General features: G+C 51.5%; 91 protein-coding genes and 1 tRNA gene (2 of these 92 running past the window's edge). 54 read left to right on the top strand and 38 right to left on the bottom strand.

Annotated features, from left to right (window positions below):
• The 5 genes from FH603_RS07060 to FH603_RS07040 all read left to right on the top strand — a co-directional run.
• A protein-coding gene (locus tag FH603_RS07060) for an N-acyl-D-amino-acid deacylase family protein (RefSeq protein ID WP_186736755.1) crosses the window boundary here: on the top strand, positions 1-1,479 show its 3' portion. The gene continues 111 nt to the left of window position 1, outside the view; 1,479 of the gene's 1,590 nt are visible here — the last part of the coding sequence; its start codon lies beyond the left edge, outside the window; the stop codon is at positions 1,477-1,479.
• A 143-nt stretch (positions 1,480-1,622) separates the two neighbouring features.
• Positions 1,623-3,185: an alpha,alpha-trehalase TreF gene (treF, locus tag FH603_RS07055; RefSeq protein WP_186736754.1), complete on the top strand. Its 1,563-nt coding sequence runs from the start codon at positions 1,623-1,625 to the stop codon at positions 3,183-3,185.
• Positions 3,186-3,279: 94 nt separating this feature from the next.
• Positions 3,280-4,032 (top strand): hypothetical protein, encoded by a 753-nt coding sequence (locus tag FH603_RS07050; RefSeq protein WP_186736753.1) that lies wholly within the window; start codon positions 3,280-3,282, stop codon positions 4,030-4,032.
• A 97-nt stretch (positions 4,033-4,129) separates the two neighbouring features.
• Positions 4,130-4,747, top strand: a complete 618-nt coding sequence (locus FH603_RS07045; RefSeq protein ID WP_186736752.1) for a Cj0371 family chemotaxis-regulating polar lipoprotein — start codon at positions 4,130-4,132, stop codon at positions 4,745-4,747.
• A 96-nt stretch (positions 4,748-4,843) separates the two neighbouring features.
• Positions 4,844-6,499, top strand: a complete 1,656-nt coding sequence (locus tag FH603_RS07040) for a glycerol-3-phosphate dehydrogenase/oxidase (protein WP_186736751.1) — start codon at positions 4,844-4,846, stop codon at positions 6,497-6,499.
• Positions 6,500-6,538: 39 nt separating this feature from the next.
• Here the strand turns inward: FH603_RS07040 and FH603_RS07035 are convergent, their stop codons facing one another.
• On the bottom strand, positions 6,539-7,543 hold the full coding sequence (locus FH603_RS07035) for a nucleoside hydrolase (RefSeq protein WP_186736750.1): 1,005 nt from the start codon (positions 7,541-7,543) through the stop codon (positions 6,539-6,541).
• A 92-nt stretch (positions 7,544-7,635) separates the two neighbouring features.
• On the opposite strand from FH603_RS07035, the gene FH603_RS07030 reads away from it, so the two are divergent.
• Positions 7,636-8,805 carry a glutathionylspermidine synthase family protein gene (locus FH603_RS07030; RefSeq protein WP_186736749.1) on the top strand — a complete coding sequence of 390 codons (1,170 nt, stop codon included), beginning with the start codon at positions 7,636-7,638 and terminating at the stop codon, positions 8,803-8,805.
• Positions 8,806-8,883: 78 nt separating this feature from the next.
• On the opposite strand, the gene FH603_RS07025 is transcribed toward FH603_RS07030, so the two are convergent.
• Entirely contained in the window at positions 8,884-9,171 is a 288-nt protein-coding gene (locus FH603_RS07025) for a hypothetical protein (protein ID WP_186736748.1), read from the bottom strand.
• A 136-nt stretch (positions 9,172-9,307) separates the two neighbouring features.
• Here FH603_RS07025 and FH603_RS07020 point away from each other — a divergent pair, with 136 nt between their 5' ends.
• The 4 genes from FH603_RS07020 (at position 9,308) to nth (ending at position 11,595) form a co-directional block, all read left to right on the top strand.
• A complete protein-coding gene (locus FH603_RS07020) occupies positions 9,308-9,655 on the top strand; it encodes a DoxX family protein (RefSeq protein WP_186736747.1) in 348 nt (115 codons plus the stop codon).
• 382 nt (positions 9,656-10,037) lie between these two features.
• Positions 10,038-10,637 (top strand): RNA polymerase sigma factor, encoded by a 600-nt coding sequence (locus FH603_RS07015; protein WP_080237158.1) that lies wholly within the window; start codon positions 10,038-10,040, stop codon positions 10,635-10,637.
• Positions 10,612-10,863, top strand: a complete 252-nt coding sequence (locus FH603_RS07010) for a hypothetical protein (RefSeq protein ID WP_186736746.1) — start codon at positions 10,612-10,614, stop codon at positions 10,861-10,863. The genes FH603_RS07015 and FH603_RS07010 overlap by 26 nt, the downstream gene beginning before the upstream one ends.
• A gap of 84 nt (positions 10,864-10,947) precedes the next feature.
• Positions 10,948-11,595, top strand: coding sequence for an endonuclease III (gene nth / locus FH603_RS07005; protein ID WP_186736745.1), 648 nt, complete (start codon positions 10,948-10,950; stop codon positions 11,593-11,595).
• A gap of 89 nt (positions 11,596-11,684) precedes the next feature.
• On the opposite strand, the gene FH603_RS07000 is transcribed toward nth, so the two are convergent.
• Positions 11,685-12,104, bottom strand: a complete 420-nt coding sequence (locus FH603_RS07000) for a nucleoside-diphosphate kinase (protein ID WP_186736744.1) — start codon at positions 12,102-12,104, stop codon at positions 11,685-11,687.
• 150 nt (positions 12,105-12,254) lie between these two features.
• Between FH603_RS07000 and FH603_RS06995 the strand changes: the two genes are divergently transcribed.
• The 4 genes from FH603_RS06995 (at position 12,255) to rdgB (ending at position 16,047) form a co-directional block, all read left to right on the top strand.
• Positions 12,255-13,271, top strand: coding sequence for a DHH family phosphoesterase (locus FH603_RS06995; protein ID WP_186736743.1), 1,017 nt, complete (start codon positions 12,255-12,257; stop codon positions 13,269-13,271).
• A 108-nt stretch (positions 13,272-13,379) separates the two neighbouring features.
• Positions 13,380-14,297, top strand: coding sequence for a BamJ family beta-barrel-assembly machinery protein (gene bamJ, locus FH603_RS06990; RefSeq protein WP_186736742.1), 918 nt, complete (start codon positions 13,380-13,382; stop codon positions 14,295-14,297).
• Between the two features lie 210 nt (positions 14,298-14,507).
• Positions 14,508-15,401, top strand: coding sequence for an FKBP-type peptidyl-prolyl cis-trans isomerase (locus tag FH603_RS06985; protein WP_186736741.1), 894 nt, complete (start codon positions 14,508-14,510; stop codon positions 15,399-15,401).
• Positions 15,402-15,465: 64 nt separating this feature from the next.
• The gene (gene rdgB, locus FH603_RS06980) at positions 15,466-16,047 is read left to right on the top strand and encodes an RdgB/HAM1 family non-canonical purine NTP pyrophosphatase (protein WP_186736740.1); all 582 of its coding nucleotides are present in this window, start codon (positions 15,466-15,468) and stop codon (positions 16,045-16,047) included.
• A gap of 138 nt (positions 16,048-16,185) precedes the next feature.
• On the opposite strand, the gene FH603_RS06975 is transcribed toward rdgB, so the two are convergent.
• The 4 genes from FH603_RS06975 to FH603_RS06960 form a co-directional block, all read right to left on the bottom strand.
• The gene (locus FH603_RS06975; RefSeq protein WP_186736739.1) at positions 16,186-18,300 is read right to left on the bottom strand and encodes a peptidylprolyl isomerase; all 2,115 of its coding nucleotides are present in this window, start codon (positions 18,298-18,300) and stop codon (positions 16,186-16,188) included.
• A gap of 70 nt (positions 18,301-18,370) precedes the next feature.
• Positions 18,371-19,090 carry a DUF3291 domain-containing protein gene (locus tag FH603_RS06970; RefSeq protein ID WP_186736738.1) on the bottom strand — a complete coding sequence of 240 codons (720 nt, stop codon included), beginning with the start codon at positions 19,088-19,090 and terminating at the stop codon, positions 18,371-18,373.
• Between the two features lie 223 nt (positions 19,091-19,313).
• Entirely contained in the window at positions 19,314-19,838 is a 525-nt protein-coding gene (locus FH603_RS06965) for a sll1863 family stress response protein (RefSeq protein ID WP_186736737.1), read from the bottom strand.
• Between the two features lie 283 nt (positions 19,839-20,121).
• Positions 20,122-20,733, bottom strand: a complete 612-nt coding sequence (locus tag FH603_RS06960; RefSeq protein WP_186736736.1) for a thioredoxin family protein — start codon at positions 20,731-20,733, stop codon at positions 20,122-20,124.
• Positions 20,734-20,982: 249 nt separating this feature from the next.
• On the opposite strand from FH603_RS06960, the gene FH603_RS06955 reads away from it, so the two are divergent.
• The 4 genes from FH603_RS06955 to FH603_RS06940 are packed head-to-tail and all read left to right on the top strand — an operon-like array spanning position 20,983 to position 27,272.
• Complete coding sequence (locus FH603_RS06955; protein ID WP_186736735.1) at positions 20,983-21,594, top strand: TetR/AcrR family transcriptional regulator; 612 nt, start codon at positions 20,983-20,985, stop codon at positions 21,592-21,594.
• Positions 21,595-21,643: 49 nt separating this feature from the next.
• The gene (locus FH603_RS06950) at positions 21,644-23,044 is read left to right on the top strand and encodes a TolC family protein (protein WP_186736734.1); all 1,401 of its coding nucleotides are present in this window, start codon (positions 21,644-21,646) and stop codon (positions 23,042-23,044) included.
• Between the two features lie 38 nt (positions 23,045-23,082).
• Positions 23,083-24,147, top strand: coding sequence for an efflux RND transporter periplasmic adaptor subunit (locus tag FH603_RS06945; protein ID WP_186736733.1), 1,065 nt, complete (start codon positions 23,083-23,085; stop codon positions 24,145-24,147).
• A 5-nt stretch (positions 24,148-24,152) separates the two neighbouring features.
• Positions 24,153-27,272 carry an efflux RND transporter permease subunit gene (locus tag FH603_RS06940; RefSeq protein WP_186736732.1) on the top strand — a complete coding sequence of 1,040 codons (3,120 nt, stop codon included), beginning with the start codon at positions 24,153-24,155 and terminating at the stop codon, positions 27,270-27,272.
• A 69-nt stretch (positions 27,273-27,341) separates the two neighbouring features.
• Here FH603_RS06940 and FH603_RS06935 read toward each other — a convergent pair whose 3' ends face one another.
• The 5 genes from FH603_RS06935 to FH603_RS06915 form a co-directional block, all read right to left on the bottom strand.
• Complete coding sequence (locus tag FH603_RS06935) at positions 27,342-28,448, bottom strand: T9SS type A sorting domain-containing protein (protein ID WP_235985276.1); 1,107 nt, start codon at positions 28,446-28,448, stop codon at positions 27,342-27,344.
• Between the two features lie 69 nt (positions 28,449-28,517).
• Complete coding sequence (locus FH603_RS06930; protein ID WP_186736731.1) at positions 28,518-29,681, bottom strand: AIR synthase related protein; 1,164 nt, start codon at positions 29,679-29,681, stop codon at positions 28,518-28,520.
• Between the two features lie 63 nt (positions 29,682-29,744).
• The gene (locus FH603_RS06925; RefSeq protein ID WP_186736730.1) at positions 29,745-30,947 is read right to left on the bottom strand and encodes a hypothetical protein; all 1,203 of its coding nucleotides are present in this window, start codon (positions 30,945-30,947) and stop codon (positions 29,745-29,747) included.
• 10 nt (positions 30,948-30,957) lie between these two features.
• A complete protein-coding gene (locus tag FH603_RS06920) occupies positions 30,958-31,926 on the bottom strand; it encodes a Gfo/Idh/MocA family protein (RefSeq protein ID WP_186736729.1) in 969 nt (322 codons plus the stop codon).
• A gap of 142 nt (positions 31,927-32,068) precedes the next feature.
• The gene (locus tag FH603_RS06915) at positions 32,069-32,248 is read right to left on the bottom strand and encodes a DUF1059 domain-containing protein (RefSeq protein ID WP_186736728.1); all 180 of its coding nucleotides are present in this window, start codon (positions 32,246-32,248) and stop codon (positions 32,069-32,071) included.
• 266 nt (positions 32,249-32,514) lie between these two features.
• Here FH603_RS06915 and FH603_RS06910 point away from each other — a divergent pair, with 266 nt between their 5' ends.
• Positions 32,515-33,357, top strand: a complete 843-nt coding sequence (locus FH603_RS06910; RefSeq protein ID WP_317171194.1) for a DUF481 domain-containing protein — start codon at positions 32,515-32,517, stop codon at positions 33,355-33,357.
• Positions 33,358-33,506: 149 nt separating this feature from the next.
• Here FH603_RS06910 and FH603_RS06905 read toward each other — a convergent pair whose 3' ends face one another.
• Both FH603_RS06905 and purE read right to left on the bottom strand, forming a co-directional pair.
• Positions 33,507-34,328: a LysM peptidoglycan-binding domain-containing protein gene (locus tag FH603_RS06905; protein ID WP_186736727.1), complete on the bottom strand. Its 822-nt coding sequence runs from the start codon at positions 34,326-34,328 to the stop codon at positions 33,507-33,509.
• Positions 34,329-34,365: 37 nt separating this feature from the next.
• On the bottom strand, positions 34,366-34,845 hold the full coding sequence (purE, locus tag FH603_RS06900; RefSeq protein WP_186736726.1) for a 5-(carboxyamino)imidazole ribonucleotide mutase: 480 nt from the start codon (positions 34,843-34,845) through the stop codon (positions 34,366-34,368).
• A 465-nt stretch (positions 34,846-35,310) separates the two neighbouring features.
• Between purE and FH603_RS06895 the strand changes: the two genes are divergently transcribed.
• Together FH603_RS06895 and FH603_RS06890 are read left to right on the top strand one after the other, a co-directional pair.
• On the top strand, positions 35,311-39,273 hold the full coding sequence (locus tag FH603_RS06895) for a S8 family serine peptidase (RefSeq protein ID WP_244967991.1): 3,963 nt from the start codon (positions 35,311-35,313) through the stop codon (positions 39,271-39,273).
• Between the two features lie 88 nt (positions 39,274-39,361).
• Positions 39,362-41,899 (top strand): S8 family serine peptidase, encoded by a 2,538-nt coding sequence (locus FH603_RS06890; protein ID WP_235985278.1) that lies wholly within the window; start codon positions 39,362-39,364, stop codon positions 41,897-41,899.
• 75 nt (positions 41,900-41,974) lie between these two features.
• On the opposite strand, the gene FH603_RS06885 is transcribed toward FH603_RS06890, so the two are convergent.
• Together FH603_RS06885 and FH603_RS06880 are read right to left on the bottom strand one after the other, a co-directional pair.
• Entirely contained in the window at positions 41,975-43,582 is a 1,608-nt protein-coding gene (locus FH603_RS06885; protein WP_186736724.1) for a S8 family peptidase, read from the bottom strand.
• An 88-nt stretch (positions 43,583-43,670) separates the two neighbouring features.
• Entirely contained in the window at positions 43,671-44,828 is a 1,158-nt protein-coding gene (locus tag FH603_RS06880; RefSeq protein WP_186736723.1) for a DUF3500 domain-containing protein, read from the bottom strand.
• Between the two features lie 210 nt (positions 44,829-45,038).
• On the opposite strand from FH603_RS06880, the gene FH603_RS06875 reads away from it, so the two are divergent.
• Positions 45,039-46,148: an LBF_2804 family protein gene (locus FH603_RS06875; protein ID WP_186736722.1), complete on the top strand. Its 1,110-nt coding sequence runs from the start codon at positions 45,039-45,041 to the stop codon at positions 46,146-46,148.
• Positions 46,149-46,214: 66 nt separating this feature from the next.
• Here the strand turns inward: FH603_RS06875 and FH603_RS06870 are convergent, their stop codons facing one another.
• The 4 genes from FH603_RS06870 to mutY all read right to left on the bottom strand — a co-directional run bounded on the left by FH603_RS06870 (position 46,215) and on the right by mutY (position 50,409).
• Positions 46,215-47,249, bottom strand: a complete 1,035-nt coding sequence (locus FH603_RS06870) for a phytanoyl-CoA dioxygenase family protein (protein WP_186736721.1) — start codon at positions 47,247-47,249, stop codon at positions 46,215-46,217.
• A gap of 72 nt (positions 47,250-47,321) precedes the next feature.
• On the bottom strand, positions 47,322-48,674 hold the full coding sequence (gldE, locus tag FH603_RS06865; RefSeq protein ID WP_186736779.1) for a gliding motility-associated protein GldE: 1,353 nt from the start codon (positions 48,672-48,674) through the stop codon (positions 47,322-47,324).
• Between the two features lie 39 nt (positions 48,675-48,713).
• Positions 48,714-49,247 carry a single-stranded DNA-binding protein gene (locus tag FH603_RS06860; protein ID WP_186736720.1) on the bottom strand — a complete coding sequence of 178 codons (534 nt, stop codon included), beginning with the start codon at positions 49,245-49,247 and terminating at the stop codon, positions 48,714-48,716.
• Between the two features lie 73 nt (positions 49,248-49,320).
• Positions 49,321-50,409: an A/G-specific adenine glycosylase gene (mutY, locus tag FH603_RS06855; protein ID WP_186736719.1), complete on the bottom strand. Its 1,089-nt coding sequence runs from the start codon at positions 50,407-50,409 to the stop codon at positions 49,321-49,323.
• Positions 50,410-50,550: 141 nt separating this feature from the next.
• Here mutY and FH603_RS06850 point away from each other — a divergent pair, with 141 nt between their 5' ends.
• The 3 genes from FH603_RS06850 (at position 50,551) to FH603_RS06840 (ending at position 53,766) form a co-directional block, all read left to right on the top strand.
• Entirely contained in the window at positions 50,551-50,853 is a 303-nt protein-coding gene (locus FH603_RS06850) for an HU family DNA-binding protein (RefSeq protein WP_080237187.1), read from the top strand.
• A gap of 61 nt (positions 50,854-50,914) precedes the next feature.
• Positions 50,915-51,811, top strand: coding sequence for a tetratricopeptide repeat protein (locus tag FH603_RS06845; protein WP_186736718.1), 897 nt, complete (start codon positions 50,915-50,917; stop codon positions 51,809-51,811).
• Between the two features lie 392 nt (positions 51,812-52,203).
• The gene (locus FH603_RS06840) at positions 52,204-53,766 is read left to right on the top strand and encodes an Rne/Rng family ribonuclease (protein ID WP_186736717.1); all 1,563 of its coding nucleotides are present in this window, start codon (positions 52,204-52,206) and stop codon (positions 53,764-53,766) included.
• Between the two features lie 96 nt (positions 53,767-53,862).
• Here FH603_RS06840 and FH603_RS06835 read toward each other — a convergent pair whose 3' ends face one another.
• Together FH603_RS06835 and FH603_RS06830 are read right to left on the bottom strand one after the other, a co-directional pair.
• Positions 53,863-54,978 carry a lysophospholipid acyltransferase family protein gene (locus tag FH603_RS06835; protein ID WP_186736716.1) on the bottom strand — a complete coding sequence of 372 codons (1,116 nt, stop codon included), beginning with the start codon at positions 54,976-54,978 and terminating at the stop codon, positions 53,863-53,865.
• A gap of 12 nt (positions 54,979-54,990) precedes the next feature.
• Complete coding sequence (locus FH603_RS06830) at positions 54,991-55,155, bottom strand: hypothetical protein (protein ID WP_186736715.1); 165 nt, start codon at positions 55,153-55,155, stop codon at positions 54,991-54,993.
• A 191-nt stretch (positions 55,156-55,346) separates the two neighbouring features.
• On the opposite strand from FH603_RS06830, the gene FH603_RS06825 reads away from it, so the two are divergent.
• On the top strand, positions 55,347-56,372 hold the full coding sequence (locus FH603_RS06825) for a LytTR family DNA-binding domain-containing protein (RefSeq protein WP_186736714.1): 1,026 nt from the start codon (positions 55,347-55,349) through the stop codon (positions 56,370-56,372).
• Positions 56,373-56,388: 16 nt separating this feature from the next.
• Here the strand turns inward: FH603_RS06825 and FH603_RS06820 are convergent, their stop codons facing one another.
• Positions 56,389-57,087, bottom strand: a complete 699-nt coding sequence (locus FH603_RS06820; protein ID WP_235985279.1) for a response regulator transcription factor — start codon at positions 57,085-57,087, stop codon at positions 56,389-56,391.
• Between the two features lie 226 nt (positions 57,088-57,313).
• Here FH603_RS06820 and FH603_RS06815 point away from each other — a divergent pair, with 226 nt between their 5' ends.
• The gene (locus FH603_RS06815) at positions 57,314-57,697 is read left to right on the top strand and encodes a hypothetical protein (RefSeq protein ID WP_186736713.1); all 384 of its coding nucleotides are present in this window, start codon (positions 57,314-57,316) and stop codon (positions 57,695-57,697) included.
• Positions 57,698-57,910: 213 nt separating this feature from the next.
• On the opposite strand, the gene dnaG is transcribed toward FH603_RS06815, so the two are convergent.
• Complete coding sequence (dnaG, locus tag FH603_RS06810; protein ID WP_186736712.1) at positions 57,911-60,001, bottom strand: DNA primase; 2,091 nt, start codon at positions 59,999-60,001, stop codon at positions 57,911-57,913.
• A gap of 172 nt (positions 60,002-60,173) precedes the next feature.
• Here dnaG and FH603_RS06805 point away from each other — a divergent pair, with 172 nt between their 5' ends.
• Positions 60,174-61,586, top strand: coding sequence for a vanadium-dependent haloperoxidase (locus FH603_RS06805; RefSeq protein WP_186736711.1), 1,413 nt, complete (start codon positions 60,174-60,176; stop codon positions 61,584-61,586).
• 56 nt (positions 61,587-61,642) lie between these two features.
• On the opposite strand, the gene FH603_RS06800 is transcribed toward FH603_RS06805, so the two are convergent.
• Positions 61,643-63,535 carry an amidophosphoribosyltransferase gene (locus FH603_RS06800; protein ID WP_186736777.1) on the bottom strand — a complete coding sequence of 631 codons (1,893 nt, stop codon included), beginning with the start codon at positions 63,533-63,535 and terminating at the stop codon, positions 61,643-61,645.
• Between the two features lie 643 nt (positions 63,536-64,178).
• On the opposite strand from FH603_RS06800, the gene FH603_RS06795 reads away from it, so the two are divergent.
• From FH603_RS06795 to FH603_RS06785, 3 genes are all read left to right on the top strand, one after another.
• The gene (locus tag FH603_RS06795) at positions 64,179-64,520 is read left to right on the top strand and encodes a hypothetical protein (protein ID WP_186736710.1); all 342 of its coding nucleotides are present in this window, start codon (positions 64,179-64,181) and stop codon (positions 64,518-64,520) included.
• Positions 64,521-64,599: 79 nt separating this feature from the next.
• Positions 64,600-66,036: a Gfo/Idh/MocA family protein gene (locus FH603_RS06790; protein WP_186736709.1), complete on the top strand. Its 1,437-nt coding sequence runs from the start codon at positions 64,600-64,602 to the stop codon at positions 66,034-66,036.
• A gap of 22 nt (positions 66,037-66,058) precedes the next feature.
• Positions 66,059-66,760, top strand: a complete 702-nt coding sequence (locus tag FH603_RS06785; RefSeq protein ID WP_186736708.1) for a hypothetical protein — start codon at positions 66,059-66,061, stop codon at positions 66,758-66,760.
• Positions 66,761-66,762: 2 nt separating this feature from the next.
• On the opposite strand, the gene FH603_RS06780 is transcribed toward FH603_RS06785, so the two are convergent.
• Entirely contained in the window at positions 66,763-67,296 is a 534-nt protein-coding gene (locus FH603_RS06780) for a sigma-70 family RNA polymerase sigma factor (RefSeq protein WP_186736707.1), read from the bottom strand.
• Between the two features lie 205 nt (positions 67,297-67,501).
• On the opposite strand from FH603_RS06780, the gene FH603_RS06775 reads away from it, so the two are divergent.
• The 5 genes from FH603_RS06775 (at position 67,502) to FH603_RS06755 (ending at position 72,648) form a co-directional block, all read left to right on the top strand.
• Entirely contained in the window at positions 67,502-68,545 is a 1,044-nt protein-coding gene (locus tag FH603_RS06775; protein ID WP_186736706.1) for a class I SAM-dependent methyltransferase, read from the top strand.
• An 88-nt stretch (positions 68,546-68,633) separates the two neighbouring features.
• Positions 68,634-68,939, top strand: coding sequence for a (2Fe-2S) ferredoxin domain-containing protein (locus tag FH603_RS06770; protein ID WP_186736705.1), 306 nt, complete (start codon positions 68,634-68,636; stop codon positions 68,937-68,939).
• Positions 68,940-69,019: 80 nt separating this feature from the next.
• Positions 69,020-69,712, top strand: a complete 693-nt coding sequence (locus FH603_RS06765) for a YjjG family noncanonical pyrimidine nucleotidase (RefSeq protein WP_186736704.1) — start codon at positions 69,020-69,022, stop codon at positions 69,710-69,712.
• Positions 69,713-69,781: 69 nt separating this feature from the next.
• Positions 69,782-71,842: an FAD-dependent oxidoreductase gene (locus FH603_RS06760; protein ID WP_186736703.1), complete on the top strand. Its 2,061-nt coding sequence runs from the start codon at positions 69,782-69,784 to the stop codon at positions 71,840-71,842.
• A gap of 17 nt (positions 71,843-71,859) precedes the next feature.
• Positions 71,860-72,648, top strand: a complete 789-nt coding sequence (locus tag FH603_RS06755; RefSeq protein WP_186736702.1) for a 3-hydroxyacyl-CoA dehydrogenase — start codon at positions 71,860-71,862, stop codon at positions 72,646-72,648.
• A 92-nt stretch (positions 72,649-72,740) separates the two neighbouring features.
• Here FH603_RS06755 and FH603_RS06750 read toward each other — a convergent pair whose 3' ends face one another.
• The 5 genes from FH603_RS06750 to FH603_RS06730 all read right to left on the bottom strand — a co-directional run bounded on the left by FH603_RS06750 (position 72,741) and on the right by FH603_RS06730 (position 79,670).
• Entirely contained in the window at positions 72,741-75,554 is a 2,814-nt protein-coding gene (locus FH603_RS06750; protein WP_186736701.1) for a TonB-dependent receptor, read from the bottom strand.
• A gap of 116 nt (positions 75,555-75,670) precedes the next feature.
• Entirely contained in the window at positions 75,671-76,495 is an 825-nt protein-coding gene (locus FH603_RS06745) for an MBL fold metallo-hydrolase (RefSeq protein ID WP_186736700.1), read from the bottom strand.
• A 96-nt stretch (positions 76,496-76,591) separates the two neighbouring features.
• Positions 76,592-77,476, bottom strand: coding sequence for an FKBP-type peptidyl-prolyl cis-trans isomerase (locus FH603_RS06740; RefSeq protein WP_186736699.1), 885 nt, complete (start codon positions 77,474-77,476; stop codon positions 76,592-76,594).
• Positions 77,477-77,550: 74 nt separating this feature from the next.
• The gene (locus tag FH603_RS06735) at positions 77,551-78,618 is read right to left on the bottom strand and encodes an MBL fold metallo-hydrolase (RefSeq protein ID WP_186736698.1); all 1,068 of its coding nucleotides are present in this window, start codon (positions 78,616-78,618) and stop codon (positions 77,551-77,553) included.
• A 92-nt stretch (positions 78,619-78,710) separates the two neighbouring features.
• Positions 78,711-79,670, bottom strand: coding sequence for a fasciclin domain-containing protein (locus FH603_RS06730; protein ID WP_186736697.1), 960 nt, complete (start codon positions 79,668-79,670; stop codon positions 78,711-78,713).
• A gap of 295 nt (positions 79,671-79,965) precedes the next feature.
• On the opposite strand from FH603_RS06730, the gene FH603_RS06725 reads away from it, so the two are divergent.
• The 5 genes from FH603_RS06725 to FH603_RS06705 all read left to right on the top strand — a co-directional run bounded on the left by FH603_RS06725 (position 79,966) and on the right by FH603_RS06705 (position 86,654).
• Positions 79,966-80,703 (top strand): undecaprenyl pyrophosphate synthase, encoded by a 738-nt coding sequence (locus FH603_RS06725; RefSeq protein ID WP_186736696.1) that lies wholly within the window; start codon positions 79,966-79,968, stop codon positions 80,701-80,703.
• A 102-nt stretch (positions 80,704-80,805) separates the two neighbouring features.
• Positions 80,806-83,400: an outer membrane protein assembly factor BamA gene (gene bamA, locus FH603_RS06720; protein ID WP_186736695.1), complete on the top strand. Its 2,595-nt coding sequence runs from the start codon at positions 80,806-80,808 to the stop codon at positions 83,398-83,400.
• A gap of 161 nt (positions 83,401-83,561) precedes the next feature.
• The gene (locus tag FH603_RS06715) at positions 83,562-84,170 is read left to right on the top strand and encodes an OmpH/Skp family outer membrane protein (protein ID WP_186736694.1); all 609 of its coding nucleotides are present in this window, start codon (positions 83,562-83,564) and stop codon (positions 84,168-84,170) included.
• Positions 84,171-84,188: 18 nt separating this feature from the next.
• On the top strand, positions 84,189-84,884 hold the full coding sequence (locus FH603_RS06710; protein WP_186736693.1) for an OmpH/Skp family outer membrane protein: 696 nt from the start codon (positions 84,189-84,191) through the stop codon (positions 84,882-84,884).
• Positions 84,885-85,070: 186 nt separating this feature from the next.
• The gene (locus FH603_RS06705) at positions 85,071-86,654 is read left to right on the top strand and encodes a hypothetical protein (RefSeq protein WP_186736692.1); all 1,584 of its coding nucleotides are present in this window, start codon (positions 85,071-85,073) and stop codon (positions 86,652-86,654) included.
• Between the two features lie 97 nt (positions 86,655-86,751).
• Here FH603_RS06705 and FH603_RS06700 read toward each other — a convergent pair whose 3' ends face one another.
• A complete protein-coding gene (locus FH603_RS06700) occupies positions 86,752-87,534 on the bottom strand; it encodes a lipoprotein signal peptidase (protein WP_186736691.1) in 783 nt (260 codons plus the stop codon).
• 86 nt (positions 87,535-87,620) lie between these two features.
• Positions 87,621-88,853 (bottom strand): proline dehydrogenase family protein, encoded by a 1,233-nt coding sequence (locus tag FH603_RS06695; protein ID WP_186736776.1) that lies wholly within the window; start codon positions 88,851-88,853, stop codon positions 87,621-87,623.
• Positions 88,854-89,130: 277 nt separating this feature from the next.
• Between FH603_RS06695 and FH603_RS06690 the strand changes: the two genes are divergently transcribed.
• Complete coding sequence (locus FH603_RS06690) at positions 89,131-90,228, top strand: chorismate mutase (RefSeq protein WP_186736690.1); 1,098 nt, start codon at positions 89,131-89,133, stop codon at positions 90,226-90,228.
• A 75-nt stretch (positions 90,229-90,303) separates the two neighbouring features.
• On the opposite strand, the gene FH603_RS06685 is transcribed toward FH603_RS06690, so the two are convergent.
• On the bottom strand, positions 90,304-91,254 hold the full coding sequence (locus FH603_RS06685) for a DUF4249 domain-containing protein (RefSeq protein ID WP_186736689.1): 951 nt from the start codon (positions 91,252-91,254) through the stop codon (positions 90,304-90,306).
• 14 nt (positions 91,255-91,268) lie between these two features.
• Positions 91,269-93,689 (bottom strand): TonB-dependent receptor, encoded by a 2,421-nt coding sequence (locus FH603_RS06680; protein WP_186736688.1) that lies wholly within the window; start codon positions 93,687-93,689, stop codon positions 91,269-91,271.
• A 221-nt stretch (positions 93,690-93,910) separates the two neighbouring features.
• Between FH603_RS06680 and FH603_RS06675 the strand changes: the two genes are divergently transcribed.
• The 7 genes from FH603_RS06675 to FH603_RS06645 all read left to right on the top strand — a co-directional run bounded on the left by FH603_RS06675 (position 93,911) and on the right by FH603_RS06645 (position 102,528).
• Positions 93,911-95,251 carry an NAD(P)/FAD-dependent oxidoreductase gene (locus FH603_RS06675; protein WP_186736687.1) on the top strand — a complete coding sequence of 447 codons (1,341 nt, stop codon included), beginning with the start codon at positions 93,911-93,913 and terminating at the stop codon, positions 95,249-95,251.
• The gene (locus FH603_RS06670) at positions 95,251-97,392 is read left to right on the top strand and encodes a S46 family peptidase (protein ID WP_186736686.1); all 2,142 of its coding nucleotides are present in this window, start codon (positions 95,251-95,253) and stop codon (positions 97,390-97,392) included. The genes FH603_RS06675 and FH603_RS06670 overlap by 1 nt, the downstream gene beginning before the upstream one ends.
• Positions 97,393-97,487: 95 nt before the next feature.
• A complete protein-coding gene (locus FH603_RS06665; protein ID WP_186736685.1) occupies positions 97,488-98,012 on the top strand; it encodes a DinB family protein in 525 nt (174 codons plus the stop codon).
• 44 nt (positions 98,013-98,056) lie between these two features.
• Entirely contained in the window at positions 98,057-100,264 is a 2,208-nt protein-coding gene (locus FH603_RS06660) for a S9 family peptidase (RefSeq protein ID WP_186736684.1), read from the top strand.
• Between the two features lie 250 nt (positions 100,265-100,514).
• On the top strand, positions 100,515-101,453 hold the full coding sequence (locus tag FH603_RS06655) for a DUF6089 family protein (RefSeq protein WP_186736683.1): 939 nt from the start codon (positions 100,515-100,517) through the stop codon (positions 101,451-101,453).
• 205 nt (positions 101,454-101,658) lie between these two features.
• A complete protein-coding gene (locus FH603_RS06650) occupies positions 101,659-102,345 on the top strand; it encodes an NUDIX hydrolase (RefSeq protein WP_186736682.1) in 687 nt (228 codons plus the stop codon).
• Positions 102,346-102,456: 111 nt separating this feature from the next.
• A tRNA-Arg gene (locus FH603_RS06645) sits at positions 102,457-102,528 on the top strand.
• 121 nt (positions 102,529-102,649) lie between these two features.
• Here the strand turns inward: FH603_RS06645 and FH603_RS06640 are convergent.
• Positions 102,650-103,075 carry a response regulator gene (locus tag FH603_RS06640; RefSeq protein ID WP_186736681.1) on the bottom strand — a complete coding sequence of 142 codons (426 nt, stop codon included), beginning with the start codon at positions 103,073-103,075 and terminating at the stop codon, positions 102,650-102,652.
• Between the two features lie 308 nt (positions 103,076-103,383).
• Between FH603_RS06640 and FH603_RS06635 the strand changes: the two genes are divergently transcribed.
• Positions 103,384-105,093, top strand: a complete 1,710-nt coding sequence (locus FH603_RS06635) for an AMP-binding protein (protein ID WP_186736680.1) — start codon at positions 103,384-103,386, stop codon at positions 105,091-105,093.
• A 72-nt stretch (positions 105,094-105,165) separates the two neighbouring features.
• Here FH603_RS06635 and FH603_RS06630 read toward each other — a convergent pair whose 3' ends face one another.
• Complete coding sequence (locus FH603_RS06630) at positions 105,166-105,621, bottom strand: LytR/AlgR family response regulator transcription factor (protein ID WP_186736679.1); 456 nt, start codon at positions 105,619-105,621, stop codon at positions 105,166-105,168.
• 283 nt (positions 105,622-105,904) lie between these two features.
• On the opposite strand from FH603_RS06630, the gene cysM reads away from it, so the two are divergent.
• From cysM to lolA1, 4 genes are all read left to right on the top strand, one after another.
• Positions 105,905-106,777, top strand: a complete 873-nt coding sequence (gene cysM / locus FH603_RS06625) for a cysteine synthase CysM (RefSeq protein WP_186736678.1) — start codon at positions 105,905-105,907, stop codon at positions 106,775-106,777.
• 69 nt (positions 106,778-106,846) lie between these two features.
• Positions 106,847-107,923, top strand: coding sequence for a quinone-dependent dihydroorotate dehydrogenase (locus FH603_RS06620; protein WP_186736677.1), 1,077 nt, complete (start codon positions 106,847-106,849; stop codon positions 107,921-107,923).
• A gap of 119 nt (positions 107,924-108,042) precedes the next feature.
• Positions 108,043-110,643 carry an FtsK/SpoIIIE family DNA translocase gene (locus FH603_RS06615; RefSeq protein ID WP_186736676.1) on the top strand — a complete coding sequence of 867 codons (2,601 nt, stop codon included), beginning with the start codon at positions 108,043-108,045 and terminating at the stop codon, positions 110,641-110,643.
• A 135-nt stretch (positions 110,644-110,778) separates the two neighbouring features.
• Entirely contained in the window at positions 110,779-111,420 is a 642-nt protein-coding gene (gene lolA1, locus FH603_RS06610; RefSeq protein ID WP_186736675.1) for an outer membrane lipoprotein periplasmic chaperone LolA1, read from the top strand.
• A gap of 121 nt (positions 111,421-111,541) precedes the next feature.
• Here the strand turns inward: lolA1 and FH603_RS28530 are convergent, their stop codons facing one another.
• Positions 111,542-115,343, bottom strand: partial view of a putative Ig domain-containing protein gene (locus tag FH603_RS28530; RefSeq protein ID WP_186736674.1) — the 3' portion only. Its footprint extends 26 nt past the window's final position; 3,802 of the gene's 3,828 nt are visible here — the last part of the coding sequence; the start codon falls outside the window, past its right edge; its stop codon occupies positions 111,542-111,544.

Here is a 115,343-nt window from a genome sequence, read left to right as displayed (position 1 = left end):
AACCCCTGGGTGTACGCCGATGTAGCCGTGCAGAATGGGCGTGTTGTCAGCGTGGGAGTGGTGGATGCTACGAATGCCAAACGCACCATCGATGCGACCGGCCTTATAGTTGCCCCCGGTTTTATCGACGTTCATACACATGTAGAAGGTAGTCTGGAAGCGCAGCCCGGAGCACCTAACTTTATCCACGACGGTGTTACAACCATGATTACGGGTAATTGTGGCGGATCGAGCGCCAACCTTCGTTCCTATTTCGATTCCCTTCGGTTACAGGGCATTTCGGTAAACGTGGGTTCGTTGATCGGCCATAACACGGTGCGGATGAAGGTCATGAAACTGGTTTTTCGGGAGCCGACCGCCACCGAACAGGAAGCCATGGAAGCGCTTGTGGAGCAGGCCATGAAAGATGGGGCCGTGGGACTGTCTACCGGCTTGATTTACACCCCCGGCACCTACGCCCGGACACCCGAGGTCGTGAACCTGGCAAAGATGGCTTCGCGGTATGGTGGGGTTTACGCGTCGCACATCCGCAACGAGGGCCAAAACGTTAAGCAGGCCATTGAAGAAGCTATTCTGATTAGCCGTGAGGCTAAAATACCCGTCGAGATATCTCACTTTAAAATAGCCAGCAAACCCCTTTGGGGGAAAAGCACCGAGACCATCGAGCTGGTCGAAGCGGCCCGTCGGGAAGGGCTCGACGTAACCATAGACCAGTATCCCTACACGGCTTCCAGCACGTCGCTGGCCAGTATCGTTCCCTCCTGGGCATTGGCCGATGGCGACTCGGCCGTACGGGCCCGTTTTCGTGACCCGGCGACTCACGCCAAAATCAGAAGCGAGATGCTGGACGGATTGAAGAAGAACCAGCGCAAAAATTATGAGTACGCCGTTGTTGCCAACTACAAACCCGATTCCACCTTCAATGGTATGAGCATCAGCGCCATCAATCATAAACTGGGGCGAAAGAACTCGGCGGCTACCGAAGCGGACCTGGTGATGGAACTCATGGAGCGGGCCACTATGGGTCGGGTTCAGATGGTTTACCACACCATGTCAGAAACAGACGTTGAAACCATTCTGCGGTACCCAAACACCATGATCGCTTCGGATGCGGGTGTGGCCACGCCAGGGTCAGGCATGCCGCATCCGCGCGCCTATGGCACCAACGCGCGCGTGCTGGGCCGGTATGTACGCGAACGACATATCATTTCTCTGGAAGAAGCGGTCCGGCGGATGACGTCCTTGCCAGCCCAGCGATTCCGGCTAACCGATCGCGGTCTGCTGCGACCTGGCTACGCAGCCGACATTGTTCTGTTCGACGAGAAACCCGTTGCCGACCGTGCCACCTATGACCAGCCCCATGCTTACACGACGGGTATCTCATGGGTACTCGTAAACGGGACTCCCGTTATTGAGAACAACAAACACACAGGTCAGCGCCCCGGCCAGTTATTGATGGGGCCGGGACATAGTAACTGAGACAGGATGCGGGTTAAGGCAGGCTTACTGGCGGGCGCTGTCTGGCAGCTTCATTCCCACATCGATGCCACGTGGTTATTGCCGTTCGTGGGCATTTGTCGTCCTTTGTAGTACGAATGGCTGCGAATCTGTTTAATTAAACTATGCTTAGTACACCACCTTCTCCTGACGAGCTTCTGGGGGATTTGTTTGACGACGTACAACTGAGCGGCATTTTTGCCGATTCCAAAACTTTTGTAGACTGCGTACCGAAACAGGAGCCGGCGGCTTTGCTAGCTTTGTACGAAGCGAAAAATGCCAGCCCCGACTTCGATCTGATGGCGTTCGTACGGGAGCATTTCACCTTTCCTACGGCGGCCGGTTCAGACTATGTCAGTGATACATCCGTCAGCACCTCTGAACACATCGACCGGCTCTGGGACTGGCTCACGCGAGCTGCCGACAGCAAGCCGGACGACTATGATTCACGGGTGCCGCTACCCCATCGATACGTCGTGCCGGGCGGGCGGTTCAGAGAGATCTTTTACTGGGACACTTATTTCACCATGCTGGGCCTGGCCGAGTCCGGCAAGACAGACCCAAGCCACATTGACCTGATCCGGGGCATGGTCGAAAACTTTGCCCACCTGATCGACAAGTTCGGGTTTATCCCCAACGGTAACCGAACGTATTTCCTGAGCCGGTCGCAGCCACCCTTCTTCGGGTTGATGGTGAACTTGCTGGCAGATAGCAACGGAACCTCACAGGAAAAATCCAGTGTGTTGGTCGATTATCTACCTCAATTACAGCGGGAGTTTAAATTCTGGCACAAAGGAGCCAATGAGCTGACCAGCGAAAAGCGATTTGTTCAGCGCATGGTACAATTACCGGCAGGCGGGCAACTCAACCGGTACTGGGACGACACGCCTACACCCCGGCCCGAAGCCTACCGCCAGGAAATTGAGCTGACCGAAAAGACCGATCCCCTGGGTATCACGCCCGAGACGCTCTATACCAATATCCGGGCAGCCTGCGAATCGGGCTGGGACTTTAGCAGCCGCTGGTTTAGCGACCAGCAGACGATGGCCACCATCCACACGATCGACATTGTACCTGTCGATCTGAACTGCCTGCTCTATCACCTGGAAACCACCCTCCGCGATGCCTGCGCGCAGGCCGGCATGACCAGAGAAGCAAACTGGTACAGTACCCTGGCTACCGTGCGCGCCCAGCAGATCCAGACAACGTTCTGGAATGACGAGACCGGTTTCTTCCACGACTTCGATGCGGTGGCCAATCAGCAAACGCCCATGCTGACTTTAGCGGGCGTGTTTCCGCTGTTCGTCAACCTCGCTACGCCCCGGCAGGCCGCTCGCATTCACGAGCGGCTCAAAGCCGACTTTTTGCAGCCGGGTGGTTGGGTAACAACCCTTCAGCAAAGCAGCGAACAGTGGGACTGGCCCAACGGATGGGCTCCTTTGCAGTGGATCGTTTACCAGGGTTTGACCAACTATGGCTTCACCGAAACGGCCTGTCTGGGTCGTGATCGCTGGCTGGTACTCAACGACAACGTGTTCAAAGCGACGGGAAAAATGATGGAGAAGTATAATGTCGTCGATGCGTCCCTAACGACCGGCGGGGGCGAATACGCCAATCAGGACGGCTTCGGCTGGACAAACGGGGTTTACGTGCGGCTAATGGCCGACAAAGTAAAAGAGATAACATAGCAGCGTACTATCTGGCAAGAAAAGTGATTTTGGCATCGATTTTGAGAGAGCCCTTCAAATACCGCTCCATTCGGCCATTACACCGTAACTTGCTATGAAACAAGCGATCATAACCTTACTCATGAGCGGGATAATGACTCTCGCTTATGGCCAGAAATCATTTATCCTGTCGCACCAGGATAAAAAAGGTTTTTTAATGATATCGGCGGGCAGCAGCATACCTATGGGTCGGTTTGCCAGCTGCTTACCCACCGATACGCAGGCTGGTATGGCCAGCAAGGGCAGCACCCTGAACCTTTCGGCAGGGTACCGGCTACTGGGGCCTATAGGGCTCATGGTGCGGCTGGACCAACAGCACAATGCCATTCAAACGCCTGCGCTCCTTACTAATCTGTATCAGAACGGAACCGACCGCTGGATCGCAACGGCCGAAGACTGGCTGATAACAACGGTAATGGCTGGCCCCTACCTGAGTATACCAATGAGCCGGTTTACACTCGATATGCGGCTGATGGCCGGGCAAGCCAGTACGGTTCTACCCAGCACCACTATGAGCGGAAATTATGGGGCGGTGAGTGTACTCATGCAAACAAAAGGGACACACGATAAAACACTGGCCCTGGGAGGTGGCTTGTCGTTGCGCTACCGGATTAGTCCGGGCCTGTCGCTACACCTCAACGGCGATTATAACCACGCCCAGTTCACCTTCAACAATTTATCATCCAGCGCCGAGAGCATTAACGGCCGCTCGGAGAGTTCACGCTACAGCAGCGCCCGTACCATCTACACCATCAACGTATCTGCGGGTGTAGCCCTGCTATTCGGCAGCAGTACTCGTCCGTTCTAGCGACCGCTTGCTTCGCCTGGGAGCAACTTATCCGAATCGGGTTGCAACCCTGTGCACGTTCTGGTAGTTTAGCAGGTGAACATCACGTTGTTTGATCATGACACCGACCCGCAAACACGCCGTTCTCCGGCGCGTAAAAGACATTACCTTCAGCACTACCCTCAGTCTGGCCCTGCTTACTGGTACGGCCATGCTCCAAAGCTGCGGCTCTAACGGGTCGGATGAGGCCGAACGGACCGAAACCAGTTTCGGCAAAGGCGTTCGAACATACATTACGGAAACGGCGCCCGGCAATTTCAAAATTACTGATGAAGTGCCAGCCCAGGCAGGACAGGCCGGCGCCATTGTCAGTTATGCCGATGGGCACCGCGACACACTGAGCGTCGAAGCCGCTAAAAAACTCGTCGACACCGACGAGTCGACGCGCACTTACAGAGACAACCCATCAGCCTATGGCTCGATGCATCATAATGGCCTGGCCAACGTGTTGCTTTGGGGCAGCCTGGGCTATATGCTTGGCCGAAGTAATTCGGGCCAGTACATGAACGACCGCCAACGCTATGGGTCGGGAGTTTATGCCAATCAGGGCCTCTACCAGCGCTCGTCACGGTTAGGCGAAACCGTACGATCCTCACGCGTTACCCGCACGGTTCGCCCGTCGGGCGGGCGGAGCGGCTTTTTTGGCGGGGGACGCAGCCGTGGTTTCTCGTCGTAACCACCATCAGACCGCTGGCTTGTTATCTAATTGTTACCGACCGAATTAGCTTGATCGACTGTAGAACCCGTCGATCAATTTCCGTACATTTGGTTTATGAATCGGGAACAAAATCTGAAGCGGCTACGGGAAGAGACAGTTGATATTTGCATCATTGGAGCCGGGGCCAGCGGAGCCGGAGCCGCCCTGGATGCGGCTTTACGCGGCTACCGGGTTGCGCTCATCGACCGGGGCGACATTTCGGGGGAAACCTCCTCCCGCTCAACAAAACTCATTCATGGTGGGGTGCGCTACCTGGAGCAGGCCATCAAAAAACTCGACCTGGCTCAACTCCGGCAGGTTCGCCATGGCCTGGCCGAACGCCGGACCGTATTGCGAAATGCACCTCATCTTGCCCACCCGCTGGCACTGCTCACCCCCGTGTTCAGTGCGTTCGAAGGGTTATATATTACCATTGGCCTGACCCTTTATGACCTTATTGCCGGGCAGGACTCATTCCCAAAAGGCCGTTGGTTAAGTCGGGCACAGGCGTTGGCTAAAATGCCTACCCTAACAACCCGGATGCATAGCGCGGTGCTCTACTACGACGGTCAGCTGAACGACGCCCGCTATGCGCTGGCACTGGCCCACTCTGCCGATGAAGCAGGAGCCACCGTTGTTAACTACGTTTCTGTAACAGGATTTGACCGGCATGATGGTCGACTGGAGACAGCGCTGGTACGCGATGAGCTAACCGGCGACACATTTCCAGTTCGGGCCCGGCTTTTTTTAAACTGTACAGGCCCTTACTCCGACTCCATCCGGCTGCTGGCTAATCCATCGCTCGAACAGCGCATCCGGCCCAGCAAGGGTGTCCATATTGTTTTACCCCGCGAAACGCTGCAAAGTGATTGCGCCATGCTGATTCCCAGCACCGTCGACGGGCGCGTTGTATTTGCCATTCCATTCGGTGATAACGTGTTCGTGGGCACCACTGACGATGATTATACAGATCTGGCAAAGGAGTCGGTGCTGGAGCCTCAGGAAATCGATTATCTACTGGAGACACTGCGCCCCTACCTGGCGAAAACTCCCGACAGAGCCGCTGTTCAGGCGGGTTTTGGCGGTATCCGTCCGCTGATCGTAAGCAGCCGTGCCGATACAAAAACCCTCCTCCGCGACCACGAAGTTGAGCACGATCCTGAATCGAACTTGTTGAGCTTGCTCGGCGGCAAGTGGACAACCTATCGGCTTATGGCGCAGGACGCCATCGACCGGGCGGGCGAACTACTGGGCAAATCGGTGGCCAGCGCTACCGAAACCCATTTCCTGGTTGGTGGGGAGAATTATCGATTCGAGGAATGGCAAACGTTACAAAACCAGTACGGCTTGCCTACCGATGTGTGTCATCATCTCCTGCAGCATTATGGTACACGCGCCAGCCAGGTGGCCCAGTTGATCGATGAGCAACCGCACCTGGCCCGGCGGGTGTCAGATACCCTGCCTTTTCTGAACGCCGAAGTCGTGTATCAGGTCCGGCATGAAATGGCCGTTACTCCCCGCGATGTTCTCGCCCGACGCTGGCGTCTTGAACTCTCCAACTGGCAACTCACCGCCAGCCTGACACCAACAGTTGCCGATCTGATGGCCCAGGAACTGGGCTGGAGCGAAACGCAGCGTGCTGCCTACGTAAGTTCATATCAGGCATTGCTGGGGTCGTTTGCCAAACAGGCGGGTCTTCCAGCCCACCAGCAGGCGCTGTTACGCGTCTGACCCAAAACAGCGTGTTAATAACACGCTACAGGTTATCACTCATCGCCGTTTGACCGGTTGATGCTGCATTAACTCGTTGATGATTTTTTCGACTTGTCCTACGGGCCTGTTTGCTACCAGGTATTGATGCCCCTTAGCGGCCGGGTTCCAGCCGTTAGACCCGTTTGGATTCATGGTTAGCCGGCCGGATTTCACAGTATAGTAAGGGGCGTATCCCCTGATGGCAACCAGCACTGCCGTCTGGTCCCAGCTCATGCGCCCCCCCGCATCTTCTTTAGCCAGAGGAATGCTGATGGCAAACGCATCTTTAACCGGACTGTTTCTGATCCGACCATTCTGTATCAGTGGCAGGCCACTGTGAATTTGTTCGCCAATTTCGAAACCGCTTAGCAAAACGGGAGTAGGCCAGTTGGCAAAGACAGCAGTCGATGCCGGGATGTCCATGTAGACATTGTACTCTTTTCCCGCTGGAAACTTACCTGCCATACTAACCAGTTGCTTCACCTTTCTGGCAACCAGTTCCCTGCCCGACAAGGGTGAATATTGATCGGGTTTAGAACCGATCAGGTTAGCCAGATTGGTCATGAAACCCACCGAAATAATCGTTACGCTCTGATCGGGCTGTTTGGCCAGCAGTTGCCGATACAGCACGACCGCGTCGGGAACAGTGGCATTGCTTCGCACGGCATGAGGGTAACGAGCGGTTAAACTATCGGACCAGTGCTGCGTATCTTTATCGGTAACAGCCTTACCGGTTGGCACACCGATTGGCACATTAGGACGGCCAAAATACGTATTCAGGACACTTATCACGGCAGTCACCTTCGGGTATTTGGTGCTGGCAATGGTCGCTAAAATCCGGGCCTGACCACTATCGGCCAGCGCGTGGAGTATCGCAATGGCTCCCACGTCGTCATAGTCAGGTCCCATATCCGTATCGAAGATAACGGGAACGGGACCTGTTTTCCGGGTCGATTGGCCCCAGGTCTGACCGATTGTCAGCGTCAGCAGCAGTCCAAACAAAACAAGGAGGAAGCGGGCCATAGAAACAGTTGTTTTGCGTAAAGAAAGCAGCTTTATCACGTGCCTTACCCAGCGGATCTGTACATTCCTCATAATTAACTATTCTTTCCCGTATGCACCTCAAATCATTACCCATTGCGCCCGATGCCCAACTCCGCAACCTTGGCTGGGATTGGATGCTTGGTCAGGACACACTACCCTACCTTACCAATGAGGTCGTGACCATCACCGCTGCCGAAGCCGAACACTATTATGAAGCCGCGAACGAACTCTTCGACATGTTCGTTGCCGCCGGCCAGCTCGTTATTGACCAGAACCGCTTCACCGAACTGGGTATCCCACCTAATCTCATTGACCTTATCAAACTTTCCTGGGACGATGACCGAAACATCCACTTGTATGGCCGCTTTGATCTGGCCGGTGGTATCGACGGTCAGCCTATAAAACTCATCGAGTTCAACGCCGATACCGCTACCTGCCTGCCCGAGACAACTGTCGTTCAATACGCTCACCTACGGGCTAACGGTCTCAACGAGAGCCAGCAGTTCAACACCATTTTTGAAACGTTGATCGGTCAGTTCGAGGAATTGCTGGCGCAACACCCCGACATGCAGCCTACCCTGCTCTTGTCGGCCATGCGGGGCTTTCCCGAAGACGATGCCAACGTAGCACTCATCGGAGAAGCAGCCCGTGAAGCTGGTTTCGAAATTGAGTTCGACTTCATCGATGGAGTAGAATTTTCTGACGAAGAAGGCATCTTCTGGCAAAATCCTAAAAATGGCCAGTTTGAGAAACTGGATTTCTGGTTTAAACTGATCCCGTGGGAGTCCATTGCCGAAGACGAACCAGAGTTGACGCGCATATTGACCGAAATCGTAAAAAAGCGATTAGCCGTTGTAATCAACCCAGCCTATACACTTCTCTTCCAGTCAAAATACATCCTGAAAATTCTGTGGGAGCTTTACCCTGATCATCCGCTGCTGCTGGAAACAGACATAAAACCACTGGCTGGTAAGGCCTGCGTCGAAAAAGTCCTGTTCGGGCGTGAAGGAGCCAACGTCCGGATTCTCAATGCCGATGGCAGCGAGCGTCAGGCAGTAGAAGGCGAGTATGGCGACTACCCAAAAATCTACCAAGAGTATGTCGCTTTTCCCCAGGATGCTGCTGGTTATACCTATCAGGCGGGGGTTTTTTATGCCGGCGAGGCCTGCGGACTGGGTTTCCGGCGCGGAGGCCTTATTTTGGACAATGGTGCCGGGTTTGTAGGACACGTTGTTGACTAAATAACCGTATCGGGTATGGGTTATGAATCAGAAAACGGTTTCCTGTTTCACAACCCATACCCGATACGGTTACTTTGTTTACTTACTTTCTTTACGAAGTCTACGACGTTCTTCGGCTTTTGCCCGTTGTTCAGGGGTCATAGCATTCAACCGGGCCTGACGCTTTTCGTGATGGGCCTGTTTAAAAGCCTTGCGTTCGGCAGGCGTCATAGTAGCTAACTTCGCCTTGTGCTCCATTTTATGAGCGGTACGTTCTTCAGTCGTTCGTAGCTCTTTCTTTTTATGAACCTCAGGCTGGCTCTGAGCAAAGGCCCCCATCGATAAGAATAAGGCCATGACGGCTAACACACTGCGTTTCGTTTTCATGTACGTGTTGTTTTTGAGGTTGGATAGGTCCAATGCCGGAAGGTTTAGTTAAGAGGAGACATCGTTTATGATGTTCAGTGCGTAGGTTTACCTGACCTGACGTTCACACCCGCACGCCCTGGACAATTTACTTTCCATGAACACCTTAAGTCTCTACCTTCAGGCTATTCTATATATCGCTGCCGGGGTCAATCACTTTATCAATCCAAAACCCTACCTGGCCCTTATGCCCCCCTACCTGCCTGCTCATGCACAACTGGTAGTAGTGAGCGGTATAGCAGAGATTGTGCTTGGTATCGGGTTACTGTTTCCGGCAACACGTTCGGTTTCAGCCTGGGGACTTATGCTACTGCTGATTGCTGTTTTTCCTGCTAATGTATTTATGGCGATGTCGAGCCGTTTCAAAAAGATACCAGCCTGGTTGCGATGGGCGCGACTTCCCCTGCAGGGCTTGCTGATCTGGTGGGCTTATAAGTATACGTGATTATTAAATTAAATTTTTAGCCCGACTAAAATGCCTTTTCCAGCTACCTGGAGGCCTTTGTAAAATAAAATAGCCAAAAACTTAAAATAAAATTAAACGTTTTGGGGTTTAAAGGAATCTATGGAGCAGAAGCACACGTAAATGCAATACTTTCCTTAAATGAGTCAAAAAGTACCTTATTTCTATTTTGTTAAGTTTTTTGGTATTATTGACTAATATATCCTTGCCGAAACTTTTATTTGGCAGATTTATTGCATGTTTACTTGGAAATGATAGCATAAAATACTTATTTTTATACCCGCATTACCCGGGCATACAAAAATCTTAAATCCCCACACACTATCGGAACACTGCTCTACGTTACCTAATTGTCTTACTGAAAATGGAAAAAGCCCAGGTAAACGACAGTGAGCTGATTTCCCTGTACATCCGTGGTAATGAGAAGGCCTTTGCAAAATTAGTGCAGCGGCACAAATCGAAGCTTTACACCACCATTTACCTGATCGTTAAAGATCAGTATGTGGCGGAAGACTTAATGCAGGACACGTTTATCAAAGCCGTGGACACCATTAAGTCGGGTAAATACAACGAGGAAGGCAAGTTTCTCCCCTGGATTATTCGGATCGCCCACAACTTGGCAATTGACTATTTCCGAAAAGATAAACGCTACCCCAGTGTGGTGTTTGAAGACGGAAGCAGTGTGTTTAATACGCTTGAGTTCGCGGAGGATTCAGTGGAGTCACTCCAGATTCGGCAGGAAACACACGAGCATTTGCGCGAGTTGATCCAGCGTCTGCCGGAGCAGCAGCGGCAAGTGCTCATCATGCGGCACTACGAGGAAATGAGTTTCCAAGAGATTGCCGATGCGACCGGCGTCAGCATCAACACGGCTTTGGGACGTATGCGTTACGCTTTAATTAATTTGCGTAAACAACTGAGCAAACGTGCGCCGAGTTATGACAAAAACATTTACCCAAGATGATGTAGTCCGGTATGTCTATGAGGAGACCTCGCCAGAGGAAAATCTGCTCATTGAAGACGCTATGATGTCCGAGCCGGAACTGATGACGTTCTTCCTCGAAGCCCTCGAATTGCGGGCTTTGATGAACAAAATAGAGCGTCAGCCCCGAATTAGTACGGTGCAGACCATCCTGAATTACTCCAAACACCATCCCGCAAACCCACCTGCGCGGTTACGACAGTCGTAGCTAACGGGCGGGTATTGCTATGTACCACTGTATCCGGTCATCCGATGAGTAAACTCATCGGATGATTTGTCATGTCATATACCCATGCTTAAGAAAGAACGCTTTCAGCGATTCATCGATTACTTCACCCAGCACTACCCCGAGCCAAAAACCGAATTGAACTTCGGGAATCCTTACGAACTGCTTGTAGCCGTAATTCTGTCAGCCCAATGCACAGACAAACGGATCAACCAGATAACGCCCGCCCTGTTTGCCCGCTTTCCGGAAGCAGAATCGCTGGCAGCGGCATCGGCCGATGAGGTGTTTACTTATATCCGCAGTGTATCCTATCCCAACAACAAGGCAAAACACCTGGTAGGCATGGCGAAGGCATTGATGGAACGATTTGAGGGGGAAATTCCGGCTACCGTCGAAGCCCTTCAGACGTTACCGGGGGTTGGCCGTAAAACGGCGCATGTTATTCTATCGGTCGTCTATAACGAACCGACAATGGCCGTCGACACGCACGTTTTCCGCGTATCGCACCGGTTGGGGCTGGCCCCCCTGACGGCCACAACTCCGCTAGCGGTGGAGAAAGCACTCATGGCACACATCCCGAAACACCACGTCCCCAAAGCACATCACTGGCTCATTCTGCACGGTCGCTACGTATGCGTCGCCCGTACGCCCAAATGCAACGTGTGTGACCTGCGGGAGTTTTGTAAATACTATGAAAAAGTCGTAAGTCAGTAAGTCGTATTAGTCGTAAGTGGCTGACGCACGAGCAATACATGCGTCAGCCACTTACGACCAATACGACCTACTGACTTACGACTCCTTTTCTAATACTGTTCCGTACCGGCGAAGAAGAAGTTGCCTTCGATCTGCGCATTCTCGTCGGAGTCAGAGCCATGAATAGCGTTGGCTTCGATCGACTTGGCATACAGTTTACGGATTGTACCTTCCTCGGCCTGAGCAGGATTGGTAGCACCGATCAGCTTGCGAAAATCCGCAACGGCGTTTTCTTTCTCCAGGATCATCGGCACGATCGTACCCGACGACATGTACGTCCGCAGATCGTTGTAGAAAGGCCGCTCCCGGTGAACGGCATAAAACTGACCGGCCCGCTCGGGGGTAAGTTGCGTCTTTTTGATCGCTACGATGCGGAATCCCGCTTCTTCGATCATTTTGATAATTGCTCCGGTATGCCCGGCCTCAACGGCGTCGGGCTTAATCATGGTGAACGTTTGGTTCGTAGCCATTCTAAGTAATTGTATCCAAATTTTATTTGCCCTATCCAGAGCGGGCGCAAAGGTAAGCACTTTCAATCAATGTCGCACTCGCTCCGGCCGTCAGTCTTATCCGAATTATTCGTACTTTTGAGTTTCGATTGAGGCTGCGGCCGCTTGAGTATGCAAGACATTGAAGCAATTAGCGCGGTTATCGGACACCCGCAAACTGTGCTGATTACCACCCACCAAAACCCCGATGCCGACGCTATGGGCTCGTCACTGGGGCTGGCGGGATATCTCCGGAAGAAAGGCCATCATGTAACCGTGGTCACGCCCACAGACTATTCGCAAAACCTGCACTGGATGGCGGGTAATGAGGATGTGATCGCCTTCGATGAGAAGGTACGGGTAACCGTCAGCCAGCTAATGGAAGAAGCGGACCTGATCTTCTGCCTCGATTTTTCGGCGCTGGACCGGATTAAGGAACTGGCCCCTATGGTGCGGCAGTCGCGTGCCCGCAAGATCATGATCGATCATCACCTGGAACCCGAATCGTTCGCCGATATGGTTCTCTGGGACCCCAAAGCGGCCGCTACGGCTGAGCTGGTTTATCGATTGATCGGGCTACTGGGCGATAAAGATCTGGTCGACATACCCATTGCCGAATGTTTGTATTCGGGATTAATGACCGACACCGGTTCGTTCCGGCACTCAAATACCACGGGTGATGTGCATCGGATGGCGGCCGAGTTGCTGGACCTCCACATAGATGTCAGCCGTATTCACCGGCGTATTTTCGACAACGTATCGCTCGACAAATTTCGCTTGCTGGGCTACGTACTCAACGAAAAACTCAAGGTATTACCCGAATATCGATTCGCCTATATTACGCTTACGGAGGCCGAACTGAAGCGTTATCGTTCCAAAACCGGCGACACCGAAGGAATGGTCAATTATGCGCTGGCTATCGAAGGCGTTGTTGCTGCGGCTATTCTGATCGACCGGGGTGAAGAGATCCGGTTGTCGTTCCGGTCGGTAAGCGACTTTTCGGTACGTGAACTGACCAATGCCCACTTCAACGGTGGTGGTCACCGGAATGCAGCCGGTGGCCGGTCCAAGTTGTCATTAGCCGATACGGAGCGCAAACTCTTATCTGTCTTACCTCAGTACCAACAGCAACTTCTGGAAACCGTGTAAGCAACGGTTTCCGGCTCAACTGGAACAGACAGATCGGTTGAGCAGGCGACGGGTTTAGATTGCCCCATTAGTACAAACTTAATTTTTAGTATAAACCAGTAATTTCTCATGTCTTTTAAAAATTTCGGGAAGGCCGCCCTGATCGTCGCTGTTGCAGCGGCTTGCGGTAAAAACCGCGTGCAGGTAACGGATAGTGGCCTGAAGTACCAAATCCACGAGCAGGCGGAAGGAACCCGGAAGGGTAAAGTTGGCGACATTATGACGCTGCATCTGACGCTGATGAACAACAAGGATTCGGTCCTGCGTGATACGCACAAAGAAGGAGCGCCATTTCAGATGCTGTTACAGGTACCTCCCTTCAAAGGTTCGTATGAAGAAGGTCTGACCCTGTTGGGTAAAGGAGATAGCGCTACGTTCTACGTCAGTGCCGATTCGCTGTTCACCCGGGCTATGCAACCGCTGCCTCCGGGCGTTGTGAAGGGTACCGACATTGGTATCGCCGTGAAAGTAGTCAACGTGCAAACCGAAGACGAATACAAGAAAACCCAGGCGGCTGAGTTTGAAAAACAGAAAGGCATCGACTCGAAAATCATCGAGAACTACGTAGCTAAAAACGGGCTGACGGGTAAAGTACAGAAAACCGAATCCGGCGTTTACTACGTCGTAACGCAGCCCGGCGCAGGGCCAACCCCAAACCGGGGCGATGCGGTGCAGGTACATTATACCGGTAAACTGCTCGACGGTAAAGTATTCGACAGCTCCCGCACTAACCCGCAATCGGGTGGCAAACCTGCCCAGTTCCAGGTAGGTGTCGGCATGGTCATTCCAGGTTGGGAAGAAGGGGTGATGAAAATGCACAAAGGTGAAAAAGCCACGCTTATTATCCCTTCGACGCTGGCCTACGGTCCACGCGGCAATCAGGGTATCGCGCCGAACTCGGTATTACTGTTCGATATCGAACTGCTCGACATCCAGAAAGGTCAGCCTAACATGGGCCAGCCAGGAATGCCGCAGCCAGGCCGGTAATTCTGACTCTACGACGGGTTCTGCGCATGCGTTACCCCTGGTAAACCATTTGTAGAACTTATTCAAATCCCGGAGCGGCCTATTCACAGGAACCGTTCCGGGATTTTGATTCGTTAACCGGTTAAACAATTCCAGTAGCCTGCAAACGTAGACCCTGTTGTTGTTCGTTCTTAGTACATACTGGTCCCGATGGGCCACGCAACCGAAATTATGAATCGTAAACTGACCTGCTCGTTTGGGGCATCCCTCGTAGTGGCCACGTCTTTATTCCTGGGATCATGTACCCAGCCCGGCGAAGCACTGACCGACCGGAAAAGACGCGAGAATGAAGCTGAAATCGAACAGTATATCACGCAGAATAACCTGAACGCGACAAAAACGGAAGAGGGTATCTATTTCATACAAACCAAAGCGGTGCCCGGTGCTCAGGTGGCGGCCGTACGTGATGAAGTGCGTTACCATTACACGGCCCGTCGTCTGGACGGTGTTATCGTCGATAGCACCGACATAGCGGGCAACGTTCCCTCCACCGTCATCCTGAATGGGCTTAACACGCGCGGAATCACGTTGGGGCGTTATGCCGGTATACTTAAACTGAAGCAGGGTGAAGAAGGATTCGTTCTTGTGCCCGCTTACCTCGACGGTGGCCGCGTTGGCTCCCTGTTGCTGCCCCAGTACTCCCCCGTACGCTACGATCTACGCGTGGTGAGTGTACGAACCGAAGACCAACAGATCGAGAGTTATATCAGCACGAACAAAATCAATGTCACTACGAAGACCGCCGAGGGGCTGCGCGTAGCCGTAACGCAGGCACGGCCTGACTCGGTAGCGATAACAACCGGAAAAACAGTGACGCTAAAATATGTTGGCAAACTCCTGAGCGGTACTCAGTTCGATGCCAATACCGCTGGAACCTTTCAGGTACGTATTGGGGAGAAACAAGTAGTAGGTGGATTGGAGAGTGGGCTGTCTACCCTGAGAGCAGGCGAAAAAGCAACGATCATTTTCCCATCGGCTCTGGGTTATGATGCTACCGGTTCTGGGGCAACGATTTTGCCATACAGTCCCCTGTTGTTTGAAATCGAAATTGTGAAAGTCCAGTAATATTTCTCTGGCTTTTTGAAGCTGTTTCGGCGTTATAACTCTGAAACAGCTTTTTTTTGTGCCTATGGAACTCTGCTTTGCCACCAACAATACCCACAAGTTAGAGGAGGTATCAGCCATACTTGGCGATGCGTTCACACTCAAAACTCTACGTGATATCGGCTGCACGGATGAGTTGCCCGAAACCTCGGGCACGATACCGGGTAACTCACGACAGAAAGCGGAATATGTGTGGACACACTTCGGCGTCTCCTGCTTCGCCGATGATTCAGGCCTGGAAGTAGAGACCCTCAACGGCGAGCCCGGCGTCGACTCAGCCCATTACTCCGGTAGCCGCGATCATGGGAAAAATATCCAGACTTTATTGACCAACATGACCGGGCAAACCAATCGACGCGCCCGGTTCGTGACTGTCTTTACGCTTCTATTGCATGGCGTTGAGCATCAGTTCGAGGGCGTCGTTGAGGGGCAGATCCTTACCGAGCCGCGTGGCGCGGGGGGTTTCGGGTACGACCCCGTTTTTGTACCCGATGGCCATGACCGGTCGTTTGCCGAGATGAGCTCAGCGGAGAAAAACGGTATCAGTCACCGTTCCCGTGCGTTAACAAAAATGGTCGCTTACCTCGATGAGCAGGTAATCATGTAGCCTGTACGGGTTAGCGTACCACGGGCTTCAGCCCGTCTGGGTAACTGAAAGAAAAACGGACTGAAGCCCGTGGTACGCAAAACGCCCGCTTCCAGATGTTGAAAGCGGGCGTTTTTTATGTTCTGGACTTTTGATCTACTAATAGAACTTGGCCCGGCGGTCTTCTACTTTAGCGGCCTCTTTGATGGCTTCGTTGATGTAGAAACCTGTCCGGGATGCATTGTTCTGTTGAAGCTGCGTTTTGTATATCGCGTAGTCAGCAACGGCCGGGGCTGGTGTGATCCGGGTCGTTTCCAGAACCAGCACACCACTTTCACCCACTACGGGTTTAGAGCGTTTGCCGGGCTTCAGACCGAAGGCGGTACCGAGGGCTGTTGGATCGACACCTGCGCTGCGCAGGAATCCTGTTGCCATGTTTACATCAGGGACGGTTTCGACCAGGGCACCCGCGCCATATTTCTGCGCCAATGCTTCGAGCGATCCGCTGGCATTACCCAGCTTCGCAACAATCTGCTCTCCTTTCAGCTGGTTACGTACTTTAGCCGTTAATTCATTCCGATAGTCGGCTACTGTAACTTCGTCTTTGTCGGTCTTACCCGTCAACACCGCAATTACGTATTGGTCACCAATTTCGAAAGGATCAGATACCGTATTCATGTCCGTTTTATCATCGAACGCCCACCGGACGACTGCCCGTGCATCGGTCAGGGCATTGATCTGATTAGCACTTTCGGGAATACGATCGGCAGTAGCCATAACCAGTGATTTGTCTTCTTTCACCTTGGCGTCGAATGCTTCTTTCGTACGCACGTCCGACGCAAACTGGTCGGCCTTCCGAAGTGCTTCGTCGCGGGTTATCTGACTTGGCGTAATCGTTTTAGCGATAGCAGCTACCCGGTAGAGTATATTCGTCTTAGGCTGGGTCACTTTAATGATGTGGAAACCGAAGTCGGTTTCTACCAGGCGAGGAATCAGACCCGCCGACGTTGCAGCAAAAACAGCCGACTCAAAGGGCTTCACCATCTGGCCGTTGTTTTTGAAGTAGCCAAGATCACCGCCATTCTGGGCCGACCCATCGGCACTGTTCGTTTGAGCCAGCGCTTCAAAGCTGGCACCCCCCTGAATCTGGGTCAGGATCGCTTCAGCCCGGCGACGCGCATCGGCTTTTGCCGAATCGGTCTTGGCTGTTGGCTGAATCAGAATGTGACTGGCACGGGCCGTAAAGCTGGTGTCCTTCTTTGTGCCACCGTATTTATAGATGAAATAGGTGTTGCCTTCCCGGAAAGGCCCATAAATACCACCCGGCGAGAAGGTAGGAATAGACGCGCGGAGTTGTTCAGGCATTTCACCAGCGGTCAGGTAGAGCGGTACCCGAACGTCGCTGTTCTGCTGGGCAAACGTAGAATCGTTTTGAGCAGCACCCAGGCCCCGGGCCAGTGTTTTGATCTCGTTGTAAAGCGTAGCACTGTCCTCTTTCGACGGCGCTACCGAGAACGTTACGTACTGGATGGAACGACTATCTGTACCCGGATAAGCATCTTTGTGCTTACCGAGGTAGTCCTGCAATTGGGAGTCCGTTACTTTTATTGTCGTATCATTGATCGCGTAGTAGGGGACGAACAGGAATTTGACATCGGCTTTTGTATTCTGCGCCTGGTACTCCTTTTGCGCTTCAGCCGTTGTTGCAAACACCGAAAGGCGCATCAGGCCTTCGTATTTCTCCCGCAACCGGTCAGAAGCCAGGTTCTTCTCGAAGCTGGCCCAGGCTTGTTGTTGCTGTGGGGGCAGGTTCTTCAACCCTTTAAGGTAGCTGATGATCCCGCTTTTGTCGAACACACCCGTTTGAGGGTTCGTGAATGCCTGCCGAACAGCGGGGCTGATGTTATTGCCCTGCACCATATCGACGAGTTCTTCGGGCGATACTTTCAGACCCAGCTTATCAAATTGCTCCTGATAGGCAATTTCGAACAACATCTGGTTCCAGGCCTGTTCCCGTATTTGAGTGAGGTCCTGCTCAGCCGGTGCGCGACCACTTTGCTGTTCAAACTGCGCCCGGAGTTCATCCACTTTGGCGTTGAAATCCGGATAAGCAATGGATTTGCCGGCGATTTCGCCGATCTTCTGTTGATCTCCGCCAAACAGCAGACTACGTCCGCCGAGCAGATCTCCACCCACTATGAACAGAATCAAACTGACGGCAATAACGCCTACGGCCAGTCCTGAACGTTCTCTGATCTTATTAATGACAGACATTTCGCTTTATTCGTACATTTTAGCCCGCAAAATAACAATTTTCCCCATTGGAATACAAGCGAAAACGAGGTTAGATTGACGAGATAAGCGCTTGAACAGGGGCAAATAGCAATCCCTCGGCTCGTAGCACACTAAAGCGGGCAAACAATTCTTCAGAATACCACTTGCGTTCACGAGTAAGCCGCACAACTTCTTTGTGTCCACTCTGCCGGTACGCGTATCGGTCAACAGCCGCCGGACTGCGCCAAACGCTGATCGTACACTGTTGCACGACCGGTACTTCTCCTACCCCGATACCAAACAAAAGGTCATCGGCATGATCGGTCAGTCGTTGGCGGGCCTGGGGCACGTGCCGCCAGAAATCGGGTAGCGCCTGCGTGCGGATAGTAGCTCGGGTAAGGACAGCAACCGGGCTATTTTCCGACATTTTCGGTGCCGGGCGGTCAACCCGGTCCCAGCTATCATCAAACGGATTCCGGCCATCCCAAAGACCATGAGCCCGTTGAGGTTCCAGGTGCAGCGTGCCGGTTTGGTAAGTACCCTGACTCAGTTGTTGGTAAGTACTGGTATGGATAAAGGCGTTTGCAGCCGCATCTGTTTCCCACACGCCCAGAAATACATAGGTCGAGAGGTCTGGAACCAGACCGAAATTAATACCGCTGCCCATTAGTTTGCTGAACCGCAACCCCTCCTCCCTGATAGGTTGCATAAGCACACGACCCATGTTGGCAAAGGCCCGAAAGCGGGCTAATGGCTTGTAACGAAAAGCGGTGACAGTAACGATAGACATGGAAGATAAAGCGTATGTTCAGGAGGCTTGTTCAAAGGTAGTCCAGTCGATTCTGACCCGTCGATTAAATTTTTACCTACCACCAGGCCAGGAATAACGTATATAGACCCATAGTCTCAAAATCAACAGAATTGGGGAAATAATACCCCACCTGACAGCTACAAAAAAAAGCCGGGCCATACGTATGGCCCGGCGTTCTCAGTCATGCTGGTACTGTCAGTGACTAGTCGTCTTTTCCATCCGGATCGACTTTGTCTTCTGCTTTGTCAAATGCATTGCCAATATTTTTACCTGCCTTTTTGAAACCTGCTTTAACATCTTTCCAGGCGGCCGCCGTAGCGTTTTGCGCCTTATCAATATCATTGCCCAGGTCTTTCCGGTCAGCTTCGAGTTCAGCCAGTTCATCTTTCGAATCAGCCTTTGCCTCACGACCTTTGCTTTTGATATCGGCTTTTAATTTATCGATTTTAGCGTCCAGCTTGTCTTTTTGAACGTTCATGTCGGCTACTGCTTCTTTACGCTCACGTTCAAAATCGTCGCCAGCTTCATTTGCATCAGCACGCACATCGGCTGTAGCATCTTTGGTGTCAGCTTCAATAGCATCGCCGGTGCGCTCCATGGCATCTTCGGTACGCGATTCATTTTTATTGTCCGATCCACAAGCCTGCAGGAGCGCCAGCGAAGCGACGAGCATCAGGGTACCAGCAACATTCTTCAGTTGGGTCATAACGAGTTGAGTCTTTTTCATAATGGTCTTGTGTAGTTGATTTACATACCAGACTTTACAAATGCTGTGCCAAATGGAAAAAGGGAGGAAGGAGGAAAGGGAGGAGGAAGGAAGGGAGGAGGGAGGAAAGGAGGAAAGGAGGAAAGGGAGGAAAGGGAGGAAAGAGGAAAGGGAGGAAGGAGGAGAGGGATTGCTTTCGCCAGCATGCGTCAGCTCCCTTTCCTCCCTCCTCCCTTTCCTCTTCCCTCTCATTCCTCCCTCCTCCCTTTCCTCCTTCCTCCCTTTCCTCCTTCCTCCCTTTCCTTCATCTTATCGCACAGCCAATAGGTTTGGTAATGGGCGACTGTACAGGGCGGCCGGCGAGTAAGCTGCTGACGGCTTCTTCAACATACCGGCGCTTCACACTGCCGCTATCCTGTGGGCTGTCGTCAATCGTACCCACATATTCGAGGACGAACTGCCCCTTCGTCTGTTTCAACACATAAACTTGAGGAGTTCGCGTAGCACCGAACGTTTTAGCGAGCTGTATCTCATCCAACCCATAAGGATACGAATAGCCTTTCTCACGGGCTCGGATCTTCATGTTCTCGAAGGAATCATCTTCATAAATAGCCGGGTCGTTCGGCATAATGGCCAGTACCGGATATCCCTGTGCGGCAAATTGCCGATCCAGCGCCATAAGCCGGTCCTCATATACTTTCGAGAATGGGCAGTGGTTGCTGGTAAATACCACGATCGCTCCTTTCTGCGTCCGATAGTCAGCCAGACTTATTATACGCCCGTCAACGTTTTTTAGCTTGAAATCGGCTACTACATCGCCAAGTGTGTAGCCTTTGGGGGTCTGACCACTAGCCGACACCAGCATTGTCACACTCAGCAAACCGGCCAACACCCAACTCATCACTAGGTTTATCATTGCATTCTACACGTTTACAAGTTAGATAGCTGACGGCGGGAAAAGATTAGTCTACCGAATTAGATACGGGGTAAAATTAAACAAGCTGAACAGACAACAAAGTAACATTGATCAGTAAGTTTCCAGAAACTAATCAACTTGCCGGGTTGAGTGGTTTTACGACCGTATAATCAATTCAATAGTGAAAATTATGTACAGTATTTTTTTACTGAACAGTGTTCAGTAGGTTTGTCTCATTAATCGTTGAGTATGGGTATCGTTGAACGGAAAGAGCGGGATCGGGAAGAAATGCGGAAGCTGATATTGTCGGCTGCCCAAAAGCTGTTTCTAGCTAACGGATACGAAAAAGTCAGTATTCGGAACATTGCCGATGAGATCGAGTACAGCCCCGCAACCATCTATCTGTATTTCAAGGACAAGAATGATTTACTATTTGCCCTGCATCAACGTGGGTTTGTTCAGATGGTCGAGGAGTTTCGTCCGCTGCTGTTGATTAGTGATCCTTTTGAAAGACTGGTGGAAATGGGGCGTTCCTACATCCGTTTCGCCGTTGAGAACCCGGAGTTGTTCGATCTGATGTTCATCATGAACGCACCTATGGACACACTCGAAAAGAAAGACTGGGTCGAAGGCGATCAGGCTTTCGGTCTGTTGGTTCAGGTGGTACAGGAATGTATGGATACGGGCGTTTTCAGAAAACACAATGTTGAGGCAACAGCTATGATGATCTGGAGCGCCATTCATGGGTACACGGCCTTGTTCCTGCGCAAACGATTAGGCATGTTCCCGGAATGCGACCGGCAAACGGTTATGGACGACGGGTTCACACTATTCTGTCAAACACTACGCCACGGTTTGTAATATTTTTTTGACCTTTTACTAAACAGTGTTCAGTTAATAACGTTCGATCATGATACTATTAGTCAGGCATTTGTATTGGATAGCCTTTTTTCTACCTACGTGGCTGATAGCGCAGCCCCCAACGCCGGTAGCTACCATAGCGCCAGCGGTACAATCGGTTATTCTGGACGAGTATATCCGCGAAGGATTGGCGAACAACCTTGGACTTCGGCAGGAGTCGCTCGATATTAGCCGGGTTACGGAATCGATCAATCAGGCTCGCTCCCTGTTTTATCCGCGCATAGCTTTCAACCCAACCTATTCGCTGGCGGCTGGTGGACGGCGATTGGAATTTCCGGTAGGTGACTTACTGAATCCAGCCTATCGCACCCTCAACCAACTCACCGGATCTGATCGTTTCCCCACCAACATCGAGAACGTAAATCAGCAGCTGGCTCCAAACAACTTCCACGATACCAAAGTCTCGTTTCAATACACCCTGTTCAACACCGATATTCAATATAACTACCTCATCCAAAAGCAATTACTTTCAGCCCAAGAGGCCAGAAAACGGGTAATCGAAAACGAGCTACGCTATTCGATCGCTACCGCTTATTTCCAGTATCTGCAATCGCTCGACGCCGTACAAATTCTTGAAAATGCCCGGTTGGTACTGAACGAATTAGCCCGGCTCAATGAGAAACTGGTTAGCAATAACGTGGCAACGCGCGAAGTGGTGAGTTCGGCCCGGTATGAGATCAGCAAAGTGGCCCAGCAGCTGGCTACGGCTGGCAAGAACCGCGAAACGGCCCGGGCGTACCTGAACTTTTTGATAAACCGCGATCTAACCGCAGCGGTAGCGGTAGACTCATCGCTGACGAAAATTCTGCCGGAAGCCCCAGAACAGCTATCAGAGCTACAGCAAATAGCACTTCGCGGGCGTCAGGAACTGGTTCAACTAGGCGGCTCCCTGCAGGCGGCTCAAACGTCGGTCCGGCTCAATGAAGCCAATGCAACCATTCCAAATCTGTATCTGGGTGGCAATGCCGGATTTCAGGGCTTCGGCTATACGTTTCGAAACCAGGCCTATGCCATAGCCCAGATCGGTCTGCAGTGGGATTTGTTTCGGGGTTATGAAAAACGGTCGAAGATTCAGCAGGCCAAAATTCAAACCGATGCGCTTCAAACCCGCATTCAGGATGTACAACGGCAAATTCAGCTACAGGTATTACAAGCCTATTACGACCTTGACGCAGCCAATGAAAGTCTGGCTGCTACGCAGAGCGGTATCGTAAATGCCGACGCAACGTTCCGGGTCATCGACAGTAAATACCGCAACGGCCAGGCGCTGCTCATTGAGTTTCTTCGCTATCAAAACGACCGGCTCACGGCTCAGCTTCAGCATTCACTCGCCCGCACCGACGTACTCGTGAAACGGGCCGCACTGGACCGCGCCGTAGCGGTAAAATAGGCGCTTTCGTTTCTACTCATCTTTTTTCATTCCCGATCATGAAAATCCTTTCCATTCTTTTATCACTCTCACTCCCCGTCCTGTTGTGGGCCTGTGGTAGTAAAGCTGAAAACAAAACAACCGAATCGACAACCACAGCCAGGTCTGTCGAAGGGGTTGTTCCTGTGAAGCTTACCCCCGTTACATCGGTCGTGCGGGCTGAACCGGTCATAGCGTCGGGTCTGGTATCATCGGCAGAAGAAGCCCGCTTATCGTTCAAGGTGGGCGGCATCATCAACCGGATGTTTGCCGATGAAGGCCAGACCGTTCGTAAAGGGCAACTGCTGGCTACGCTCGACCTGACCGAGATAGACGCACAGGTCAGTCAGGCACAGTTAGCCAGCGAAAAGGCCGAGCGTGACTTCGGCCGGGTTCAACGCTTATACGGCGATACAGCGGCAACACTGGAGCAACTTCAGAATGCTACCACCAGTCAGAACGTCTCGAAGCAGGCGCTGACCATTGCGCAGTTCAACCGCAGCTATGCCCAGATCCGGGCGTCGGTCGACGGGACGGTGACGCGCAAAGTGGCTAATGCCGGTGAGTACGTGGCCGCTGGTGCTTCTGTCTACCTGATTTCAGGCAACCGCCGGAGTGATTGGGTGGTACGGGTAGGCGTATCCGACAAGGACTGGGCGAGACTACAACCTGGAAACCGCGCCACCGTCCGGCTCGATGCCTACCCCGACCAACCATTCAGCGGTACCATCAGCGAACTGGCGCAGGCGGCCGATCCGGTCAACAAGCTGTATGAGGTAGAAATAAGGATTACTCCCGGCACAGCAAAATTAGCCCCCGGCCTGTTTGCCAATGTATCACTCCTACCCGCCCGCAGCCGTAGCTATGCAGTCGTTCCGGTAGAAGCGATCGTGGAAGGCAATGGTAAAGACGGGTTTGTGTATATCCCGGCAGGCGATCGCGAGAAAGTCAGAAAGGTAGCGGTCCAGATCGGCTACCTGGACGGCGACAAGGTACTACTGACCAACGGCTTATCGGGCGTAAAAGAGGTTATCACGGCAGGGTCGGCTTTTCTGACAGAAGAATCACGTGTCGTTATCAAATAAACACCATGAATCTCGCACAATTCTCCGTCAAAAACTGGCAGTTTATGCTGGTTCTGTTCCTGGGCGTGGCCGCACTCGGCATCAACTCCCTCATAAACATGCCCCGGGGCGAAGACCCCGAATTTACGGCGCCTGAGTTTGCCGTTGTCATCGTGTATCCCGGCACCGATGCTCTCGATATGGAAGAGCTAGTCGTTGACCCGGCCGAAAAACGCTTTAACGAACTCGATAACATCAAACACCTGATCACAAGTGTCGACGATGGGCTGGCCGTGCTGCGCGTTCAGTACGAGTACAGTCAGGACCCCGACAAAAAATACCAGGAAGTGGTACGGGAGGTGAACGCCCTCCGCAGCGAATTACCCGCCGACGTGTTCAGCATCGAGATCCGTAAGTTTTCCCCGTCCGATGTCAACATCGTGCAGGTGGCCTTACAATCGGAGGTAGCATCGGATAAAGAGCTTGGTCATTATGCCGACGAGCTTACCAAACGGCTGGAGAAAATTACGAGCCTCAAAAATGTGGAGGACTGGGGCTATCCGGCCGGTATTGTGCGGGTATCGCTCAACATCGACAAAATGGCGCAGGAAGGTATCCCGACCAACCGGATTGTGGGGGCCTTACAAGCCGAGAATGCGACTATTCCAGGGGGTAGCATTCAGGTTGGCACCCGGAAGTTTAACGTCAAAACGGCCGGTGATTATCAGTCGCTGGATGAGATCAGACGTACCATTGTTTCCAGCAACGGCCAGAAGCTTATTCACCTGGGCGACATTGCCGATGTGAGTTTTAACCTCGAAGACGAAACCCATATTACCCGGCTGGATGGTCATCGGGCGGTACTCGTAACAGCCAGTCAGAAACTGGGGGAGAATATCGACAAGGTAGGCAAACAGATCGACCCGGTTATTGAGACGTTTACCAAAACGTTGCCGCCCCATATTAAACTGATCAAGAATTTCGATCAGGCGGCCAGCGTTGGGAAGCGGCTGGATCGTTTCACCAAGGACTTTGCCATTGCCATTTTGCTGGTGTCACTGACGTTATTACCCCTCGGGTTTCGGGCTGCGGTGGTCGTCATGATCTCCATTCCGCTTTCGCTGGCTATTGGTTTATCGTTACTAAACGCCTTTGGCTACAGCATTAACCAGTTGAGTATCGTTGGTCTTATTGTTGCCCTCGGCATTCTGGTCGATGACAGCATTGTGGTGGTCGAAAACATTGAACGGTACCTGCGCGAAGGCTACTCCCGGAAAGATGCCGCCGTTAAGGCGACAAGTCAGATTACGTTAGCCGTTATTGGCTGCACAGTCACGCTGATTCTGGCGTTTCTGCCCTTGCTGTTTCTACCCGAAGGCTCGGGCGACTTCATCCGGTCGTTGCCGATGGCGGTTGTCACTACGGTACTGGCGTCACTGCTGGTTTCGCTGACCATCGTGCCATTTCTATCAAGCCGCATCCTGAAAACCCCGCACAATCCGGAAGGCAACATTTTTTTGCGGGCACTCAAACGACTCATTAGTGGATCGTATAGTAAGCTGCTCAATGTGGCCTTACAACGTCCGGCTATCACGTTGCTGGCGGCCCTGGCTATTTTTGGTGGCGCGCTCTCACTGGCGGGCCGGGTGGGTTTCGGGCTGTTTCCGGCTTCGGAGAAACCCCAATTTCTGATCAACATAGAAACACCCGACGGCAGCAGCCTGGGCGAAACGAACCGGGTGGCTCGTTATGTAGAGAGCCAGCTGAAAAACGACCCGGACATTCGCCACTTTACCACCAACGTTGGCAAGGGAAATCCCCGCATTTATTACAACGTTCTGCAGCGCAACGAATCGGCCAACTTCTCGCAGTTTTTCGTTCAGCTTACCGATGTTGAGCCCGCCCAAAAGCGCGCCCTGATCGACAAGTACCGCGATCGATTCGCCCTTTACCCGAACGCCCGCATTGAAGTCAAAGATTTTGAGCAGGGCCCGGCTCAGGAAGCGCCGGTTGCGATTCGGGTGTTTGGCGAAAACCTGGATACGTTGCGTGTTGTGGCAGGCCGCGTGGAAACGATCTTAAAACAAACTCCCGGCCTTATTTATGTCAATAACCCCCTGGCCACCCGGAAAACCGATATTCGCATTAAGGTCAACAAAGAAAAAGCCGGATTACTGGGCTTGTCTATCGCCGACATTAACCGCACCATCCGGTTGGCCGTTGCGGGCTTAAACGTAGGAACGTTCAAGGCACCCAACGACCCCGACGACTACACCATCAATGTGACTACGGCGGTAAACGGCCTCCCCAAAGAACGGCATAGTAGTGGCTATACCGGAGCAGGACCCGCTACCGACCAAACAGCCCTGACAAATTTGTACGTCAATACCGTCACGGGTGGCGCGGTTCCTTTGCGGCAAGTAGCTGACCTGCAATTCGAGACCGGCACAAACCTTATCCGCCACTACGACAAAGACCGGTATGTGAGCGTAACGGGGTTCGTGAAAACGGGCTACCTGGTCGACAATATTTACTCCGACGTGCTGAAAAAGCTGACTAGTATGCCGTTTCCAAATGGATTCCGTTTTCAGGCAGCGGGGGAGCTGGAAAGCCGGGAACAGTCGTTTGGTGGATTGGGCACCATTATTCTCATCACCGTTTTCGGTTTCATGGCCGTACTCATTCTGGAGTTTGGCACCTTAAAGAGTACGCTGATTGTCCTGTCGGTGATTCCCCTGGGCATTATTGGTGCTATTGCGGCTTTGTTGCTTACGGGTAATCCGTTCTCATTCGTTGCTATTATCGGATTGATTGCGCTGATCGGCATTGAGGTCAAGAACTCAATCCTGCTGGTCGATTTCACGAATCAGTTGCGTGAGCAGGGAGTGCCTTTGATCGAAGCGATTAAGGAAGCTGGCGAAGTTCGGTTTGTTCCTATCGTACTGACATCGCTAACGGCCATTGGCGGGCTGATGCCGCTGGCGCTGGAGAATAATCCCCTCTATTCGCCATTAGCCTGGGTGCTCATCGGTGGTCTGATTTCAAGTACGCTGCTGTCCCGAATCGTGACACCGGTCGTTTACAAACTCCTGCCGCCAAAAATAGACCGGAAGATGGCGCAGGAACAGGAGCCAGTGCTGGTGTAGGCGTACTGAATTTGAATGGTTCGGTAGTGGCAGTTCGTTGGTGGTGCACCCGCTAAAGCCAACCCGCCACTACCGGATTAATACGCGGCTCACTCGCTTCCGGCCATCGGCCTGGATTTCCAGCCAGTAGATTCCGGTTGACAAGGGGTGTTGTGGAATCAGATCGGCTTCACTTAAACGCCGGTCTAATCGGCACGGAATGAATTGGCCCGTTAGCGTCAATAGCCGAACCGATGCATCGCTGGCATTCCAGAGCCGTAGATGGATACGGGCAGGGTCGGCGGGGTTGGGGTAAACGACCGCCACCAACGCATCGGTCTGCACGACAACTGATACCGGCCTGAACGTATGGCTCGTGCCATCGTGGTCAATTTGCCGCAACCGGTAGTAGTTTTCGCCGGGAAGCGGGTGATAATCGGTAAACCCGTAATGCTGGCGGGTAGTTGTCGTTCCTTTTGCGGCTACTTCGCCCAGCGACAGGTATTCGCCCAGGTCGGCGCTCCGCTCGATCACGAACCGGTCGGCGTCATGCTCCACCGAAGTAGCCCAGGCTAACTGGACACGATCACCTTCCGGTTTTGCGATGAACGAGATCAGGGTAACGGGCAAGGAGGAACCGTTGAACAGAATCTCATCCAGTTTCAACGTTCCGCCCCCGGCTGATGGATTACAGGCGTAGATGCGAAATGTGATGGGCGTAGTTTGACTGGTAAATTCAGGACTGTTGAATGTAAGTGTGGCAACCTGATAGTATTCAGCCACAGCTGCCGTATAGATAGCCGCACTGAAACCGTCCACACTCGAACGTACGGTAAGGTTCTGCGGCCCCGTCGGTGAACGGGCAAACGCAAATGTCAGGGTTGTCAGCGTGAGTTTAGCGGTACCTACCGGTTGTACCCCAAACTGAACATACTCGGTATTATTACAACTCGACGCAGACCAGTTTTGGACATTGACACCCAGACTGGTATAACCGGCGGTATAAGGGTTTACAGCTAGCTTGTTGACGCCTGTATAACTTACATCGGAGAGGGCAATCAGGCTATTTGATGATACACCCGCATCGGTGCCTTCAAAACTCCAGCCTCCTGAAAAAGCAACCGTTTGTCCGGCGACCTTCGGTATAGTCGCTAATCCAAGGAGCAACAAAATCATCAATCGGTAGAGCGTATTCATAGTAGAACGGAATCGTGATTTGTCACAATTCGCTACAATGTATTCACTTACAGCTGATTGACAAGCAAATTAGTACACAAATGTGCCTACTTCACTCTGTATAGTTACCTGCTTACCTTCGTATGCTTCAACATGACCAATAATCTGAGCATCGATCTGAAAAGACTGAGCTATCTCAATAACCCGCTGCGCCTGTTCTTCCGGCAGATAAACTTCCAGCCGGTGTCCCATATTAAAAACCTTGTACATCTCCTGCCAGCTTGTGCCACTCTCGGCTTGAATCATCCGGAACAGGGGCGGTATAGGAAACAGGTTATCTTTAATAATATGCACGTTCTCCACAAAATGGAGCACCTTTGTCTGTGCTCCGCCGGAGCAATGTACGAGACCATGCAGGTGTGGCCGGAGTTCGTCCAGCAGTACTTTGGCAACCGGCGCATAGGTACGGGTGGGCGACAGAATTAGTTGCCCAACAGTCAGACCTGTTCCATCAACGGTGTCCGTTAATCGCTTCGATCCGCTGTAGATGAGCGATTTATCGATAGCCGGATCAAAACTTTCAGGGTAGGTCTCAGCCAGATAATGATCCAGTACGTCGTGGCGGGCTGAAGTCAGTCCATTGCTACCCATACCACCGTTGTACTGTGTTTCGTAGCTGGCCTGCCCAAAGGAAGCCAGCCCAACAATCACATCGCCCGCCTGAATCCGGTCATTGCTGATAACCTGGTCCCGGCGCATCCGGGCAATGACCGTACTGTCAACGATCAGGGTTCTGACCAGATCACCCACATCGGCAGTTTCGCCACCCGTGCTATATATTTCGATGCCGTGTTCGCGGAGCATCTGTAACACGTCCTCGGTACCGTTGATGAGTTCGGCAATGACCTCGCCCGGAATCAGGTTCTTATTCCGGCCAATAGTAGAGGAAAGTAACATTGGTCCGGTGGCTCCTACGCAGATCAGGTCGTCGGTATTCATCACAATGGCATCCTGCGCAATACCTTTCCAAACACTCAAATCACCAGTTTCGCGCCAGTATAAGTAAGCAAGTGCTGACTTGGTACCCGCGCCGTCGGCGTGCATGATGGTACAAAAGTCAGGATCGCCAGCCAGCGTATCGGGCACGATCTTGCAGAAAGCTTTCGGGAACAAGCCCTTATCGAGTTGGGCAATAGCGTTGTGAACGTCTTCTTTACTAGCGGAAACTCCGCGCTGGGCATAGCGATCGGTCATTCGGCAAAGGTAGGGATAAGGCAGGAAGGAGGAAAGAGCCAGGGTACTTCGCCCTTATTTCCTTTACCTTTCCGCAGCAATGTACATAATGGGAGCGATACCGGCCTGGCGGGCAACGGCTATATCGATAAGAGCGTACCCTTCTCTCTTATGACGAAGTTGAGACTTACTGTCAGCAAACAATCTACTTCCCGACTCCAAAGCCGCTACAAATGATTTGGCGGCCACCTGCGCCTTCAGGCCCGTTTCGGTATCGAGCAACGTTTTGTACAGGCGGCTGTTCGCGATTTTGGTAGCACGGGCATCCAGCCCAAGCATAGTCGTTTCGAGATAGGCCTGCTGATCGCCGTCAGTGTCCAGGTCAAAGCCAACGAACATATGGCCCGGCACTACAACCAGAATAGGATTGATAGCAATTTTACGCAGGATGGATGCGAACAGCACCGTACCATCGACGCAATTGGACTGTGTATACCGGATACTCTCGTCCAGCAGCCGGACGTTCTGCGACATGACGCCCGCTGAGGCAGGCGTTACGGTCTCGATACTGCTGTACCGAATACCGCGTTCCTGCAATACCCGCCAAATGGCCATCGCCTGCCTGTACACATCGTCTTTACTACCCTGATAGCCAATAAACGCATCCACGTAATTTTTCTGAAGCGCTTCCTGCAAAATCGCCTGAATCCAGGGATGATCTTCATTGACGTAAGCCGCAAACATGAAATCGATGGAGGTTCCCGTCTTGTCTTCATTGACAAACGCAAACGGGCAATCATTGATGGATCGCACCCGAAGCCGCTCCGTTCGGGAAGCTGGCTTCTGTCCATCAATGGTCAGGGTATACGTTATGTACGCCGTTGACGACTGTTTAAGAGCCGCCAGTCTCGCCTGATCAAAGGGAATAACAGGCCTAATCAGGTACTCTACGCCCACTTTCTGGGCCACCACCTCAACAACGGCTGGCTCGAACAGCTTCAGGCTGTTATCGCATCGAATAGCGAGTTTGATTGTTGTATTAGCCTGGGTCGGGATGAACGAAATACCCATAACGCCGTTCAGGTCACCCAAAAGCGTTTCGTCCCTACGATCGGCCGCGTCGGGTACAAGGTTCGATACGGCAATAGCGTAGGCCGGATACAGATCGCCCAGTTCATTATACGGCTTCCACTGCTGAGCCAGCGCCGGCAGCGCCCCCACGACCAGGGCCACCAGCACCCGGATTATCTTCGCTAGCGGGGTAGCCGTTAGTCGTTCAAGTACCATGCCCGTACCGTTACTCGTACACGATTCCCGCTTCTGCCCGCACCGTATCCAGCAACGTCATCAGATTCAGGCTGTCGTTCAGGGACCAGGTAGCGCTTTCGGTGAGGCCGTCGGTCAGGCACTGCATGACGTGCACGGCCTCGTAATCGTAGCCGAAAGTAGCACGTGGCACGTCGATCCGCTCGGGTTCCTGGCCGTCGCGTTCGAGAATCAGCCCCTCCGTTTCGTGCCAGCGCGACTGCACCCGAATCATCCCTGCGGTCCCATACACAAAAGCTTCGCAGGGCGTCCGGGCGCGGAGGGTGCTGTCGAGGACCGCCAGTTCGCCGTTGGGGTAGGTCATTACCATGCCACACTGCTCGTCGACCCCGGTTTGCCCGAAGATTGCCGTTGCCTTAACCGTTTCCGGCATACCCAGGAACAGATACGACCAGAACAGGGGATATATACCAATGTCCAGCAACGCCCCCCCTCCCAATGCTTTATCGAACAGCCGACCATCGGGCGAAAAAGGTGCGGCAAAGCCGAAATCAGCCCGCACACCCGTAACGGTTCCAATAGCGCCTTCATCAACGAGTTGTTTCGCCCGCTGTAGTACGGGCATGAACCGGCTCCAGAGCGCTTCCATGAGAAAGACCTGCTTACTGCGCGCCAGCTCGACCATCTCACGTACCTGAGCACCATTCATGGCAAACGGTTTTTCGCCGAGAACCGCAATACCCGCGTTGAGCAGCATCTGTACATTTTCGTAGTGCTTAACGTGGGGCGTTGCCACGTAGACTACGTCCAGATCGGGCAGGGTCAGCAGTTGTTCATAGGTACCGAACGCGTGGGGGGCACCATACTCCCGGGCAAACGCATTGGCGCGATCCTGATCGGTAGACGCTACGGCATAGAGTTGCGCATCGGGCAGGGTCATCAGATCCTGTGCAAATTTGTGGGCGATGCGGCCCGGTCCCAGTATTCCCCAGCGTGTCATATAGCGCGTATAGATTGACTTTGATTTTGGTCAAAACTATCACTTTTTCGCCTGACATGACCTATCCGGTAACTCGGGTTACGGATACCAATCGCCTTGTTAGGTATAAGCCATCACAAAAATGGGCTGATCGTGCTGGGTTCTACGGCTGTGCTGATTCGTGGATAAGGGATTTCAACCCTTCAGCCATTTCAGGTGTAACCGCCACTCCGTGAACCGTCTGGGCGTGCTGTGCGGCCTGGGCTAGTATTTCCTCCTCCGTATCGGCCTGAATTTGTGCATTGCAATCGAAGCCGGCATCGCGGCAGTTGAGCGTTTTCATGCGTGGTCAGCGTTTAGAAGTATAGCCGAACGCCGTATGACGTTCATGACAAACCTACTGATAACCAACAGATTGGTCAACAGGATATATTTCCTATTTATTAACCGGAGAAAAAGATTGACAGGCTGGTTAGCGTTCAGATAACGTCAATGTCTGTCACGGTTGAAATGGCTGGTTCAACCGTGATCTACCAGGACCGGCAACAGTTGACTATAACGATTTTACAGTTGCGGGCGTTTATGAACACGAAACATAGTCAGTAGCCTGTGCAAAATAAGTATCGACGCCTTTTCTTATTTATTGGATTACTCATCGGTGGCGCTGCATCAGCCCAGATCGTGGAGCAACCCGACCCATTACGTCCATCGACACCCGACAGCAGTAATGCCACAACAGCCTCAGATTCAGGTAAGGTAAGTCTGGCGAGTCCTGCGCCGGTTGCCGCCCCACAGACACCCGTATTCCGTTATCGACTGGCCGCCGACGGTACCGTCACAGCCGGCAACATCAACCGCACATTGTTGCAACTGGCCGGTTCGATCGATTATGAACTGAGTAACTTGTTCAAACTATCAAGTAACCCGTCATTCGTTTACGGCCGTCAGAGCGGCATTCTGGCTGAACGGGAATGGTTCGGCGACTTCAGAACGACCTATAGGCCAGAGAAACGGCTCTATTATCTGGGGTTTGGCTCGTTTGAGCGAAGTAACCTGCGCCGGATCGACCGGCGCTGGACTATTGCGGGCGGAGCCGGTTATAAGCTCCTGAACCAGAAGCGCGCTTACCTATCCCTGACCAACGTGATCCTGAATGAATTTACAGACTTCGTTGAACTGAATGACATCAATATATTCCGCAACTCGACGCGCCTGTTCGGGGAATACACCTTCGACAACGACCGGTTTACCATTACACATACCACGTTCTACCAACCCGCTCTGGGCGTTCGAAACATCCGCTGGAATGCCAGTTTAAGCGTTCAGATCAAGCTAACGGCGGTAGTAAGTCTTCGGTCAACCATAGCCAACGCTTACGAAAGCGTTGTTGTACCCGGCCGGCAAAACAACGACCTGCGCTTTACGGCGGGACTGGTCTACGAGCGGAAATGAGTCGGTGAGTCAATCAGTTAGTGAGTCGATCAGTTGGTGAGTCGATCAGTTAGTGAGTGTCTCGACTGCAACAGCCAATCACTAACTCACCGACTGACCAACTCACCGACTGACCAACTCACCGACTAACTAACTGATCGACTGATTTCTTACTGCTTCTCCGGATACGGGATAATGAGTTTTTCGCCCCGGGTGGAAATGTCCTTGCTTTTTTTGTTGGCGCGCATGATGGCTTCCTTGCTAACGCCATATTTCTGGGCTACCACTCGCAGAACGTCGCCCGGCCCAACCGTGTGAACGGCCATGGCTTTAACGTTGAGTTTGGTAACGCCTGCTTTGATATCGCTTTCCGATACGCCGGGATTAAGCTGTTTCAGGGTGCTCACCGTCATGTTGTAGCGATTGGCCACGCCATAAAATGTCTCTCCCGCACCAACCGTGTAGGCACGCGATACACCACCAGCTTTTACCTTTGGCTTCACTACGGCAACCTCCTCTTTAGGCTTCTCGGCCTTTGGCTTTTCCTCCTTTGGTTTCTCGGGTTTCGGTTTTTCAGCCACTGGTTTGGAAGCCGGTTTTTCGGTGGCTGCGGTTTCCGCCGGGCCGGGTTTGCCAGCGGTAGTTTCGCGGTTATCTTCGGCAACTTCCTCGGCTTTAGCGTCGGCAACAGGCGCATCGGCAGGTGGCGTGGCCTGGGATAGATCGACCGGCGCGGGCTGCGACGAGGTGTCTACTTCCTCCGGCGACATCAGCATTTCAGGGTCGTTCTGGGCCACTGGTTGCTGCGATACCGTATCGAGTGGCATGCTGGTCAGTTCGTCAGACCCATTGGTATCGTCGGTGATATAATCGTAGCCAACGTAGAGCAAGGCCGCAATAAGGCCCACCAATACGACGAGCGTAAGCGCGGGCAAACTCGAACTTCCACTGGGACGGGGGTTCGATGGCGTCGTTTGATTCTCGGTTTCCATTGAGTCAATAAATATAATTTGGGTATTGTCTATGCGATTAGCCCTGTAATGTGCGGCTCATCTCCGCCACTTTCTCTTTCAATTCTTCTTTGAATCGGCCCAGATTCCCGGCAACTGTTTCATCGAACGTCCCAACGATCTGGGCGGCCAGAATACCGGCATTGCGCGCGCCGTTCAGCGCCATGGTCGCCACGGGAACCCCGGCGGGCATTTGCAGGATCGACAGGACAGAATCCCATCCATCGATTGAGTTGCTTGATTTGACGGGAACGCCAATTACGGGCAGTGTTGTCAGCGACGCCACCATTCCGGGCAGATGAGCCGCCCCACCCGCCCCGGCAATAATTACCCGAAGACCCCGGCTACGCGCTGTTTTAGCGTACTCGACCATTTTTTCCGGCGTCCGATGCGCCGAAACAATATCTATTTCCCACGTTATACCAAACGTGGTCAAAACGTCGGCGGCCTCCTGCATCACACTGCGATCAGAGAGGCTGCCCATAATAATACCTACCATGCGGTCGATTCCAATTGACTGTCTGCGAAATAACGCAGATTGGGGCACAGTTGGGCTACCAGACAGTTAATTTTTATCGATCAGCGCATGGGCTGCCTAGGGAAATAATACCTTTCTTACCGTGGATTATTTTCATTCAGGAATATACCAAGGTGGGCTCATAGCTACTAAAAATGGCTCTGCCCTCAGTTGAACGCAGTTCGCCTGAAAACTACGCCCTCCGCAGCAGCGTAATAAAACAAAGCCACTCAACGGCTTGTCACAGCTGTCAGATCTAATTATTCACGTTAAACGTACCTTAAAACCAGCGTATAACGCAACGATACTAACTGCTTTCCCGTACTGAATGTATATATTCGTACGGGGTTGATTTATGATTACTTCATCCATATGCAAAAAAGTTTACGGTTCCGGGCAACGTATTTTTTAATTACTTTCCTTGCAGGAACTTCCATCATATCCCTGATGGCCCAGCCCCTCCCACAGTACAGCGCTCAACAACGGACGCAGCAACTCAACCTGCAAAAAAGCCTGACAGCGTTTCAAGCCCAGAACTATCAGCAGGCACTTACCGAAGCCCAGCGATTGAAGCGTCCATTAATTCAGCGCCGGGCTAACGGAACGGTTATGATACTGCGCGGTATCAGTGAGCGGGGCGAACTACTCTACGATGCCACTTACAGCGTAGTGAAAGCCGCCCAAACGACCCGCACAACGTCACTCTATGCAGGCGGTAGCCTGGGCGTATCCCTGACGGGTAGCACAATGACCGATAAACTGGCGCTATGGGACGGAGGCAAAGTACGCAGCACACACGTCGAATTCCGCAACGGAACATCGGGGAGCCGCGTCACGCAGATCGACAACGCCAGTACATTCGATTCGCACGCATCGCACGTGTCGGGTATTATGATAGCCGCAGGTGTCAACCCGCAGGTAAAAGGTATGGCCTTTGGTGCCAATCTGCGGGCTTACGATTTCAACAGCGATATTTCGGAGATGGGCACAGCGGCATCGAACCTGCTCGTATCCAATCACTCTTATGGTTCCCAGGCAGGCTGGATATATAACGACGACCGCACTACAACTACGAAATGGGAATGGTGGGGAGACACAACCCTGAGTACTACTGAAGACTATAAGTTTGGGATATATAATGTGGCCGCCCAATCCTGGGATCAGATTGCCCAAAGAGCGCCATACTACCTTATTGTGAAGTCGGCGGGTAACAACCATGGTCAGAATGGCCCTGGTGATGGTCAACCCTATTTTTTCGGTAGCAGTACCCGAACCAGTACCGCCCCGCGTGCCAAACAGGATGGCTATGATCAAATCAGTACGTATGGTACGGCCAAAAATATCCTTGCGGTAGGCGCTATCCGCTCCCTTGACCTGGGTTACAATCAGGCTTCCGATGTTGGCTTGGGCGACTTCAGCAGTTGGGGGCCAACCGACGACGGGCGTATCAAACCTGACATTGTTGGCGTAGGTGTCAGTGTGCTCTCGGCAAGCTCCCAAAACGACAGTGCTTATGTGGTCTATAGCGGCACATCCATGTCGTCGCCCAATGTGGCGGGCACCGTGCTTTTGCTCCAGGAATTATTTGGACAGCGCAACAGTGGCCGGTTCATGCGGTCGTCGACGTTGAAGGGCCTGGTGCTCCATACGGCCGACGAAGCGGGCAACGCACCCGGCCCCGATTACCAGAATGGCTGGGGGTTGCTCAACGCCGAACGGGCCGGACGCGCGATTCTCAACACCGATCAAAATTACCTGATCGACGAACGGGCGATCAATCAGGGCGAGACCTATTCCCTACCCGTGGTGGCCTCCGGTCGCGGACCGCTGGTTGTTACTATTTGCTGGACCGACCCCGCCAGCACCCCTACGTCGTCGCTCAATGACCGGACGCCTAAACTTGTCAATGACCTGGATCTGCGCATCAGCGACGGTACAGGCTCTATTCAGCCGTGGATTCTCGATCCGGCAAACCCGGCCAATCCGGCCACGCGGGGCGATAATATCCGTGATAATGTTGAGCAGGTGTTGATCGCCAATCCTATACCCGGAAAAACCTATACGCTTACCATCAACCATAAGGGTACCCTGACCAGTGCGAAACAGGAGTATGGACTGCTCATCAGCGGTGTTGGTGGCAAGGTATATTGTGAATCGAAAGCCACCTCCACAGCCGACAGTAAAATAAGCCGGGTAGAGTTGGGCAGTATCAATCAGGCAGGTTCGAATGGTTGCACGACCTATTCCGATTTTACATCAGTCAACACTGCTGTTCAGGCTGGCCAGCAGCTTCCCTTGACGGTCTCGCTCGGCACGTGCGGAGCGGCCAAAAATGTTAGTGTGAAAGCCTTTGCGGACTGGAATCAGAACGGCAGTTTCGACGATGCGGGCGAAACAGTCGCTACATCGGGGGTGCTAAGCAACACAGGCCAGTTCGTAACCACAGTAACCATTCCCCCATCGGTTCAGAGCGGTCAGTTCATTCGGATGCGTATTGTAGCCAGAGAAACCGATAGCGCGGCTTCGGTAAATGCCTGCGGAACGTACGAAAACGGAGAAACGCAGGATTATGTGCTACGTGTCGTACAAACCGCCAACGACATAGGTGTCACAGCTTTGGTTTCGCCCGAAGCAAATCTTTGTGGCCAAACCAACACCGATATAACGCTTGAAGTACGGGTCCGTAATTTTGGTGCCGCCGAGCAACGCAATATCCCGGTGAGTATAGCCATCACCGATGCCAGCGGCAAAAACGTGGCAACCGTAACCGGTACGGTACCGAGCCTGGCCCCTTTCCGCGAAGGTCTGCTGACACTGAAAACAGCCACCGGTATCACACTGGCTCCCGGCCAGACGTATCAGTTTGCGATCACAACAGCGCTCGGTACCGATCAGAACCTGGCGAACAATACCCTGATTGAAACCCGAACGACTACCCCTGCCCCTACCAATGGGTTGTTCTCGGCTACACGATGCGGGAGCGACAGCGCTATTTCGCTTCGCAATACCGGCGGTGGTACAGCTTTCTGGTACGATGCACCCACAGGCGGCAATTTGCTGGCGGCAGGCAATCAGGTAGCCAGTAAGACGATACCTGCCAGCGGGCAATTTTACGCCGTTCTGAACGATTTTTCGGGTACTGTTGGTCCGGTCACCAAACAGGCGCTTGGTGGTGGCTCCTACGCGGGCAACTTTGGCCCGGCACCACTCGTCTCGACCAAAGTGCCGCTGATTATCGAGCGGGCCCGGCTCTACATCGGTTCGGCGGGAAAATTGACATTTACCGTTCGCAAGTTTGACGAGACAGCCATTTCAAGCGTTACGCTCGACGTATTACCGACCCGCAACCAGAGCCTTACGGTAGTCAACAGTAGCGGTCAGCTGGCCGACGATCCGGATGACCAGGGGGCCGTGTATGCACTGAACCTGCGGATTCCTAATCCGGGCGACTATAAGATCACGATCGACTACGCAGAAGGAGCCTCTATTTTCCGAAGCAATTCGGCGGTAACGGGTTTTCCGTATCAGATTAAATCAGGATCGGGCGATCCGATCCTGACCATAAAAGGATCGCTGTTCAACACGTCCGATACACTCAAAACGGCCTGGTACTATTTCTACGACATAGCCGTGAAATCACTCGACTGTCCGGCAGTACAGCGAACTCCTGTTTCAACCGCGCCCGGCGCAGCCGCTACGGCTACCATTGTGGCCAGTGGGTCTACCAGTATCTGTCAGGGTGCCAGTGTCCTGCTCCAGGCCAATACAGGCGCTGGCCTCTCCTACCAATGGTATCGAAACGAACAGGCAATTACGGGTGCTCTCAGTAGCACACTTCAGGCCAGCTTAACGGGCAACTACGCGGTTCAGGTCGCTAACAATTGTTTACCTGTTCGGTCAGCGATCGTAACTGTAGCCGTACAAACGGCACAGGTGCCGGTTATTACAACCAATGGCCTTACGCTCACCTCTAATGTTAGGGGCAATGTGCAGTGGCTGTTCAATGGTATTCCAATTGCGGGTGCTACGGGATCAAGCCTGAACGTTGTCAAATCGGGCCGGTATGCGGTAAAGGGTAGCGTTAACGGCTGTGGCGAAGCTATTTCAGATGATGTCGTGTTAAGTATTCTGGCAACAGAACCCGACCCACAGGATGATGACATACTGGTTTATCCCAACCCCGCAACACGCCAATTAACTGTTTCGGTGGCATCCCTGGCCTCATACGTGCCAACCGTTCGGCTGGCCGATGCCCGCGGGATAACGGTTCGTACAGCGACCATGCAGGTCGATGGTAAAAACATGTCGACTATACTGGATATAGCCGATTTGCCCGGTGGTACGTTTTTTGTGATTGTAAGCGGTAACCAGACGCAACGCGTTCGGGTAAAACGGATTCGCAAACAATAACTACGTACTTCCTCTGATAGTCCTGCACATCTTCCGAAAGAGAACTGAATATGATACAGCCTATGGCCTGGAGATATACCGAAAGGCTTTGTTCTGTGCCCTTTTGTGGCTTTTCGGCAGTATGACCAGCCCGGCTGACGCACAAACAAGCCAACAGGAAACTATACCGGCCTGGGAAACCGAATTGATCCAGCGCCATACAAATCAGCAGGATAGCACGCGTAGGCTGGCAAAACAGTATGGCTGGCCCGTTCGCAAAAACTATTCCAATCAGCGAACACTACAGCTTCAGGGCGTCGATACCTTTGGTCAGCCGGTTTATTATTCACTCCACAACAGCGAGGCCGCACAGGGCACCCGAACGCAATCACTCTACAAAGGAGGTAGTTCAGGGGTGGCTTTATCCGGCAACTCGGCTGCAGTGGCAGGACGGCTGGGACTCTGGGACGGTGGTCAGGTGTTGACTACCCATCAGGAAATTTCGGGTTCAACACCGGGTATATCCCGGGTAGTAAACAAAGACCTATCGGCCACAATCAGCGATCACGCTACCCATCTGGCGGGTACGCTCGTAGCCGGGGGCGTCCGGGCAGAGGCTAAAGGGATGGACTATGAAGCCGTCTTATCCGTCTGGGACTATACCAATGACATTGCCGAACTGACCGCGGCTGCTTCTACGCTACTGGTATCCAATCATGCTTATGGCCCCGTTGTTGGCTGGGTATATAACCCTTCGCGGCCAGGAACCGATCCTGCTCTAAAATGGGAATGGTGGGGCAACACGACAATCAGCAGTACGGAAGATTATCTGTTCGGCTTCTATACCAACAATGCCCGCGATCTTGATCGGGTCGCTTATAACAGCCCGTTTTATCTGATGGTCCGATCGGCCGATAATAAACGCAGCGAAACAGGACCACCTCCCAACACGCCTTATTTTTTGAAGGACACCAACCAGCAAAGCACCGTTGCCCGACGTCGCAATGATGCGTATGATGTTATTCCGGGTGAAGCCACGGCCAAGAACGTGCTAACCGTTGGCGCAGCAGAGATTACCGTCAATGATCAACAGCACCTGACCAGTCTTGAAACAGCCCCTTACAGCGGCTGGGGACCCACCGACGATGGCCGTATCAAACCCGATTTACTGGGTATGGGGACTAACATTTTTTCTACACTGGGCAGCGATAACGCAGCATACGGTAGTAACAGCGGCACATCCATGGCATCGGCGAATGTAGCTGGCTCCCTGTTCTTATGGCAGGAGCTTTATGCGCAGAAACGGGCGAAAACAGGCACAATCTCAGCCGTTAACCAGTTCATGCGGGCGGCTACGTTACGTGCTCTGGCAATACATACCGCCGACCGGCTCTACCCGGCTATCGGGCCCGACTACCGGCAGGGCTGGGGACTACTCAATAGTGAAGCAGCTGCCCGCGTCATTCTCAACCCAGACCAAGCCCATCTGATACTTGAGCAGACGTTAGCCTCAGCAGGTACCTTTACTTACCAGCTCGTGGCCCAGGGTAATGAGCCACTTGTTGTAACTCTCTGCTGGACCGATCCCGAGGGCACAGCCACGCCCGTTGCAGCAACGTCGGTCAATAGCCGAACCCCCAAGCTCGTCAACGATCTCGACTTACGTATGATCGACAGCCAGGGGTCCATTCTGCCTTTTGTGTTGGACCCAAGCCGGCCCGACCAACCTGCCACACGGGGCGACAACAGGTTCGATAATGTTGAACAGGTTTTTATTGAACGACCCGTTCCCGGACAAGCCTATACGTTGAGGGTAACACACAAAGCGAGAATGACTTACGCTGGCCAACCCTTCTCCCTCATCGTGAGCGGCTTACGCCGAAGCATCTGTCAACTATCATCGACTATTACCCCCGCCGGCGACACCCGGATCTGTGCCGGAAAGCCCCTTATCTTACAAGCCGAAAACGGGCCTGGTATGCAGTATGAATGGCTACGGAACGGGGCAGTCATCCCTGGTATAAATCGATATACATACAGCGTGACGCAGGCGGGCAGGTATGCTGTTCGCCTGACCGATGCCAACGGTTGCACAGCCCTATCGAACGAGACAACAGTAGGAATCACACAAGTCGATAGCATCACGTTGCAGCCTGAAAAGACGAATCTAGTACTGCTTCAGGGAGCAGTCGTTACGCTGAAAGCGCCCGATATAGCGGATCAGCGTTATCAATGGTACCGCGATAATGCACCCATAATCAACGCGAATCAAAACCGCTTTTCAGTATCGCAACCGGGTGTTTACAAGGTGCAGGTCACCCAGTACAATTGTGTAAGCTGGTCATCGGAGCGGGCAATACGGATGTCGGTGCTAACGGCTACAACGCCCGATCCATATCCGCTGCTGACCTTGTTTCCAAACCCGGTCGAACACGTACTTTCTATCCGGTATCTGAACGCAACCACAAAGCGGGTTTTGATCGATATAATTGACATACGGGGCGCTTCACCACAGTCTTTTACACTAAAACCTGTTAATGGTCAGTTAAACGCCGAATTACCTGTTTCTGATTTACCACCTGGTCCTTACTTCTTTCAGATGACCGATGGGGAGATCGTTGAAAGAAGACGATTTGTAAAGAAATAGCGATGCCCGTCACCACAACGTATAGGGGGTAACGGGCATTGCTCAATTACGGACTAAACCGTACGATATGCTTTTTTATTTACCTTTCGTACCGGCTCCAGCTTCCATCGCTAACGCCATTTTAACCGCGTCGTACAGGTTGATAACCCCACCTGTTTTTGATAAGGTCGAAAAAGCAACCGTATCGGTCGACTCAGGTCTACGAACCTTGGTCTGGTAGGGTGTCGCCGACTCCATGATAATCCGCTTGATGTCGGTGTAGGTCAGTTTTGGAAAGTAGGACTTCAGTACAGCCGCAACCCCCGCTACTACTGGCGAAGCCATGCTGGTTCCGCTATTGCTCTCATACTTACTGTCCGGCACCGTCGAATAAATGTCTTTACCCGGCGCAAACACATCGACCGTTCCTTTTCCATAGTTTGAAAAACTGGCAATAAGGTCACTGGTGTTCGGTTCGGCACTAGCCCCTACAGTAATCACATTAGGAATTTCTTTTCCGTCTATGAAGCGGGGAGCCGGATAGTTGGCGGCCGTATCGATGTTTTTTCCGTCGTTACCAGCCGCATGAACCATTAATACGCCTTTTGCTAATGCGTAGCGTTCGGCTTCCTCCACAGCTTCACGCTGGGGCGAGTAATCTTTCCCAAAGCTCATGTTAATGATCTGCGCTCCGTTATCGACAGCATAGCGAATGGCGTTAGCGACATCTTTATCCCGCTCATCGCCATCCGGCACCGCCCGAACTCCCATGATCTGTACAGCATCGGAAATACCCATTACCCCCAGATTATTGGTCCGGTCGGCTCCAATGATACCAGCCACGTGTGTGCCATGATCAGCACGGGGGCCTGCTACGTCGGCATTGCCATAATCACGTTGCTTTAGGTCATTAGGGTTATCGCCTACAATATCACGGCTGTTGAAGTCTGGATTGTAATTGTATTCAGCACGAGCTTTAAGCTGCTCATTCGCTTTTTCCAGTTCACCCAATACCACATCTGTGTCGGCGGCTCCCTGCTGACGCAGCAGCCGAAGAATACCTGCAACAGGCCGTTTCAGGGCTGCATCGGTTAGCGTGTCGGCTGCCTGGCGCAGCGTGTTGGTATCTAATTTGGTTACGTTAAGCGCCTTTTTCAGGTTATCGACGGCCGCTGTATACTGCGTATAAAACTGACTGATCCCCTGATACTGCGCTTTGTACTGAGCCTGATTTTTCTCAACCTCACCTTTTGTCTTCACATACAAATCATATTCTTTCTGTTCCGCCGGCTTAAGCGACGCGCGGCTTTTTCCCTCATATTTGGGTTTCAGCTGAACGTAAAGACGAGTTACTTCAACGGTCTCATAACCAACATTGCGGCCATCTTTGCCACCAATGAAGTTCCAGCCATGAATGTCATCGACATATCCATTCTTGTCGTCATCTTTACCATTGCCCGCCACTTCTTTTGTGTTGGTCCAGAGCACCCGGCGCAGGTCTTCGTGATTGATATCGATGCCACCGTCGATTACAGCGACAACAACCGGTGTGGGTTTACGATTTTTCAGCAATTCGCGGTATGTGCGCTCAACGCTGATACCGACAGTACTGTCAGTCTTGTCACGCAGGAACCATTGGGTTTGTTGCGCTGAAGCGGCTAGTGAGAGCAGGCACACCGACGCACTAATGAGGATTTTCTTCATGAATTGAGAACGAATTATCTTACTAAATTAAGAAAAAACGCGCGCACATTTCCCTTAAAATTTGTTAAATAGTACAGAATCAGTCCAACTATGGTTTTTTGTGACTACTGGTTCGGTAATGCTCCTGTAGTAGATCCTCGCCAAAGTCGTTGGTCAGATCACGCACAACGGTATGAATATGATTGGCATCACTCTGGGTATTATCGTATTCAATCAAAATCGTAGGGCCATGAATACGGTAGTACCACCCTTTTCCATTGCCCAACTGAGGGGTCATATCACCTGCCCAGGCAAATCGTAGGCTATCGAGACCACTTTTCCTGAGTTTGTCTAACTGCTGGTTCGCGAGTGTAATGCGATAGTTAGACAGGTACGTTTGAAGAAGTTCAAGAAAAAGAGCGCGTTGCGACGCAGTCATATCCCCCAGTTGTAAGCCATCCATCTTATCCATGACTACGCTGCGCTTATTACCCGTAAGGATATCCGGGTAAGCCACCGGTGCTACAACGACCTGTTTTAGCTGTTCTGGTGTCAAGGCTTTCAGTAGCGCAAATGCACGTTCGGTTTCCTGTCTGAGTAATTGCTTTCCGTACTGGGGTAGTTTGCCCAATCGTGGATCAGCCATTCGCTTATCGGCCATACCAGGATCGTTTCGAACAATACCGGGGTTGCTGCCGAAGAACGTTGGCGTCTGTGCCAATATGCGTTCTGAACCTGACTGCCCACGACCCTCTAATCCTGCCTGCGACATAAACTGAAGCGACAAATGATGGCCGTCGATCCGCCAACTCCAGGGGCTATCCTTATCAGGATTACCGAAAATAGTTACATAATAGTTGTCAGGATCGCGGTAGGTATCGTTAGCGGGTTTATTTTCGACAACCCGTAGTACGTTTTCCATATCCATAATCCCCGTTGCTTTTTCATACCCCTGATCGCTTAATCCTGTCTTTAGCAAGGCCAACGCAGCCAGTCTCTGGTCAGAATTCATCTGCTTGAGGGGCAAGCCTTTGCGGTCATGTGGCGTATAGTACCAGACAAATCGTTCGGGATCGTCTAGTGCGTACACTGCCTGCTGTCGTTGCTCATTCGACAGGGTTGCCAGAAAGGCCTGAGCCACATGGGTCATTTCATTTTTAATACGCTGGTTTGCGCCTGAAGACTGTGGCCGAACCGTTTTAGGTGCCACAACGCTCTGACCCATGACCTGACCAACGAGCAACCATCCGAACAGAATACGTATCATATCGATTGTGGGAATGTTCACCTATCGAAAGCCTTACAGGGGGTACATTTACTGACTAACTGTTTGGCCGACCTACCTACCATCAGCATTACTACATCCTGTCCGATTTATAAGCGGTCAATCAACCAAGTTGCGTTTCATACAGAATTTTCGCTAACAACCCTACCCGTTCCGTAGTTGTAGCTGTGAATCCACTGTCACGATACGATCATGTCAACCCGGCCACCGAACAACAGTACTGGTCCGTTCGATCATCTGGCGATGCGTTATCTTCGCCATGCCCTCGATACGGCACATCCTACCGATGAACCTTATGTGCTGAATGCTTATGAGTGTCGTATGATTCGTCGGGCCAAAGCTTTGACGTTGATAACGGCAGCGCTGCTTGGTATGCTAGGCGTTGTACTATTGTATATTCCTCAGTATTACTGGCCGGATTTATTCATGACTACACCCATTGGTGTATTCGGTACTATCTATGAGTTGCCACTCATTACAGCTCTTTACGGTATTCTGCTGGTTTATCTGGAAGTTAGTCTATTGGTTGCAATCAACCTACGGGGTGTGAAGTCGATCATGCAGGCCTGCCAGTTTCCCCGCGCTCACGATGCGCAGTATGATCGCCACTTGCAGGCCCTGGCTGATGCGGCCCTCGAACGTACCAATCGGGGTATCCTACGCTTTGGCATAGATCCCTATCTGAATATGCCCCGTTGGGGGCTTACGATCTTTTTCCTGCTTAATATGGTGAAAGCGGCTCTGAGTAACCTGGCGCTGAAATTTCTGGTAAAGCGATTTATTGGTCGATATGCTTTACGGCAGGTAACCGATTTGGCGGGTATGCCCATCTACGCAGTATGGAATGCCTGGGCCTCCTGGCAGGTGTTGCATGAAGCCCAGGTTCGGGTTATGGCACCAGCTACGATTCGTGAATTCGTGAACGAGTTACACGATGAGTGGGGGAAAAGTGAAGAGTTCAGTCCCTTGATTCTTGAAGCACTCCAGTATGTGGCTATTCTGAAACGTCAGTATAATTATGCTCATTTCCTCCTGACCGAGACGCTGGTAGATCGTTTTGCCTTAAACACCGATGCAACATTGACGGGGCATTTCGCTGAGCGCGTTATGCAAGCACCCAACCACGTGCGCTGTAGTTTGGAACGACTTATTGTGTTCGGTGTTTTAGTGGATGGTAAACTGTCCTGGACAGAAAAAAGACGCCTGAAAAGGCTACGCCAGAAAGGCTTTCTTACACACTCGGCCGACGATATCCAACGAATTGGCGACGAGTATAATCAGGGGAGGGGTCTTTGGGTATAATAGGAAAGTTAGAAATAGATGATTATGATCTAAACGAATCATCCATTTCCAACCCGTGTCATTTCTTTACAGCGTCTTCCCTACAGTAAATACATCCTCCTGGTCAGGCATGGTCGGATTCACAAAAACATCCGCTCCGTTTATTGTTCGACGTACTGGTTCAGCCGTTGGGCTCTGCCGGTGATGTCGATAGGCTTTACTCGATGAGTAATGACATACGAACGATTTACGTGTCAATGTTGAATTTCGAATTTCATCACCTCCATGTGCCAGGGCTGCGTGCCATAACAACACATCTCCTTTTTTGATGAGCAGTGTCTTCTTTTCCAGACCAGCATCTAGGCAGACTTTATCCAGATAATTGGCAAAGTCGCCGGGATGCAGGGTCGACTTGTCATTATAAAAGATGCCGTTTCCAAAATTAAACTTATTGACTGTATGTGATCCGGGGTAGTAGAATAAAGGGCCCGAGTCGATATGCACATCTTCCAGTGCAATCCAGGCGGCTGCCAGATGACTTGGTATTTCAGAAACTACGTAAGCAAAGTCCTGATGTGTTGCTTGCTGGCTTCCGTACTTAAAGACCAGGCTTTGCATACCTATCACCTTATCTCCGAATACTGCCCCCAGAAAGGTTACAATATTCTTATGCAACATTATCTTCTTGGCAATGACGGAGTTGTCATGAAAATCGAGAAACTTAATGTAGGGTCCGTTCAGTACTTCTTTCGGCACATCTTTAATAGCCATTACCGGATGAGCAGCGTACTCGGGCAGATCGATCCGTACGTTTATAGGATACTCTTCATGATTTTCAATAAGCTCTTCTACCTCACTCCAAAGTTGATCTAACCACGTTGTGGCAATAGCTTGATCAAGAATTACATACCCGTTCTGCTTCCAGAACTTCATCTTTTCGGCTAAATCGTAGGGAAGTGATTGAGCAGGCTCATAATTCTTAATGAAACTGTCGATGTCTGCTCCACTTTTATCAATCCATGGTAGTGTACCTGGCTCAAAACTGGTAACTGGTTTAGATACCTTGTCGGGCATCAACGTGTGCTTTGCTATTGCTTTTAATTTTGATAATATCGTTGTCATATGAGGTTAAGTTAACAGTATGCATAAAATTACAGGATTCTATCAGCTTGGCAATACCCATTATTAACTGGATTAGATACTATTTTTTATACGGTCACTTTCTACTATCTTAACAACCCTTACTTCGTTTATTCGCTTGTCATCAGCCGATAAGACATGGAAGGTAAAGCCAGCATACGTGGTTTCGTCGCCATCTTTCGGCAAGCGGCTGAAGAGTTCAAGTAATAGTCCACCCAGCGATTCGCTATCACCCTGCATTGTTTCAAACGTTGTTGCATCAACGTTCAGCACCCGGCATACATCCGTCAACGGCAACTTCCCTTCGAAAACCACCGTCCATTCATCCTCACGGCGATAGCCTACCGGCGTTTCATCATCGAATTCGTCGTTGATATCGCCAAATATCTCTTCGATTATATCCTCCAGCGTCACTAGCCCACGCGTTCCTCCGTATTCGTCTACAACGATTGCGATGTGAACACGACGCTTCTGGAAGTCTTGTAGCAGGTCATCGACCTTTTTGTTCTCTGGTATAAAATACGTGGGACGTAACAGGGTCTGCCACTGAAACGAGTCTATTTCATGAATGTGAGGCAGAAGATCTTTAATATAAAGTATACCCTCGATCTGATCTAGAGACTCGTGATAAACGGGTACCCGTGAATAACCCGATGTATTAATCTGAGCCATCAATTCGCTGAATGTCAGGTCGTCAGCCACGGCAGAAATATCCATTCGGGTTCGCATCACCTGACGTGCCAGTAGATTACTGAAGTTTACAATACCTTTCAGTATTTCCTTTTCCTCAGTAGTAGCGTCCGTACCAGTCAGCTCTACAGCCTGGCTCAGTTCTTCAACGGAGAGTTTGTAGCCCCGGCGCTGTATTCGTTTATCGACCTGGTTGCTCATACTGACCAGCATAGCCGACAGAGGCCGAAACACCACTAACCCAACCTGAGCCAATGGAGCCGTCCGGCGCGCAACCATAAGATTGTTTTGACTGGCATACACTTTCGGTACGATCTCGCCAAAAAGTACAATTGTCAATGTAACGCCAAGCGTAACAGCCGATAGTACCCAGCCTGAGCCACGCGATTCCTGCGAAAACTCCCAGGTCAGATACATGGCAATGACAACGACAGCGATATTGAGCAGGTTATTAAAAATTACCAGCGAAGCCAGTAGTCGTTTGGGCCGATCGAGCAGTAATGAAATACGTTGGTCCTCAGCCTGCGTGCTATCACGACAGCGGGCACGATCATTGGGGGAAAGGGAAAAGAAAGCGGCTTCAGAAGCCGATACCAAACCAGCCAAAGCCAGCAACAGTAAAATCAGGGCCACATAGGGGCCAAACAAATCAAAATAGGTGCCCCAGCCATCAATAGCCGGAGGCACCTGTCGGGGAAGCGGATCACCAGGGTCCATGTACATCAAATCTCGTTCAACAATAGAGCAGTGTTCGGGCTAGAACGGCAGATCGTCGTCACCACTGTTGCTCTCAAATGGCACCGGGTCCGGCTCCCGTCGTTGTTGTGGCGGGCGGGCAGCCGTCGTAGGGGCAGCCTGCGGCTGAGGAGCCGCCTGCGGGCGCCGATCCGGGGCAGGAGCCGCCGGTTGAGGAGCCTGCTGCTGACGGGGGGCCTCCTGAGGAGCACCTTCCCGCTCATTAGGACCACCCAGAAATTGAAACGTAGTTGCTCTGACGTTCAAAGCAAAACGCTCCTTACCTTCCTTGTCCGTATATGTCTCGGTTCGCAAACGACCTTCAACATATATTTGCTGGCCTTTGCGAACATATTTTTCAATAATCTTGGCCTGATCGTTCCAGACTTCCACTCTAAACCATTCCGTTTGTTCTACCTGCTCACCAGTACGGGTCGTGTACCGCTCGTTAGTAGCAACGCTGAATTTTGCAACAACTGAGCCGCCATCCAAATAGCGAACGTCTGGATCATAACCGACATTACCAATTAGAATTACTTTATTGAGGCTTGCCATACTCTATTTCTATGTTACGTATGAAAAAAAATGAGGGGCTTAAGAAGAATTAAAGATACTGAAACAAACCGACTTATCCAAACCACTTTTCCAAATAGTTCGTGACTAATACAGGCTTGGGAAGTTGGCCTGCTTCCTCGATTGTGTACCAATCTAACCCTACAGGCAAAGGTACAATCGACTGCAAAGGCAGCTCAATTGTATAAAAAACAGCCCGGATTCGCTGATGTGATAATAGCTGTACCGTCTGCACAGGACTACCAACCAGCTTACCTTCTGCTACCAGTGCTACCAATGGCTCAGGCAACGTCAACTCACGCCAGCTCGCCTGAACCTCGTCAGTTTCCAGCAGGCAAAAATCATACAGGTTTTGCCATACATCCCGAGCGGTACGCTCACGTAAGGCTATTTTGTCCCCGCTCTTGAAGACCAGATAATTGAAAAATCGCTCACGGACGGCAGCTTTCCTGGCTTTTACAGGCAGCCGCTGCTGACGGCCAGTCAAGTAGGCATTGCATTGTTGCTGAAGCGGACACAGCAAGCAGTCGGGAGATAAAGGGGTACACTGGATAGCCCCAAACTCCATAATCGCCTGATTGAAGGTAGCGGGATCCCCGGCTGCCTGAATCAGTTGGTCGGCCAGACGCGCAAATGTCTTCTTCGCCGTTGTCGTGGTGATATCCTCGTCGATGCCAAAGACTCGTGCCAATACCCTATATACGTTCCCGTCGACGACCGGAACCCGTTCTCCAAAGGCAAAGGAAGCAATAGCAGCCGCTGTATAAACCCCTATACCCTTCATTTTCAAGAGGTCACGGAAGTTATCCGGAAACTTTCCGGAAAGTTCATGGGTTACATAACGGGCAGTCTGATGCAGATTCCGGGCACGGGAATAATACCCCAACCCCTGCCATAGCCGGAGCAGATCGCGCTCTTCGGCACGTGCCATATCGGCTACAGTTGGATAGGCATTGATGAAGCGTTCGTAATACGGCTTTCCCTGGGCTACACGCGTTTGTTGAAGGATTATTTCTGATAGCCAGATGCAATAAGGATCACGTGTATGACGCCACGGAAGGTCGCGTTTGTGATGCTCATACCATCGCTCCAGCGTAGGTGCAAAGGTTGTTTCGAGTGCGTTAAAGCCTGATTGCCAATTCAAAATAAAAACAAAAAAAACGTCGTTAGTAGGAAAATGGATCTAATGGAGTTTTTATAGTTTACCAGAAAGCCCTACCTTTGTGCTCCCATTTTTGACACCCGAATTTTCAACAACACAGTAAACGTTAAAGTTTAAGAAGTCGTGACGAAAGCAGACGTAATTGCAGAGATCGCCGATAAGACCGGAATCGATAAGGCCGAGGTAACGAACACCCTTGAGACCTTTTTTTCGGTAGTTAAAGACTCGTTGGCCGAGGGAGAGAATATTTATGTGAGAGGGTTCGGCAGTTTCATCAATAAGAAAAGAGCCAAGAAAGTAGCCCGGAATATCTCCAAGAATACCGCTATGGTAATCGACGAGCATTTTATTCCGAGCTTCAAGCCCGCCAAGGTTTTCGTTGAACAAGTGAAAACCAGCGACAAGGCCAAAGTAGCGGCTGAGTAAGTAGTTAAAGCCAGCAATGGCAGTATGTGTTCCGTACGTTTGCGATGTGATCCTTTCCACTATGAATAAAACGGTATTGCTTGTTGTCGTAATGGCCTCCGCTCTAACGGTTGGGTTGTATACCCTCCCTAAGGTTGTTGTGCGCAACGAAGACAAGCAGCTATCCAGCGCGGGTGGGCGCACGTCGCAAACATCGGGCCGTACAGGAGGCCGTACAACCGACTCTCTGAATGCAACCGCTTCTATCGGCCCAACCGACGACAGTCAGCCAGACCGGTCGGCCATTCATGAGAAGCCAATTTCGGCCGACGAACAGAAACAGTTGGGAACCTTGCGGGCCTCCTTTTTAACGGCTGCCCCAACCCAGAAAGAAGCCTTTGGTGAAAAGCTGATTGCTGCCTTCCGAGCGGTAACCCGGTACGATAGCGCAGCCTATTATGCCGATCTTTTGGCAGTAGCTCAACCCAGCGAACGAAATATGCTCAGAGCAGGCGACGCCTACTTTGAAGCTTATACTTTTGCGGTGGATGAGCAAAAAACAGCAAAATTGGGTCAGAAGACGCGTGACTTTTATCAAAAAGTACTTGTCTCCAATCCAAATCTGCTGGAAGCCAAGGCTAACATGGCCATGACGTATGTCAACACCCAAACACCAATGCAGGGTATCATGCTTCTGCGTGAGGTATTGAAACAGGAACCGACAAACGAACTGGCGTTGTTCAATCTGGGTTTATTGTCAATGCGGTCTAACCAGTATGGACGGGCTATTGAACGGTTTCGACAGATTCTGGTCAATAATCCGAATAGCCGTAAAGCCCAGTTTTATCTAGGCGTCAGCCTGGCTGAAGCCGGTCAGAAAGACGAAGCCCGACGGGTATTAGCTCAGGTGAAACAGCAGGAAAAAGACCCGCAGATCCTGGCAGCCGTCCGCGAGTATGAGGATCGGTTATCAAAGTAAGTTATATAGTCGTCAGATTGCAGGAAGTAGTAGCGGTTCGTCCCAGGAAACCCTGCACTCATATAGTACTAAAGCTATACAACTTTTTGGGCTGACCGGGTGGTCAGCCGACACATATTTCAACCTTAAACACTGTTTACATTATGCCTTGCGGTAAAAAACGGAAGCGGCACAAGATTGCCACCCACAAGCGGAAGAAACGGCTCAGAAAAAACCGGCATAAGAAAAAATAGTTTGTGGTTCGTGGTTCGTAGTTTAAGCATATCGATTAATCGATAGCCAACTCCAGACAACGAACTACAAACTCATTTTGTGGAAGCCTCGTGCCGGTCTGCAAAGCCCGAACGTGGCTTCTTTTTTTTATACAGCCATTCTAACCGTACTTTCATCTTGTGAGTAATGAATTAGTTATCAGTTCGACTCAGAAAGGTGATCGGATTGCGCTCTTGCAAAACAAGAGACTGCTGGAGTATCACGAAGAAGAGTTAGACAGCAACTTTACCGTTGGCGATCTTTACTTAGGAACAGTCAAAAAACTCTCATCTGGCCTTAATGCAGCATTCGTTGATGTAGGTCACGAGAAAGACGGTTTTTTGCACTACCAGGATTTGGGAGCGAATATCAACTCGCTAAACAAGTTCGTCAAAGATGTAATCGCCAAGCGCGTCACCACCGGTCGGCTCAACAGTACCAAACTGGAGCCGGTTATCGAGAAGATTGGGAAAATCGATAAGGTACTGACGAAAAATGCGCCCATCCTGGTTCAGGTGGTTAAAGAACCCATCTCAACCAAAGGTCCACGCCTTTCCTGCGATATTTCGATCGCGGGCCGTTATTTGGTCCTGGTGCCGTTTTCGGACGGCGTGAACCTGTCCAAAAAAATTACCGACCGTGCCGAACGGTCACGGTTGCTGCGGTTGATGTCATCACTGAAGCCACCTAATTTCGGCATTATCGTTCGTACCGTTGCTCAGGAGAAAGACGTTGAAGAACTCGACCGTGATCTGCAGCACTCGTTAGAAAAGTGGGAACAGGCCGTTAAGGCCTTAACTGATGCTAAACCCCGCGATCGGGTGCTGGGTGAGATGAACCGGGCATCTTCTATTCTTCGGGACATGCTCAACGAATCGTTTGAGAGCATTACCGTCGATACGAAAGAGTCGTTCGACGAAATAAGGACGTTCATTCATACAATTGCTCCGGAGAAAGAGAAGATTGTTAAGCTGCATAGCGGTAAGACTAAAATCTTTGAAGCGCTGGGGCTCGAAAAACAACTCAAATCGTTATTTGGCCGATCGGTGAGCTTGCCTGGCGGAGGCTATCTGATAATTGAACATACGGAAGCGCTGCACGTCATTGACGTTAATAGCGGCAATAAGTCAAATTCCGAGGAAGATCAGGAAGCTACAGCCATTAGCGTGAACCGGGAGGCCGCTAAAGAAATTGCCCGTCAGTTGCGCCTGCGCGATATGGGAGGGATCATTGTGGTGGACTTCATCGATATGAAGAAGGCAGAAAATAAAAAGCTGCTTCAGGATATCATGCGGGATGAAATGAAACCTGATCGGTCGAAGTTCACGATCTTACCGCTGACCAAGTTCGGGCTGATGCAGATTACGCGACAGCGCGTTCGCCCCGAAATGAATATCGTAACGCGAGAGGTATGCCCTACCTGCGATGGCACCGGTACTATTCAGGCCAGTGTGCTGGTTACCGATGTAATTGAAAGCAATCTGGATTACATCCTTACCAAACAGAATGAGCGTGGTATTTCCATTGCAATGCACCCCTTTCTCTTTGCCTACTACACGAAAGGGTGGTACTCCAAGCAAATGCAATGGTACGCCAAATACAAAACGTGGGTCAAACTGGTGAAAGACAGTTCTCTGGGCATCGTTAATTTTAAATTCTTCAACAAAGCAGGTGAAGCCATCGAGGTTGGAAGCATTTCCTGACCATTAGGCTTCTGATAAAGCGTTACAAAAGAAGGCTCAACCCTGAACAGGGTTGAGCCTTCTTTTGTAACGTAACGTTCTTTTCTGTAGGTATACTTAACAAAGAATCTCCATCTCTACTAACTCGCCGAACATTTCTTCCCCCACAACTCCCTCTACAGAGTCTACGGAATTAAGGTCCAGCAGTAAATCCCGCAGATCTTCTGTAATTTCATACGTCTGGTATAACCGACGGTCGAATAAAATAGGTGCTTGTTCCAGATCACATAACGTATAGCGATCCTTATTGAATATAGGTCGTATAGGTCGTTGTCCGTTAGTCGCCTGCCTGGGCTGTTCTGGCTCTATAAACGCCTGGATAAAATTCCAGCCTTCCCACTGCCCCGGATACCGGTTCAGGTAGGGCCAAAACGCATCATACAGTTGTTGCATAGCTTCCTGACAATACATTTCCCGATTGCTTTGGCGAATAGGCCGAATTGGGCTCAGAAAATGTAGGACATTAGTCAGGCTTGCTTTTCTATAGCTCACAACCGGTACAATTGGTACGTTTGCTGCATGAGAGAGAAAACCAACGCCTTTACGCGTCATAATACGCCGATTGCCAAGCCGAACAGATAGAAACTGGGATTCTTCACCAGCAACCGGTGCCGTTTCAGGGCTACCATCCACGTAAACGATCAATGACCGCCCTGCTTTCAACTCCCGCAGTACTGTTAACCCAGCCGATGGACTTCCCGTTTCTACGATCCGGAAGACATTCGTCAATCCGTGTTTTTCACGCAGCGCATCGATATGCTCTGTCATGTCACCGCCTTGTAGACGGTTCATATTGTTACCAACCAGCAACACGCAATCTACCCCATTCCGAAAGAGCACGCTCGTCAACTGACGATAAGATCCAAGGTGATAAGTACAATAAATCTTTGGTCCTTCATTTTTCGTAAATACATCGTAGGCACCGCTAAGCTTTACCAGATCGCCAGCCGATATACAGTGCTGATCGAAGGTCGTGAAGGCTTTTTGTAGCAGTAGCTCCCGAAATAGCGACTCATGCTGAGTACGGGGGACCAATGGCATGATATTCTCCATGTTCGCTGAGAACGTAGTGAATTTCATGAGGTACCCTCGTTCCCGTTGCAGATCGACACGGTCAAAGTGTTCACGGCAATGGGCCAGCTCTTTTTTGTATAAGGTACGTGCTGTTGGCATGATTTATGTTTATTAGAGCGAGAATGTAGGCTTATTGATCAAGCCCTGGATTGACCATGCCTCGCAGCACACGACAGGCTTCAGGAATTTCAGCATATTAGCTGACTCGTTTTTAGCAGCAGCGATAGTGATGTTTTTAGATACTTGAGCGACTTTGATGGCGAATTGCTTTTTCATGGCGACTTTTTTTACGTTTTGATTGATTGGTTAATTTGATCCGTTAGTGAAGCGCGGTTCGATGCGCTGTTTGATGGATACAAAGGTATACCGCCCCATAAGGGTCATCAATGGCAAAAAAGTCTCCTTGTTATGTGCTACTTTAGTCAATAATTACCAGTATCTTAGTCTCAACTTTTGTTAAGAACAGCATGAATTCAGTGCAACTCGACCGAATTTTTCTGAAGAAGCCGCTCCATAGCGTCTATCTTTTGATGGGCGTGGTACTGATCATTGAGGGACTTTCATGGACCTCTATGTTTTCGATGAAGCTGGGAAAACTTAGCGCAATTGGAGGATTCTGGCCCTATCTCAGTATATTATTTCGTGGAGTGATCATTCCCGAGTTATTTACTGCTTATATCCTGGCCATATTGCTCAATTTGCACCATAAACGATTTAACATCACTTCAGTTGAATTAACACCCCGTGGCATTAGCCGCTATGAAATTCAACTGCTGCCAACCCTGCTGATTTCCTTTCTCGTATTTAATCCTGTAACTGAAACAGTCAGGTTCCTGCTCGAGCAATTTCCGAGTTACTCTTTTTCCCAATACATTAACTTTTACTTAATAGACACTTTCTCTTGGGGCATATACCTCAGGTATGTCATGCCAGTTCTGCTGATAGGCTACCTTGCAATAAATATTTCGCTGATTGCTGATTATTCGTACCAGCGTCAAATTGCTCAAGAGGCTGCCGAAGCACAGGCTGCTGAAGCGTCTCAGGCCGCTTTAGCCCTATCAGCCGCTTTCACATCCAAGCCCACGCTTACAGCCTCTCCTTATTTGCCGCACCTGAAAGGAAAGAATGCCTACGGTGAACTTGACTTTCCGGTTAGTGATGTCTATTTCTTTACTATAGAGGACAGGTCCTACTATGCTGAATTGGCTAAAGGTAGATATGCCGTCGTCAAAACGCTTAATGAACTGGAGACCGAACTCGATCCGAATCGCTTCTTCCGTGTCAAACGCGATTATATAGTTAACAGGCATGCTGTTTTGAATTATGCATACTGGGAAAATGGGAAGTATATAGTCCGGCTCAACACACCCGATCGGCACGAGATTGTTGTTCCCCGTGCTCGCATGCAAGTCTTTCGGGAGTGGCTTCAGGAAACCCAACAGCCGTTTCTCAATGAAACTTCTGAAAATTCTTCCCAGACTGTAGACGCCTGATAGCCAAACTCCTCTCCTACAGATAGTTTTTGACAGCAATACCATATCTAGGAAGCTGTCGACAGCTACTCAGTTCCAGTTTCTTCGTAATATGGGCTTTGTGGTTTACAGCTGTACGGTAGCTTATTCCTAACCGATCAGCTATTTCATCAGATGTATGTCCATTGGCAACCATTTTCAATACTTCGCGCTCCCGGTCCGTAAGCCGTTTTAGCTCATCGCGCGTACTGTCGGTTATCATTTCAACCCCATAGTTCTTCAGCAGGCCCATAAATCCACTGCTGTAGTAGCACCCGCCATTACTTACGGTCTGAAAACAGCGGTACAATTCCTCAAGGCCATCGCTGGCATACAAAAAGCCAAAGAAACCCATTTGCATGGCTTTGGCCACCATACGAAAATCAGGGCGACTGGTATACAAGATAAATTTGGTCTGCTGATTTGATTGCTGCATCTCCTGTACAATATCGAACCCCCGCCGACCCGACATCTCTGATTCCAGGATAACACAGTTGGGGCGTTTTACCCGTATCTGCTGCAACGTGTCATCCATTTCTACAGCACGCCCGACAACATTGTAACCCTGGTCTTTCAACAACTGGCTCAACACCTCGCAGTTGAAGACTTCAGACTGGGCAACAAGAATTGAAAAGTCCCGACGTCGAAGCGCAAAATTCTTGGTGGCCTCTTGGCCATTAGCTGGTCTGTCCATCATATAGGTTAGTATCAGATAAGTGAAGGTAGCCAGCTAACTTTTGCCTAGACTAACCCTATGGAGTGAAATCACCATTTCACCGGACGAAATCAACAATTATTAGCTGTCGATTTTAGTGATTTCATCCGGCGAAATGGTGATTTCACGCAAAACAGGTTGTTTCAATGTATTTAAGGGCTTTACATTTGATTGTTGCTACGGAAATAAAACATTAAAGTGTTGTCTAATGATGCATCAAGAAGAAGTATCGTCGTCTGCTTACGAAGCGTCTCCAGCGGAGGTGCAGAGTGTAATTCTGGATTGGGTGAAAGCAACAGAGGCATTTCATCATCGGTATGCCAATCTGACTGAAGTGATCAACAAGATGCAGGCTAATGCCCGGCGTCATCCGGCCCAGAGCAAGACCCGCTTGCGCAAACTGATCATGTTACGACAGCACATGAGTGATGTACTTATGACCTTATTACTAGATATGACCGGCGAGAAATCAGGTCGGTCAGCGCAACCATCCAAGCCTGGTCAACTACGCTCGCATGCGTGCCTGCTGGATGAGTTGAACCGGGAAATAGACACCGAACTGACTCAAGTCATTACGGTAGCTCAAGCATAGTGTTCACCCCTCCCAATGATAAAGGTTAAGCCTACTGAGTAATCAGTAGGCTTTTTTCTTACTATCCGTAGTAAAAAATTACTACGGATAGTAAAAGTTGAATATCCCCAGAAATCAAGGCACGTTTATCAAAGCTAATAACCAGCAATAGCTCGCCCATCATACTTGATCAAGTATGATGGGCGAGCTATTGCTGGTTATTAGCTTTACTGTCTACCCTGAAATCACCGTACCCAGGAGCCGCGATATTTCCATGTCGAGGCTCTTAGCGTGCATGAACTCAGTCATTAACTGGTCAGCTTCATCAGGCGTTTTAGTGCTGGAGTCCCGAATCTTCTGCTGGAGAAGCGACATGCGCTGTTCAGCCAGCATCTTTTTAATGCGAAGAATATTACGAAACGCGGCATCTGCCAGTATACCTATCTCTTCTTCAGATGGCACATGGATTTCGTGCTTTAACCAGCCATCACTGATCTCGTAGCGGGGCGTAGTCAGATGAATAGCCTGGTGTTGCATCTCAGCCTCTTCCGACCGGTTGGGCGAGTCACTGCCTACTCTACGGTTTAGAAAATCACCAGCAGTAAGAATTTCACCCCGACTGTAAGCTTCCCGGAATAAAGTCAAGATCAAATCGAAGGGCGACGTTTGAAAGTCGATCTCGTGAAGCTCATTCAATATGTAATGACATAGCGTAATGCCCGGCTCCAGCTCACGTGCGCCATAGTTGATCAGCAGTCGAACGCATTCCTCTTCCTGATACGATATAGGAGTTCGAATCGTTGGTTGACGGGTGCCCGGTGCAGGCAGCGTGCCAGGGTGTCCGCCAAAGCCAGCCGAGTCTATATTGTCGATACCGGCACCAGCCAGCAGGGCGTTTATATCTTCTATAGAAGGACCCCCTGCGGACGCCCCCCCCCCACTCGGTTGTTGCCGTTCCTGACGATCCTTTTGACGGTCAGACTCTTTTTTGTGCTGATCCTGTTGCTTCCGAAGCAGTCGGTTGATCTCCGAAATTACGGTCTGTTCACTGACGTGGAATACCTGGGCTACACGTTGCGACAACGTTTGCCGCTTTAAAGGATCGGGTATCTTGGTAATACTGGCACATACATCCGAAATGCCTTCTGCCCGTTTCAGGGGGTCGTCACCTGCTTCGGTTAACCACCGGGCTGCCTTAAAGTCAATAAAGTCTTTCGCCTGGTTCCGAACGTACTCTTTGAAGGCGTCTGCTCCTACTTTATGCACGTAACTGTCGGGGTCTTCACCATCTGGCAGGAGCAGGAGCCGCAGATTCAGGCCTTCTTCCAGCACCATATCCAACCCACGAAGAGCAGCCTTGATACCAGCTGCGTCGCCATCGTAGAGAATAGTAACGTTGGGAGTGAAACGGGCAATGAGCCGAATCTGCTCAGTTGTCAAGGATGTGCCCGACGAGGCAACCACATTTTTGATGCCAGCCTGATGCAACGAGATAACATCCGTATATCCTTCCGTCAGATAGCAAACATCTTCCAGCCGAATAGCCTGCTTAGCCTGAAATATTCCGTACAGTACCTGACTTTTGTGATAAACAACTGTTTCTGGCGAGTTCAGGTATTTGGGTTGGGTTTTATCAACCTTTAGTATCCGGGCACCGAAGGCAATCACCCGACCGGATACGTTATGGATTGGGAACATAACCCGCCCCCGAAAACGGTCAAACACTTTATTATCGCCCCCAGTGGCATTTTCCTTATTGAGAACCAACCCAGCCTTTTCGAGCAAATCGCGGCTGTAACCCCGGCGGAGGCCCTCTTGTAGCAGTGAATCCCACTTATCGAGGGTGTAACCCAGCTCAAACGCGTCGATGGTGGGATTTGTGAAGCCACGCTCCCGGAAATAGCTCAGCCCAATACTTTTACCTTCATCGGTAGTCTGCAGCGTTTCCCGAAAGAATGTTTTGGCAAAATTCAGTACAATAAGCAGACTTTCACGCTCATTCTGGCGCAACAGGTCTTCTGGCGTCTGCTCCTGCTCCTCAATTTCAATACTGTATTTTTTAGCCAAATACCGCAAGGCTTCGCCGTAACCGACATTTTCAATGTCCATAACGAACTTGACTGCATCGCCCGCCTTCCCACAGCCAAAGCACTTATAGATTTGACGTGTGGGATTTACATTGAACGAAGGGGACTTTTCATTATGAAACGGGCAGCAGGCGGTATAGTTGCTGCCACGCTTTTTGAGCGAGATAAAGTCGCCAACTACCTCTAGTATATCGGCAGCCTGACGGATTCGATCGACAGTTTCTTCAGGTATTCGCATGGGTATTCGCAAACAAAATGGTACAGCCTGTCAAATTTACGCCGAAAGTTTAGTTGTCGGCCAGTCCTATCGATGGTATGTAACGCTGCTGGTTGTGACCTCTGGCAAATTATTTGCTAAAGGTCAGTAACCCAGCTCTACTATCAGATACCATTTATCACCATGATACACTATGCTTCATACTTTACTTATTACAACTAAGAGCCAGTCACGCTGGGCCTGCCTCGCCCGGTATGGCCACCCCCTACTGCTGGTACTGCTGGTGATCCTTCTGGAAGCCCACCGTGTTCAACCAGATGATGTTGTCGAATCCGTCCTGCCACTCAGCAAACCCGCCGAACAGTACGGCAATGATGTAGCGGTTAAGTGGGTTAGCCTTCAGTTGAAGTTAACGAAATCTACAGCGGGTTTTACACCACCGGTTGCTTCACGGGCTTACGGATATGCCGGGTTGACGATGTATGAATCGATCGTGCCGGGAAGTGCAACGGGCAAAACGCTGGTCGGCCAGCTTCAGGCATTAACCTCGCTACCCCAACCTGAGTCGGGCCAGGCCTATAACTGGGCGCTGAGCGCCAACGCAGCTCAGGCTGCCATACTCCGGAGTTTGTACCCCAAAACGTCAGACGCTAATAAAGTAACAATCGACTCCCTGGAAAACGCCCTGAAGGCGCAATTCGAAGACACGGATATAACCATCAACCAGCGGTCTGTTTCCTTCGGCAAAAAACTGGCCGAGGCTATTTTTGAGTATTCAAAATCGGACGGAGGCCATGAAGGGTACACGCGTAATTTCCCCGCCAGCTACGCTTTGCCAACCGGTGCAGGCATGTGGCAAATGACAGAAAACGGCCAGAAAATACCAATGCAGCCTTACTGGGGACAGAACCGCACGTTTCTGAAAGCCAACAGTGAGCTAGTGGCACCCATGCCTCTCCCTTACTCGACACAGGTTAACTCGCCGTTCTTTAAAGAGTACTTCGATATGTACGCCAAGTCTAAAGTACTGACAAAAACAGAGAAAGAGATCGCTGTCTGGTGGGCCGATGATCCGGGGCTAACCTTCACCCCACCGGGCCACTCGTATAATATTGCCCGGATTGCCGTCGTGACAGCAAAAGCTGACTTGGCTAAAGCCGCCGAAACGTTTGCCCGAACAGGCTTATCGGTTTCCGACGCGTTTGTGCATTGCTGGCGCTGCAAATTCAAGTTCAACAATTTACGGCCATACACCTACATCCGACTGGCCATCGACCCAATCTGGCAGGCCTTCTGGCCTGCTCCGCCGTTTCCCGGATTTCCGTCGGGTCATGCTACGCAGTCATCGGCAGCAGCTGCGGTCATGACGGCCCTGTATGGCGATAACTTCTCCTTCACTGACGATTCCCATGTTTCGCGCGTAAAAGACACCCAACGAAACGTTGAGTTTAAAGCAAGATCGTTCAAATCGTTTGTGGAAGCAGCACAGGAGTCTGCCGACTCCCGTTTATTTGGCAGTATTCATACCCGGCAGGACAATGCCACGGGTCTGGCTGAAGGTAAAAAAATCGGTAGCAACGTGAATGCCCTGGCCTGGAAAAAATAAAACAGAGCTGATGCATAGTTCTGCATCAGCTCTGTTTATAAGTTCACTATCGATCTTTAGTAAGCCCTCACCAGCTTGCCTTCCATGAAGTTGACAAAGGCTTTGTTGACGACGTTATTGCCACCGGGTGTGGGGTAATTACCCGTAAAGTACCAGTCGCCGGAATGGTTAGGACACGCCTTGTGCAGATTCTCTACAGTCTGGTAAACAACCGCTACTTCGGCTTTCAAGTCGGGGGGCGTCACAATTTGTGCCACCTTACGCGAAAGTTCTTCATGCGTAAACGGCTCGAACAGGGCTTTGACGTAGTTCTGTTCGGTCGCATTGCCCGACTCGATAGCGGCTACGCACTGTGCGTATACCTCATCCACGATATTGTCCTGTCCACGTTCGCGGAGTAGCTCCATGGCTGCCCGGAAACCAACGAACTCCTTGAACTTCGACATGTCGATGCCGTAGCAATCGGGAAACCGTATCTGTGGTGCCGACGATACAATGATGATCTTCTTGGGTCCAAGTCGGTCCAGCATACGCAGAATACTCTTTTCCAGCGTTGTCCCGCGAACGATAGAGTCATCGACAACGACGACATTATCCTTACCCTTTTTGATTACTTCAAACGTTGTGTCATAGACATGCGCCACCATATCGTCACGCTGGGAATCATCCGTAATGAACGTGCGCAGCTTAACATCTTTAGACACTAATTTCTCGATGCGTGGCCGGAACGACAGCACCCGGTCGAGCTCCTGCTCAAACAGGATACCGTCCATGATGGCTTTCTTACGCTGTTTATAGAGGTGCTCTTCCAACCCCTCGACCATACCGAAGAAAGCGGTTTCAGCCGTATTAGGTATGTATGAGAAGACCGTATTTTCGAGATCATAGTCGATCTCTTTCAAAATCTGGGGTACCAGCAGTTTACCCAGCGTTTTGCGTTCGTTGTAAATGTCAGGGTCGGTAGCGCGGGAGAAATAAATCCGCTCGAAGCTGCATGACTTTTTCTCGATCGGTTTTACAAACTGCTGCTCGGCATACTCACCATGCTTGTCAATAATAAGCGCGTGGCCAGGCTGTACTTCCTTTATCTCGCTGTATTCAACGTTAAACGCAGTCTTGATCGCTGGTTTTTCCGATGCAACGACTACGACTTCATCGTCTGCGTAATAATAAGCGGGGCGGATACCAGCCGGGTCACGGGCAACGAAAGCGCCACCATAACCCGTCATACCGACCATAGCATAGCCACCGTCGAAATCGCGGCAGGACCGGTGTAGCACGCGCTGTATATCCAGATTCTCTTCAATGATATCCGACAGATCCGGGTTTTCATAAATACCCTTGAACCGATCGAATACCCGCTGATTTTCTTCATCCAGGAAGTGGCCGATCTTTTCCATGACCGTAACCGTGTCGACCTTGTCTTTCGGGTGCTGTCCAAGTGAGACGAGCTTATCGAAAAGGCTATCGACGTTGGTCATGTTGAAGTTACCCGCCATTACGAGGTTCCGGCTGCGCCAGTTACTCTGCCGAAGCATAGGATGGCAGTTCTCGATCTCGTTGGCCCCGTGGGTACCATACCGTAGGTGTCCCATCCAGACTTCACCCGTGAAAGCAACATTTTCCTGAAGCCATTGGGCATCTTTTGCCTTGTCCCTATTGCCTTTCAGGGCTTTCCTGAACTTCTTGTTGACTTTCTCGAAGATGTCCGTTACGGGTCGCTGATCGACAGACCGGTAGCGGCTGATGTATCGATGGCCGGGAGTTACATCGAGTTTGATGTTGGCAATACCAGCCCCATCCTGACCACGGTTCACCTGTTTTTCCATTAACAGGTAAAGTTTGTTAGCCCCGTAGAGGGCCGTTCCGTACTTGTCGATGTAGTATTGGTACGGTTTGCGGAGCCGAATAAGGGCAATTCCGCACTCATGTTTGATGGCGTCACTCATGAGGGGGGCGCCGAAGCGCATTGAGTTTTAGATGTTCCGAAGTAACGACCCCATGCTAAAAAGGGTTCGCCCAAGTGGTTAGGCAAATGTAGGTAAAGTACATGGGGTTATTGGCTAAAAGTGCCCGTTTAGCTAACCAAATAAGCTATTACTCTCCTTTTTCTTAATTGATGCGCCGGTGAATTAAAATCAGCAGTTGACCCATAACTCGTTAATATACCCTCACCAGAGTAGAATAGCGTTCGTTAATATCACACAAATAACCTGTGTCGCAGAACATAGCCTTTTTTTATTTCACCTCAACCGGGCAAATCTATACGTAGTCAACAACTTGGTGTTGTTTCGTTGCTGCTGACAACAAGCCGTCTCGATCACCGCTAGTTAACCAGCTTCAATCAACTTCAGCTGACGGATTACTAGCCGCTTCGCCAGGATTAGCGCCGTGTCCGAAAGGTCTGCACTGGGTAGCCGAAGTGGCAGGCAGGAAATCCCGTACTGATTGAGAAACGGTTTCCTGCCACATATACCGAGGTGTATACACAACGACCTCCAGGAAAGGTGTCGGTTTAGTAAACGGTAGCCGAGATGTGTTTGTTGACTTGGCCTGGTTTACGACAAAGCTATATACTAAACCGTTTATCGTATGAATACCGGATCACACCTCCGCCTACTCTGGCTGACCTTCATCCTCATTTCGGCTTCGTTGTCGACGAAGGCGCAAACTCCAAAATTGCCCATTGCACCCCGTGAAGGATTCTGGGTTGTTGAATGGACGCCCAAAAGCCGACAGTGTACCGTGCGGTTTTATACAGATCGGCAGGAGTTAATTTATGAAGAGACCCTGGACCAACGAATCAATATTGCCCGCCGGCAAACAAAGCATAGCCTGAATATAGCCCTGGACCAGGCTATGTATGTCTGGAATATAACACACAAAGCACCCATCGACAGGCAGTGGGTAGCCATGCAACTCTACAGAAAGTAAATAAAGGAAGTACGTCGGTTGGTTCAGGTAACTTTTATCATGAAATTGCTTTAACGTTCTTACGTTAACCTATTTCTGCATGAAAGCCAATCGACGTATCTTTCTTCAAACCTTGTCTGCTGCTTCAGCGTTGGTGGCGACAAAGAGCCTCGCCAGCCCGCTTGGTTTTAATTATATCCCAAACCTGAAGCGCATCAGCCCAAACGACAAGATTCGTATTGCTACTATAGGTATGGGCATTCAGGGGAACTACGATACGATAGCAGCCCTGCGCAATCCCGATGTAGAACTGGTTGCCGTAGCCGATCTGTATAATGGCCGGCTCGAACATGCCAAAACTGCTTTCGGAAAAGATAAATCCCTGTTCGCTACCCGTGACTACCGTGAAGTGCTGGCCCGGCCTGATGTCGATGCCGTCCTTGTGGTAACCCCGGATCACTGGCACGATCACATCACGATTGCAGCGCTGAAAGCAGGAAAGCACGTTTATTGCGAGAAGCCGATGGTGCAGCATATCAACGAAGGCAAAGCCGTGATCGACGCCTGGAAAAAATCGGGCAAAACCATGCAGGTGGGTAGCCAACGGATTAGTAGTGCGTCTTTTCAGGAAGCAAAGCGGCTGGTTCAGGCGGGCGAAATTGGTGCGATCAACTACATCGAATCCAACAACGACCGTTTCAACGCCATTGGTGCCTGGAACTACTCGGTCCCACCCGATGCCTCACCAGCAACGCTCGACTGGGACCGGTTCCTGGGCGATGCTCCCAAACGGCCCTTCGACGCGAACCGGTTTTTCCGGTGGCGCAATTATAAAGACTACGGCACCGGTGTGGCTGGCGACCTATTTATCCACCTCATTACAGGTGTCCATTTTGTGACTAATACACTCGGTCCAACCCGCGTCTACTCATCGGGCAACCTGGCTTACTGGAAAGAAGGTCGGGATGTACCCGATGTAATGACAAGTATCATGGATTACCCGAAAACGGAGCAGCATGATGCTTTTCAGATGGTGCTCCGCGTAAATTTTGCCAATGCGGGCAAGATCAGCAATGTAACGCGCATCATCGGGAATGAGGGCCAGATCGAGTTTTCGGAAGATAACCTCATCCTAACCAAAAAGAAACTTCCCATCGCACCCGGCTACGGTAACTATGACAGTTTCTTTACGTTTACAGAGCCTGTTCAGCAGGAGTTTGTCCGGCAGTACGACGCCAAGTACCCGCCCGAAACCCGCACCGCTGAGCCTGTTAAAGAAATTCGCTTCGACGCGCCAAAAACTGACGATCCACACGCACAGCACTTCGCCGATTTTTTCAAGAATGTTCGCGAAGGCAGTCAGGGTACCGTCGAAGACCCCGTCTTCGGCTTCCGTGCAGCCGCCCCGGTACTGGCCTCCAACAAAAGCTATTTCGAAAAGAAGGTAATTCACTGGGACCCGGTCACCATGACCGAAGGCGACCCCGCTGCCCAGATTAGTAAAAAAGCAGTGGCTACCAGGAGCAAACGCACGTAGACCCAGCATCGACTTAGGCCTGATGAATGAATCAAGTAGCAACGCCCCGCGCTCAGGAAAACCATTTTACTGGTTCTGGCGCGGGGCGTTGCTCGTTCTTGTGCTGTGGTTGCTGACCGACCTGTTTGTTCCCAGAAAACACGACATCCGCCAGTTTGACCCGGCCGAAGTAGCCCGGCTGGAAACAGCCATGTGGCGGTCTTACTATGACAAAAATCCGGTTCTGCTGCTCTGGCAGTTGGCCGGGGGGTTGCGACAGCAGTTTCACGCACCTTTCTGGCGATCGTTTGGGCTGGCATTTCAGGCTACAAGGGCCGCATTTACCTTCAAAAAAGGCCACTCTGATGCCGACTACCAGCAGGCCCTGCCCATTCTGGTTGACTATTATCGATCGATCCAGGCGCTCAGCAGTGTTCAGTTCGACATCCAGCGCGTTTCCTCTCTGGAACTCGACTGGTGGATTGTTCATCGGCAGCGTGATCGGTATTCCTATGCTGATCTGGCCAATGTACTGGCGAAAACATCGGCAGCTCTATATAATCAACCGGTCGCCAGATTCACTACCTATGCCCATTTACGGGCCAATGCGATGAAATTATGCGACGAGGCAGGACAACTGCCAAACGGCGCTACTGATACCGATTGGCAACGCATTCGCCAAGCTCTGAATCAGGCGTGGGGTAACCTGCACGAGGTTGTTCAGCCAGCCAGTCCAAACACTTGAAACTACCGGGGTGCCTGGGTAGTTCGCAGTTGCTGCATAGCCAGCCGCAACTGCTGCCGGGCCGTTTGTGACGGCAGGCCCAGTTTGGCAACCGCTTCCTCTGGCGTACAATTGTTGAAAAGTACGGCATCGATCAGGTTTTTTCCCGAAAACGAAACCGACTCAATGTCACGCCCGGTTGCTGCTGCGATGCTGGTTCGGCCAGTGATTACCTGACTGGTACTGGTAAGCTGTAGACCAGCGGGCTCTGCTATTCTGGCTGTTTCTCTGGCTTCCAGCGCAGCAGCACGCGCCACCGACAGCAACCAAACAAACACAGGTTGACCAGCAGGGCGGGATGGGCTTACCTGGGAACGTATTTTCGTAAACGTAACTTCCAGCAATCGGATGGCTTCAGCTTTATCGCTCACCATAGCGTTGATAATACCCAGTAACAGCGTAGCGTATTGATCATATAGTCTGGAAAAATGAGCTGGGTCGATTGGTACAATGTCGTTCGGAGGTGAAGTTGTAGACGAAAGTTGGGGGCGGTTCATTGTAGTGGGGTGGAGTGATATTTCATAACGAAACAGGCAGATACATAGTAACTAGCCAGAGTTATTTTGGTTTATCATCCTCATAAACACATACATACAAATTTGACTAAACCACCGTTTACTCAACAAACACCTCAAAATAAGTTAAAATCCTGCGGACAGAATTGCTTTTTGTGCGTTGTATGAACAGACGCAACCACTTTCCATGCAACTCACCATTTCTCCCGAAAACCCGCTCGAATGGATTGCCCTTCGTGCCAACCTTGCTCCCATTCCACTGCTCCATGCCCAAATAATGCCAGTATTGGCCAAAGCCGTTTTGGAAGCGGCTGACAAAGGGGTTTTCGATGCCGCAAAAGATGGTCCGCAGACGCTCGACGAATTAGTGAGCACGCTTAAGCTGAACCGAAAGGCATTAGGCGAGTTGATGGGTCTGCTAACAGCGATGGGCTACTTCACCTACCAGCAGGACCGCTTTAAACTGACACCCATGGCCCGGCGGTTTGCCCTTAAAGACGATCCGCAATCGGTACACGGGATGATGGTCTTCAACAACCGTGTTATGTGGGACTGGATGAGTCACCTGGGTGAGTATCTGGAAACAGGGAAGGGAATTCAGTACCACGACTCGCTTACGGCCGAACAATGGCGCTATTATCAGGAAGGTATGGTAGCCGCTACCAATACCGAAGCGCGGGAATTCGGCCGTCGGGCTCCCGTTCCCAGGTCGGCTCAGCACATGCTCGACATTGGTGGTTCACATGGACAGCACTCGGTAGCGCTCTGCAAAAAATTACCGGCCCTGACATCGGTCATTCTCGATCTGCCCGCAGCTATTGAACAGGCCGCTCCCCTGCTGGCCCGTCAGGGTATGGGTGACCGGGTTTGCCACCGGCCGGGTAATGCCCTTACCGACGACTTCGGCGAAGGCCAGTATGATATTATCCTGCTGTCGAGCCTGGCCCACCATTTCACGCCCGAGCAAAATCAACTGGTAGCTAACAAGATAGGGCGGGCACTGCGGCCGGGGGGTGTCTTCATCGTCAATGAGTTTATCAAACCGGAGGTGGGCCAGAAGCCAGAACTGGTGGGCAGCAGCACTGATTTATTTTATGGATTGAGCAGCACAGCCGGTAACTACTCCATCACCGAAATTCAGGACTGGCAGCGACTGGCGGGGCTTAAAGCGCACAAAGTTGTCAGCTACCGGACGTTGCCGGGCCGGGCCATGGTCGTTGCGAAGAAATAAAGAGCGTTTGGTTATACCTCAACCACTGGCAAAACCTGCGCGCTTCGGTTTAACTTTGTCCAGCGTTTACGAATCCCAAACGAACCTGATGAAATTCAAAAAACACGTCTTTATCTGTACCAATCAGAAAGATGCCCCCAAGAAGAGCTGCGGTACCGAACACGGTCTGGCCTTAGTCGATGCGTTCAAGGCTGCCCTGGCTGAGCGGGGCCTGTTGAAAGAAATGCGGGCGCAGCGCACCAGTTGTCTCGATGCCTGCGCTTTCGGCCCAACCCTGGTCGTTTATCCTGAAGGTACCTACTACGGTAATGTGCAACTGTCCGACGTAGCCGAAATTGTGGACAGTCATCTGGTCAACGACCAGCCCGTCGATCGGCTCAAGCTGGACTTTTGATGATCGTATGCGTTATGTGGTTATAGCGTTTCATGGCCTGCCCTGCGCTATAACCATATAACCGTACAACCCAACTATACATGAAATACCGCCATCTTTTCTTCGACCTCGACCATACGCTCTGGGATTTTGACCGGAACTCGGCGGAGTCGATCGCCGAACTTTTCGAGACATTCCGGCTGGCCGATGCAGGCATTGCGTCAGCAGCTGAGTTCAGCACCCATTTTATCGCTATCAACCGGCAGTTATGGGCTGACTACGACCAAAATATCATCACCCACAATTACATTCGGGAAAATCGCTTCCCAATGGTATTCCGGTCGCTGGGCGTCGATGAATCGACTATTCAGGCCGACCTCAATGCGGAGTACCTGAACATATTACCCCGAAAACCGCACCTGCTGGAGTCGGCCCGGGAAGTGCTGGATTACCTGAAGGGGCGCTACACGATGCATATCATCACGAACGGGTTTGCCGAAATTCAGGCCGTAAAAATGGATAGCGCCGAGATTGCTCACTATTTTACGCATGTGGTCACCAATGGCCTTATAGATGCCAAAAAACCAGATCCTGTCATTTTCCAATACGCCATGGAAATCAGTGGGGCCGACGTATCGGAGAGCCTGATGATCGGCGACAGCTACGGTGCCGACATTCTGGGCGCTAAAGGCGTTGGCATGGACACCGTTTTTTACAATACCGGCGGAATCGTTGTCAATGATAAGCCGACGTATGATATCCGGCACTGGAACGAACTGATGAACATTTTGTAATATCGCCCGGAGGGGCAGCATTAATAACCGTTTCACAGCCGACCCGGGGCGGCACTGCACTACTCGTCTATGAAACGACTTGGCTTCCTTCTATTGCTTTTCCCCGGCCTGTTGCGCGCTCAACAACTTACTACCGTCGACGTTTGTGTATACGGCGGTACGTCGGCCGGTGTGATAGCAGCTTATACAGCGAAAAAAGCAGGTAAATCCGTTATCCTCATTGAACCGGGCGACCACATTGGCGGGCTGTCGGCGGGTGGGCTTGGCGCTACCGATATCGGCAATAAATTCGCCATTACGGGGCTGGCGCGGGATTTTTACCGGCGTATTGGCAAACACTATGGCAAACTTGAGCAGTGGACCTTTGAGCCACACGTTGCCGAAAACCTCTTCAAACAGTACCTCCGGGAGGCCGAAGTGACCTCGTTTTTCAACTACCAGATTACAGCGGCTCAGGTAGTCAACAACACGATCCAGTCGATCACCCTCAAACTCGCTATTCCCAAAGACCAACAGGGAGGAGAATGGCACGTTTATCCGCCGGGGTATACACTTACCAAAATTATTCGGGCGAAGCAGTTCATCGACTGCACCTACGAGGGTGACCTGATGGCAAAGGCAGGCGTGGCATATACCATTGGGCGGGAAGCCAACAGTCAGTATGGCGAAACCTGGAATGGTGTTCAACGGCTCGACAAGCACCAGTTTCCCGACGGCGTTGACCCGTATGTAGTGCCCGGCAAACCCGAGAGTGGTCTTCTCTACGGCATCAGCACCGCTAAGCTGGCCCCTAACGGCTCCGGCGACCGGTCCATTCAGGCGTATAACTACCGCATGTGCCTGACCAACGACCCCGCCAACCGCAGGGCCATTACCCGCCCGGCGGGGTATGACTCCACGAAATACGAATTGCTGCTGCGGCAGATTGCGAAGCAGGCACCGAAGGAATTGACCTGGAACCTGATGCACTTCGTGTCGATGCCCAACCGCAAAACCGACATCAACAACTGCGGAGGTTTCTCGACCGATATGATCGGGGCCAATGTCGACTATGCCGAGGCAGACTACGACCGCCGGGCGGCCATCATCCGTGACCACGAACAATACACCAAAGGGCTGTTCTATTTCATTAGCCACGACCCGCGCATGCCCAAACACCTGCGCGACGAAATGCTGCAATGGGGGTATCCCAGGGATGAATACGTCGAAAACGACAACTTTTCGCACCAGCTCTACATCCGCGAAGCCCGGCGCATGGTGGGTGAGTATGTGATGACACAGGCCAATTGCGAGGGCAAAGCCGTTGTTACTGATGGAGTGGGTATGGCGGCTTATACCATGGATTCGCATAACTGCCAGCGGTTGGTTGTCGTCGGTAGTGACGGAGCCCCGATGGTACGCAATGAGGGCGATGTGCAGGTTGGCGGCTTTCCACCCTACCCAGTCAGCTATCGGGCGATGGTACCCAAACGGGAATCGATCCGAAATCTGCTTGTACCGGTTTGCTTATCGGCCAGCCACATCGCCTACGGGTCGATTCGGATGGAGCCGGTGTTTATGGTGCTGGGCCAGTCGGCAGCGGTTGCAGCGTGTCAGGCTATCGACGAGAAAAAAGCGGTACAGGATATCAGCATCAAAACACTCCAGACCCGGCTTGCTCTGAACCCGCTCATGAACGGCTCATTACCTGAAATCCTCATCGACAACGACGACACAACACGGGTAGAACGAACAGGTGACTGGCTCCGGGAAACGACGGGCGGCAAATACGGTCTATCGATGCTGCTTGCCGATAGCAGCCACGGGACAAAGACCATTCGGTTTGTTCTCCCGCAAAACCGGCCCGGCCGATACCGGGTGTACATCTATAACCCTCTCCCGACGGGCGGTGGTGGCAATCCGGATCAGTATGAACGGCAGGCCCAGAAAGCCAGCCGGGTTTTAGTACGACTCAACACCGGCAAAGGGCTGAAACGGCTGACCCTCGATCAGCAGCTTCACGCCAACGACTGGATCAGCCTGGGCGAGCATCAGTTAACAGCTGGTTCAACGCCATACCTTGAACTAAGCAGTGAGGGTGCCAATGGCCTTGTCGTAGCCGATGCGGTGCTGTTCGTACCTATTTTTTAATCAATTTTATCAGCTTTATGAATTTACAACAAGCAACGGCCATCGTTACCGGAGGAGCTTCGGGTCTGGGCGAAGCAACCGTCCGGATGCTGGCCGCAAATGGCGCCAATGTTATCATCCTTGATTTGAACGAGGAACGGGGCCAGGCACTGGTACAGGAACTGGGCGGGACCGTCCGGTTCCAGAAAACCGATGTCACCAATGAAGCCGATGTACAGTCAGCGATCAACCTGGCGATTGAGACGTTCGGTAACCTCAGCATAGCCGTCAACTGCGCCGGTGTCGTTGAAGCGCGCAAAACCCTCGGCAAAGTTGATGGCGTATACGGCGCTCACTCACTGGCGGTGTTTCAGAAAGTGATTGCGGTCAACCTCATCGGGACGTTCAACGTGATTCGACTGGCGGCTCTGGCTATGGAAGCGAACCCGTCCGGAGCAGCTCCGTTCGAAGGTGAACGGGGCGTTATCATCAACACAGCCTCTGTAGCCGCCTACGATGGCCAGATGGGTCAGGCCGCTTATTCGGCGTCGAAAGGTGGTATTGTGGGAATGACCCTGCCTATCGCCCGCGACCTGGCCCGGTCGGGTATTCGCGTGATGAGTATCGCCCCGGGTCTGTTTGAGACACCCATGATGATGAGCCTTCCCGATGACGCCCGGCTGTCGCTGGGCCAGCAGGTGCCGTTCCCATCGCGGCTCGGTCGCCCCGCCGAATACGCCCAACTGGTGAAATCCATCGTTGAGAACCCAATGCTGAATGGCGAAGTAATCCGACTGGATGGTGCTATTCGAATGGGGCCGAAATAAGAAAGGGTAAGTAACACGTGGGGGTAGTAGTGGTGTCAGTTTTAAGAACCGACACCACTACTACCCCCAACTCGTATCCGCTCTAAAAAGTATTAGAAATTGGCCGAGACATTCAGGAAATAATAGCCACCATTGGCCCCAAACTGTGTGGCACTGCGGCTGTAAACAAACCGCCCAAACGAAGTATTATCCGCTACCGCCGACCCAAACCGCTCTGGCGTGGCGTATTGGGCTTTTTGTAGTTTGTCTGGATAGACATCGAAGAGATTATTCGCACCGAGGGTAAGGGTGACGGCGGGCATAAACCGGTAAGACACACTAAAATCCGTTACGAGTCTTGGGCTGAAGGTTTCGTCCAGCACCGGGTTAATGGGGTCGAAGCTTACCACCTCGCCGAAGTGCGTAAACCGGAGAACCGCCCCAATTTTCCGCAACCGGTAATTACCGGTCAGCGAGATCTTGTTCTTGGGTTGGGCCAGGGTCAGACGAGCGCTATCCTGCCGGTTGAAAAGTGAATTTCCCAATTGGGCGTCGGCAGGCAAGTTGGCAGGCCGACGAATTTCGCCCCGCACCTGTGTCCTGTTCACATTGGCTGCCAGGGTTACGTCCAGCGTTCCCGTAGCCAGCCGCGGGCTGGTCGCAATAACCACATCAATACCCTGCGTTCGGGTATTGACCGCATTGGCAAAGAACTGGGCAGCATTTACGTCCTGCTGACCAGCGCCGTTCAGAATGTTTGCCACAATCAGGCCTGCTCCACTCGTACCCCGGTTGAACTGATTACTGTAAATAATGCGGTTACGAATATCGATCTGATACGCATCGACCGTAATACTGATGTTGGCCAGCGGGCGCGATGTGATGCCAAGGCTGTAATTTGTCGACTGCTCGGCCGTAAGCGGAGGTACGCCAAACGCCTGTGCAATAGGACTATCGTTCCGATAGGTACCCGTCTGGCGCGGCTCCAGCCCCTGCCCCGTCGATACGAATACGGTGCTGACCGCACTGAAATACCGCTGGTGTAAACTCGGTGCCCGAAAGCCATTGCTGATCGTACCGCGCAGGGAGAAAGCTTCGCCGAATTTGTACCGGGCTGCCAGTTTACCCGCTACGTTTCCACCAAAATCATTGTAATACTCATAGCGGCCTGCCGTATTAACCAGCAGACGATCGGTAATGTCAGATTCTATATCTACATAAGCGCCATACACATTTCGGGTAGCCATTACAGCATTGGACGGTTGATAACCCGGAAATACCTGTGCGCCACCCACCTTGCCCGACTGTGGGCTGAAGTTGAGATACGAAGCCGCTTCACCCGGCCGGATGCCGTACCGGTCGTTGCGGTAGTTCAGGCCAACCGCCACGTTGAACGTTTTCAGGCCCAGCTGCGTACCGAAATCTTTTGCCGCGCTGGCATCGGACGTATTCTGGTAAAAGCTTAATGTGCCTGCGTAAAACTCAGTAGGGTTGTTGGTCGTACCCAGATATTGCAGGGATGCATTGTTGCTGTTCGTCACGTCGAAACGAAACGCGTTACCACCATACACATTGCTTACATCCCATCGCCAGCCATTCGACTCGCCATTGACGCCCACCAGCATCGACTGGTCGTTGATGGTCGACTGAATATTTGGTAGAAATCCGTTGGGGAAAAGTTCTGGAATGACCTGCGTAGTTTGGTATGGATACCGAAACAGGCCGGTAGCCAGACCACGGCGGTAGTTCAAGCCGCCCGTAGCGTAGAAACTAGCTTTGGCACCGAGAGGAACGCGGGCATTCAGAAAGAAACCAGCATTCTCGACCCGCGAGTTACCCGCCTGGATATTGCGCGACCGATCGAAGCCGTTTTGCTGAATCAGCGTCTGATCCTGATCATAAAGCCCCTGCCGACGGGCGACATAAGCAGCATCCGTCTCAGGTACGCCGTTTACCGTATTGCGTCCTGCGTTCCAGTTCACATAAACGGGCCCGGTATAATCGCCCGCCCGGTTGGTAGCGCCCCGATGCCGAAATTCAGCTGTCAGGCTCAGAAACCCATTTCCCTTCAGCTTGAAGCCCTGGTTGAGGCCAATCTGAGCCACTCCGCCGTCACCCGCATACTGCTGACCTATCTGGGCGTTGACGCTGGTGCCGGGCCGTTCTTTAAGCCGCAGATTGATAACCCCGGCAATGGCATCGGAGCCATACTGCGACGATGCGCCATCCCGTAACACCTCGATCCGCTCAATAGCTGCGGATGGAATCGCATTAAGATCCGTCCCTACCGAACCGCGTCCAACGGTGCCATTCACGTTGATGAGGGCCGTATTATGCTGACGCTTGCCATTCAGCAGGACCAGCACCTGATCGGGCCCAAGACCGCGAATAGAGGCCGGATCGATGTGGTCGGTACCATCCGCAATGGTCTGGCGCGAGGAATTGAACGAGGGGGCAACGAAGTTAAGCTGCTGGGTTGGCTCAACCTGCCCTGTTGCGACCAGATCCCGCGATTGAATGACATCGACCGGTGCTACGGTTTCGGTACTGGTGCGGGCCTGCGTTGAGCGCGAACCAACGACAACGACTTCGCTCAAGGTAGCCAGTTGCTCTTTCAGCGAGAAATTGACCGTAACCGGTTCCCCGGTACTGACCTGAGCTGGGTTCGTAACCGGTTCGAACCCGACAAAGCTGGCCCGAAGTGTGTAGGAGCCCGTACCAAGTGACAGCGTGTAATCGCCATTGGCGTCGGTTGTGGTTCCGCTCGTACCGCCCACTGCAATCACGGTTACACCGGGTAAAGCAATTCCCGTAGTGGCATCCGTAACACGCCCCCGAACGCCCTGCGCCAGGGCCGCTGCGGTGGCCAGCAGACTGCAGCCGAAGATTATGAATAAAATAGAAACTCGTCGGGTAAATGTTATCATGTCCATTGAGTAAGTAGAAATATTGCCAGAGAATACGTCGACAATCATTACTAAATGGCAATAGTTCCAGCTCATCCTGTTATTCGAGGGAGGGGGATAAGCCTGTCGTGAGTTAGTTACAGCATCGCTGCCGGGGCATCCTGTAAGATGGATTGGATCAGGTGAACGACCCCTACGTCGTTACCCGTAAAACCCCGTAACCACCACTGTTCCTGCAACCCGGCGGCTCGCTGGAGGGCCCTCCCCCGTAGCCCCCGCTGGTGAGCGGTCTGGACGCGCTCCACGAGCGATTCAAGGTATTCCAGTTTGCGCTCCACCGCCCTTCGCCCATTTTTCAATACCGGATTATGCCCGCAAAACACCGTATCAAAATCATGAGTCAGTATACGCCGGGTAGAATCGATCATCTGATAAATATTTTCGCCCCGCCGGAACAGGCGTAGATTACCGATATAAAAATCACCCGAAAACAACCACCCCTCGCGGTTTTCGAGCAGGACGTGATGGTCGTCGGAATGGCCGGGTGTATAGATGGACGTAAAGCTATGCCGACCCGTTTCCAGTACCGCAGGCAATGGCAACACACCGGGACAAGGATCGATTTGACCAAACCAGAACCGCTCGTATGGCAGCAACCCGAAGCCATTGGCCACTCGTTCGCCAGTAAGCGGGCCCGCCAGCACGGGGCACCGATGCCGGCTACGCAGAGCAGCCGCATTGCCGGAATGGTCTTCATGAAAGTGAGTAAGCACAATCTGATCGATAGGTTGACGGGCCAATGCAGTAAGCACCTCCCCCTGCATGTGTCGCTGAGCAGTGTCGATCAGCAGCCCATCCAGCCAGTAACACCAGACCGACACTGGCCGCACAAACCGTATGGGAGAATACCCAAACCGATAGCCCCGGACCGGACCGTGGTGTAGGGACTGCTGTACTTTCATAGGGCTGGGTTACGTACGACCGACTTTAGCCGGGTTACAAAAAAAGCCTGCAACGTGTCTGTTGCAGGCCATAAAGCTACTGAATCAACCGCTATATTACTTGGCAGAAACAAGCTCCAGATCGAACCGTAGTGGAGCATAGGGAGCAATCAAATACCGATTGCTCTGGATAACACCCGCGGTGCCATAACCCAGCGATGACGGAAAGATAATCGTTGCTTTCTCCCCAACTCTCATCTTGGAGAGACCCTCCTCAAAGCCTTTTGCGTATTTATTCTGACCCAGGGTTGCCTCGAAAGTACCAACCCCCGTACTATCGAAGGCACTGGCTGTCCGTAACTGCTTACCCAAATATCTTACGTTAAGAATTTGTCCTGAGGCAGGTACGGCCCCACCGGCGTTGGTTACGGTCCGGATGAAGCGTACGCCACTGGTGGTGGTTTCTGTTACTACCAGCTTATTTCTCGTGATATAATCATCGATCTGCTGCGCTTCGGTCCGGGACCGGGCCAGGGAAACGTCGAAACGGGCAACCGAGTAGGCTGGTAATGTTGGTCTGACCTGATCATTATACGCCAGATAGGATGGAATAAGGAGTGTTGCTTTTTCACCCTCGCGCATCACGCTAAGCCCCTGTTCTAGACCAGGAAATACCGATCCAATACCCAGCGGGTAATAAACAGGGGCCGCCGTTGTCGAACTATCGACAAGCAGACCAGTCTTCAGGTTAGTCACTTTGTAGCTGAATTCAAGCTCTTCCCCTACTGTTGCCAGTTTTCCGGTTGGATTAGGGCTGGTGATGTAATAGTACAGACCGGACGCTAATTTGGTACCGTTCAGTTTGTTGGCCGTCACATAGTCTTTAATCTCGACGTCGTTCGCGTCATAGAACTTGACCGCCGGATCGACAGATTCTTTCGTGCAGGCCGATAACCCACTGATCAATAAAGCACTTAGAATAGAAAAATGAAGTTTACGCATAGAGGTAAATTAACGAACAATTACTAGTACTACGCTGATTGACCCCATTTTGTGGCGAAGCGTTGGCAGAGAACTCATTTTTTTTGATCGACTGTCAGGCTGGCACCCGCTTTTAATGCCTGAAACCGATCGGCAGGAATTCCTTTTTCTGCCAGTGCCTTCCGCAAATCGTCGACTGGCTCAGCCTCGCCATCATCGGCTAGCGGGAAGGTGCCGAAGTGAATGGCCACGCTTTGCTCCGACCGGACATCGGCATGAATCCGGACCGCTTCGGCAGGATTGCAATGGACGGGCGACATAAACCAGTTGGGCTTGTAGGCCCCTATTGGAATCAGTGCCAGTTGCAACGGGCCGAACTGCTCGCCGATAGCGGCAAAATGAGGGCCATAGCCTGAATCACCCGCAAAATACAGCTTACCCACAACTTTGTTGTCAATGACATAGCCTGCCCACAGCGTTCCATTCCGGTCGAATAATCCCCGCCCGGAGAAGTGCTGCGCCGGAACGCAGTGAATGGTTGTCTCTGGATCATAAACCACCGACTGCTGCCAATCCATCTCGGTTACCTGCTGACATCCGTGCTGCTCCAGAAACGCTTTTACGCCAAGCGGGCAGTAAACCCGGGGCTTATCGCGGGCACAAAGCTTCTTTACCGTACCAATTTCCAGGTGATCCCAGTGGTTGTGGCTTAGCAACAGTATATCAATCTTAGGAAGATCCTCAAACCGAATTCCAGGTGGGGCATTCCGCTTAGGACCGGCAAACTGGAAGGGGCTCACCCGATTCTCATAAATAGGATCTGTCAGCACGTTTAGTCCATTGAACTGAAGCAATACTGCCGAGTGATTGATAAACGTTACCCGCACCGGGCCTTGTGGCACGCGGGCTGGTGGTGCCGGAGCAGGTGGGTCATTATGAAATTCACCCCACGGTTGGGTGCGCTCGTGGTTCAGTTGCCAGCCAATCACCTCACGAAACCCCTTTGGCGACGGAGCACCGGGCGTAAAAAACTCTTTGCCATCGAAATGGTCGCTTACCGCCCCTGTATAGCGCGGTGCCGAAATAACAAACCCCACGACCAATGCACCAATGATTATAAATACAATCAGCACACCCAGAACCAGCAAAATTTTAGGGAGCATAGCGAACATAAACCAGCCCACAACTTCAGTTGTGGGTTAATCGTTAATGGTTAATCGTTATCGGTTAATGGTTATGCGGTATTGATTATGGGTTACGGCACCAACACCTGATCGATAACATGGATAACACCATTCGTCGTGGTCAGATCAGGCTCCCGGATAACCGCCTGCGATGTATTTCGGTTGCCTTTGACAGTAATAAAGTTATTTGTCACGGTTACTGACAGTCGGCTGTTAGTGAGCATCGTCGTGATGGTTCCGGTCAGGAGCTGATTGGAAAACACCACACCAGACGCGGTATGATACAGCAGTAAGTTAGACAGCACCTGCGGATCAGCGACGTCGATCGCACTCAGACTACCGAAGCGGGAGTCGGCTTTGAAGGCCTCGTCGTTAGGAGCAAACAGGGTCAATGTACTACTCGACGTAGTGCCGTCGAAGGTCCCCGCCAGGGCAGGGTTGGTGGCACGGATGCGCCGAATGACAGCCGCCAGAAACGTCAGATTCGGATTAGCCTGGATGGTCGTCAGCAGGTTACCCGCTGCGGGCGTCAGCAATCGGTCGATCACATGGATATAGCCGTTAGCAACGACAAGATCGGGTTGCGTCACCTGGGCATTGTTGACATAAACCGTACTACTTCCAGTCTTATTGATGTAAACAGCGCTTTGGTTGATGGTCGGTACGGAGTTGAGCCCCTCGGGGAGCGCTGTCGATGAAACAGGCGACGTGAGTAAGTGATAAAGTATTATTTGCTTGACCCGCTCCGTGGGAAGCGCCGTAATAGCCGCTTCGGTGGCTAGCCCTGCCTGTTGAAATGCCGCATTAGTAGGGGCAAACAGCGTCAGGTTACCCCCTTTGAGTACATCGCCAACATCGGCATGATTCACAGCCGCCCGCAGCAGACTAAACTGATCATCCTCAAGGATACGGTCGGTGATCGTTTGGGGTACGGCTACAGCATCGTCTGCCTGCTGGCAGCTTAACGAAGCTAGTACTATGGATATAAAGGCGGCCAGGTAGCGCAGTCCGGGCAAAAAGAAAAATTTCATAAGCAGCTTAGTAAGAAAGCGGGAGCAGCTACGTTCGGTATACCGTCCCCACAATTCGACAGGCAAAGATAGTGACTCTACCGGTGTGTAATGGAGCTACACGCTCAGGTGTATATCTACAGGCTGTATAGTCTTTTATAGTTATGACAGGTAAAGTCCGTAGGTGTAACGTCCCCTACACAGGCACAGATCCAAACACTTACCGATACGGGCAGGCTTTTTTAGCTCGTTTCGTCTGGCTAAATTTTCGTACCTTCGCGATCTTGTTAAATACTGTTAAATTTCCCCTATTGGGATGAAGGAACACATTGATCCGAGCAATCTGCCCCAGCACATAGCCGTTATCATGGACGGAAACGGACGCTGGGCCAAGCGGCAGGGAGCAGCCCGGGTATTTGGTCATCGTAACGCCATTAAGGCCGTACGGGAAACAACGGAAGGCTGTGCTGAGCTGGGTGTGAAATACTTGACGCTCTACGCCTTTTCCACCGAAAACTGGAACCGCCCGAAATATGAAGTAGATGCGCTCATGACGCTTTTGGTACATACGATCCGGGGTGAGATCAAAACATTGATGGAAAACAATGTGCGGCTCACCACCATCGGCAATACCGAAAGTCTGCCCGGCGACTGCCAGAACGAACTCGCAGAAGCCATGCGTGAAACGCAGAACAACACGGGCCTTACGCTCATTCTGGCGCTCAGCTACAGCGGTCGCTGGGAAATTATCGAAGCGGTGCGGCAACTGGCAACGGAGGTGCGCGACGGTCGGCTAACACCCGATGAGATCAATGATACCGTGTTTGGCCAACATCTGTCGACGGGCGGCATCCCCGACCCCGAGCTGATGATCCGAACCAGTGGTGAAATGCGTATCAGTAACTTTATGCTCTGGCAATTGGCCTACTCGGAACTGTACATGCCCGATGTGTTATGGCCCGATTTCCGTAAAAATCATTTGTACGAAGCTATTGTGAATTATCAGCAACGTGAGCGCCGATTTGGCAAAATCAGCGAACAGGTAACTAAATAACAAAGAGGCCAGGATTTCAGGTGGGTGGAGAACAAACCGTAGTCTCTGTCCCGGAATAGCACCAGAAATCTGAACCAACACACGGTATTAAATTAAATTAACTTGAAACACTGTATAAAAGTCATCTTAGGCGTTGCAGTTCTGCTCCTGAACCTGTCTCCCGGTTCCGTGCTGGCGCAGGTGCGCGTCGGTGCAGGGCGCGGTGCCGAACCGGTCGCCACGACCAATGACCTCCTCAATTATGCCAGTCCTAAAGATTACGAGATTGCGGGCCTGACTGTTACCGGCACCCGTTACCTCGACCCCAATTCGCTCGTTTCGCTGGCTGGCCTTAAAGTAGGCGACAAAATCCGCATTCCGGGCGAAGCAGTGGGATCGGCAGTGCGTAAACTGATGGAATCCGGCCTGCTGGATAACGTCGAAATGTTTGCTACCAGTGTCGTCGACAACAAAGTATCCCTCATGTTCAAGGTGCTGGAGCGTCCCCGTTTATACAAGGTAAGCTTCCTGGGTGTCAAAAAAGGTGAGCAGGATCAACTAAAAGACAAGGTAAAACTGAATCTGGGTAAGATCGTGACGAACACGATTACTAAAAACACCCAGATGGCCGTCCGTAAGTTCTTCATCGACAAAGGCTACCTGAATACGAAAGTCAAAATCACGACAATTCCCGATAGCGCCCGTAACAACGCAACGATGCGTGTGCTGGTCGACAAAGGTCAGAAAGTCAAGATTGCCAAAATCACGTTCGAAGGTCGCGAAGAAGTTGAGGAATCGGCTGTTCGAATGAAAATGAAGAGCACCAAGGAAATGCGCTTTGGCCGCTTATTCAGCCCATCGAAATTTGTGCCCAAGAAGTACGAAGAAGATAAGCAGAAGCTGGTTGCCTACTACAACAAACTGGGTTACCGCGACGCATCCATCGAAGGAGATACCGTTATCAATACCGGCGATAATACGATCAACCTGAACATCAAGCTGAACGAAGGACGGAAGTATTATTACCGCAACGTCGACTTCACGGGCAATTACCTGTACAAGGCCGAGCGGCTGCGCGAAGTATTGGGCGTAGTGAAGGGGGATGTATACGATCCGGAAGATCTGGAGAAAAAACTGAACGGAAATCCGGGTCAGGATTTAAGCTCACTCTACATGGATGATGGCTATTTGTATTACAACGCCCAGCCAGTAGAGAAAGCCGTGGATGGCGATTCTATCGACCTTGAGATCCGTATTTTCGAAGGAAAGCAGGCGACCATCAACCGGGTAATCCTGAACGGTAACACCAAAACGAGCGACCACGTAGTGATGCGTACCGTTCGTACCCTGCCCGGCCAGAAGTTTTCCAAAACGAACCTGATTCGTACCCAGCGGGAGCTATCGACGCTTGGCTACTTCGACCCCGAAAAAATTGGTATCAACCCTGTCCCTCAAAGCGACGGAACGGTCGATATCGAGTATACAGTCGAAGAAAAACCTTCCGACCAGATCGAATTATCGGGTGGCTGGGGTGGCTACGTAGGCTTCGTGGGAACATTGGGGTTGACCTTCAATAACTTCTCAGCCCGTAATATTGGCAACCTGAGCGCCTGGCGTCCACTGCCAGCGGGCGACGGGCAGCGGGTGCAGTTACGCTTCCAGGCCAATGGTAGTCAGTACCAGGTGTATTCGCTGTCGTTTACCGAGCCCTGGCTTGGTGGTCGCAAGCCCAATGCGCTGTCGGTAAGTGCCAGCCATACGGTATACCAAACGTTTTATGACCCGCTGGATCCAACCAGTCTGTACAGCGGTCTGAAAGGTCGCAAACCAACGGGGTCCTATACGAACACGGCGTTTACGGTTGGGTTGGGTCGGCAGTTGAAAGTCCCCGATGACTTTTTCTCCCTGACGAACTCACTGTCGTTTCAGCGCTACAACCTGAATAACCTCGACATTTTCCAGATCGGTTATAACAATGGGGTGTCCAATAACTTTACGTTCAACACCACCCTCTCACGGAACAGCATCGACAACCCGCAGTTTCCACGAAGCGGCTCGTCATTTACGCTGAGCGGCTCGTTCACCCCCCCCTACTCGGCATTCCGCAAGGTGGACATATCGTCGGAGAAACCGGAGGACAAGTACAAGTTTGTCGAATACCATAAATGGATGTTCGATGCCAGCTGGTTCCAGACCGTCTTCGGTAAGCTGGTGCTGAACACCCGGGCACACATGGGCTTCCTGGGTAGCTATAATAAGCGCACCGATATTGGACCTTTCGAACGGTTCGTTTTAGGAGGTTCAGGCTTAGCCGGTCAGGGACAGTTTGCCCTGGCACAGGATATCATTGGCCTTCGTGGCTATGACGACCGTAGTGTGTATACGGCCGACTACGACCGGACCAGCACCCCGCAGGAGCGCAGCCGGGGTGGCGTTGCTTACAACAAGTTCGTTGCTGAACTCCGTTATCCGGTTTCGCTGAATCCGTCGGCAACCATTTTCGTACTGGCTTTCCTGGAAGCGGGTAACAACTGGGGCAGCTACAAACAGTACAACCCATTCGACCTGAAGCGGTCAGCTGGTTTCGGCGCGCGTATTTTCATGCCGGCTTTCGGCTTGATCGGTATTGACTATGGTTACGGATTCGACAAGATTCCGGGCGTAAAAGACAAGGCAGCGGGTCAGTTTCACTTTACGATCGGACAGCAGTTCAGATAAGATTCTGAAATGCTGGTCGTTAGATAAGAGAGCAGGATAGCCAATTACGTTCAGATTAGTATAGCCAGTTAAACGGTTTAGCTGGCTATGTGTCTAACAGGTATTCGCTAGCATCCAGAATTGACAATCAACCAGTTCCGCCAAAAAAGTCAATCGTTGTCATGAAAAAGGTCCTTTTTTTCGTACTTTTGTGCGCCGTTTGGCTAGCGCCCCCCGCACAGGCGCAGAAATTCGGGTATGTGGATACGGAGTTCGTTTTCAGCAAGATGCCAGAATACCAAAAGGCATTAGGTGAGATCGACAAATTCACAGACAAGTGGTCGAAAGATATCCAGGACAAGTACGTTGAGATCGAGAAATTGCAGAAAACGTACCAGGCCGAGGAAATCCTGCTGACCGACGATATGAAGCGTGATCGTCAACGGGGACTTAGCGAAAAGGAGCGGGAAGCCCGCGAGTACAACAACAAAGTCTTTGGGTACGAAGGGTTGCTTTTCCAGAAGAAGAAGGAACTCATGAAAGCCCCGATGGAGTTGGTACAGCGAGCGATCGACAAGGTAGCGGTGCAGAAGAAATTAGACTTTATGTTCGACAAAGCGTCTGATTTCGTTATGCTTTACACCAATCCCCGTCACGATTATACCGACTACGTGATGGAAGAGTTGGGGCTCGATGCCGCCAGTGTTAAATCGACCGCTGGCAACGCGCCGGTACCCAAAACAGCCGGCGGCGACAGTCCGGCAACTAATGCAACCACAAAACCGAAGTAATACAAACAAGTAATTCAGATGAAGAAAAACCTAGTCATGGCGTTTGCAGCAGCCCTTCTGATGGGCGGTGTCAACGCACAGGCGCAAGCCCCAGCCGCAACCACGACTCCAACGACCACCGCATCAGCTGGGTCGCCTACCGTTGCTGGCCCGCTGAAGTTAGGCTATACCAATATTGATTATGTCCTGGCCCAAACGCCTGAAGCAAAAGATATTCAAAACCAACTCACTATTCAGCGGACTCAGTCGGAGAACGAACTGAAGCGGATGCAGAAAGAGCTGGAAGACAAGTACGGCGCCTACGAGAAGGGAGCCGCGCAGATGTCGGATGTTATTCGGAAAGACCGCGAAACTGAGTTGCAGGGATTGCAGGGCCGGATTCAGGAGTTTGGCCGTACCGCCGAAAATTCGCTGCAAACCAAGTATCAGCAATTGGTAAACCCAGTGGTTCAGAAAATCCAGAAAGCCATTGATGCTGTAGCTAAGGAAAATAGTTACACATACGTGTTCAACCTGGATGCCGGTGCCAACACTATCCCTATTCTACTCGTAGCACCTGAGCAGGATAACATCACGGAACTGGTATTGCGTAAGATGGGGATCGATCCGGCCAAAGCCGCAGCAGCCGCTGCTGCAGCCGCCAAACCTACTACGACACCGGCTAAACCCGCTACGACAGGCAGCAGTTCGACAACAGCGCCAAGGAAAAACTAATCAGTCAATACATACCATTGGTACAAAAAGCCTCTCCAACTGGAGAGGCTTTTTGTTGCTCTGCTTCGTTAAAATGGCCCTGTGCTTACGAAGAAATGTATCTAAACAGGCGGGGGAACGTTCTTCAACAAAATCTTCACCTTACTTTTACGTTTTTCTAGACAGACCGCTCTCTGACTATTGCCTATGATTCGTATTGCCGGTAGTGTGGCCTGGCTGCTAATGACCCTTATCGGAAGCAGCTACGCACAGGATACTAAGCCAATCCAACTCATCTTACCCACCCAGTCAAACTGGAATGTTGTCCCGGAGGGTAATGTCGTTCGATTCGATCTGAAGGCTACAGATCACACCAACGACACGCTGTTTTTTTCATTGGGAGAAGGTCGGCCAGAAGGTATGGACCTTGACTCACTGGGGCATTTTAGCTGGCGACCCGACTTCGACCTTGCCGACCGGATTCAGACAACTCGAATCGTTCCTGTTGAGTTTGTTGTTCAGAACCGGCATGGCAAGTCGATCACCCAAACAGTCGATTTTAAAGTACTACACGTAAACCGCCCACCAACGGTTGGCGAGCTACGCCCGTTTTACGTGCGCTACCGTACGCAGAACACGTATAAAATGGGAACGGATCTGGTTCGTGACGATGATGGCGATCCCATTGCCTTTATCCCTATTGCCGATCAAATGCCTGAGGGCAGTAAGCTTAGCTCTCAGGGTGAATTGACCTGGACCTTATCGTTGAATCAGTTCAATAAACTAAAACAGGCTCCTCAGTACATTGAATTCTGGGTAGAGGATCAGCCCTCTAAGATGCGTACCAAAGGCCGGTTGAAGGTCGAAGTTACCCAGATGGACTTACCGCCTGATATTGCCGTTATTCCCAAGGAAACTCAGTATCGACTCAAGGAGAACGCGACCGTCAACCTCAAATTTTATCTGTCAGATCCGAATGGCGAAGACGATATATCGGCCTTTGGCTTTCTGTCGGACAACTTACAGATTCCCAAAACGGCGCTGGTCAAGAATACCGAAAATCAGTACGAATTCATCTGGCAGCCGGGTTACGATTTCGTAAAAGACCCGTATGACTCACTGGATGTACAGGTTACTTTTTACGTACTCGACAAATCACAGAACAGGGAAGAACGTCGGATTGGATTCACCATTTTCAACACTGTAAATGAAGCTGAGAAAGACCGCTACTACTACGCACAATACCGGCAGTTGCTGGTACAAGCCTGGGGGTTAGTCGAGCAGCTAAACGCGAAGGAGGAAGAGCTAAAACACGATTACAAGAAGGCTAAAGGCGGTAAACGAAATCGCTCGGTGGCTAACGCATCGCTGGGGGCGGTCACCGGCGTAGCGCCTGCGGTTACCAATGCGAGCTCAAGTCCGAACGCCCAGAGCAATCAGCGTCTGATCTCGGCCATTGGCGGAACGGCCGTGTTGACAATGGGAACGCTCGAAGCAACCGAGGTTATTGGCAAGTCGATGAAAGACCTGATGGACCGCTATAACTATGTGCTGGGTAAACGTAGCGAACTACAAAACAAGGGCGATGTATTCGCCCGTGAGTTTGGGCTGAAATCGGCCCGGCGCTCCGGGGAGTTCATCCGCAAGATGGACGAGTTCAGAGGAGCCATGAGCCTGAGCGGCCTGGTTGCCCTGGAATTGGATGCCAACTGGCAAAACAAGAAGGAAGCCAGCGATAAAGCCATAAAACGAACGTTTAAAGACTTTCAGGCGCTGGAAGAAACTCAATAGCGTAATTCGAGCCAGCTTCCACTGGCTGGCAGTAAACATAAAAAGAGCCGGGCTATACGTGTAGCCCGGCTCTTTTTATGAAATCCATTGTGTAGTCTTATTCGTCTCGCTTTGATGGATCAGACACCACCGATTCAGGAGCGGGTTGCTCGTCAACATCCACCGACCTCGACTGGTTTTCGTTATACTGATCGGTTGGGTCAACGGGCTTCTCATTATCGCCCCGCTCAGCTACAGGCATTACCTCGGCTTCTGTAGCATCCGGTCCGGAAACGGGCAGGAGTACGTCGTCGATAGGTGGCTCGCTAAAGAACCGGCGCTGGAAGAACAGAATAACACAGACGCCAATAAAAATGCAGGAATCGGCTATGTTGAAGATAGGTGTCGAATAGTATTGACCACCCCAGAGCGGCACCCATTCGGGAATGAATCCTTCCCACACATCCACAAATATCATGTCGATAACCTGACCATGGAACCAGGGTGTGGGCGAACCATATGGAGCGTTATTCAGAAAAACCCCGTAAAATGTGCTGTCAATAACATTGCCGACGGCCCCTGCCAGAATCATGGCCATAGCCCACAGCAATCCATTTGGGGCACCCCTATGCGCCAGGTATACCAGGTAATAGCCAATACCGACCATGGCAAAGAGTCGAAATATGCTTAACAGCAATTTGCCATACTCATATCCCAGTTGCATGCCGAACGCCATGCCTGGATTAAGAACGTAATGAAGCTTGAGCCAGTCACCCGCTACTTTGACCTGCCCGGCAAAACCGGGAGTCATATAGTAATGCACGGCCAACTTTACACCCTGGTCTAAGGCGATCAGAAGCAGCGCCAGCACAAAAAACTTAATGGGGTTTTTGCGAATCATGTACAAAAAGTCTGGCCCAACCGGAAGTTGGGCCGTTTACAGAAAAGTCCAGCACAAGCGATTCGTCGATTCGATTGGACCAGCTATTAGTTACACTCCTTCCGGCGCTTCAGTTCATTGCTCACCAGTTTGAATTCACGGCTGCTTTGGCCAGCGATGGACTTGTTCTCATCGGCCCGGCGGAACAGGTACGGCATGACGGCTTCAACGGGTCCATAGGGCACATACTTGGCCACATTATACCCCGCATTAGCCAGGTTGTACGATATGTTATCGCTCATACCCAACAACTGCGCAAAATAGATGTGCTCGTCATTGGGCACAATACCCATCCGCTTCATCTGTTGCAGGCAGTACTGACAGCTGTACTCGTTATGCGTTCCCAGACAGATCGACACAATATCCCGGTTTTCCAAGCAGTAATCGATGGCTGCGTTAAAGTCACGATCCGTATTCTCTTTGGTGGGCTGAATAGGGTCCTGATACTCTTCCTCATGGGCCCGCAGACGCTCCTTTTCAAGGTAAGCACCACGCACCAGCTTAACCCCGAGGTAATAGCCTTTAGCCCGCGCTTCTGCCGTATCGCGCCGAAGATGCTCCATACTTTCCCAACGATACATCTGGTAGGTGTTGTAGACAACAGGACGTTCGTGGTTATAACGATCCATCATCTCATACGCTAGTGTATCGATGGTATCCTGAATCCAGCTCTCTTCGGCATCAATAAAGATCCGCACGTTTCGTTCGTGTGCCCGGCGGCAGAGCGAATCGACACGCTTCAGCACCCGGTCGAACTCAGCTTTTTGTGCCTTGTTGAGCGAATCCCCGATCTGCACAGCTTCGAGCAGGTCGGTAGAGGCTAAACCCGTGATCTTGAAAACAGAAAATGGAATATCGGAGGATTCACTGGCGCGCTCGATGGTACGTAGGATTTCGAGCGTAGTATCGTCAAAACTCTTCTCTGTTTCCTCTCCTTCGACTGAGTAGTCAAGGATCGTACCAACGTGTGCATTGTGCAGCGTTCGTATCGTTTTTTCGGCATCCGGAATACTTTCTCCTCCGCAAAATTGGCCGAAAATAGTGTTTTTGATGAGGATTTTAATGGGAAGGTGCAGGCGTAGCGCAATCTTTATAAAAAAAGTGCCTAAATTTACCAGCCATCCCTTATTCATCAACGCAAACAACCAGTAGGTCTTTCGTAATTTGAAATCCGACTGGGTAGAAAAAGCAATCGAAGTGTCCTCGAAAGAAACAGATCGGAAATCACGGTCCGCCACAGCGGGCTTAGTTTCTGAAGGGTTCTGGACAGTCTCCGGCATCAGATTACTTCGGTTCGACATATCAGTGCTCCGTTTGGGCGGTGCTACTTCCATAGCGTTAGGTGCGTGTCGGTTAACACGACCGAAATATAGAACGAAATTTCGGTCAAACGGTTAAGCGTACCGGCGCGACTTGTTCGAAAAAGGTAAAAACTGTGTTAGACAAATGAAGGAACCGGCTTGAAAAACAGCCAATTCCCTCTGCAAATATACCACAAAATCGTATTTAAAAGTTCCCTATAGAGTAGCCGTATTACTCGTCAATTACGCGTTTGTTATGAAGGTAGAATTAGCTGTAGAGCCGCTTGGATCATGGATTCAGACCAACGGCAAGCCCCTGATTATTGCTGGTCCTTGCAGTGCCGAGACCGAAGAGCAATTAGTTGAAACCGCTCGTCAGCTTAAAGCGCTGGATGCGGTTCATGTTATCCGGGCGGGTGTTTGGAAACCCCGGACCCGGCCGGGTAGTTTCGAAGGTATGGGTGAAGCAGCCCTGCCCTGGATTCAGCGCGCCAAAGCCGAAACGGGTCTGCCGTTTGCGGTTGAAGTGGCAACACCCGAACACATCGAACTGGCGCTTAAGTATGGTGTCGATATTTTGTGGATCGGTGCCCGTACTACCGTTAACCCATTCAACGTGCAGGAGATTGCCGACGCCCTTCGCGGTGTGGATGTGCCGGTACTGATAAAGAACCCGGTCAATCCTGATCTGGCGTTATGGGTAGGTGCTTTCGAACGTATAGCGGGTGCTGGTATCAACAAACTGGGTGCTATCCACCGCGGTTTTGCTACCGGCGAAGCCAGCAAGTACCGGAACGTACCGATGTGGCAGATGGCTATCGAACTTAAATCGATATTCCCTCAGCTACCCATCATTGGCGACCCCAGCCACATGGCGGGCAAGCGGGCCTACCTGAACGAACTGTCGCAGATGGCGCTAGACCTCAATTACGACGGTCTGATCGTAGAGTCGCACATCGATCCCGATAAAGCCTGGAGCGATGCTGCTCAGCAATTGACACCAGCCGCTTTTGGCGAAATGCTCGATCACCTCCAGATTCGGCAGGTTGAATCAGAGAACATCGAATTCCAGAGCGTGACCGACCAGACCCGGCGCAACATCGATAACGTGGACCGGCAGATCGTTGAGATGCTGGCCGCCCGGATGGCACTTGTAGAGCGGCTGGCCGAACACAAGCGGGATAATAACGTAACCCTGTTTCAGCCGGAGCGTTGGAAAGAGATTTTGAAGACACGTACCGAACTGGGTCAGAAATTGAATCTATACCCTGAACTGGTGGAAGAAATATACAAGATCATCCACATGGAATCGATTCGGAAACAGACCGAGATCATGAACAACCAGACGGTCTAGTAGGACTATAAAAGGGGCAGGGGGCAGAACAGGCAGTGCGAAAGCATGCCCGTTCTGCCCCCTGCCCCTTTTATGTCATTTGATCAATCGCATCGATAGCGTGGAGCGGTTATAAGCCCCGAAACAACCCAAAGCCCCTTTAATATTACTTGGAATAGGCACGGGCTCAGCAAACGGATTACCGGCGGTCTCTGCCTGCTGCCGTATTCCGTTTTGATAAGCATAATAAAACTGATCGGTATTGAGCAAGTTTAGGATGACGAGTGCCCTTTTGTACTGTCGTCTAAAGGGAGTTGGCTGTTTATTATCAACATATAGGCTACTCACGTATCCTGGTTCAGAAGTCATCATTCGTCCCTGCATGGCGGCATCCCGCTGAACGTTACCCTCACCCGGTTCGAAAGACACATAACTAACTGCTTCCGCCGTTTGCCCCCCTGAGTTCGATTCGCAGGAAGAACAAGTAAGAACAGATCGAAACAGGCCCGTTACCTGATAGAAATTAGGTTTCCCGGCCGGGTCCTGCCAACGGGCGCGCACAAAATAGCGACGGTACTGGCGGCCCGACTGCTCTTCAGTGATGGAATCGAACACGGCGCTTGCCAGGTTGACCGCTTCGGGTACAGTACAGGTACTGGTCAGTGGCTGACGCTTTGGTATCTGAACTGTCAGTGTATAGGTTCGGCCTGCCACAACAGGCAGTTTTTTGCTGTCGGCCCGGTATAAATCCAGGCTTGCATCGTACTGCAGGAATACAAACTTATTACCTTCTGAGAGTTTTACGGTTGCATTGACAACCGGATTCACACCAGCAGCCCCCTGCGATGGGCTTAACACTGTCTGGGTCTGGGTGACCTTTGCAGCCAGCACTAAATCCTGAGGGGATAGAAAGCAGGTGACTACTATTTTAGCGGGTTCCCTGGTTAGCTGAGAAGGGTCTACTTCATTACGCAGGCTGTCGCAGCCAATCAGCAGGAATAAGCTTACAAAGAACAGACTACATAGCAAATGACTTAAACGAATCACAGGCAGTCAGTGCGTTAAAAGGTGAAACTATAGCTGAATGCCGGAATGATGGGAAAAATTGAATACCGCACCATCACTGTTTGGGATGGTTGATTTTTGCCTCCGTTGACCGATTCGAGTTGGTAGAAGAAAGGATTTCTACGATTGTAAGCATTGTACAGACTGAACTCCCACGTGCGCTCGTGGTGCTTTTTCTGCTTGTGAAGCTGAATACCAATATCGAATCGATGATAGGCTTCGGCTCGGAAGCTATTCTTTTGCGTACCATAATCCTCGACCGAACGGGTGGGCTGAAACAGGCCCCGGAACAGATTCCCGTTCGCATCGTATGGAAACCCACCGCCCGGCTGGTACGTATTGTACTGCCCTAAGGGTACGGTTAACGCATTTCCCGTTCCATATACCCACGTCCCCGACAGCGTCATACGTTTGCTCAACTCGACAATACCAACCAGCGACAAATCGTGTCGACGGTCATAGCGTGGATAAAACCAACGCCCCCCGTTGAGGGCATCAAATTGCCATTGTGTCCACGACAGCGTATAACCTACCCAGCCATTGAAGCGCCCTGCTTTCTTTTGCAGCAACACCTCTGCCCCATATGACCAGCCCCGACCCGCTGTCACATTATCCTCCCAGCGCACCCGCGTACCCGTTTCCGAACCATTCAACAGCAGAAAACTGACCCCTTCCTTATAGTTGATGATGTTACCCATGGTTTTGTAATACCCTTCCAGCGTTAGCGTTAACCCCTGCTGGGTAAAATCCTGCGCCAGACCAATGGCTACCTGCCGGGATTGTTGCGGCTTGACACGGTCGGTGGAGGGCACCCAGAGGTCGGTAGGTAACCCAACGCCCGTATTCGACAGCAAGTGAACATACTGATTCATGAGCGCATACGAAACTTTGACCGACAGGTCGGGCATGAGCGTATAAGCCGCCGACAACCGGGGCTCGAAGCGCACCGGACCTATGGCGCGGTATATCTCTTTTTTATGCAGAAAATGGCTAAGCCTTATCCCGGCGTTCACGCGCCAGCGATGCGTAGGCCGCCAGACATCTTCGAGATAAGCGGCCGACTCCAGCGCATCGACGTTGTCGGCAGCTTGCTCAACCGGAGTCGTGACCGAATTCTTCATAACAAGAGCGCTGGGGGTGAAGTGATGATAGATAGTTTGTACACCGGTCCGTAAGGCGTGTAAAGGGCCTGGATAAAACTCCACGTCATACTTTAACGAAAAATCACGAATAGCTGAATTGTAGCGGAGATAAAACAGATCGGTATCAAGCAGCAGACTCTTCTGATCTGACGATATACGCAGGGCGTAACTGCTGGCAATCAACGACAGATTCGAAAACAGTTTCTGATTGAAGAGATGGTTCCAACGCAGTGTACCGGTCGTGTTCCCCCAATTTAACCCGATATCAGTTCGGTTAACCTGGTCGCCGGTATAAAAGCGGTCGCGCCCCATAAAGCCACTTACATACAGCTTGTTGGTTGGACCGAGGTCGTAATTGATCTTGGCGTTGAGGTCGTAAAAATAATAGCCTACCTGCGTCTGATTATTCGTGCGCATAGCAACGAGGGGAGCGGTCAGTAGATCCAGGTACGTCCGCCGACCGGACACGAGAAAAGACCCTTTCTTATTTTTGGTCAGCGGACCTTCCAGCACCAGCCGTGAGGCAATTAACCCAATGCCGCCCTCACCATGTAACTTCTCACGGTTACCATCCTTCATATTCAGCTCGATCACCGACGATAAACGACCCCCATACCGGGCAGGAAAGCCTCCTTTAGTCAATTCGACACTTTTCAGGGCATCGCCGTTGAAGACCGAAAAAAAGCCGAACAAGTGACTGGCATTGTAGACGACAGCGTCATCGAGAATGATAAGATTTTGATCGGGCCCGCCCCCCCGCACGTAGATACCCGTCTGCCCCTCGGAGCCTTTTTGCACACCGGGCATCAATTGAAGCACTTTCAGTACGTCTTTTTCACCCAAAAAGGCGGGCACCTTCTTAATCTGGGAAATAGGAATGCTGACCTGACTCATCTGGGCGCTTTCGCTCAATTTCTCTTCGGTGCGTCTGGCCTTGACCTCCACGACCGACAGTGCCTGGCCGGGCGCTAGTTGAACATGTAATGTCGTATCGGTATGGAGTGGGATACTACACGAGAAAGCTGTGTAGCCCATTAGCGACACCACAACGGGCAAGCTGTCCTGAGCCGACAGAGTCAACGAGTAAAAACCGTAGGTATTGGTTGTAGTACCACGCGATGTGCCGGGTACATAAACACTGGCACCGATAAGCGCTTCCTGACTGTTCGTTTCGCGAACGTAGCCGCTGACCGTTACCCGACCGGGTGTTGTCTGCGCCCACGATAAACTCAGCAAAAACAAGGTGCAGATAAGACTGCCTAACGTTTTCAGCATGCAGGAAAAGAATTGAGGACTCCAGAATTACAAAGTTACCTTTTGTTAAAATACAAAAATATCTACTATCCACTAATAGATATAAATTAACATTGATTGCCTTGAAATGTCATCTTTACCCTCAACCTATGCCTCGCTTTTAGCACCATATCCCAAACAAAAGTGTTGATTAATAGGTACTATAACCAAAAAAAGAACCGCGTTTAATTACCGAACTCAACATGCTGCAATACGATAAATTATCGCTTAATATCCCCGATACTACCAAACCACGCGTTGTGATTATTGGTGGTGGATTTGGTGGTATGAACCTGGCCAAGAGTCTGCGAGACGCTGATGTTCAGGTAGTTTTGTTCGACAAACAGAATTATAATGGCTTTTGGCCATTGCTATATCAGGTAGCTACTGCCGGACTGGAGCCAGATGCTATTGCCGAACCGTTTCGTAAAATGTTCGACGGTCAGAAAGATTTCCACTTCCGCATGGTACGCGTCAATAAGATTGATCCGGAAGCCAAGACCGTAACGACACTTATCGGCGATTTGCATTACGATTATCTGATCATTGCCAGCGGGTCGAAGTCGAACTTTTTTGGCAATGAACAGATCCAGAAGTATTCGTTTCCCCTCAAGACGGTCCCCGAAGCGCTTAACATTCGCAGCCAGTTTTTACAATGCTTCGAACAGGCCAGTATCACCCGCGAGCCTGCCGAACGCCAGAGCCTGCTCAACTTTGTCATTGCCGGTGCTGGTCCGACAGGCGTAGAAATGGCCGGCTCACTGGCCGAAATGCGTAAGCACGTCCTTCCCGCCGATTATCCAGGTCTGGACTTCAGCCAGATGAATATATACGTCGTTGAAGGCATGGGAAAGGTGCTGCCACCCATGTCGGACGAATCCGGGAAAAAGGCTCAGAAGTACCTGGAAGAGTTAGGCGTCGTGATCAAACTCAACACCCTGGTCGAGAACTACGATGGTGAAACGGTGACGTTCAAAGGCGGTGAGCAGATCAAGACGCAAACCCTGGTTTGGGGAGCAGGCGTAACAGGAGCCATGATCGACGGTATTCCGGCCGAGTCGACCGAGCGTGGTCGAATTCTGGTTGACCCAATCAACCGCATACAGGGCCTGACCGATGTTTTTGCTATTGGTGATATTGCCTTCATGAAACTGGAGAAGTTTCCCAAGGGACACCCCGGCGTTGCGCAGCCCGCTATTCAGCAAGGCGAACATCTGGCCAAGAACCTGAAACGGATGCTGAAGAACGAACCAACAACACCCTTCGAGTATTTCGATAAAGGGTCACTGGCCATTGTCGGGCGAAGCAAAGCCGTAGCTGATCTGCCGGGAAATATCCACCTTGGCGGCTTCATTGCCTGGATGGCCTGGTTGTTTGTCCATATCTTTTATCTGGTCGGTTTCCGCAGTAAGCTCGTTGTGTTCAGTAACTGGATGTACCGGCTATTCACCTACCAGCGCGGTACCCGGCTGATTATCCGCCCGTTCATCCGGAAAGATGATAAAGTAGCCAACGAAATTATGATGAAGAACGAAGTAGCCTGATGCTTACTCAACACCTGCGCCCGGCTGCCATCTCGGGCTTCCTGATTGTTTTTCTGTCGGGTCTGGGCCTGGCTCAGCCCACACCCACCGATTCCACGAAAGGTGGCCCGCTCGATCTGGGCAAAATGTGGACATTCGACGACCCACCGAAGGAGTACTTCAGGAAGACGTACAACTTCACCGCCGACGAGAAGTGGTTCGATGAATCGCGATTAGCTTCCCTTCGCTTTGCTGCCTATTGCTCGGCTTCGTTCGTATCGGCAAACGGCCTGGTAATGACCAACCACCACTGTGCCCGCGAGTCGGGAACGGGGGTGGCCCGGAAGGGTGAAGACCTCAACGCAACGGGTTTTTATGCTAAAACGCCAACGGAAGAGCGTAAAGTCGACGGGCTGTTTGTCGACCAGTTAGTGAAGATCGAAGATATTACGAAGCGAATACAGGAGGCTATGAGCAGCGCTGGTGCCAGCCAGGGCCAAACCGATGCGTCTCAGTTGCAGGCCCGTGAGCAGGCTTTTGAAGCCGTCAAACAGGAATACAGCACTAAAGATGGCTGGAAAGGGCTGGAATTACAGACGATTACCTTCTACAATGGTGGGCGATATGCCCTGTATGGCTTTAAACGCTATACTGACGTCCGGCTGGTGTTCATGCCCGAACTTCAGCTTGGCTTTTTCGGGGGTGATCCCGATAATTTCACGTATCCACGCTACGCCCTGGACTGTTCGTTTTTCCGGGTGTATGATAACGGGAAACCCTTACAAACGACCCATTTCTTTAAGTTCAACACCAATGGCGTTCGCGATGGTGAGCCGATTTTCGTGATCGGTAACCCTGGTAATACCGAACGGCTCAAGACGGTTGCCGAACTGGAATTTGACCGTGATCTGCAAACGCCCGCTACAATTCAGCTGCTCCGCAACCGGTCCAGCGCCTTGCAGGTCTATAATGCCACCGCCAAAAATGATAGTATTCTGAATGAGATCTTCAGCTATGAGAACAGCCTGAAAGCTTACGGCGGTCAGTTAGCGGGTTTGCGCGACGCGGGCCTGCTGGGGCGCAAGGCTGTATTTGAGCGGCAGTTCAAAGCGGATGCAAAGGCAAAAAACCTGCCCGCTGAGCAGCTAAAAACCTGGGACGATATGGCCGCCAGTATGGCCCAACTGCGTACGTTATTCAATGACGCTACCTACCTGGCTCCCAACGAAAGGACCTCGGGCGCATTGCTTGCCTTTGCGGGTGTGCTGATCCAGTTCAATGACCTGCTGACCTCGCGTCCTCAGGATGCAGAGCGGGCCCGATCGCTGGTTGAGACTCCCACCGTTTCGAACAAGCAGTTGGAAGAAGCGTATCTGGCGGCCCATCTGGCCGAAGCCCAGACCGGCTTGGGCAACGACGACCCCTACGTAAAAGCCGCATTCACAGGCCCAAATGGTCAATTCAAATCCCCAAAGGAAGCAGCGGCTTACCTGATCAGCCATACCAAACTGAATGATCCGGCATTCATTAAAGAACTGGCAACACGGCCCGGTGCCATCGGGTCGTCTACGGACCCGATGCTGGTATTGGCCCGCATTGGTTTTCCACGTTACCTCAAAGCCGCCCGGCAAGCCCGCGATATATCCCAGCAACAGGAGGTGCTTCGCAGCCAGCTCGGCCGCATGCTCTATGCTGTATACGGCACAGCCGTTCCGCCCGATGCGACCTTTTCACTGCGTATCAACGATGGCATTGTTAAAGGATATGCTTACAACGGAACACAGGCACCGATCCTGACGACCTTTGCCGGACTGTATGACCGTAATTATTCCTTTGGCGACAAGGCACCCTGGAGTTTACCGGCCCGCTGGAAGAATCCACCGGCCGAGTTGCTCAAACAGCCCATGTGCTTCATTAGCACCAACGATATTATTGGCGGCAATTCGGGTAGTCCGATGATCAACAAAAATCGGGAAGCCGTGGGATTAGTCTTCGACGGTAATATGGAAAGTCTGCCGGGCGAATTTATTTTCGTGCCTGACCTCAACCGGAGCGTATCAGTCCACGCGGGTGGAATTATTGCCGCCATGCGCTACATCTATAAAGCCGACCGACTGGTAACGGAACTAACAGGCACTGCGGCTTCTAAAGCAAAAAAGTAGTTTATTCCGGTTTTTAATGGTCAATGAGCCTATAAACTTTGCCAAAGTTCAAAACTTTGCCAAAGTTTATAGGCTCATCTTTTTTATACCTCCCCATGACCAAGTCTGATATTGCTGAAATGCCCCCGTTTTTCGACCGGTACATTACGATCGCGCCTGAAATTGATGTTGTTAGCGCCTTACATCTGGCTCCTTCATTTACCAGTTTGCTGCCATTTGAAACGGCCGAAGCACTGGGTGACCGGGTTTATGCACCGGAAAAGTGGACAATTCGGGATATTGTCCAGCATATTATCGACACAGAGCGCATAATGGCGTACCGGGCCCTGCGGCTGGCGCGTCAGGATCAAACCCCGTTACCGGGTTTCGATGAGGAGGTATACGGTCAGACTGCCCAGGCTAATCGTCGGCATTTGACGGATCTGTATGACGAATATGCGCTGATTCGCCAGTCTACGATTGCGTTGTTCCGGAGCTTTGACGAACCCATGCTGATGAGTTCCGGAATTTGTTCCACTATCACTATTTCTCCGCTGGCGCTCGGTTATGTGCTGGTTGGCCACCCAATGCACCATGCCAATGTGATCCGGGAACGATATCTGCCCCTACTCACCCAATAAACAGTTGCTTTTCTATTCGTTGGTTTTCTAGATACAACCTCTCCATGTTAAAAAAAATCTTCCTGCTCATTGCTCTTACGGCTCAGATCGTTAGGGCCCAAACGAAGTCAAAAATTATCGTCACAGACCTGACGCGCATCAAACAGATTAGCAGCATCAAACTGTCGCCGGATGGTCAACGGGCGGTTTATACCGTAACTACTACCGAGGCTAACCCCGACCAGAAAGAAGAGTATGAGTACCGGACACACCTTTACCTCACGGGCCTCGACAAACCCAACACCGCCAAAGCGCTGACGCGTGGCAGCGAGTCGGCCAGGCAACCGGTATGGTCGCCCGATGGTAAGTACCTCGCCTTTGCCCGGTCGGTGAAAGGTAAAAGCCAGATTTTCGTGATGCCGCTGGACGGGGGCGAAGCGTGGCAGCTCACGACAGACAAGTACGGGGCTTCGGGGCCGATATGGTCGCCGGATGGCAAACGGATTGTCTTCGGAACTTCCATCCCAATGGCCGACATGCTGACCGATTCGCTGTTAAATCCCAACAAAGGTGGCCCTGTCTGGTCGCTCGAAAAACCGGGCTTTGCCGATAATTCCTTCGTGAAAGAGGATAAAAAGATAAAAGCCAATCCCGATGGATCACTGGCTGAAATCCGGGCGTATCTGGCCAAAGACGTTATCGACAAGAAAGCCAAGGTCATTAACCGGCTCAATTTCCAGGGGGAGTCGACAACGGAGCCGGATCCCAGCTTCACCCATCTGTACATCATCGATGTACGCGAAGGTGCCACTGCCAAACCCCTGACCCGTGGTTTTTCCTCTTTCCAGGCCAGCAACTGGCTTCCAAATGGCCAGGGATTACTCGCCGTTACCGACCGCGACTCACTTAAACACCCCGACCGCGAGCAGGACAACGCTATCGTCTATATCCCGGCTGATGGCTCCGGCAAACGTACGACTGTATTGGCCGAAGCGGGTAAAAGCTACGGATCGCCCGAGATCTCACCCGATGGCAACCAACTGTCATTTTCAGTGAGTCCGTCAGAAGGCGTCAATTTTGGTCAGATCGGTCTGGCCACGCTTAACGGCTCAACGGTATCGAACCCGCAGCTGGTCACGTTCGACCGGGCCGCCGGTAGTTTGACCTGGGCAACCGCCCCTTCGACAGCCAAAGGCAGGAAGTCGACCACAAACTACGCCATTTACTTCACGGCATCGTCCAATGGCGGTACGCCCCTGTACCGGCTCGACCCGACCAGCAGGCAGGTTACGCAACTGACCGACTTCGAGAGTGGCATCACCAGCTTCGATGTATCGGGCAATCAGGTTGTTTTCTCGAAGACAGAAGTAAAAAACCCGTCGGAACTGTACCGGTCCGATGCAACGGCAAAAGTCCAGACGCAGCTGACGAATCACAACGACTGGGTGGCTCAGCGGCAGCTTAGCTTTCCGGAGAAGCGAACGTACAAGAACTCCATTGGCCAAACCGTCGACTACTGGATTATGAAGCCAGTAGGTGATATAAGCAAAAAGCACCCGTTGCTATTGAACATGCACGGCGGCCCAACAGCCATGTGGGGACCGGGCGAAGCGTCGATGTGGCATGAATTTCAGTACATGTGTGCCCAGGGCTATGGCGTTGTCTATGCCAATCCCCGCGGGTCGGGCGGATACGGCCTTGCTTTCCAGCGGGCCAATATCAAGGACTGGGGAACCGGGCCAGCCGAGGACGTCCTGGCAGCTGCTACCGACGCGGCTAAAGAGGCCTGGGTAGACACCAGTCGGCAGGTCATTACGGGAGGTTCCTATGCGGGCTACCTGACTGCCTGGATCGTTGGGCACGACAACCGGTTCAAAGCTGCTTTTGCCCAACGCGGAGTCTATGACCTCACCACGTTTATGGGCGAGGGTAATGCCTGGCGGCTGGTTCCCAATTACTTTGCTTATCCCTGGACAGCCGATGCGAAAGTACTGGATGCAAATTCGCCGTATACTTTTGTGCAGAACATAAAAACACCGCTGCTCATCAAGCATGGCGAAAATGACCTTCGTACCGGCATAATTCAAAGTGAAATGCTGTATAAAAGCCTGAAAGTGCTGGGTCGGCCCGTCGAATACGTTCGGATGCCTGGTGCCACCCATGAGCTAAGCCGTACAGGTAACGTTCGCCAGCGAATTGACCGGATGCTGCGGATATATGAGTTCTTCGAGCGGTATGTTGGCGACGGCGCTCAGGGGCTTACCCAGAAGTAACGCATCTGACGTATACACTACATAGGGTAACAGAACAATGGCTTGTGGTAAAGATGATACCCTCGGCACGTTGACTACGCGAACTCAGCCTATCGAAGTTGGTGACATACAACGTTTTTACAGATTAGACTGACATACTCAGTAGCTGTATTATTCCTCAAACAGAACCTTATAACCATGAAGTTTTGCTGACTTCATGGCTATAAGGTTCTGTTTTGTTTTATTTGAACACCTACCGAACTATACATCCGTGAATTTTTTGGTTACTACGATTACATTAGCCTTTTTAGGCCTGACCAGCGCTCATGCGCAGTCCCGCGCTTTCCAAAAATTTACTCCTTATTCCGAAGTAGGAATCGGGGGTGGCACAGCCTCTTATTTTGGCGAACTGGCCCCCATCCATCGGCCATTCCGCAGCCTTGGAACGTTACCCCGCTGGAATACAAGCATTAGTTTCACCCGCCACGTGACTCCTCATTTTGCTTTACGGACCTCCTTCACCTGGGTGCGGCTGATTGGCGACGATTTTACGTTCACTGAGACTAACCCAAACCAATTTCCAATCCAGTTTTTGCGCAATCTTCATTTTCGCAACGACATCAAAGAAGTAGCCATAAGCGGCCTGTATCAGTTCCGGCGCGAAGGTAACCAGCCAAACCATCGTCCTTCTGTAACGCCTTACATTATGGCTGGTATAGCTATAGTCGGCCATAACCCCAAGGCCCGTATTCCTTTGTACGAGTCAGATAGCCCACTGGGAAACTGGCTGGATTTAAGGCCGTTGGGAACAGAAGGCCAGGGTCTGGGTGGCTACGCCAAACCCTACTCACTGGTTACCCTGGCTATACCCGCCGGAGTGGGGGTCCGTTGGCGGCTCACCCCCAACCTGAACCTGTCGGCCGAAGTAGGGTTTCGATATACGCTTACCGATTATCTAGATGACGTTGGGGGGCTGTACCCAGACAGCGACGCCATTACCAAGAACTTATCGATCTTGTTTTCGGATCGACGCTACGAATACCTGGTCGCCCGCACGGGTCAGGATCGTCTTGAGGCATTACAGAATCTACCGGATGTAACACCTGATGTTCATCGGGGAACATCGGGTTATGACATGTATATGCTTACGCAGATCAAACTTCATTACCTGCTTCCGGTAGCTATAAAATGTCCCGTCGACAGGCGATAAGCATTTGTGTAGCCAACGAATCAAACGTGGTAGCCAGGTTCAGCGCCGTTTATCGGGACATAAATTTGCCACCAATGAGCCGGGCTGAAACCACCTGACTAAACACTCTGCCAAGGGCACCGTTACTTAACCATTGACAGCAAGATCCGGTTTGTTACCGATCGGCCCCGAGGCCCTGAACCATACAAATTCAATATACTTTTCAATGACAACCAAACAGAAACCGGAAGCTCTTGAAGACGCGCCAAAGTTCAAATTCTGGAAAAACCAGATGGAAACGAATGGACTAAAAATCAATGGAGTAAGTGAAAAGTATGTCCGGCATCGGCATAATGGCGAAGTGCTGTTTGCGATGCTTGAAGTAGATGCCGATACCCCAGAAGGCGATAAAATCCCGCCTGCGCTGTTCCTGAAAGGCCACGCGGCCTCGGTGCTGGTATGCCTGATCGATAAGGACACCCAGGAAAAATTCGTAGTGCTGGTCCGCCAACGACGCATATCCGACGGATCGCATACCTACGAACACCCGGCGGGTATGGTCGATGCCGACGACGCCCCCGACGATGTGGCCGCTCGTGAATTAGGCGAAGAAATTGGCCTTGCTGCAACCGCTGCCGACCTGACCAAGCTAAACTCCAAACTGTGGTTTCCCAGCACCGGAACCAGTGATGAGGCCATGCATTTCTTCTATCTGGAGCGCGCACTATCCCGCAGCGAGATCATGGCGTTTCACCACAAAGACATGGGTAATGCCTCGGAGTTTGAGCGCATTACGACGGTGGTGACGACCCTGCCCGAAGCGCACAAGCTGGTAACGAACGTTAACGGCTTGCTCATCCATTTCCTGTACCTGCAGCACGTTGGCGACTACGAAACGATGAAACTGTTATAGGTTAAAAGCGGGCAGAAATCGGTCAGGTCTGCATTATCGGCCAGAATCTTCGCTCGCCACTTGCGCTTTAGCCAGTCAATGTGCTATATTTGCACTCCCAAATGGGGATATGCTTCCGTAGTTCAATGGATAGAATTTCGGTTTCCGGTACCGACGATAGGGGTTCGAATCCCTTCGGGAGCACAGAAAAGTAACAGACCCGCTACTCTAATCAGGTGGCGGGTCTTCTTTTTTTATCGTGACTTCGGGATTATCAATGCCTAGTAGGGACTCCTCAGTAACCAGAGCCCTTGAAACCCAGTGATTAACTAAAATTATTGGGTGCTGCACACCGCTTCCAGTATTCCATAATACTCTTGATGGTTTCCTCTAGCCCAATCAGCGTTTGCTGTTTCAGGAAGAAACCCTGTACCGATAGGCTATAGGCATTAATAACCATCTCCTGACTGGCAGCCGTGGAGAAGAACAAATAAGGAATACATTTGACCTGTAACGCAGCGTCGGTGTGTAACTTCTCTCTTAGCGCAAATCCATCCAGCTTGGGCATGTTGATATCAGACAATATCAGGAAAGGAAGTATAGGCGTTGTCATTAAAAAATCAAGTGCCTCCTGCCCATCGAAGAAATAAATAACTTCATTTACATAGCCTAACTTGGAAAAAACCTGCTGGAACAGGAACTGATCATCAGCGTCATCCTCAATGACAATCACCGGGCCATTTTTATCCATAGTATACTTTTAAAGAGAGGACTGAGTAAAACTACTCGAAAGGTAGGTCATAAATCAACTGATCGAGTTTTCCAGCTACATTATTCCCTACCTTAATTTTCGAGGTTTGAGTTTACAGGCCGTACTTCCAACTGCCTGTCAGACCTAACCCATCAGCCCTAGCGGGTAAAAGATTATGTTTACCGCACTTGCCCACCTCGCTTAACGACAGGAAAATACCAGGGGCCTTACCTACTTTGTAATTTTGTTCACAGACGAACTTTGTCCTGCTTTCGTTTTATTTTTGCTAAAAAACAGACTATCGCTGCATGGAAACGCAACAAACTATAAACTCCCGCCCCTGGCTTCGATTTTACCCCAAAGGCGTTCCACACGACATAAACCCTGATGCCTATCCGTCGCTGGCGGCCATGATGGATGAAGCCTTTACCCGGTTCGCCGATCGTCCCGCTTACTCCTGCATGGGAAAGGAAATTACGTTTGCTGAAGTCGATCAACTGTCGCGGAAGTTTGCGTCGTTTCTGCAAAACGATCTGAAATTGCAAAAGGGCGATCGAATTGCCATCCAGATGCCCAATACGCTACAGTATCCTGTTGCTATGTTTGGGGCGTTGCGGGCGGGTCTGGCCGTTGTGAATACCAATCCGCTGTATACGCCCCGTGAAATGCAGCATCAGTTTAAAGATTCAGGTACTAAGGCTATTGTGATTCTGTCCAACTTCGCGAGTAATCTGGAGAAGATTCTACCCCGAACGGATATTGAACACGTTGTCATTACGAGCCTGGGCGATCTACTGGGTTTCCCTAAAAAACAGCTTGTCAACGCGGTTGTCAAATACGTTAAGAAGTTAGTACCGCCTTATAGCCTGCCAGATGCCATCTCGTTCAGCGATGCCCTGACACGGGGCAGTAAGCAGCCGTTCAAACCAGTAACCATCAAAAACGCCGATCTGGCCTTTATTCAGTATACGGGCGGAACCACAGGTGTCTCGAAAGGGGCAATGCTCACACACCGCAACCTGATTGCTAATGTGGAGTGCCAGCATGTATGGATGAAACCCGGTGGCGTGCCCGATGGTAACGGGATCATTGTTGCGGCCCTACCCTTATACCATGTTTATGCCCTGACAACGAATGCGCTGGCCGCCTTGAAAAGTGGGGCCATGAACCTGCTTATTACAAACCCGCGCGATCTGAACGCGTTTATCGACGATCTGAAAAAGTACAAAATCACTGCCTTTACGGGTGTCAATACGCTATATAATGGGCTACTCAACCATCCGCGTATCGGAGAGGTCGATTTCAGCCACTTGAGCGTCACCTCGGCGGGCGGTATGGCCCTGCAAACGGCCGTTGCCGAGCGATGGACTAAACTCACAGGTAACACCCCCTGCGAGGGATACGGCCTGACCGAAACGTCTCCCGTACTGTCATCAAACCCAATCGACGGATCGGTACGCGTGGGCACGATTGGCGTCCCCTGGCCTAGTACCGACCTGAAAATCATTCGCGAGGATGGCACCGATGCAGCTATTGGCGAAGCGGGCGAAATTGTAGCCCGCGGCCCCCAGGTATTCAGTGGTTATTACAACCGCCCCGATGAATCGGCCGCGTCAATGCTGGGCGATTGGTTCAAAACCGGCGACGTAGGTATAGTTAGTGAAGATGGTTTCTTCAAAATTGTCGATCGCAAGAAAGATATGATTCTGGTGTCGGGCTTTAATGTCTATCCCAACGAGATCGAAGATGTGGTGGCCCAGTGTCCCGGCGTACTGGAAGTAGCCTGCATTGGGGTTCCAGACCCGAAATCGACGGAGGTCGTAAAAATTTTCGTTGTCAGGAAAGATCCGGCCTTAACACCTGAAACCATCAAGGCCTACTGCCGGGAAAATCTGACCCCTTACAAAGTACCCCGGCTTATCGAGTTCCGGGATGAACTCCCCAAGTCGAACGTCGGTAAAATTCTTCGACGTCCCTTACGGGATGAAGAGTTGGAAAAACAAAAGAAAACAGCCTGAATTCATTGTACAGCAAAACACTGGCTCCCAGGAGCCAGTGTTTTGCTGTACAATGAATTCAGGTGTACCCTGTCAGGCAATACCGGGCTGGCCGACCGCCTGGGCTAAGCTGAGTTCGATCAGTTCCTGCTGAAATCCTTTGACCTGCTTCATAAATTGGCTGGCTTTCCGGCGCGACACCTCTACGTAGTCCCCATTGACGAGACTGATACTCAACTGCTGCCGATCGGGATGAATCCCTTTAAGATAGAGCAGGTTGATGATATTTTTTTTGTGAAGCCGAACAAAGACTTTCGGCGATAACCGGCTCTCCAGTTTTTTCAACGTTAGTGATACCATTAGCTGGCTACCATCGACAAAATGAAACAATGTGTAGTTTCCTTCGCCTTCCAACCGCACAATCTGGTGCATAGGCATTTTTTTGCGGTAGCCCCAGAAGGGCAGCAACAAATCGGGCATAGCGAACTGACCGGCAATTTGTTCAACGCGCGCATGGGAGAGCGGCTTTGTCAACAGAGTTGCTTTCATGTCGAATGAGTTTGTGGTGCGAACAAAGTAGATTGAGTATAAATAGCATTAGGAGACAGGTCAGATTGTTACGGCGAGTGGAGCAAGTTTACAAAAAATTCAGCATCAAGCCATTAGCTTTCCCTTTAAAAGTATACAAATTTGTAGACTATTCTTTTTTTGAGTAGAAATACTTACCAGCCTAAACTACATAAATTATTCAACCACGCAGGACGAATGAGCCCAACGAACTTATTAGTCGGTCTAAGGCTTCACAAAAGGAAACAAGAATAGCTCCTTTCGCATGGCAACTTTGCTTGATCTGGTCGGCAATACTCCCCTGGTTGAATTAAACCGACTGAATCCAAATCCCAACGTTACACTTTACGGCAAACTCGAAGGCAATAATCCTGGCGGCAGTGTCAAAGATCGTGCCGCCGTCAGCATGATCCAGGGCGCACTGGCCAGGGGCGAATTAAAGCCCGGAATGAAGCTGATAGAAGCTACGAGTGGGAATACCGGTATCGCGCTGGCAATGATTGCGCGGCTTTACGATATTGCCATTGAACTGGTCATGCCCGAGAATTCTACCCGCGAACGGGTATTGACTATGGAAGCTTTTGGGGCCACCGTAATCTTGACCGAAACCATCGAAAGTGCGCGCGATTATGCCGAAGAGCAGGTAAAGAAAGGCGGTTACCTGATGCTGAACCAGTTTGAGAACCCGGATAATTACCTGTCTCATTATCACACAACCGGTCCCGAAATCTGGCGTGACACGGCCGGGCAAATAACGCATTTCGTCTCGTCGATGGGCACTACCGGTACAATCATGGGTACCTCGCGCTACCTTAAAGAGCAAAACCCGGCAGTTCAGATTGTTGGTTGCCAGCCCACAGAGGGTTCTTCCATTCCTGGTATCCGCAAATGGCCGGCAGAATACCTGCCCAAAATTTTTGAACCTCATCGTGTAGATCGGATTATCGACGTTTCGGCCGAAAATGCGACCGATATGACTCGGAAACTGGCCAACGTCGAAGGCGTTTTTGCCGGCATGAGTAGCGGTGGATCGGTTTGGGCCGCGCTCAAGTTAGCTCAGGAGCTGGAATCCGGCGTTATCGTTTGCATCATCTGCGACCGGGGCGATCGCTACCTGTCATCGGAGTTATTCGGGTAACGTAATGCCACTCCTCGGGGCCGGCAACTTATCTTTGCACTCACTGACCCAGAGGGGCGGTGCTACAACATGTACAATCGTATTCTCCTTCCGCTGTTATTTCGATTTGATGCCGAAACGATCCACCATGTCGTTACAACGCTCATGAAATTTGTCTTCACCATTCCAGGCGTGTCGGCACTGAGCCGAAGGTGGTATGGTGTCGACGACCGGCGGCTCGAACGAACCGTTTTCGGATTAACGTTCCCGAACCCCGTCGGCATGGCGGCTGGATTCGACAAAAACGCCGAACTGGTCAGTGAACTAAGCGATCTGGGATTTGGATTTGTTGAAATTGGAACCGTCACCCCCCGCCCGCAGGCTGGCAACCCCCGCCCGCGCCTGTTTCGGTTAAAAGCCGATGGCGGACTCATAAACCGGATGGGGTTCAATAACAAAGGCGCGGGGCCAGCCGCTGGACGGCTGCGTCATTTCGCCAGTAATCGGGATGGCCGCCGGGTAATTATTGGCGGCAACATTGGAAAAAATAAAGATACGCCCAATGATGATGCGCTAAGCGACTATCTGGCTGGCTTCCGGGATCTGTTCGACGCGGTCGACTACTTTGTGGTCAACGTCAGCTCCCCGAACACGCCCGGCCTGCGCGATTTACAGGAGCGGGCGCCCCTCACCCATTTGCTAACAGCACTACAGACCGAAAATCGCCAGCGTCCCGTTCCAAAACCGATTCTTCTTAAAATAGCTCCCGACCTGACGAATGGGCAGCTAGACGATATCATTGCCATTGTTGCCGACACGGGTATTGCGGGCGTCATTGCTACGAATACAACCATCAGCCGTGCGGAATTAGTAACCGATGCAGCTGTGGTAACGGAGATGGGAGCAGGCGGTGTTAGCGGTCGACCGCTGCGCGAGCGATCGACCGAGGTCATCCGCTACCTCCATCAAAAGTCAGGGGGAGCCTTCCCAATTATTGGCGTAGGCGGCATCTTCTCGGCCACTGACGCTATCGAAAAACTGAACGCCGGCGCCAGTCTGATCCAGGTGTATACCAGTTTTATCTACGAAGGGCCCGGGCTGGCCAGGCAAATCAACCGGGCCTTGCTCCATCACCCGGTGACCTTACCCCTTTCAGCGGCTTCCTGACGCGATTCGGGCCCATAAAGACCGGATACTGGTGTTTATGGTAATTCCATGCGGTTGTGCGCGATTTTTCGTTAAAAAATGGGAAATTTACCACTGCCGCTACAGCCCGACATTTACGCATGGCCCAACCAACGACATCGCCCCGTCAGAATACCCTCCGCCGACCTACCGAACGTACCGATAACCGACCACCGCGGCCCAACCGCTCCGGTGCATCGGCGGGACGTATCCGAACGCCCTCACTGAACTGGGGGGCGGCTCTGGATCGCTGGTTAACCGATCAGCGATCCACGCTCACACTAGGGGTTTTGCTCATGCTGCTGGCCATCGGGTTGATGGTTGCCTTTGTGTCCTATCTTATCAACGGCGCAGCCGATCAGAGCGTAGTTGGGTCTGCGCTGTCGGAGCCACTGGCCGAGTCCGGCACCGAAGTACGCAACTGGCTTGGGCTGGTTGGCGCTGCGGTAGCGCAGGTGTTTGTGTTCCGGTGGTTCGGCATTGGGGCGCTTGCCCTGCCGGTGATCGTTTTCCTGGCAGGCTATAAACTCGCGTTCCGGCATGAACTGCTGCCTCTGAGCCGGGCAACAGCCACGTTGCTGTTTGTAGCGGTCTGGGTTAGCCTCCTGCTTGGCTACATCGTACTGGTGTCCAATTCAGCCGAAACCTCAAGCCTTTGGTGCGGGGGTATCGGCTACGAGGTCAACGTGGCTCTTTATAGCCTGTTCGGCTGGGGTAATCTGGCCCTTATCGGGTTTATGCTTTTTGCTTTTGTCGTCTACTACTTCAACGTGCGCACCCTGAAGCTGCCGACGATTTCACGGCCTGACCGAATCCGGACCGCCCCGCTTCGGGATGATACCTTACAGACCTACGAGGAGGGCGAACAGAACGAGGAGGATGAGGAAGATGACCTCTCTGCGGAAACGGTAGCCCAACCGGCTATGGCCTCCAATGGCTATAATGCGGTCATACCCCCACCGGTTCCGGCCCTAATTGAGGAGAAACAGGACGCCATCGATGAGCCCTTGCCACCCACCGTCCCTGCCGTAATTGCCCAGTCGACCGGTGTAACGCTTACTATTAAAAATCGCGATGTAGTCACTGACGATCTGGACGAAGAATCACCTGAACTCAGCGCCACACCCGCTCCTACCTTTGAACCGGACCCCTTCGAAGAAGATGATCTGGTGGCCCGGCATGGCCTGTACGACCCCACCCTCGACCTACCGCAGTACCAGTATCCCACCAACGACCTGCTGACCGAGTATCAGAACAACCGCAAAGCGCAGGTGTCGGACGATGAACTGACGGCGAACAAAATCAAAATTGAAAATACGCTGCGGAATTTCGGTATCGAGATCGACTCCATCCAGGCATCGATCGGACCGACTGTTACGCTATACGAGATCATACCCGCAAAAGGCGTTCGTATCTCTAAAATCAAGAGCCTTGAAGACGATATTGCTTTGAGCTTATCGGCCCTGGGCATTCGGATTATTGCGCCGATGCCGGGCATGGGTACTATCGGAATTGAGGTACCGAACAAGAACCGTGAAATGGTCTCCATGCGTTCGATGATCACGAGCGACGTGTTTAGCTCCAGTAAGTTCGATCTGCCAATCGTGCTGGGTAAAACCATCTCGAACGAAATCTATGTGGCCGATCTGGCCAAGATGCCTCACCTGCTCATGGCCGGTGCTACAGGACAGGGAAAATCGGTTGGTCTCAATGTATTGCTGACGTCGCTGATTTACAAGAAACACCCGTCGCAGCTAAAACTCGTGCTGGTCGACCCGAAGAAAGTGGAGCTTACCCTGTTCAACAAACTGGAGCGTCACTTTCTGGCCAAATTACCCGATGCCGAAGAACCCATCATTACCGATACCAAGAAAGTTGTCAATACCCTCAATTCGCTTTGTATCGAGATGGACAACCGGTACAATCTGCTCAAGGATGGCGGTTGCCGCAACCTGAAAGAATACAACGCCAAATTCGTAAAACGGCGGCTTAATCCCGAAAAGGGTCACCGTTTCCTGCCTTACATCGTCCTGATTATCGATGAGTTAGCCGATCTGATGATGACCGCCGGCAAGGAAGTTGAGCAGCCTATTGCCCGGTTAGCCCAGCTGGCCCGGGCTATTGGAATTCACCTGGTTGTGGCTACCCAGCGTCCCTCGGTCAACGTAATTACGGGTTTGATCAAAGCTAACTTCCCCGCACGTCTGTCGTTTAAAGTGACCTCCAAAATCGACTCCCGAACCATTCTGGACACAGGTGGTGCCGAGCAGCTGGTCGGTATGGGCGATATGCTTTTATCGTCAAACTCCGACATTATCCGGCTACAGTGCCCGTTTGTCGATACCAACGAAATCGAAGACCTCTGCGAATTTGTTGGCAATCAGCGTGGTTACGACGATGCATACGCGCTACCGGAATTTCTGGGCGATGAGGGGGGGCAAACCGACGAAAAGGACGTGGACCTGGACAACCGCGACCCTATGTTCGACGAAGCCGCCCGACTTATTGTCATTCACCAGCAGGGCAGTACCTCGCTTATTCAACGCAAACTCAAACTGGGCTACAACCGCGCCGGTCGTCTGGTCGACCAATTGGAAGCAGCCAAGATTGTTGGACAATTTGAGGGGAGTAAAGCCCGTGATGTCCTCGTTTCTGATTTGCAAACGCTGGAAGAAATGCTAAAGCGGCTTAAAGGAGAGTAGCCGCCACCGTGGGACCAATCCGTTGAGCAGGTAGCTTATTAAACTTTTTCCGTACAATTCTGGTCTAAGAATAAATAGAACAACTTTCAGTGTAGTTGTTCAGGCAACTTGAATTGACGAGTAATGCACATAAGAATGAAACCAACAGCCTGGCTGCTAAGCCTTACCCTTTTATTGACAATTCCCGCTTTTGCTCAAAAAGACAAGCGAGCCCAGGATATCCTGGATGCTATGAGCAAAAAATACAAATCGCTTAAATCCTATCAGGCTGCTTTCACCTATGCCAGCGTTGGAGCGGGTACGAAAGAGTCATACAAAGGCGATCTAACCGTAAAAAGTGAGAAATTCCGGTTGATCCTTGGTGGTCAGGAGGTATTCACCGATGGTAAAACGATGTCGACCTATATCAAGGAATCGAACGAGGTCAACGTTCAGGATTACGACAAAAATGAAACCAGTGAGTTAAATCCAACTCAGATCTACACGATCTATAAGCGAGGTTTCGACTACAAATTTTTAAAGGAACAGAAGCAGGGCGGCCGGGCAATGGAAGTCATCGAACTGACACCCAACCGTCAGAAAAGCCCAATCGCTACCGTTCAGATTTCGGTAGACAAGCTGGACAGGTCTGTTCGAAACTGGCTGATCATCAATAAAGATGGTAAACGCACCACCTACACCATTACGAAGTTTACCCCTAACGCGGCTATCTCAGACGCTTATTTCGCCTTCGATAAGAGCAAATATCCGGGTGTTGAAGTGGTCGACTTGCGGTAATTTCCATACAAACTATTGCTCATAAATAAAGCCTTGACCAATGCTGGTCAAGGCTTTATTTATGAGCAGTCAAAACGTCCCCGGGATTATCGTTTCAGGCGAGAACCCCGGGGGACAACGCTTAGTGTTTTATCACTTTCAGCACAACCATTTGACCGGCGGTACTTACCCGAAGCAAATACAAACCAGGCCGCTCCTGATTGAACCGAAGCCGCTCCTGATGATCGGCAGTTGTTACGTCTACCGATGTGTTCGTCAATGCACGACCACTAACGTCTGACAGTGTGATTCCAACTTTTTGCCCTTGAGCACCCTTGATTCCAATAGAGAACTCTTCGCCAACTGGATTAGGGTAAAGGGAAACCGTTAGCTTGGTTTGTAGTTCGCTAGCTCCCGATACACCCTGCCGGGCGGTGGCGTTGCAAGCCGTAAGCCAGTTATAGACGAAACTCGCTTCGCCCGCCGTGCCCGTTTGGGTGGCCTTCAGTATTACGCTCGGGTTGTCGGTATAGAGGGTGAGCGTGTAAGGGCCCGCAGCCATCGTTGGCGACAGCTCGTTAGTTACCGAGAAGCTGATAGGCTGACCCGTTAGTCCCGCGTACCGGGGTGTGAAGCTCACCGTCCGCTTGCCCGCTGAGAGGGGCGTACAGTTTACCGTCGTGACGCCCGTAATCGAGAAAGGACCACTTGGTGGGGGAGTTACCGGAGCCGAAATCACCGTCAGCATAAAGCTGGCACTGGCCGAGAGACTGCCCGGATCGGTAGCTTTGACGGTAACCGTACTGACACCCGTCAGGGAAGGCGTGCCGCTGATGGTGCGGCTAGCAGCGGTGAAGATCAGGCCCGCCGGCAGACCACTCACCGTATACGTCAGCGCATCACCGTTGGGATCACTGAAGGCCGGAACCACATAGGTGAAAGCCTGATTGACGACAGCCATCTGGTTAGCCGGTGCCGAGGCCACGGGAGGCAGGTTGACCGGTGGAGGAGTACCGGCATTGCAGGCTGCCAGCCAGTTATAGACGAAACTCGCTTCGCCCGCCGTACCTGTCTGGGTCGCCTTCAAGGTTACGCTCGGGTTATCAGTGTAGAGCGTGAGCGTGTAAGGACCCGCAGCCATCGTTGGCGACAACTCGTTACTTACCGAGAAGCTGATAGGCTGACCGCTCAGACCCGCGTACCGGGGCGTGAAGCTCACTTGCCGCTGACCCGCCGTGATCGTCACGCAGGTCACCGTTGTGACGCCCGTGATCGAGAAAGGACCACTCGGTGGGGGGGTTACCGGAGCCGGACTGATCGTTAGTTGGAAAGTTGTACTCGCCGAGAGACTGCCTGGATCGGTCGCTTTGACGCTCACCGTACTGACTCCACTCACCGAAGGCGTGCCGCTGATGACAGTACCGGCAAATGTCAAACCCGCAGGCAGGCCAGTTACCGTGTACGTCAGCGCCTGACCCTCAGGATCACTGAAGGTGTTAGCCGGAATAGTAAAGGTAAAACCCACACCCACCGTGCCCGACTTGGGCGCAATCACATTGGCCACCGTTGGCGCCGTGTTAGCTGGGGGCACCACCGGCGCTGCATTAATCGTAATCGTAAAGCTTGACGAAGCGGTACCGCCGTTGCCATCATTGGCCGTTACGGTCACGCCCACGGTACCCGATGCCGAAGGTGTACCTGAAATGGTACGACTGCCTGCCGTGAAGCTCAGCCCGTTGGCGGGCAGACCCGTCACCGAGTAGGTCAGCGTCTGACCAGCATTAGGATCAGTGAAGGCCGGAACCACATAGGTGAAAGCCGTACCTACGGTGGCTACCTGATTAGGGATGCCGCCTGCTGGTGGAGATGGGGGCACATTGACTGGCGGAGCCGGACTGATCGTTAGTTGGAAGGTTGTACTCGCCGAAAGACTGCCCGGATCGGTCGCTTTGACGCTCACCGTACTGACTCCACTCACCGAAGGCGTGCCGCTGATGACAGTACCGGCAAATGTCAAACCCGCAGGCAGGCCAGTTACTGTGTACGTCAGCGCCTGACCCTCAGGATCACTGAAGGTGTTAGCCGGAATGGTGAAAGTAAAACCCACACCCACCGTGCCCGACTTGGGCGCAATCACATTGGCCACCGTTGGCGCAGTGTTAGCAGGGGATATTGCCTGAAGTGCCCTATCGGCCTGGATGAAGCCATAACCCGTTCCAAAGTCGAACCCGGCATCGAAAGCGGGCGTAGACGGATCGTCCATATCCAATGCTGTACTTTTGAGCGTCGACAGGATCGTAGCCGGGGTAATGGCGGGCACTTTTTGCTTCATCAGCGCGGCTACAGCCGCAGCATGCGGGGCGGCTGCCGATGTACCAAAGAAGTTAGGCTTACCATTCGGCTCATAATCGCCACCGAAGAATGTATTATCCCCTCCATCCACGGACGTAATCTCAGGCTTTTGCCGGACGGTACCGACGATTCCATTAATCCGGTCGCCTGTAGTCGTGAAGAGTATGGGCGTACCACCAGCCGAGGAAAAATTCTCAATAGTGGCCGTTGCTGCTGCATTGAAAACAGGCGTACCAAAGTAAGGAGCGGCACCTACGCTAATAGCTTTAGCTGAGTTACTGTGCCCAAAGGAAGAACTGCTCTTGGTATCATATTCTGGTATGATCGTACGGCTTCCGAAGTTTACCCACTTGATCAGGCCTGGGTCAGGTCCTGCAAGTTTGACGATAACGACATTGACTAAACGGGGTGAACCTGTAGTATTGGTAATTGTACCCGTAACTTCCACCGGATCGCCACTACTCGACTGGTTAATTATACTACCCCCAAGTACAGCTCCGGTGGTTGCATCGAGAACAATAATATCCAGATCCGTTGTAGCTCCCGCACCACCGCTAACCGATTTAAATGGATTATCCCATTGAAAAGCCAGTCGAAGCTGGCCGCCCACTGGAATGGTGATTTGTTGCATATTATCGACCCCACCCGTACCAAAATCATGGGTTGGATATGCCGTACTTGTTCCATAAATACCCGGGTTGGCATATGTCCCACCACTTTTATACGCAGCCTGGTAGGAGGACCTTGCCTGATTTCCCGCAGCCGAGAAGTAGGCTGAGCCAGCGGCAACTACCTGATCGGCAGCCTGAGCAATGATACCATCCTGAAAAAACGGCTCGGCAAAATAAATAATGTCATCGACGATCACCTTACAACCAGCCGCTGCCAGATCAATGATACCCTGTGCAAAGCCTGCCTGCCCGTTGAATGCTGTATTGAAAGCAATGGCGGCCCCGGGCGCTACATCATGAACAATTTCGGCCATAGCCCGACCTTCATCGGAACCTCCCGACGCTAAATCTAAAAGAACCTGCACACCAGCAGCTGGCAGGTCATTTGAAGCTATTCCGGCTGCTGCTCCGCCTGAATTATTATACGAGTCAGAGATAACGCCTACTTTAACGCCAGCGCCCGTTACACTGTAGGTTGTCCGGGCCAGATCCGCTTTCAGTGCAGCATCCCCCTGCGAAGTAACTGAACCTGTATTGGTTTCGGGTTTGTAATAAGAGCGGGCAAAACCTAATGAAGATACGTTTTTCAGCTCCCCAAGTTTATCAATAGGCAAGTAGCCAAAGATCATTCGCTTGTGGGCAACCCCATCGGTTAACCCCAACGCCCTCAACTGGTTGAGCAGACCCGCGCCATCCTCGTTGTTGGCAACCGCTTCAATGGCTACCTTGTCACCAGCGAAAACCTGGTTTGTCTGTACCGAGAAACCGTTAATAACAGCCGGAGCCAGCTGGCCTCTGTTCGTCATGACCTGATAGAGGTCAGGACTGATCTTGGCCTCCTTCGATGCCTCTTTGATAGTCGATTGTGTCCAGCCTGTAATTGGCATACACAATACCATGAGCGCGACCAGCAGGAACGCG

The organism is Spirosoma utsteinense (assembly GCF_014282275.1).
In the GTDB taxonomy this organism is placed as follows: Bacteria; Bacteroidota; Bacteroidia; order Cytophagales; family Spirosomataceae; genus Spirosoma; species Spirosoma utsteinense.
This window is presented reverse-complemented; position numbering and strand designations above follow the sequence as displayed.

What these genes read in the sequence shown, in the direction of transcription:
- FH603_RS06875 (WP_186736722.1), top strand. Translation starts at nt 45,039, where the DNA reads ATGTCAACCCGGCCACCGAACAACAGTACTGGTCCGTTCGATCATCTG.
- FH603_RS07000 (WP_186736744.1), bottom strand. Translation starts at nt 12,104, where the DNA reads ATGGCTACGAACCAAACGTTCACCATGATTAAGCCCGACGCCGTTGAG.
- FH603_RS06650 (WP_186736682.1), top strand. Translation starts at nt 101,659, where the DNA reads ATGACAACCAAACAGAAACCGGAAGCTCTTGAAGACGCGCCAAAGTTC.
- FH603_RS06715 (WP_186736694.1), top strand. Translation starts at nt 83,562, where the DNA reads ATGAAAAAGGTCCTTTTTTTCGTACTTTTGTGCGCCGTTTGGCTAGCG.
- FH603_RS06985 (WP_186736741.1), top strand. Translation starts at nt 14,508, where the DNA reads ATGAATCGTAAACTGACCTGCTCGTTTGGGGCATCCCTCGTAGTGGCC.
- dnaG (WP_186736712.1), bottom strand. Translation starts at nt 60,001, where the DNA reads ATGCGAATACCTGAAGAAACTGTCGATCGAATCCGTCAGGCTGCCGAT.
- FH603_RS06795 (WP_186736710.1), top strand. Translation starts at nt 64,179, where the DNA reads ATGAATACCGGATCACACCTCCGCCTACTCTGGCTGACCTTCATCCTC.
- FH603_RS06755 (WP_186736702.1), top strand. Translation starts at nt 71,860, where the DNA reads ATGAATTTACAACAAGCAACGGCCATCGTTACCGGAGGAGCTTCGGGT.
- FH603_RS06765 (WP_186736704.1), top strand. Translation starts at nt 69,020, where the DNA reads ATGAAATACCGCCATCTTTTCTTCGACCTCGACCATACGCTCTGGGAT.
- FH603_RS06940 (WP_186736732.1), top strand. Translation starts at nt 24,153, where the DNA reads ATGAATCTCGCACAATTCTCCGTCAAAAACTGGCAGTTTATGCTGGTT.
- FH603_RS06965 (WP_186736737.1), bottom strand. Translation starts at nt 19,838, where the DNA reads ATGAAAAAGACTCAACTCGTTATGACCCAACTGAAGAATGTTGCTGGT.
- FH603_RS06665 (WP_186736685.1), top strand. Translation starts at nt 97,488, where the DNA reads ATGACCAAGTCTGATATTGCTGAAATGCCCCCGTTTTTCGACCGGTAC.
- purE (WP_186736726.1), bottom strand. Translation starts at nt 34,845, where the DNA reads ATGGTAGGTATTATTATGGGCAGCCTCTCTGATCGCAGTGTGATGCAG.
- FH603_RS07050 (WP_186736753.1), top strand. Translation starts at nt 3,280, where the DNA reads ATGAAACAAGCGATCATAACCTTACTCATGAGCGGGATAATGACTCTC.
- FH603_RS06660 (WP_186736684.1), top strand. Translation starts at nt 98,057, where the DNA reads ATGTTAAAAAAAATCTTCCTGCTCATTGCTCTTACGGCTCAGATCGTT.
- FH603_RS06955 (WP_186736735.1), top strand. Translation starts at nt 20,983, where the DNA reads ATGGGTATCGTTGAACGGAAAGAGCGGGATCGGGAAGAAATGCGGAAG.
- FH603_RS06705 (WP_186736692.1), top strand. Translation starts at nt 85,071, where the DNA reads ATGATTCGTATTGCCGGTAGTGTGGCCTGGCTGCTAATGACCCTTATC.
- FH603_RS06825 (WP_186736714.1), top strand. Translation starts at nt 55,347, where the DNA reads ATGAATTCAGTGCAACTCGACCGAATTTTTCTGAAGAAGCCGCTCCAT.
- FH603_RS06945 (WP_186736733.1), top strand. Translation starts at nt 23,083, where the DNA reads ATGAAAATCCTTTCCATTCTTTTATCACTCTCACTCCCCGTCCTGTTG.
- FH603_RS06775 (WP_186736706.1), top strand. Translation starts at nt 67,502, where the DNA reads ATGCAACTCACCATTTCTCCCGAAAACCCGCTCGAATGGATTGCCCTT.
- FH603_RS06815 (WP_186736713.1), top strand. Translation starts at nt 57,314, where the DNA reads ATGATGCATCAAGAAGAAGTATCGTCGTCTGCTTACGAAGCGTCTCCA.
- FH603_RS06975 (WP_186736739.1), bottom strand. Translation starts at nt 18,300, where the DNA reads ATGTCTGTCATTAATAAGATCAGAGAACGTTCAGGACTGGCCGTAGGC.
- FH603_RS06640 (WP_186736681.1), bottom strand. Translation starts at nt 103,075, where the DNA reads ATGGATAAAAATGGCCCGGTGATTGTCATTGAGGATGACGCTGATGAT.
- bamJ (WP_186736742.1), top strand. Translation starts at nt 13,380, where the DNA reads ATGTCTTTTAAAAATTTCGGGAAGGCCGCCCTGATCGTCGCTGTTGCA.
- FH603_RS07020 (WP_186736747.1), top strand. Translation starts at nt 9,308, where the DNA reads ATGAACACCTTAAGTCTCTACCTTCAGGCTATTCTATATATCGCTGCC.
- FH603_RS06745 (WP_186736700.1), bottom strand. Translation starts at nt 76,495, where the DNA reads ATGAAAGTACAGCAGTCCCTACACCACGGTCCGGTCCGGGGCTATCGG.
- FH603_RS06725 (WP_186736696.1), top strand. Translation starts at nt 79,966, where the DNA reads ATGAAGGAACACATTGATCCGAGCAATCTGCCCCAGCACATAGCCGTT.
- FH603_RS06750 (WP_186736701.1), bottom strand. Translation starts at nt 75,554, where the DNA reads ATGATAACATTTACCCGACGAGTTTCTATTTTATTCATAATCTTCGGC.
- FH603_RS06760 (WP_186736703.1), top strand. Translation starts at nt 69,782, where the DNA reads ATGAAACGACTTGGCTTCCTTCTATTGCTTTTCCCCGGCCTGTTGCGC.
- FH603_RS06730 (WP_186736697.1), bottom strand. Translation starts at nt 79,670, where the DNA reads ATGAAATTTTTCTTTTTGCCCGGACTGCGCTACCTGGCCGCCTTTATA.
- FH603_RS06915 (WP_186736728.1), bottom strand. Translation starts at nt 32,248, where the DNA reads ATGAAAACGCTCAACTGCCGCGATGCCGGCTTCGATTGCAATGCACAA.
- FH603_RS06785 (WP_186736708.1), top strand. Translation starts at nt 66,059, where the DNA reads ATGAATGAATCAAGTAGCAACGCCCCGCGCTCAGGAAAACCATTTTAC.
- FH603_RS06710 (WP_186736693.1), top strand. Translation starts at nt 84,189, where the DNA reads ATGAAGAAAAACCTAGTCATGGCGTTTGCAGCAGCCCTTCTGATGGGC.
- FH603_RS06880 (WP_186736723.1), bottom strand. Translation starts at nt 44,828, where the DNA reads ATGATACGTATTCTGTTCGGATGGTTGCTCGTTGGTCAGGTCATGGGT.
- FH603_RS06615 (WP_186736676.1), top strand. Translation starts at nt 108,043, where the DNA reads ATGGCCCAACCAACGACATCGCCCCGTCAGAATACCCTCCGCCGACCT.
- FH603_RS07030 (WP_186736749.1), top strand. Translation starts at nt 7,636, where the DNA reads ATGCACCTCAAATCATTACCCATTGCGCCCGATGCCCAACTCCGCAAC.
- FH603_RS06895 (WP_244967991.1), top strand. Translation starts at nt 35,311, where the DNA reads ATGGCCCAGCCCCTCCCACAGTACAGCGCTCAACAACGGACGCAGCAA.
- FH603_RS06790 (WP_186736709.1), top strand. Translation starts at nt 64,600, where the DNA reads ATGAAAGCCAATCGACGTATCTTTCTTCAAACCTTGTCTGCTGCTTCA.
- FH603_RS07035 (WP_186736750.1), bottom strand. Translation starts at nt 7,543, where the DNA reads ATGGCCCGCTTCCTCCTTGTTTTGTTTGGACTGCTGCTGACGCTGACA.
- FH603_RS06620 (WP_186736677.1), top strand. Translation starts at nt 106,847, where the DNA reads ATGTACAATCGTATTCTCCTTCCGCTGTTATTTCGATTTGATGCCGAA.
- FH603_RS06960 (WP_186736736.1), bottom strand. Translation starts at nt 20,733, where the DNA reads ATGATAAACCTAGTGATGAGTTGGGTGTTGGCCGGTTTGCTGAGTGTG.
- FH603_RS06920 (WP_186736729.1), bottom strand. Translation starts at nt 31,926, where the DNA reads ATGACACGCTGGGGAATACTGGGACCGGGCCGCATCGCCCACAAATTT.
- FH603_RS06970 (WP_186736738.1), bottom strand. Translation starts at nt 19,090, where the DNA reads ATGTCTATCGTTACTGTCACCGCTTTTCGTTACAAGCCATTAGCCCGC.
- FH603_RS06635 (WP_186736680.1), top strand. Translation starts at nt 103,384, where the DNA reads ATGGAAACGCAACAAACTATAAACTCCCGCCCCTGGCTTCGATTTTAC.
- FH603_RS07010 (WP_186736746.1), top strand. Translation starts at nt 10,612, where the DNA reads ATGACAAAAACATTTACCCAAGATGATGTAGTCCGGTATGTCTATGAG.
- FH603_RS06780 (WP_186736707.1), bottom strand. Translation starts at nt 67,296, where the DNA reads ATGAACCGCCCCCAACTTTCGTCTACAACTTCACCTCCGAACGACATT.
- rdgB (WP_186736740.1), top strand. Translation starts at nt 15,466, where the DNA reads ATGGAACTCTGCTTTGCCACCAACAATACCCACAAGTTAGAGGAGGTA.
- FH603_RS06885 (WP_186736724.1), bottom strand. Translation starts at nt 43,582, where the DNA reads ATGAAGAAAATCCTCATTAGTGCGTCGGTGTGCCTGCTCTCACTAGCC.
- FH603_RS06905 (WP_186736727.1), bottom strand. Translation starts at nt 34,328, where the DNA reads ATGGAAACCGAGAATCAAACGACGCCATCGAACCCCCGTCCCAGTGGA.
- FH603_RS06680 (WP_186736688.1), bottom strand. Translation starts at nt 93,689, where the DNA reads ATGCTGAAAACGTTAGGCAGTCTTATCTGCACCTTGTTTTTGCTGAGT.
- FH603_RS06950 (WP_186736734.1), top strand. Translation starts at nt 21,644, where the DNA reads ATGATACTATTAGTCAGGCATTTGTATTGGATAGCCTTTTTTCTACCT.
- cysM (WP_186736678.1), top strand. Translation starts at nt 105,905, where the DNA reads ATGGCAACTTTGCTTGATCTGGTCGGCAATACTCCCCTGGTTGAATTA.
- FH603_RS06695 (WP_186736776.1), bottom strand. Translation starts at nt 88,853, where the DNA reads ATGCCGGAGACTGTCCAGAACCCTTCAGAAACTAAGCCCGCTGTGGCG.
- FH603_RS06740 (WP_186736699.1), bottom strand. Translation starts at nt 77,476, where the DNA reads ATGCGTAAACTTCATTTTTCTATTCTAAGTGCTTTATTGATCAGTGGG.
- FH603_RS06630 (WP_186736679.1), bottom strand. Translation starts at nt 105,621, where the DNA reads ATGAAAGCAACTCTGTTGACAAAGCCGCTCTCCCATGCGCGCGTTGAA.
- FH603_RS06700 (WP_186736691.1), bottom strand. Translation starts at nt 87,534, where the DNA reads ATGATTCGCAAAAACCCCATTAAGTTTTTTGTGCTGGCGCTGCTTCTG.
- FH603_RS06925 (WP_186736730.1), bottom strand. Translation starts at nt 30,947, where the DNA reads ATGGTACTTGAACGACTAACGGCTACCCCGCTAGCGAAGATAATCCGG.
- FH603_RS06835 (WP_186736716.1), bottom strand. Translation starts at nt 54,978, where the DNA reads ATGCCAACAGCACGTACCTTATACAAAAAAGAGCTGGCCCATTGCCGT.
- FH603_RS06770 (WP_186736705.1), top strand. Translation starts at nt 68,634, where the DNA reads ATGAAATTCAAAAAACACGTCTTTATCTGTACCAATCAGAAAGATGCC.
- FH603_RS06690 (WP_186736690.1), top strand. Translation starts at nt 89,131, where the DNA reads ATGAAGGTAGAATTAGCTGTAGAGCCGCTTGGATCATGGATTCAGACC.
- FH603_RS06735 (WP_186736698.1), bottom strand. Translation starts at nt 78,618, where the DNA reads ATGCTCCCTAAAATTTTGCTGGTTCTGGGTGTGCTGATTGTATTTATA.
- nth (WP_186736745.1), top strand. Translation starts at nt 10,948, where the DNA reads ATGCTTAAGAAAGAACGCTTTCAGCGATTCATCGATTACTTCACCCAG.
- treF (WP_186736754.1), top strand. Translation starts at nt 1,623, where the DNA reads ATGCTTAGTACACCACCTTCTCCTGACGAGCTTCTGGGGGATTTGTTT.
- FH603_RS06800 (WP_186736777.1), bottom strand. Translation starts at nt 63,535, where the DNA reads ATGAGTGACGCCATCAAACATGAGTGCGGAATTGCCCTTATTCGGCTC.
- FH603_RS06935 (WP_235985276.1), bottom strand. Translation starts at nt 28,448, where the DNA reads ATGAATACGCTCTACCGATTGATGATTTTGTTGCTCCTTGGATTAGCG.
- FH603_RS06845 (WP_186736718.1), top strand. Translation starts at nt 50,915, where the DNA reads ATGAATAAAACGGTATTGCTTGTTGTCGTAATGGCCTCCGCTCTAACG.
- FH603_RS06805 (WP_186736711.1), top strand. Translation starts at nt 60,174, where the DNA reads ATGCTTCATACTTTACTTATTACAACTAAGAGCCAGTCACGCTGGGCC.
- FH603_RS06675 (WP_186736687.1), top strand. Translation starts at nt 93,911, where the DNA reads ATGCTGCAATACGATAAATTATCGCTTAATATCCCCGATACTACCAAA.
- FH603_RS07040 (WP_186736751.1), top strand. Translation starts at nt 4,844, where the DNA reads ATGAATCGGGAACAAAATCTGAAGCGGCTACGGGAAGAGACAGTTGAT.
- lolA1 (WP_186736675.1), top strand. Translation starts at nt 110,779, where the DNA reads ATGAAACCAACAGCCTGGCTGCTAAGCCTTACCCTTTTATTGACAATT.
- FH603_RS06930 (WP_186736731.1), bottom strand. Translation starts at nt 29,681, where the DNA reads ATGACCGATCGCTATGCCCAGCGCGGAGTTTCCGCTAGTAAAGAAGAC.
- FH603_RS06995 (WP_186736743.1), top strand. Translation starts at nt 12,255, where the DNA reads ATGCAAGACATTGAAGCAATTAGCGCGGTTATCGGACACCCGCAAACT.
- FH603_RS06670 (WP_186736686.1), top strand. Translation starts at nt 95,251, where the DNA reads ATGCTTACTCAACACCTGCGCCCGGCTGCCATCTCGGGCTTCCTGATT.
- FH603_RS07025 (WP_186736748.1), bottom strand. Translation starts at nt 9,171, where the DNA reads ATGAAAACGAAACGCAGTGTGTTAGCCGTCATGGCCTTATTCTTATCG.
- FH603_RS07015 (WP_080237158.1), top strand. Translation starts at nt 10,038, where the DNA reads ATGGAAAAAGCCCAGGTAAACGACAGTGAGCTGATTTCCCTGTACATC.
- FH603_RS06830 (WP_186736715.1), bottom strand. Translation starts at nt 55,155, where the DNA reads ATGAAAAAGCAATTCGCCATCAAAGTCGCTCAAGTATCTAAAAACATC.
- FH603_RS06870 (WP_186736721.1), bottom strand. Translation starts at nt 47,249, where the DNA reads ATGACAACGATATTATCAAAATTAAAAGCAATAGCAAAGCACACGTTG.
- gldE (WP_186736779.1), bottom strand. Translation starts at nt 48,674, where the DNA reads ATGGACCCTGGTGATCCGCTTCCCCGACAGGTGCCTCCGGCTATTGAT.
- FH603_RS06860 (WP_186736720.1), bottom strand. Translation starts at nt 49,247, where the DNA reads ATGGCAAGCCTCAATAAAGTAATTCTAATTGGTAATGTCGGTTATGAT.
- FH603_RS07045 (WP_186736752.1), top strand. Translation starts at nt 4,130, where the DNA reads ATGACACCGACCCGCAAACACGCCGTTCTCCGGCGCGTAAAAGACATT.
- FH603_RS06820 (WP_235985279.1), bottom strand. Translation starts at nt 57,087, where the DNA reads ATGATGGACAGACCAGCTAATGGCCAAGAGGCCACCAAGAATTTTGCG.